This window comes from Phenylobacterium sp. Root1290, assembly GCF_001425305.1.
Lineage (GTDB): Bacteria > Pseudomonadota > Alphaproteobacteria > Caulobacterales > Caulobacteraceae > Phenylobacterium.
In genome coordinates, this window is sequence record NZ_LMEE01000001.1 from 1116382 (window position 1) to 1227198 (window position 110817).

Here is a 110817-nt window from a genome sequence, read left to right on the forward strand (position 1 = left end):
CCAACGCCTCCCTGCTGGCGGATCTCGGCCTACGACCGATGACGATGGCGACGGGGGCTTAAGCGCCTGCGGCCTGTCGGCGCTCGCCAAGCGCGTCGACAGGCCGAGGCCGAGGCCATCGTAGGGGCGAGCCGGCACGCGGCAAGGCGAGCGCCTACTGAACTCTGAAGCGATAAGGGACTGCCTGAGGCGCGAACCTGTTCACGAAGGTTCGGAAGCTCTCGCCGTAACACTCTTCGGCGCCGTTGACCCGCTGGCGCATGTAGGCCTCGAGGTGCGACTTAAGGGTCTCCTCCCAGCAAGCAAGCGCCTGCTCGCGCGCGGCGCGGCTGCTCGCCCACCGCCAGGGCCAGCTGCGGACGACGGTCCGCTGCTCGTTCAACCAATCGTACGCCTCTTCGAGCGCGTAGAGCTTGAAGGTCCGCACCCCTTCGCGATCATTGCCGGGGTCCATCGTCACCTGAAGCAGTTCGCGAATGACGCCATGGGCATGCGTGTCCGCCTCGTGGCGCAGCTGGCCCCGATAGGTCAACAGCGCGATCCATCCCGCAGCGACGGCGATGACCAGTCCGCCGACACTCGCCCACGCGGCCGCAATCTCCGCGAAATCCTTCAAGTCATTGTCCCTCGCCCCCGCTAAGGAGCAGCCCATGGCTGCATGTCGGCCTCATCTGAAACCCGAGTTTCCGGCGTTGGGAACCGGCTTCTTGAGCCTCGCCCAGACCTTGCCCGTCGCAGAGCCTGGCCATAGAAGCGATAGTTCGGGCGCCGCTGAATACGCGCCGACCATGAGCCGGGGGCGAGGTTGTCACATCCTCGCGGCAGCGGTCGGTTTTGCCAACAGGCGGGCTCCGAACGCTCGGAGATTCCAACGCCCGACCCCATTTGCGCATCCGTCTTGCGCGTCCCATCGGTTTGATTCAGACTCCCCCTGCCGGCGTCCGCGCCGGTAGGGGCTTGGAATCCCCTGTAGAGCGTTCACGACGACATAGCCGGCCGGCGGGCCGGTGCGCTGACTGCCGCTTCATGGCGGCGGTCGCATGCGTGTGAGTGTGGCGGCCGCCGACCGGTCCCGCAGGATGTTCCAATGCGCGTCACATCGCGCCGCCTCTTCCAGACCGAAGGGAGGGGCGCATGGCATGCCCGGACGAATTCGAAGCGGACGCGCCCGATGCCGATCGGCCGACGCTTGAAACGCTCTATCGGCGCCATGCGCCGTGGCTCGCCGCCGTCCTTCGCCGCCGTTTCGACCCGCAGGTCGCCGAAGACATCGTCCAGGAGGCCTATATCCGCCTTCGTCCCTACGAGGCGCAGGGCCGCGTGGAACGACCGCAAAGCCTCTTGCTTCGGATCGCCGAAAATCTAGCCTACAACCATTCTAGGAGCTCGCGTCGGGCCAAGGCCCGGATCGAACGTCTAGCCGAGGTGGGCCGTTGTCATGAAGCGTACACCGACGCCGAGCAGCATGAGGCCCTTCTCCTCAAGGAGATCGTGGAGGGCCTGCCCACGCCGCTGCGGGACACCTTCATGCTGAGCCGACACGCCGGGATGAGCTACGCCGAGATCAGCGCCCACACCGGCGCGCCGGTCAAAACGATCGAAGCGCGCATGTCCAAAGCCCTGGCCCTCATCTCCGCACGGCTGCGGGATTGACGAAATGACCGCCGACGCCGCGCCCGATCAAGTCGAGAAGGAGGCCGCCGACTGGTTCGCGCGCCTCAACAAGCTGTCGATCACGACCAAAGCGCTTGAGGACTTTCACGCCTGGCGCCGGGACCCGGCCCATGACGCCGCCTATGAGCGGATCGAGGCGCTTTGGGAGACGGCCGGCCGACTGGGCAAGCACCCCGACACGGCGCGCGACGTCGCCGCCGCGTTGGCGCGCGGCCGACGAAAGCGAAGGTTCGCGCGCCTGGGGTCACGTCCGGCGCGGATCGGCGCCGGACTGGCCACGGTGACGGCCGCAGCTGCTCTGGTCTTCACGTTCGCAATTGAGCGGCCCACGCCCTACGCGACCGGCCTTGGCGAGCAGCGCCTGGTGAGCCTTGATGACGGCAGCCGGCTGCGGCTTGATACGAGCACCCAGGTCCGGGTGAAGTTCAAGCCGGACCGCCGGGAAGTCGTGCTCGTCCACGGCCAGGCGTTTTTCGACGTCGCCCATGACACGGCCCGACCTTTCGTGGTCATGGCCGGAGATCAGTCGATCAGGGCGCTCGGCACTCGCTTCGACGTCCGCAACGACGCTGGCGACGTGCGCGTGACGCTGGTCCAGGGCGCTGTCGAGGTGAGCCGCCAGAGCGATGGCCAAACCTGGCGGCTGGCGCCGGGCCAAGGGCTGGCCGTTCGAGGCCAGACGGTGGCGCCGCCAAAGGCGGTGGACGTGACCGCCGCGACCAGCTGGACGAGCGGCCGCCTGGTGTTCCGGGCCGCGCCTCTGGGTGAAGCGGTCGCCGAAGTGAACCGCTACAGCGCTGACAAGATCGCGCTCGACAATGCCGAACTGCGAAACGTGCCTGTCAGCGGTGTCTTCGATGTCGGCGACACCCGGGCCTTCGTCTCGGCGGTCAGCGAGCTGTTCAACCTGCGCGCCGTCGAAACCGGTGACGGCTACCGATTGGAGCCCCGCGCCTAGACACGCGCTATAGGGGCGGACAACATCTATAGGATGTTTTTTCGATCCCCCATCAGGGTAGGCCCCGACCTGCGGTGCTTACCCCTCAACAGCGGCGCAACGCCGCCTGATTGAGGGGGAAGCATATCATGTCCAATCGCACGGCCTTCGGCCTCGCCGGCGTCAGTCTCCTGGCCTTGCTCGCATCTTCGCCGCCCGCCCTCGCCGCGCCGGCCGAACCTGTGCTCAGCTTCGCGATCCCGCGCGGGCCTCTTGAGAAGGCGCTCACGGCCTACGCCACCCGGGCGGACATCCAGCTCCTCTACACCCCCAACGTCGTCCGCGGCCTGCACAGCGAGGGCCTGATCGGCGACTTCACCGCCAAGGCCGCGCTCGCAAAGCTGCTGGCCGGAACCGGCATCATCGCCAAGGAGAGCCGGCCGGGCGTCATCGTGCTTCGGATCGGCGTAGTCGCGACCCCACTTGCGACTGCGACGACCGAGGTCGCCGCCACCCCGTCCATGCTGGACGAGGTGGTGGTGACCGGCACCCATATCCGCGGCGTCACGCCCGGCGCTTCGCCGGTCGTGAGCGTCGACCGCGACGCGATCGACCGTCGGGGCTTCGCTACCGTCGCAGACACCCTGGCCGCCCTTCCGCAGAACTTCGCGGGCCTGGCGACGCCCGCGGCGACCTCCACCGGCGTCGACACCACCTCACAGAACGCGGGCCGCGCGACGACCATCAATCTGCGCGGCCTTGGGCCCGACGCCACGCTGGTGCTGGTCAACGGCCGGCGGATGGCCGGGGCCGGCGGCCGTGGCGACCTGGCGGACGTCTCCGCGATCCCGACAGCGGCCGTCGAGCGGATCGACGTGCTGCTTGACGGCGCCTCGGCGCTCTATGGGGCCGACGCCGTGGCCGGCGTCGTCAACGTCATCCTGCGCAAGGACTTTGACGGCGCCGAGACGCGCGCCCGGGTCGGTGCGGTGCGGGGCGGCGGCGAAGAGTTTCAGATCGCCCAGACGCTGGGTCGCACCTGGAGCACCGGGCGGTTGCTCGGCTCCTACGAGTACTACGAGCGCCAGGCGCTCTCGTTTTCGGATCGGTCCTACACCCGCAGCGCCGACCTGCGCCCGATGGGCGGAACAGATCATCGCAGCGTCAACGCCAGCCCAGGCAATGTGCTGATCGTCGATCCAGTCACAGGCCTGACCCGACCCGGCTGGGCCATCCCGGCCGGCGCGACGAGCTTTCCGCTGGCGCCGGCTGACTTTCGGGCCGGCGAGGTCAACCTGACCGGCCTGCGCGACGGCATGGATCTGTTGCCGCACCAGAAACGCCACAGCCTCTACGTGGCGGCCGGTCAGGCGCTCTCCGAGACGATCGAAGTCGATGGAGAGGTTCGCTACGCTCATCGCACGTCGCAGAGCGCCTCGCTCGCCCCCACTGCGACAATCACGATCGCGACGAACAACCCTTACTTCGCTTCGCCCAACGGCGCCCGCAGCCACCAGATCGCCTATTCGTTCTTGGACGAGCTTGGCAACTCGCGCGCCGACAGCACGGTGGAGAGCCTGGGAACCGCGATCGGGCTGAAGGCCGATTTGTGGTCCGACTGGAGGCTCGAAGCCTACGGCGCCTACGCCCGCGAACTGACCCGGTCCTCCACCACCGGCAGCGTCAACTCGCTCTTCCTGCGCGAGGCGGTCGGGGCTGTGGTCGACAATCCGGCGACCGCGTATCGCGCGGCGCACGACGGCTACTTCAACCCCTATGGCCCGAACAACCGCCTCGTTCTGGACTTCATCGGCTCCGGCTACAGCCGCCAGCGCTACGAGGGCGAGACCTGGTCATTGAACGCGCAGGCGGACGGCAAGCTCTGGACCGCGCCGGGCGGCGACGTTCGCCTGGCTGTCGGCCTGCATGCGCGGCGCGAGGCGTTCGACCAGGAAACCGAGAGCTTCACCTCGGCCGCCGTTCCGACGATCAGCCGCCCCTCGACCTACAAGCGCGACGTCACGGCCGCCTTCGCCGAGCTCCGCGCGCCGATCGTCGGCGAGGCCAACGCCCTGCCTGGCGTGCAGAAGCTGGAACTGTCGCTGGCGGCGCGGATCGAGCACTATGGAGGCATAGGCTCGACCACCAATCCTAAGCTCGGCTTGGTCTGGGAGCCCTCCGGGGACCTGCGCCTGCGCGCCAGCTACGGCACCTCGTTTCGTGCGCCGCTGCTGAGCGAGGTCCACGCCGAGCCGTTGTCCGCGGCCGCCTTCTACAACTATCGAAACGGGCGGATCCTGGCGATCAATCTCAGCGGCGGGAACGCCGACCTCGAGCCGGAGACCGCCACCTCCTGGACGGTGGGCTTCGACTGGCGTCCGCACCAGTTCGAGGGCCTGGAACTCTCAGCAAGCTTCTTCGACACGGCGTTCGAGAACCAGATCGATCGGCCGACGACGCGGTTCATCCAGCAGGGCCTCGACCATCCGGCGATCGCGCCCTTCGTCCGTTTCGTCGGTCCCGCCAACTCTGCGGACCTGGCCTATGTCCAATCGCTGATCAACGCGCCCGGCTATCTGAGCGGCAGCCTCTACCCGGCCAGCGCCATCGGGGTGGTGGTCGACGCCCGGTTCGTGAATACCGGCGCGACCCATGTCCGCGGCGTGGATCTTTCGGCGACCTACGACTTCGAGGTCGCCGAGAACCGCTTCGATCTGGCCGCCAGCCTCTCGTACCTGGCCGACTACGAACTGCAGCTGACGCCCACCTCCTCGACCGACAACTATGTGAACCTCGTCGGCCAGCCGGTCGATCTCCGCGGGAGGGTCTCAGCGACCTGGCGGCGGAACGACTACTCCGGCCTGATCGCCGCCAACTATGTGGACGACTACCGCGACACCGCTGGCCAGCGGGTCGACTCCTGGACGACCTTTGATGCGCAGTTCAGCTGGACGCCCTCGGCGGCCGCGCTCAGCGGCCTGTCGATGTCCTTCACGGTTCAGAATCTCTTCGACACGCCGCCTCCGTTCGTCGATGGCGCGACCGGCGTCGGCTACGACCCCGCCAACGCCGACCCAGTGGGGCGTTACGCCTCGATTTCGCTGACCAAGCGCTGGTAGGGCCTGCACATGCGCGTTTTGACGGGGCTGTGCGCTCTGGCGCTGGCGTTCGCCTGCCCTCAGGCGAGCGCTGGGAGGAGCTATACGGTCGAGGATCTGCTGGCCACAGAGGCGCTGGGGCGCGCCCAGATCGATCCTGCGGGGCGCTGGGCGGTGGTGGAGCGCCAGCGCCCCTGGCGAGATATCTCCGATTATAGCTATGGCGGGCTCACGCCCATGCTGTTGTCGGAACTCTGGATCGCCGACCTCAAGTCTGGCGGTCCGCTGATGCGGCTCGCCCCGACGCAGCCTGACACCGGCTATTTCGCCGGCCCCCTGTCGCCGGACGGCTCACGCCTGATGGTCTACCGTCTTAAGGGGCCCTCGCTGGAGGCCGGCGTCGCCTCCCTCGCAGACCGCAAGATCGCCTGGACCGGTCAGACGCCTGAGTTGCCGGTATTTGGTCGGGCGGCCCAGTGGAGCCGGGATGGCCGGCTGTTGGCGCTGACGACCGCAGATCATCGTCTGCCCTACCATCTGGCGTCGCGCCGAACTGTCCAAGACCAGTTGCCGGGCCGCTGGCGTACGGCGGCGCGCGGCGAGGCGCCGACCCGCACAGCGATCGGCAGCGGCCGGTTCCTGGCGATGCGGGCGCAGAAGACGCCGGGCGCGCTGGTCGCCATCGACGCCCGATCCGGCGCCTCCGAAATGCTGGCGGCGGGAGAGTTCATCGATCTGGAAGTCTCGCCGTCAGGCCGCTGGGCGGCGTTGATCGAGCGGGGCGAGGACATCCAGCCCCCGGCAGACCAGCCGGCGCGGGTCGCTTCGGCGACGCGAATGCTGCGCCTGACCCTGGTCGACCTTCGCAGCGGACGGGTGACGCGCCCGTCCCTGCCCTCGCCGGTGGCCACGGGCCTGCTGTCCTGGTCGAACGACGAGCGCCTCCTGATTGCGCTCGCCCCGGACGCGGCGAGCCGCCGACTGGCGGTGGTGTCAGCCGCGCGCGGTCAGGTCCGCATCCTTGACGCGGTCTCCCCAGCCCTCACGCGCAACCTCGAGGGCTCGGTCTATCTGCGCGCGGAGTGGCGAGGCGCCGAACCGTTCGTCTTGTCGGCCGCCTCCGCGGGCGGGAGCGGCTGGCGAGCCGCCGCCAGCGCGACCGCGAGCGACGCCGCGGTTCCGGAGCCCGGCGCCCCCGCCGAGCCCGGCACCCGTCTGCAAATGAACCCGCCGCGGCGGTCGTCCATCGTTCGCATCGGCGACGAGATCGCGTCGATCGGCGCAGACGGACGCATCCTTGTTCGGTGGCGTCCGCCCCCCGGCGGCGAGGTGTTGGCCGGCGGCGGCGATCAGTTGCTGGCGAAGGTCGCCTCTCCGAAGGGCGTCTCAACACTGATGCATATCTCCCCGCAGGGAGAAGCTGTTCTCGCCACGCTGAATGGGCGCCTGGAAGAGGTCGATCCCGCCCGAATCGAGCCGGTGCGCCACCGCGGACCGCACGGCGAGCCGCTCACCAGCTGGCTCTACCGCCCGCCGACGAGGTCCCCGCGCGGATTGGTGGTCATTCCCTATCGCGGATCGGTATACGCCGCGCCGCCGGCGCTCTACGCCCCGGAGGCGATCAACACCTATCGCAACGCCCAGATCCTTGTGGGTGCGGGCTATGCGGTCTTGGCGCCGAGCCTTCCCTATGAGGCCGGCCAGACGGGACCGGCCCAGGGCGTCGCGGCCGACATTCTGCGGGCGGTCGAGGCGACCGACCTTCAGGCCGGTCTCGATCCGGCGAAGGTCGCCCTCTATGGCCACAGCTTCGGCGCCCTCTCCGCCGTTGCGGCCGCCAGCCAGAGCGATCGCTTCGCCTCGGTGATCGCGGCGGCCGGCGTACAGGACGAAGTCGCCAGCTGGGGAGAATTCGTCCTGCACAACTGGGTGACGCCTGAAGACGGGCCGTCGTCCCCGCTCAGCGCCGGCAAGGTCGAAAGCGGCCAGGCCGGGCTCGCCGTCCCGCCCTGGCGGGCGCCCGAGCGCTATCGCACCGCCAGCAACATCTATGCTGCGGACAAGATCACAGCGCCGGTGCTGCTGATCCACGGAGATCTCGACGACATCCGCGCGAGCCAGTCCCAGGCGCTGTTCACGGCGCTCTATCGCCAGAGGAAGGACGCCGCTCTCCTCACCTACTGGGGGGAAGGCCACACCTTCGCGAGCCCAGCCAACATCCGCGACCTCTACGCTTCGATCCTCGACTGGCTCAGCGAGACGCTCGACACGCCCCCTCCCAGCGCCGAACCCAAGCCTCCACCGTCAGGGTCGTAAGAACCAGATAGGCGTCGCCACGCCAGATCTGGTGCTCGGGCGTGAGCACATGCTCGAAGCGCGCGCGATCGATCAAGCCCTCGGCGGCGAGCCGGCCATCGAGGAGGTAGGACCTCGTCCAGGGCAGGCTCGCGGCGACCCCGCGGCCGTAGTAGCCGGTGAGTTCACCCTTGCCGCGCCGATCGCGGATGGCCGGTGGGAGCCGCTCGCCGAACACCGCTCGCGCCAAGCCCCGGTCGCGACCGCCCAGGGTCAGCTGGTCGGCGGGAATGGCGAGCCACCGTTCCATCATCGGCTGGCAGATCAGCGGATGCACCACCTCGGCGACACGGGATCTTTGGTTGTCGATATGGATGGCGAGCTTCTGAGCCAGATGGGCGATATGCGCGCGCTTGGCCGGCGGCAGATCCCCCGCCGCCTCCATCCAGGGATGGCCAGCAACGCTGGCCTCGCCAGTCCACGCCGCGCGAGCGTCGAAGGCGCAGGAGGTCAGCGACCACACCGAGCGGCGGGTCCAGCGGGCCACCTCCAACAGATAGGGCGAAGCGACCCCAGCCAGGCCGCGGGCGCGGATGTAGTCTGCGGCCAGCACCGGCGTCGGCGTCTGGAAGAAGACCATGTCGCCGCCCTGGCCGGTGAAGACCCGGTCAGCCCCGAGCGCCAGGGCCCGCGCCGCGCCGTCCAGGTCGCGCTGTCCATCAAGCGCCGTGAACCCTGGACGAAGGCCCGCCGCGCCAGCTTCGAGCGCCTCCGGCGTCATGGCGAAGGGCGGCTTCACGGCCTCGACAAGCGGCAGGTCCCAGAGCGCCGCCACCTGCCGGGCGTATAGCCGCTCGTCGCCCTGGCCGTCCGCGGCATGGTAGTTGATCCATTCGCGCACCTTGCCGCCGGCGACCCTGGCCAGGCTGGCGGTGAGGATGGAGCTATCGAGACCACCGGAGATTTCGGCCTGGATAGCCGCGCTGCCGCTCGCCAGCGCCCCGACGCATTGGTCGAGCAGGTCTGGCAAGGCCTCCATGTCGGGTGCGCCCTGGCGTGCGAACTGCTGCGGGCGCCAGAGCTGAAGCTCATCGCCTTCCCTGCCCTGCAGCGCGCCCGGCGTGACCGAGGTTAGGCCGGCCAGTCCCGATTGGACCGCCGCGGCGCTGGAGCTGACCAGCCACCTGGCGACAGCGCTCCAGTCGATCGAGAGATCAGGCGAGTAGACCGCCGGCAGCCAGTCCGGAAGCTCGGACCCGACCATCACGACCGGACCGACCTGCCAGCGCATAGCCTCCACGGCGCCCGACGGGTCGCGAAAGATCATAACCCCGCCGCCCGCCTCGTGGATCAGGCCGACATAGCGTCCCCAGAAATGCGCGCAGAGATCTCGGGCGACCTCGACCCCGGGGAGCGCCTGGGAGATCCGCACGCTCGGCGGTTCGCCGCCGACTGGCCGCCCAGCCCTGTAGAGGTCGCCGATCAGCCAACCCCGGCCGGCCTGCAACGTGCGCACGGGCGTATCGCCTCGGACCATGATCAGCGCCCCAGGTTGGTCCACTGCGATCCGCCAGCCCTCGGCGCCGCGGGCGGCCTCGCGCAACAGGGCCAGCCTCTCGGGGCCCTGCCCGACATCCAGCGCGGCGAGATAGGCGACCATGTCAGGTGACCATGATCGGCCGGTAGGCGCGCACGCGCTCGGCCAAGTCGTTGAGGACCAGATCGCCGGACTGCAGCCAGCAGTGCGCCGAAAACGGCCAGGTGCGGACCCCGAAGACCCAATCGCAGGTCGCTCCGCCCCGGCGTAGGAAAATCCGCAACACCAGCGCTTGGAAGAGACACGCCCCCTGGACCGGAGACCAGGGCCAAAGGGTCCGAAACACCAAGGCCCGGCGCTCCAACACCGCCTGATCCGTGACCTGCGTAGCGCCTCCAACCGCGATCACCTCCTTCAGAGCCTGACACCGGAAGCGGATCAGCGCTTCGAGGATGGACAGGACAAGGTCAGACAGCTCTGAGAGCCGAACCGACGCCGCCAGGCTCCCGGCCAGATCGCGCGACGGGACGAGGCGAGCGGCGCCCGAGCGGGCCACGCCCTCTTCCGCCAAAGCTCCCACCTTGCGAAGCGCCTGGACGACGTCGGGCGCAAGCCCAGACAGCCTGGCGCCCTGCGCCTCGACAGCGAGGCTCACGGCTGCCTGCGGCAAGCAGAAGTAAGCGTCGGCGTCGACATCGAGGACGACGAGGTCGTCGCCATCGCGCGCCACATGAATGTGCGGAGCGAGCCACACGCTCGCCGCCGCGCCCCGCACAGCCATCGGGAAACCTCAAGATGTGGTGAGAAGGAAGGCCGCCGGCGCCTGGCGGCGCCGGCGGCCCCTGCCCCTTACTCGTAGGGGAAGGCGTGTTCTTCGATCGGCGGACCGACTTCGCCGCCGAGGGTCAGGCGCTTGGCTTGGCCCAGGGCGATCAGGTTCGAAAGCTTGAACATGGTTGCCTCCTGTTGGCGTTCAGCCGTTCATCACGGCCCCTCAAGCAGGCGCTCGGCACATCCTCTATTCAAACTATATCTGGACTATATTTCAGCGGCTTAGGCGGGTGCTCCAATCAGCGCAATGATCTGTTCGGAACGCGAAACACGGCGGCGGTGATAGTGACGAACGGCCCGACCGAGATCTGCGCTCGACGAAGCCGAGATCAGCCGCGCGAGCTCGGGTTCAGCGTCGGGAAAGACGCGCGGCTCTATGGTGCGCGGCAGGTGCAGCCTGTGCGCCAGGGCCTGATGCGCCCGCAGCAGCGTTCGGTTGCCGCTGGCCTCGACGAGGCGCTGGAAAAACCGCCCAGCGCGTTCGGCCAGTTCGGCGCCCCCCTCCTCCGCGTCGTCACCGGCCGTGGCGGGGGCCAGACGCCTGCGGGAAGCCTCGGCCAGGCCGAAGGCGACCTGCAGGGCGTGTAGCCGGTAGAGGTCGGCAAGGTCAGCAGCGCTCAGCGCCGAAACCGCATAGCCGCGGGCGCGTCCTTCGCGGCCGACGACCAGTCCAGCTCCGGTCAGGTAGGCCAGGGCTTCACGCACCGGCGTCGGGCTTAGCCGCAGATCGCGGGCCAGGTCATCAACCACGAGCGCCTGACCAGGAAGGATGGCGCCGACGCGGATCCGCGCACGGATCTCCGCCAGAGCCGAGCCGAAGGGTTCGCGATCACGCACGGCCTTCATCTCCAAACGCCATCGCACCATGCAGAGGCGCACCCTCAAGTGGTTACCGCACGCACTCGCGCGTAGCGCGCAAAATCGTATCTCACGCCGAACAATAACGATGAAATGCGATTATCTACGCTACGCTACGCAACTTTGTTGCCGAACCTGGCAATACACTTGCCGACGCAGTCCGATAGCGGGATGGCGAACATTTTTTCAGTGTTCGGCGCCGACATCGGACGATACAGACTTGCCGCGCTGGACAAGTTTTCCTCGGCGTGCGGCCGCTCGCGCCGTGTTCCGACCAATGCCTCCGCCCGCCCAGAACCAGACCCGCATGACCGCGCCCAGGTCCAAGAATTCCGCCTTGTCGGAGACGCTTAAGTTGGTCCGCCTACGCCGCGGCTTGAAAGCGAGCGAAGTCGCGCGGCGCATGGGGCTTCCGCTACGGACCTATCATCACTTCGAAGGCGGCCGGGCTCACATCGACATCGAGCGCATCCGGTCCTTCGCGGACGCCACCGACAGCGACGCACACGCCATCCTGACGGCGGTCCTGATCGGCGCGCCGGACTTCGCCGCCCACACCATGGACAACAAGCTGGTCAGCGTTCTCATCAGCGGCGCTCAGCGGTTCGACGAGCGCCTGGGTGATCGCCTGACCCGGATCGAAGTCGCCCGCTTCATCGCCGCGACGCGGCGGATGTTCGATGACCTGGAAGCGGACCTGTCCCAGCGCGACGACGAGGCTCGCCGCTGGCTGGCCGACCGCTTCGAACCTGGCGACTAGCCCCCGAGCGCCGCCGCCGCAATCGCGCAGACATCCGTACGGCCCGCGCTAGGACAACCCCGACAACGTCTCGGCCGCCCGCTGCAGGACCGGCAGGGCGCTTGCGACAAGCGTCTCGGCGCTCATGCGGCTGGCCTCTGCCGATAGGTTGAGGGCCGCGACGACCGCGCCTGTTCGATCATGGATTGGAACGGCCAAGGAGATGAGGCCGACTTCAAGCTCCTGGTCGCACAGGCACCAGCCCTGCCGACGCGTCTGGCGTAGGATGTCGCGCAAGCCTTCGTGCGACGTCACCGTTCGCGGTGTCAGGCGTTCGAAAGTCCGCCCCTGAAGCAGGGCCTCGACATCCGGCGCCGATCGATAGGCGAGCATCACCCGGCCCGTGGAGGTGTGGAAAGCCGGCAAGCGGCTGCCAACCCGCAGGTTGAGCGTCATCATGCGGCTGGCGGTGACCCGCGCCACATAGACCACCTCATCAGCCTCCAGGACGCTGAGCGAACAGGACTCGCCCAACTCATGCGTGACCTCGGTCAGCACGGCTTGCGCGCCGGTCCATGGCCCAAGACCCGCAAGATAGCTGTAGCCCAGATCGAGGACGCGCGGGGTCAGCTGAAAGCGCCCGCCGTCCAGGCGTGCATAGCGCTCCTCGACCAATGTCAGCAGCAACCTGCGCGCCGCCGCGCGCGTGATCCCCACCGCCTCGGCGACCTCGCTCAAGGTCATGGCCGGCCGATCGCTGCGAAAGGCTCGGATGACCTCCAGTCCCCTGGCGAAGGATTGGACGAAGTCGCGGCGGTCATCTTCAGACAAAGTGCGCATTGCGCACATTTGTACAAAATGATTGACCGGGCCGCTACCCCCACTTACCCGCGCCTCGCCCGTCAGCTTTCGGAGAACGCGCCATGGCCCTCGACACCGGCGACCAGCCCAAGACCTTCAACTGGGAAGACCCGCTCGACCTGGTCTCGCGCCTCACCGAGGAAGAGCGGATGGTGTGGGAGAGCGCCCGCGCCTACGCCCGCGAGAAGCTGCTGCCGCGCGTCGTCTCGGCCTACGCCGACGNCTCGCGCCTCACCGAGGAAGAGCGGATGGTGTGGGAGAGCGCCCGCGCCTACGCCCGCGAGAAGCTGCTGCCGCGCGTCGTCTCGGCCTACGCCGACGAGCGCTTCGACCGCGAGATCATGAGCGAGATGGGGGCCCTGGGCTTCCTGGGCGCGACCCTGCCCGAGCAGTACGGCGGCGCCGGCGTCAGCCACGTGGCCTACGGCCTGATCGCCCGTGAGATCGAGGCGATCGATAGCGGCTACCGCTCGGCGATGAGCGTGCAGTCCTCGCTGGTCATGTACCCGATCTACGCCTTCGGCTCGGAAGAGCAGAAGATGAAGTACCTGCCCGGCATGGCCCGCGGCGAGATCGTCGGCTGCTTTGGCCTGACCGAGGCCGACGGCGGCTCSGACCCGGCCTCGATGCGCACCGTGGCGAAGAAGGTCGACGGCGGCTACGTGCTCAACGGCGCCAAGATGTGGATCACCAACAGCCCGATCGCCGACGTGGCGCTGGTCTGGGCCAAGCTGGACGGGGTGATCCGCGGCTTCCTGGTCGATCGCRGCTCGGAAGGCTTCGCCACCGCCAAGATCCAGAACAAGCTCTCGYTGCGCGCCTCGGTCACCGGCGACATCTCKCTGGCCGACGTCTTCGTGCCCGAGAACCAGATGCTGCCGAACGTCACCGGCCTGCGCGGSCCGTTCTCGTGCCTGAACAAGGCCCGCTACGGCATCAGCTGGGGCGCGATGGGCGCGGCCGAGTTCTGYCTGCACGCCAGCCGCGAGTACACCCTGACCCGCAAGGTGTTCGGCCGCCCGCTGGCCGCCCGCCAGCTGGTCCAGAAGAAGCTGGCCGACATGCAGACCCTGGGCCGGCTGCTCGACGAAGGCGCCTGGGTGCCGGAAGCCATCAGCCTGATGAAGCGCAACAACTGCGGCAAGGCCCTGGCCATCGCCCGCGAGGCTCGCGACATCCACGGCGGCAACGGCATCTCGGGCGAGTACCACGTGATGCGGCATGCCGCGAACCTGGAGACCGTCAACACCTACGAAGGCGCGCACGACGTCCACGCGCTGATCCTGGGCCGGGCGATCACGGGCGAAAACGCCTTCTAGTTTCTCGCTTCGGTTTTAGTCCACAACCATCGCGCTAGAAAATTTCCGGTCCAAACGTTACGTTTACCGACCGGCGTTACATAATCCTCCCGAACAAGGGGACGGGGGGCGATGGCCGCAACGCGGACACCGCAGGAATCGGCGGCGATCATCGAGTGGCTGTTCGAGAACAGCCGCGAAGTGATGTTCGTCATCGGTGCGGACAAGAAGTTCAAGCTGGTCAATCCGACCTTCCAGCGGGAGACCGGCTGGGCTGAGTCCGAGGTCGTGGGGCAATACGCCCGCGACTTCATTCATCCTGGCGAAGAGGCCAGCGTCGAGGCGCACCTGCAGCGCCTGAAGGAACACGGCTTCAGCGACCACGCCTCGCGCATCCGCGCCAAGGACGGCACCTGGCGCTGGTTCGAGGGCCGCGCCCAGCTGATGCCGGACGGCGAGATGATCGGCGTGGTGCGCAACGCCACCCGCGAACGCGCGCGCGACGCGCGGCTGGTCGCCGCCGAACGCACCGGCCAACTGCTGTCGCAGGCGGCCGGGATCGGCACCTGGTCCTATGAGCCCGACGACGACCGCATCGAGTGGTCGCAGGATATCCTCACCCTCACCGGTTACAGCGACGACGAGCTGAGCGACGTCGACAAGGTCGGCGCGGTGCTGCACCCGGACGAAGCCGCGAGCGTGCGCACCAAGGTCATGGAGGGCATCCTCTTCGGCAAGGCCGGCTCGTTCGAGCACCGGCTGAAGGACAAGACCGGCAGCTGGTCGCACTGGCGCAACACCTTCCGCACCGAACCGCGGCCGGGCGGCGAGTACGCCCTGCGCGGGGTGATGCAGGACATCACCGAGCTGGTGCAGGCGCGCGACGGCGCCGTGCGCGGCCAGCAGCAGATGGTGCAGCTGGTCGAAAGCTCGCCGTTTGCGGTGGCCATGTTCGACCGTCGGCTGCGCTATCTGGTGATGAGCGGCAGCTGGCGCGACCTCTTCACCCGCAAGGGCGCCGAACCGGTCGGCCTGACCCTGGCGCAGAGCTTCCCGCGCGCGCCCAAGCGGCTGCTGAACGCCCTGCTGCAGGGTCTCGACGGCGAGGTCGTCAGCAACAGCGAACATCGCCTGGCCGACATCGACGGCGTGCGGCGCTGGGTGCGCTGGCAGGCGCGCCCGTGGCGCGACGCCAAGGGCGCCGTGCAGGGCGTGATCTGCTACGTCGACGACATCACCCCGCTGGCCGAGGCCCGGCGCGACGCCGAGGTCAACGCCCGCCGCCTGAAGCTGGCGCTCAACGCCGCCGACGCCGGCGTCTACGAGATCGATCACGTCCAGAAGACCTTCTGGGCCAGCCCCGAGTTCGAGAAGCTCGTCGGCCAGGGGATCGGCGGCTACGAAGAAGCCCAGACCCTGCAGTTTCCGCGCTTCCATCCCGACGACCTGGAGCACGTGCGCAAGGCCTTCCGCGACATCCGCGACGGCAATCGCGCGCCGGGCGAGGCGTTCGAGGCCCGTGCGGTCGGCCCGTCGGGGCACGAGCGCTGGATCCGCGTCTTCCACCACCTGTCCACCGACAAGAAGGGCAAGTGGCTCAAGGGCGTGGGCCTGGTGCAGGACTTCGACCAGCGCAAGCGCCAGGAGCTGGACCTGATCGCCGCCCAACGCGCGGCGCAGTCGGCCGGCGAAGCCAAGGCCGCGTTCCTGGCCAATATGAGCCACGAGATCCGCACGCCCATGAACGGCGTGATGGGCGTGCTGCACCTGCTGAAGTCCGAGACCCTGTCCGAAGAGGGCCGGCGGATGCTGGAGGAGGCGCTGTCCTGCGGACAGATGCTGGCCGAGCTGCTGAACGACGTCATCGACTTCTCGAAGATCGAGGCCGGCCGCCTGGAGATGTCGCCCGAGGCGCTCGAGCCGCGCGCGCTGATCGAAGGCGTCGCCCGGCTGCTGCGGCCGCAGGCCGAAGCGAAGAACCTGAAGCTGGTGGTCGATGTCGATCCGGCCGTGGGCTGGGTGGTGTCCGATCCGGTGCGGCTGCGCCAGGCGCTGTTCAACCTGGTCGGAAACGCGGTGAAGTTCACGCTGAAGGGCCAAGTGACGATCCGCGCATCGCTGCGGCCCGGAGCGCTGACCCAGATGCTGCGGCTGGAGATCGCCGACACCGGCGTCGGCATTCCCGAGGCGGTCCAACCGCGGATCTTCCAGCGCTTCGACCAGGGCGACGCCTCGACGACGCGCAAGTTCGGCGGCTCGGGCCTGGGACTCTCCATCACCCAACGGCTGGCCCAGATGATGGGCGGCGGCGTGGGCTTCGCCTCGACCGAAGGCGTCGGCTCAGTATTCTGGCTGGAAGTTTCCGCGGCCCCGTCCGAAGCGGCGATCGCCGCCGAGGAGACCGAGGACGACTGGCTGAACGGCCTGCGCGTGCTGGTGGTCGAGGACAATCCGACCAACCGGATGATCGCCACCAAGCTGCTGGAGAAACTGGGCGCTGTCGTCGAGACCGCTGCAGACGGCTATCTGGGCGTGGAGGCCGCCGGGCGAGGCGCCTTCGACCTCATCCTGATGGACGTGCAGATGCCGGGCATCGACGGCCTGGAGGCCGCGCGCCAGATCCGCGCGATGGGCGGGGCGGTGGCGGCGACGCCGATCGTCGCCCTGACCGCCAACGTCCTGGCCCACCAGCGGACCGCCTATCTGGAAGCCGGCATGGACGGCGTGGTGGGCAAGCCGATCTCGCCCACCGCCCTGCTCAGCGAGATCGCACGGCTGGCCGCCATCGAGCCCAGCGCGAACGACGACGCCGCAGCGGTCGCCTAGCCAGGCTCTTTCACACCGCCGTTCTCCGAGATAGACCTTGGTCAGTTTCGGGGGAGACAAAGAATGGCGGATGTCGCCGTGGATGCGGGCAAGAAGCCGGCGTCGTTGCGGACCGTGGTGGCCGCTTCGTCGGCGGGCACCGCCTTCGAATGGTATGACTTCTTCGTCTTCGGCAGTCTGACGCACGTCATCTCCAAGACCTTCTTCTCCGGGCTGCCGGAGACCGCCGGCTACATCGCCGCGCTGGCCTTGTTCGGCGCCGGGTTCCTGTTCCGGCCGCTGGGCGCCTTGGTGTTCGGGCGGATCGGCGACAAGGCCGGGCGCAAGGGCGCGTTCCTGGTCACCGTCGTGCTGATGGGCGCGGCGACCTTCGCCATCGGCCTGCTGCCGACCTACCAGCAGGTGGGCCTGCTGGCCCCGGCGCTGCTGGTGCTGATGCGGATCATCCAGGGCTTCGCGCTGGGCGGCGAGTACGGCGGCGCGGCGATCTACGTGGCCGAGCACGCGCCGGCCGACCGGCGCGGCTGGGCCACCGGCTGGGTGCAGACCTCGGCCGCGCTGGGCCTATTCGGGGCGCTGATGGTGATCCTGATCACCCGCGTGGTCGTCGGCGGCTACTTCGGGCCGCAGGCGTTCGATGAGTGGGGCTGGCGTATCCCGTTCCTGTTCTCGGCCGGCCTGCTGGCGATCTCGATCTGGATGCGGCTGAAGCTGTCGGAGAGCCCGGCCTTCGCCAAGATGAAGGCCGAGGGTACGGCCTCTAAGGCGCCGTTCGCCGAAGCCTTCGGCCAGTGGCGCAACCTCAAGATCGTGCTGCTGGCCCTGGTCGCCGTGATGTTCGCCCAAGGAGCGGTCTGGTACACGGCCTTCTTCTACGTCCAGACCTTCATGGAGCGGTTCCTGAAGGTCGCGCCCGAGACTATCAACCTGCTGATGCTGTCGGCGACGGCGGTCAGCGCGGTCGGCTACGTGGCGTTCGGCTGGCTGTCCGACAAGATCGGCCGCAAGTGGGTGATGCTGTTCGGCATGGGGCTGATGCTGGTCGCCTATTTCCCCGGCTTCCACATGCTGACCCAGACGCTGAACCCGGCCCTGTCGGAGGCGCAGGCGCGCACGCCCGTGGTCGTCGTGGCCGACCCCAACGACTGCTCGCTGCAATTCGATCCCGTGGGCAAGGCCTCGTTCCTGTCGTCCTGCGACATCGCCAAGAGCGTGCTGGCCGGGGCCGGCGTCTCCTACTCCAACGAGGTCGGACCGGCGGGCGCGCCGGCCGTCGTGCGCATCGGCTCGACCACGGTGCCGTCCGCCAGCGCCGTAGGCCTGGTGGGCAACACCGCCAAGGCCGCGAAGGCCGAGGTCGAGGGGGAACTCAAGACCGCGCTGATCAACGCCGGCTATCCGATGACGGCCGATCCCGAACGCATGAACCTGCCCGGCGCGTTCGGGGTGTTGCTGGTGTTCGTGATCGCGGCCACGGCGCTCTACGGGCCGATCGCGGCCTGCCTGGTCGAGCTGTTCCCGACCCGCATCCGCTACACCGCCATGTCCCTGCCCTACCACATCGGCACCGGCTGGGTCGGCGGCTTCACGCCCTTCACCGCCTTCGCCATCGTGGCGGCGACCGGGCAGATCTATGCCGGCCTCTGGTATCCGTTCGCCTTCACCCTGATCTCGGTGATCGTCTGCCTGCTGCTGCTGCCCGAGACCCGGGGGCGATCGCTCGATCAGTAGCCGAGCTCGGCCAGCGCCGCCTCCAGCCGCGGTGCGCGCAGTCCCTCCAGCGCCGCCGACAGCCGCGCCTTGACGTAGGCCATGCGGCCCTCGTCGCTGGCCAGGTCGAAGGCCCCGAGGGCCAGGGCCTGGTGGATCTGCGCCAGGCTCGGCCCCGCCAGATCGCTCGCGGGCGCTGCGGAGACCCCGCCGGCCATCACCAGGCCGTAGAACAGGTGGTTGACCTGCCGCATCATGTAGAGCCGGGCCCGCATCGCCGCGTCCACCCGCCCGAAGTAGGTCGCCAGCAGCAGATCCTCGTCCGCCTGCGTCGGGGCGAACAGATTGGCCAGGCAGGAGAGGTCGACATAGCGGTCGGCGAGAAAGGCCGACTCCCAGTCCACCAGCCACAGCCGCGCGCCGTCATAGAGGATGTTGCGCGGGTTGAGGTCGTTGTGGCTGGCGACCAGGTCGCCGGGATCGGTTCGGTAGCGTCGGCGCAGGCGGCCATAGAGATCCAGCAACTCGGCCATCGCCTCGGGCGCGACGAGGCCCTGCGCCCGGAACTGGGCGACCAGCGCGTCGAGGCCGTCCAGGTAGTCCACCAGCGGCGGAAACGGCGGGCCGCCATGCAGGGCGCGGATGGTCTGGGCGATCTCGACCACGAGCTGATCATGCGTGCCGCGATACTCCAGCGACAGCGGCCGCTCGTCGATGAAGTCCATGATCGCCACGCCGTCGGCGGCGTCGGCGTAGCGGACACGCGGCGCCAACAGCCCGGCGGCGGCGATCCGCATGCAGGCATAGGCGCGCTCAGGATCGCGGAAGCCGTCGCGCTCGACCTCAAGCCGCAGCAGGTAGGCGATGCCGCCGACCCTGATCTTGAAGATCCGCGCGCCGGAGAGACCGCCCGAGAGCGGCGTGGCGAAGTCCGGCTCGGTCGCGCCGAAGGCGACGGTCAGGCCGCGGGCGACCGCCGTGCGGGCGGCCGGCGGGATATCGAACGGCATGGGGCGTCCTCCAGATCGGAGGGCGCTTTTACCCGGATATAATACTGCGTCAATATTATCCGGGTGATTATCTGCGATCGCCGCGGGCGGCCCGTCCGGCCCAGCGGCCGACGGCGTCGGAGACCAGCACCGCGCCGACCGCGATCACCGCGGCGACCAGGCACAGCGCCGCGGCCCGCGCCTCGCCGCCGGGCGACTGGGTGGCGCCGTAGATGGCCGCCGGCAGGGTCAGGGTCTCGCTCGGGATGGCGGCGACGAAGGTGATGGTCGCGCCGAACTCGCCCAGCGCCTTGGCGAAACCGAGGATCGCGCCTGCGGCCACGCCCGGCAGGGCGAGCGGCAGGGTGACGCGGAAGAACCTGGTCAGCCGCCCGGCGCCCAGGGTCCGCGCCACCTCGTCGACCTCACGGTCGACCGCCTCGATGGCCAGGCGGATCGGGCGGACCATCAGCGGGAACGCCATGATCCCGGCGGCCAGGGCCGCGCCGGTCCAGTCGAAGGCGAATACGACGCCGATCTTCTCCAGCGCCTGCCCGAACACCCCGCGACGGCCGAACAGCAGCAGCAGGATGTAGCCCGTCGCCACCGGCGGCAGCACCAGCGGCAAGGTCACCGCCGCGTCCAGCACCACCCGCACGGCGTAACGGCCGCGCGCCTGGGCCAGGGCCACCAGCACCGCAATCGGCAGGGCGACCACCGTGGCGACCAGCGCCACCCTCAGCGACAGCAGGACCGCTTCGAGATCTTCCGGCGTCAGGCTGCTCACGGCGCCGCCGTCGGCAGGACCTCGATCGCGACGCCAGCCCGCTCCAGCCCCGCCAGCAGGGCCGGCGCAAGCGGCGCAGTCGTCACCCGCACGATGGTCATGCCGGACGCGCACAGCGCCGCCAGGCGCTCGCTCGTCGCGTCGGCTGGGTCCAGGCGCTCGGCGTCGCGGCGCGCCAGAGACAGGATCGCCGGGTCGGCGTCCGGATCGGCGACGATCACGTCCGCGCCGGCCAGCGCACGGGTGGCGCGCAGGGTCAGCAGGTCGGCTGGGCCGCGCCCGCTCACGATCCGCACGCGGCCCTGAGCAGCCAGCCCCCCGGCCAGCGCCTCGCGCAGCAGCCGGGTCGCGCCGTCCATGTCGCCGGCCATGGCGGCGCTCGCGGCGGGTCCGGCCAGCGCCTCGCGCAGGAAAGCGCGGCGCTCGTGCAGTTGCGGCAACGCGGCGCGGACCTCGTCCTGCAGCTGTCGGAACAGGGCCGCGACGCGGCCGGCGCCCTCGGGCACCCGCTGTTCGATATCGGTGCGCAGCATGGTCGCCAGCATCGGCGAGGCGCCGCCGGTGCCGATGGCGGCCACCACCTCGCCGCGGTCGATCACCGCCGGGGTGGTGAAGTCGCAGAGCTGCGGGCGGTCGACGACATTGACCGGCACGTGCGCCGCGCGGGCCGCCGCGGCCGCGGCCTGTACGAAGGCCTCGTCGGCGCTGGCCACGAAGGCGAGCGCCGCGCCGGCATAGGACTGGGCCAGCGCCGCCTCGGGTCCCTCCAGGCGCACGATCCTGGCCGGAGAGCCCTCGAGCAGCCGCAGCTTGGCCTCGGCCGCCTCGCCCGAGCCGGCGATGACGACCGTGCGGCCGCTCAAGGGGAAGAAGGCGGGAAAGGCGTCCATCAGCCGGTCTTGCAGTCGCGGTACGGCGCGCCCGCGGCGCCGGAGAGCATCGCTTCGTCGCCCTTGCTGAACAGTTCGACGCCGCCGCGCGCGTACTTCGCGCCGGAGGCCGAGGGGACGTGCGGCAGGCGGTAGCTGCGGCCGCCGGCGCTGACCCGCGCGGTGTCGCCGGCCAGGTCGTAGGCGGCGGCGAACGACTTGCCGCCTGCGCAGGCATAGGTTTGGGGCGCGTCGGTCGCGTCCTGCGGCGCCACGCTGGCGCACGCGGCCAGGGCAAGCACCGCGCCGGCCGCGAACATCACCTTCAGCATCCAGGTCCCCTGACTGTCTCGCCGCCAGCCTAGCCGTGGTCGCCACGAAACGCAGCCACTTTACCGGCCGTGCTAAACGCCGTTAAGATGAGCGAACGCTCACATTGCGGGAGGGATACCCATGGCCATGACTCTGGACGTCAACGGCAAGCCCCTGGCCGTGAAGGCTGCGCCCGACACCCCGCTGCTGTGGGTGCTGCGCGACGAGCTGCAACTCACCGGCACCAAGTTCGGCTGCGGCGTCGCCCAATGCGGCGCCTGCACGGTGATGGTCGACGGCCAGGCGGTCCGCGCCTGCGTCACCCCGATCGAGGCGGTGGCCGCCAGCAAGATCACCACCATCGAGGGCCTGGGCGGCGCCCACCCGCTGCAGCAGGCCTGGGTCAAGCACGACGTGCCGCAGTGCGGCTACTGCCAGTCCGGCCAGATCATGTCGGCCGCTGCGCTGCTGACCGCCAATCCGAAACCCACGGACGCCGACATCGACGCGGCCATGGACGGCAACATCTGCCGCTGCGGGACCTATCAGCGGGTCCGCGCGGCGATCAAGGACGCGGCGACGACGCCCGCCGCCGCACCGGCCGCCGCGCCGCAGCCGGCCAAGGCCTGAGGGGAGACACGCACATGAACGCTCCCGTGAAGAAGACGGCCATCGCCGGCGCCACCCGCCGCGACGTGGTGATCGGCGCCAGTCTGGTCGGCGGCGCCCTGGTGGTCGGGGCCTGCTCGCCCGGCGACCTGCTGTCGGTCGGCGCCAAAGAGGACTTCGGCGCCTTCGGCCCCTTCATCAAGATCGCGCCGGACGGCGTGGTCACCGTCGTCTCCAAGCACATCGAGTTCGGCCAGGGCAACCATGCCGGCCTGGCGGCCATCGTCGCCGAGGAGCTGGACGCCGATTGGTCGAAGGTTCGCGTCGAGCAGGCCCCCGCCATCGCCAAGGTCTACGCCAACACCGGCATGGGCGTGCAGGGCACCGGCGGGTCGTCGGCGATCTCCAATTCCTGGGACCAGCTGCGCAAGGCCGGCGCCTCGGCGCGGGCGATGTTCGTCGAGGCCGCCGCCAACAAGTGGAGCGTGCCGGCCGGCGAGATCGCGGTGAAGGACGGCGTGCTGTCGCACGCCGCCTCGGGCAAGAGCGCCGGTTTCGGCGAACTGGTCGCGGACGCGGCCAAGGCGACGCCGCCCGCCACGCCGACGCTGAAGGACCCGAAGACCTTCACCCTGATCGGCACCGACCGCGTGCGGCGCAAGGACTCCCGGGCCAAGTCCGACGGCACGGCCAAGTTCACCCAGGACGTCCAGCTGCCGAACATGCTGATCGCCATGGTCGCCCACGCCCCGAAGTTCGGGGCCAAGGTCGCTTCCTTCGACGCCGCCGAGGCCAAGAAGATCCCCGGCGTGGTCGAGGTCTACCAGATCCCCAGCGGGGTCGCGGTGGTGGCCGAGAACACCTGGGCCGCCAAGCAAGGCCGCGAGGCGCTGAAGGTCACCTGGAACGAGGACGAGGCTGAGAAGCGGTCCTCCGACGCGATCCTCGCCCGCTACAAGGACCTCGCCTCGGGCAAGGCCCAGCCGTCCGACAAGGAGGCGTGGCAGGCCTTCGAGAGCAAGGGCGACATCGCGACCGTGAAGGGCGAGGCGTTCGAGGCGGCCTACGATTTCCCGTTCCTGGCCCATGCGACCATGGAGCCGATGAACTGCGTGGCCCAGGTCGGCGTCGGCAAGGCCAAGCTGACCTTCGGCTCGCAGATCCCGACTATCGACCAGCTCAACACCGCCAAGATCGTCGGCATGCTGCCCGGCTCGGTGGAGATCGAGACCCTGTTCGCCGGCGGCTCGTTCGGACGGCGGGCGAACTTCCAGTCCGACTACGTCGCCGAGTGCGTCGAGATCGCCAAGAAGGTCGGCAAGGAACGGCCGGTGAAACTGGTCTGGACCCGCGAGGACGACATGGCGGCCGGTTACTTCCGGCCCATCGCCCACCACACGGTCCGCGTCACCCTGGACCAGGACGGCTATCCGGCCAGCTGGCGCCAGCGGGTCGTGACCCAGACCCTGATGAAGGGCTCGCCCATGGGCCAGCCCAAGCTGGACGAGACCGCGGTCGAGGGAACCCTGGGCTCGCCGTATCTCAAGGCGACGCCGATCGTCGATGCGCAGCTGATCCAGCCGGACTCGGGCGTGCCGGTGCTGTGGTGGCGTTCGGTCGGCGCGACCCACACCGCCTATGTGATGGAGCACACCATCGACCAGCTGGCCAAGAAGGCCGGCAAGGACCCGGTCGAGTACCGCCGCGCGCTCTACACCAAGGCCGGGGCGAACCGGCATCTGGCGGTGCTGAACCTGGCGGCGGAAAAGGCCGGCTGGACGACGCCGGCGCCGGCCGGCTGGACCCGCGGCGTGGCCGTGCACGAGAGCTTCGGCTCGGTCGTGGCTCAGATCGCCGAAGTGAAGCTGGACGGCGGCGTCCCGAAGGTCGGCCGCGTGGTCACCGCCATCGATTGCGGCACCGCGATCTCGCCCGACCAGATCGCCTCGCAGATGGAAGGCGGCACCTGCTACGGGCTGTCGGCGGCGATGTTCGGCCAGGTCACGCTGAAGGACGGCGTGGTCGAGCAGGGCAACTTCGACAGCTACCGCGTGCTGCGCAATTCCGAGGCCCCGACCGTCGAGACCTACATCGTCCCGTCCGGCAATGCGCCGAGCGGAGTGGGCGAGCCGGGAACCCCGGTCATCGGCCCGGCGGTGGCCAACGCCCTGCTGACCCTCACGGGCCAGCCGACGCTGAGCCAGCCGTTCGTCAAGGCTTAGGAAAGCTCCCCTTCGGACCCGAAAGCCCGAAGGGGAAGCCGATCATCACCAGGTGAAGGACGCGGCCGCGCGGATCGCGTGGCTGTCCGACGCGTCGGTCCAGCCGTAGCGGTAGCCGAGGCTGACGCGGGTGCGGTCGCTGATCGCCGCGTCGAGCTGGGTCGACAGCTTCACGGCCGTTTCGCCGGCCGAGGCCGCCGCGACGTCGAAGCTGTTCTGGCCCATGCGTGCGCCGAGCGTGGTGGTGTCGTCGCCGAACTCCTGGGTCACGAACAGCGAGGCCAAGGGGCGCAGCTTGATCGCTCCGGCCTGGGTCTGCGTGCTGATGCGACCGCCGACGCGGCCCTGGACGGCCGTGCGGGTCTCGCTGGCGAAGCGGAGGGCGCCGGTGGTTTCGCCGTCTTCGCTGACGGCGTCACGCTCGGCCCGGTCGGCCGCGAGGCCGGCGGCCAGCACCAGGTCGGCGCGGCCCATGGCGAAGCGGCGGCCGGCCTCGACGTCGGCCGACAGCGAGGCGCCGTCCGCCTTGCCCAGATAGGCGCGCGCGCCGTTGGCCAGGGTGACCGAGCGGGTCAGCTTGTAGTCGTCGAGACCCGCGGCCACCACGCCGTTGACGTAGTTGTCGCCCGAGCGCCAGGCGCCGTAGCCGTGCAGTTGGTAGCTGACGGTGCGAGCCGTGCCCATGCCGCGGCCGTCGACCTCGGTCTCGCCGTAGCTGACCGCCGCGCCGACCAGCAGGTCGTCCGACAGCGGCTGATCGATCCCGAAGATCATCGAGGCGCGGTCGGTGCGATAGCCATAGGCGGCTTGGTCGGCGTCGATCTCCCAGGTGTCGGCGCCGGCCACGCCCCAGACCTTGCGGGCGCCGAAGGCGGTCTCCAGGCGGTCGGTGACCTCGGTGCGGGTGGCGCGGCTGGAGGCGAGCACCGCTTCTATGCCGTCGGCATGGATTTCGCCCGACGCCTGGTGCAGCGCGTCCAGCAATTGCGGTCGCTTCAGGCCGACGAGACCGCCGGCCAGGCCGGCGTCGCGCTGGCCCGCGGCCAGGCGACTGGCGTCGACCACGCGGCCGACCGCCTGGGCGTTCTGCTTGCCGGCGCGGCCCGCGAGCGCGGCGTAGCTGTTCGGCGTCACCGCCAGCACCACCGCCTTAGGCAGATAGAGCACGTCGAAGCGCGAGTCCGGGGCCAGGCCCTCAGTCGGCTGGGTGATGGCCGCGAAGGCGCCGGTCACGCCGCCTTCGGCGCTGACCACCTGGAAGCTGTCGCCGATCTGCGGGGTGTAGGTGTTGGTCGCCGAACCGGTGATGCCACGGGTGATCGCCGTGATGGTCCCACCGGCGGTGTAGACGCTTCCCGCGCCGCTCACCACCAGCTGGTCGTGATGGCCCGCGCCATTGCCGGCGGTCGGGCCGTCGATATCGATGGCCAGGGTCGAGCCCGCCGCCTGGGCGACGCTGCCCGCGACCACCAGCACGCCGGGCGAGTTGCCGGGCGACAGGGTTCCGTCCACCTCGACGTTGCCGTTGACGCGACCCGAGCCGCTCATCGTCCCGCCGTCGTCGACCCAGACCTGGCCGGCGAAAACGTTGTTGAAGGCCAGTTGGCCCTGCTGCACGCAGGCGCCGATGGCGTTGGAGCCGGCGGCGTTGAGGCTGAGAGTCCCAGTCCCGGACTTGACGAAGCAGTTCTGGCCGGTGAGCACGCCGTTCATCGTCACGTCGTGGCCGGCGGTGTCGAAGCCAGAGTTCTCGCCCTGGACGTTCAGCCCCTGGGTGACGGTCATGTTGGAGCCGGCGACCAGTCCAGCGCCATTGCCGAGCGTGATCTGCCCGCCGGGCGCGCCCAGCGCATTCGCCGATCCGGCCACCACCGAACCGCCCTGGATGTCGAGCGAGCCGTGGCTGTTGTTCCCGGTCAGGGTCAGCGTCCCGGCGCCGGTCTTGATCAGGCCGCCGCCGCCGTTGATGTCGCCCGTGTGCTGGACGTTGTGTCCGGCGGTGTTGAAGCCGCCCTGCTGGCCAGCCCCGATCTGCAGGCCCTGGCTGACCGTCGAGTCACGATCCGAGCGCAGCGCGCCGCCGCCGCTCATGGTGATCGTGCCCGAGCCGAGCGCGCCGCCGCCATTGAAGGCGACCGTGCCACCCTGGATGTCGAGGCCGTTCTGGCTGTTGGACCCGGTCAGGGTCAGCACCCCTTCACCGGTCTTGGTCAGGGCGCCTTCGCCCTGCACGCTGCCGGAGATCGTCAGGTCGTGGCCGCCGGTGTTGATGGTGCCGCCGGCCTCGCGGACCGTGAAGGCGCTGTTGATCGAGGCTGAGGCGCCGAGGTTCAGCGTACCGCCGTCGAACACCGGATTGACCTTGCCGCCCAGCACGTCCTCGGGCGTGAACGAGCCGCCCGCGGCGATGTCTGGCAGGGCGCCGCCGCCGCCGCCGCCATTGGCGCCGATCGCCGCGGCGATGTCGGTGCCGAAAATGTACTGGTACTTGAACGTGACCTTGCCGCCGCTGAGCAAGTCGCCGAGGTCGAAGCCCAGACCGATCGAATTGTCCCCGTTCCCGTCATTGTCGCCGGACAGGTAGAACAACGGATCGGAGCTCCACGGAAAGCCGGCGACTCCCGAATTATGGGTGGCCGAGTCGTTCGAATAGAGGCCGATGACGTACTTGGAGGCCAGTGCTTCGGCATAGACCAGGTCGCTGGCGGCGACGCTGCCCGAGCCCTGGAAGTTGTTGGTTGCGCTGCTGTCGCCGGCTGCGGCGCGGGCGTCGGGATCGGTGAAACGGCCAAAGCTGAGGCCCGTTAGATCCGTCAGCGCTTCGATGGTGGTGACGATGTTGAGCTGCTGGCCGGCGTCGTTGAAGTAGTAGTCGTGGCTGATGGTGAACAGGTTCGCCCCGCCGTTCGTGACCGTGGCCGACCAGACAGCGCGTTGATCGTAGGTCGCGCCGTCGTACGCCACGCCGCTGTAGGAGACCAACGCGCCGCCGGCGATGCCGACAGAGCCAAGGGCGGAGTTGTTGTTGTGGAACGAGAAGGCCGAGCCGGCGCTGCCTTTGATGGCGAAGCCCTCATAGGCCGTCCCTGGCGTCAGGTAGTCGTAGCCCGCGTTGAACGTGCCCGTTCCCGTGCCGTCGTACAGAATGCCCGGCGAAGTGTTGTTGTCGTAGCCTAGCGTACCGCCGGTCTCGTTCAGACCGACCTTGATGTACTTGCCGCTCAGGATCAGCGGGCCGCCTGCGGTCGCCGCCGCCATCGGCGCGGTCAGCGCGGTTCCGGCCATGGCGATCAGCGCCAGGCGCGACCACCTTCCCGTTGCACTCCGGCCGGAACGCAGGCCGCACGAAACACTCCGCGCGGCGAGCGCCGCACGTTCAACATTCGAACTGAACAAGACTAAGCCCCAGACCCCTTTGGCGGCGGCGACGCGCAACCGCTGATTTCTTCATCAAGACCGCGTGGGCTCGCTTCTGCTGGCCCGGATGGATCGCGGTTGAGGCTTTCTCACCGATCTTGTTTAACGAAGCTTGACCTTAAAATAGGCGCCCTACTGCGGCAGGTCGCCGCGCTCGTCGACGTCGAACAGCACGCCATCGTCAGGCGCCGGGGCCAGGGCCAGCCGCTCGCCGAGCCCCTTCAGGATCGCCCGCGCGCCGGCGTCGCCGCTCAGCGTGAGCAACTGGGGCAGCAGCGCCGCGCCGATCAGGGCCGGGTGGCCGCGCTGTCCCTCGAACACCGGCGCGGCGGCCGGGGCGCCGCCGCGCACCGCCTGCGCCAGGTCCGTCAGCACCGCATGCGGCACACGAGGCATGTCGCCGAGGAAAACAAACACGCCTGCACAATCGGCGGGCAGCTCAGCGGCGGCGCGGCGCAGCGACGCGCCCATCCCCTCGTCGTGGTCTTCGGCGTGCACCACCAGCAGGCGACCTTCGGCACCCGTTCGCGCGGCAAAGTCGCGGGCGGCCGCCTCGACCCGCTCGCGATCGGCGCCGGTGACCAGGATCACCCGGCGAATGGGCGCGGCGAAGGCGGCGGCCAGGGCGCCGTCCAGCAGGGCGCCGCCTGCCCAGGGCGCGAGCAGCTTGCCGCCGCCGAACCGCCGCCCCGCCCCGGCGGCCAAAACCACAGCCTCGAATTCGGGCGCCCCTGTCGCCAAACCGTGTTCCCCTCTATCTTATGGTCAGCATGACGCCCTACGACGCCGCATCGCCGCAAGAGGCCCGCGCCCAGCCGCTGATCGATGGATTCGGCCGGACTGTGAGCTATCTGCGCGTCTCGGTCACCGACCGTTGCGACCTGCGCTGCGTGTACTGCATGTCAGAGCACATGACCTTCCTGCCGAAGGCCGAAGTCCTGACCCTGGAGGAGCTCGACCGCATCGCATCGGCCTTCGTGGCGCTGGGCACGCGCAAGCTGCGGATCACCGGCGGCGAGCCGCTGGTGCGCAAGGGCGTGATGGGCCTGTTCGAGAACCTCTCGCGGCACCTGAAGTCGGGCGCGCTGGACGAGCTGACCCTGACCACCAACGGCACCCGGCTGGAGGAATTCGCCGCCGACCTGGCCCGGCTGGGCGTGCGGCGGGTGAACGTCTCGATGGACACCCTGGACCCGGCCAAGTTCCGTGTCCTGACCCGCGGCGGCCAGCTGCCCAAGGTCATCGCCGGAATCGATGCGGCCCTGGCCGCCGGGCTGTCGGTGAAGATCAACGCCGTGGCGCTGAAGGACGACAACGCCGCCGAGCTGCCCGACCTGATCGCCTGGGCCCATGCGCGCGGCTGCGACATGACCCTGATCGAAGCCATGCCGCTGGGCGAGATCGAGGTCGACCGCACCGACCAGTTTCTGTCGCTGAAGGATGTCCGCCGCAATCTCGAGAGCTTCTGGACCTTGAACGAGATCGCCCACCGCACCGGCGGCCCGGCGCGTTACGTCCAGGTCGAGGAAACCGGCGGGCGGCTGGGGTTCATCACCCCGCTCAGCCATAATTTCTGCGAAAGCTGCAATCGCGTGCGGCTGACCTGCACCGGCACCCTGCACACCTGCCTCGGCCGCGAGGACGCCAGCGACCTGCGTGCGGTGATCCGCGCCGGCGCCGACGACGCGGGCCTGATCGACGCCATCCGCCTGGCCGTGGACGCCAAGCCGCAGGGCCACGACTTCCACATCGAGCGCGCCGCCGCCCCGGCCGTCGCGCGGCACATGTCGACCACCGGGGGCTAGAGCTCATGGCCAAGGTCCTGCTGTTTGGTCGCCTGAGCGACATCGCCGGCTGGCGCGAGCGCGAGATCGAGAGCGCCTCCATCGCCGCCCTGCGCGCCCTGCTGTCCGGCGAGGACGCGGATCTGGCCGAGGCGCTGGCCCGGCCGGGCGTGCAGGTGGCGCTGGACCAGGCCATCGTCCGCGGCGACGCGGCGATCACCGCCGGGTCCGAGGTCGCCTTCCTGCCGCCGATGAGCGGCGGATGATCAGCCTGACCGACCAGCCGTTCGAACCGGGCGCGCTGCTCACCGCCTTCAGCCAGGGCCGCAGCGAGACCGGCGCCATCGCTACGTTCACGGGCCTGGCCCGCGCCGAACGCGGCGCGACGACGACGCTGGAGCTGGAGGCCTATCCCGGCTTCACCGAAACGGCGATCGGCAAGATCGCCGACGAGGCCAAGGCCCGCTTCACCCTCGACGACTTCCACATCGTCCACCGCATCGGGAAGATCGCGCCCGGCGAGGCGATCGTGTTCGTGGCCGCCGCCGCCACGCACCGCCGCGCGGCCTTCGAAGCCTGCGATTTCCTGATGGACTACTTGAAGAGCCGCGCTCCCTTCTGGAAGAAGGAGACCGGCCCCGACGGCTCGCGCTGGATCGAACCGCGCGAGCAGGACCACGCCGACATCGCCCGATGGGAGACCTCCAAGCCATGAACGCCCTCGCCCCCGGCGGCCACATTCACCCGGACCAGGCGATCAAGCCGGTCCGCATCGCCGTCCTGACCGTCTCCGACACCCGCGACGAGGAGAGCGACACCTCCGGCCACGTGCTGGTCGAGCGCATCACCGGCGCCGGGCACGAACTGGCCGACAAGGGCATCGTGCGCGACGACGTCGCCCAGATCCGCGAGCAGATCAAAGCCTGGGTCGCCTCCGGCAGCGTCGATGCGATCATCACCACCGGCGGCACCGGCATCACCGGCCGCGACGTGACTCCCGAAGCGGTCGAGCCGCTGTTCGACAAGAAGATCGACGGCTTCTCGGTGATCTTCCATCTGGTCAGCTACCAGTCGGTCGGGCTCTCGACCCTGCAAAGCCGTGCTGTGGCCGGCATCGTCGACGGCGTGTTCGTCTTCTGCCTGCCGGGATCGAACGGCGCGGTGAAGGACGGCTGGGACAAGGTGATCTCCGCGCAGCTCGACAGCCGCCATGGCCCCTGCAACATGGTCGAACTCATGCCGCGCCTGCTCGAGAAGTAGGTGAGCAAGCTCACCCACATCGACGAGACCGGCCGCGCCCACATGGTCGACGTCTCCGACAAGGCGAGCACAGCGCGCGAAGCGACCGCCGAGGGCTTCGTGCGCATGGACGCCGCCACCCTGGCCCTGGCCCTCTCGGGCGACGCCAAGAAGGGCGATGTGCGCGCCACCGCCGAGATCGCCGGGATCATGGCCGCCAAGAAGACGTCCGACCTGATCCCGCTGTGCCATCCGCTGGCGCTGAGCAAGGTCGAGGTCCGCGTGGCCCCGGCCGACGGCGGCCTGGCCGTCACCGCCCGCGTGAAGACCTCGGGCCAGACCGGCGTGGAGATGGAGGCGCTGACCGCCGTCTCGGTCGCCTGCCTGACGATCTACGACATGCTGAAGGCGGCCGACAAAGGCATGACCATCGAGAGCGTGCGGCTGCTGACCAAGAGCGGCGGCAAGTCCGGCGACTGGGCGCGCGCATGAAGCTGATGCCGGTCGATGACGCCCGCGCTGCGATGCTGGCCGAGGTTTCTCCCCTGGCCGGCGAGACCGTCGCGCTGAAGAACGCCATCGGCCGGGTGTTGGCGCAGGACGTCGCGGCGATCCGCAACCAGCCGCCGTTCGACGCCTCGGCCATGGACGGCTGGGCGCTGCGCAGCGCCGACGCCCCCGGGACGCTGGCCATCGCCGGCGAGAGCGCGGCCGGCCACGGCTATGAAGGCGTGCTGCAGCCCGGCCAGGCGGTACGGATCTTCACCGGCGCGGCAATGCCCGCCGGCGCCGACACCATCGTCATCCAGGAGGACGCGACCCGCGAGGGCGACGCCGTCACGGTCCCGGCCTCCGCGCCCGGCGCCAACCTGCGCCCCGCCGGCGGCGACTTCCGGGCCGGCCAGGCGCTGCTGACCGCCGGAACCCGCATCGATCCCTGGCGGTTGTCCTTGGCGGCCTCCGCCGGGCGCGCCGAGGTTCTCGTCCACGCCCGGCCGCGGGTGGCCATCGTGTCCACCGGCGAGGAGATCGTCGAGGCGCCGGCCGCGCCGGGCCCCTACCAGATCTACGATTCCGGCGCGCCGGCCCTCACCGCCATGGTCGAGGGCTGGGGCGGCCTCGCCTTCAAGTGCAAACCGATCCGCGACGAGCTGGACGCTGTGATCGCCGCGCTGCGCGACGCCGACGCCGATCTTGTCGTCACCGTGGGCGGCGCCTCGGTCGGCGACCACGATCTGGTGCGCGCCGCCGCCGAAGCTCTCGGCCTCTCGCTCAAGGTCGCCAGCGTCAATGTCCGCCCCGGCAAGCCGACCTTCTTCGGGGTGTTCGGCGACGGCCGCCGGCTGCTGGGTCTGCCCGGAAATCCGGCCTCGGCCTTCGTCTGCGCCGAACTGTTCTTGAAGCCCATCGTCATGAAGATGCAGGGCGGGGCCGAAAACCCGCCGATGGTGAGCGCCCGCCTGGCCGCGCCGCTGGCCGCCAACGGGCCTCGCGAGCACTGGATGCGCGCCAAGCTCAGCCATGTGGACGGCGGCCTGACCGCCGAACCCTATCGCGACCAGGACTCCTCGCTGGTCACCGTCTTCGCCGCCGCCGACGCCCTGCTGCGCCGGCCCGCAGGCGCCCCGGCCCTGGCCGCGGGCGAACTGGCCGAGGTGCTGCCGCTGACGCGGGGGTGACAACCAGTGTCATCCCGGTTTGCAAAGCAAGACCGGGACCCATTCGCGCCGCGAAGGCGGATTGAGGCGGGGCCGCGCCGCCGCCTGAGCCATCAGGTGTTCATGGGTCGCGGACAGCCGCTGCGCGGCTTCCGGGATGACACGCGATGGAACAGCTAAGCCGTCTCGCGCTTCGGCGTCGCCTTGCGCGGCTCTTCGGCCAGCCGTGCGTGGCGCAGGGCGGTGATCTCGCCGATGACCGATAGCGCCACCTCCCAAGGAGCCTTGCCGCCGATGTCGAGGCCGATGGGGGCGTGAAGCTGCTGCAGCCGCGCCTCGGGGAAGCCCGCCGCGCGCAGCGGCTCCAGCCGCTCGGGCAGGCGCTTGCGCGCGCCCAGCAGCCCGACATAGCCGGCGTCGGACGGCAGGGCCGCGGCCAGGGCCTCGCGGTCCATGTCGAGGTTGTGCGTGGCGATGGCGATGGACGTCCAGGCATCCGTCCCGATCGCCGCCAGCGCGGCCGCCGGCTCGTCGCGGCGATAGGCGATCCCGGGGATCGGCGGCGGCGCCTGGGGTCCCTTGGGCCGCACCAGCGTGGTCTCCATGCCGGACTGGACGCCGAGCTGGGCGATGGCGAGCGCAGTCGGATCGGCGCCGAACACCACCAGTCGCGGAACGGGGTCATAGGCCTGGACGACCGCGCCATCCCAGGGAGCGGGCGCGGCCCCGCAAGCACGCCGCACGCCGTCGCTCACCCAGACCACCGGCCGCCGCTGGTCGTGGGCCGCCAGCAGCTCGGTCAGCGCGAGGTCGCCTGGCTGCAGGCGCTCGACGAAGATCTCGATCCGCGCGCCGCACAGCAGCTGGATGTCGGGCCAGGGGCTGCCCGCGCCGTAGACCAGGCGCCGGGGGGTTCCATCCTCAAGGCAGGCGAAGGCGTGATCGGCGACGTCGCTCTCCACGCAGCCTCCGGAAAAGTAACCGGCGACAATTCCCTCGGCGAAAACCATCTGCGTGCCCGGCGGACGCGGCCCGCCCCCCTCGACCGACACCAGGGTCGCCAGGGCGAGCGGCAGATTCCGTTGCTGGGCTTGGCGTAGCGCAGGCCGCACATCGTCGGCCATGCCGAACATCGGCCATTCGGGGAGGGGCTCTCGCATGGCTCGACTTTAACCCCCTGGAAAGGTCCTAGACACCGGTTCTTTAGGCATTGCCGTGAAGATGGCGCTTCATCGCTTCCGTATCCAGCGTCACCGGCTTCATGATCTCACCGCTCTCCAAGCTCGGCCTCGGCTCCGCACAGTTCGGTCTCGACCAGACCACCCTGGTGCGCGGCCGCGCGCCCCAGGCCGAAGCCCGGGACATCCTGGACATCGCTGCGCGCGCTCAGTTGGCGGTGCTGGACGTCGATGGCCATTCGGCCGTCGCCGAGGCGGCCCTGGGCGAAGTGCTGCCGCGCCCGACCCCGTTCCGCATCTCGATCTCCACCGTGCGCCCCGACCGTGGCCCGGACTATGTGGAGGCCGAGGCCCGCGCCACTCTGCGCCGTCTGGGCGTGGAGCAGGCCGACGCCATCCTGGTGCCCTGCGCCGCCGACCTGTTCGGCCCACACGGCATGGCCCTCTGGAACCGCCTGCGGGCGCTGAAGGACGCGGGCCTGACCCGCAAGATCGGCGTCTCGGTGTTCGCCTCCGACGACCCGCTGGGCGTCGCCCGCCGCTTCCGTCCCGACATCGTCCAGGCCCCGGCCTCGCTGCTCGACCAGCGGCTGCTGATCGACGGCACCCTGGCCGCCCTGGCCGGCATCGGCATCGAGGTGCACCTGCGTTCGATCTTCCTGAACGGCCTGCTGTTCCTGCCGCCGGACCGCGCGCCGACGCACCTCAAGGCCGCCGCCAGCCGTATCTCCCGCGCCCGCCGGCTGATCGCCGAGGGCCGTTCCGACCCGCTGCAGGCGGCGCTCGGCTTCGCGCTCTCGCGCGTCGAAGCCGCGACGGTCCTGGTCGGCGTCACCTCCGCCGCCGAGGTCTCGGCCGTGATCGCGGCCGCCTCCAGCCCGCCGCCGGATCTCGACTGGGACGAAATGGCGATCGACGATCCGGTCGCCCTCGACCCACGCGCCTGGGCCGCCGCCTAAACTAGCGCTTCGCCCATACGCCGAACGGATCGACGAAGTCCTTGCCGAGCGCTTCGGCGACGGCCGGGTGGGTCACCGCGCCTTTCAGCACATTGAGCCCCTTGGCCAGGTGCGGGTTCTCCCGCAGGGCCTCCAGCCCGCGGTCGGCCAGCGCCAGACCGAACGGCAAGGTCGCATGGACCAACGCCTCGGACGAGGTACGCGGCGCCGCGCCCGGCATGTTGGCCACGCAGTAATGCACAACCCCGTCGACCACATAGGTCGGCTCGGCGTGGGTGGTCGGATGCGAAGTCTCGAAGCAGCCGCCCTGATCTATCGAGACGTCCACCAGCACCGACCCGGTCTTCATCCGCTTGAGATGCTCGCGGCGGACCAGCTTGGGGGCCGCGCCACCTGGCGTCAGCACCGCCCCGATCACCACGTCGGCCTTCAGCACCTCCTCCTCGACGGCGTCGAGCGTCGAGTAGCGGGTCAGGATGCGGCCAAGGAACATGTCGTCCAGCTGGCGCATGCGCGGGATCGAGCGCTCCAGCACGACCACCTCCGCGCCCAGGCCGGCGGCCATCCGCGCCGCATTGGCGCCGACCACCCCGCCGCCCAGCACGCACACCCGCGCCGGCGGCACGCCCGGCACGCCCGAGATCAGCAGCCCCATGCCGCCGTTGTGCTTGAGCAGGGTCTCGCCGGCCGAGAATACCGCGATGCGCCCGGCCACCTCCGACATCGGCGCCAGCAACGGCAGCCCGCCGGCCGCGTCGGTGACCGTCTCGTAGGCGATGGCCGCGCAGCCCGACGCCAGCAGGCCGTCGGCCTGGTCCGGATCCGGGGCCAGATGCAGGTAGGTGAAGAGGATGTGCGCCTCGTTCAGCCGGGCCCATTCGGCCGGCTGGGGTTCCTTCACCTTCACGATCAGCTTGTTGTCGCTGAAGATCGTCTCGGCGTCGGCGGCGATCGCCGCGCCGGCGCGGACATAGGCGTCGTCGGCATAGCCCGCCCCGGCGCCGGCGCCGGCCTGCACCATCACCTCATGGCCGCGGGTCACGTACTCGCGGACGGCGGTGGGCGTCAGGCCCACACGGTGTTCGTTCGGCTTGATCTCGCTTGGAACGCCGACCTTCATGCAGCCGCCTCCGACAGGACTGGGCCCCCAGCGGCATGGAGCGGGCATATCGGCGCCTGGTCAACCCAGGACGCAGGCGGCCATGCCCTCGCGGTTGATGGTCCCGGCGGCCTTGCCGATCTTGCCCGAGCGGCGCTTCACATAGGGGCCCGGCTTGGCCGCCTTCCACTTCAGCGGGCTGGGCAGGATCGCCGCCAGCCGCGCGGCCTGAGCAGGGGTCAGCTTGGCGGCGCTGACGCCGAAGTTCTTCTGGGCGGCCGCCTCGGCGCCATAGACGCCCGGACCCCATTCGATGGAGTTGAGATAGACCTCCATGATCCGCTGCTTGCCCCAGATCACCTCGATCAGCACCGTGAAGTAGGCCTCGAGGCCCTTGCGGACATAGGAGCGGCCCGGCCACAGGAAGACGTTCTTGGCGGTCTGCTGGCTGATGGTCGAACCGCCGCGCAGCTTCTTGCCCTTGGCGTTGGCCTCGTAGGCCTTCTCGATGGCGGCGAAGTCGAAGCCGTGGTGGTCGCAGAACTTGGCGTCCTCGGCGGCGATCACCGCGCGCACCAGCCGCGGCGAAATCTCGTCCAGCGGCTTCCAGCGGCGGTCGAAGCCCCGGCCCTCGGTCACCCGCTGCACCATCAGCCAGGTCACCGGCGGCGGCACGTACCGGTAGATGGCCGTGACCAGCACCGGACCGATCAGGCCGAAGATCAGCACCAGCAAGAACAGGCCGCCGATCAGCCGCCCGAAAAACCCCTTAGACGCCTTTGCCAAGACCCTTGCCCTTACCCCACGGCCGGATAGTAGCGATGCTTTGAGCAAGGTTCCAAGCCGCCGCAAGGACGCAATCTGTTGAACGTTTCCGACGCCGTCGCCGCCCGCATGTCGATCCGCGCCTTCAGGCCGGACGTCCCGCCCGCCGCCCTCGTGCGCGAGATCCTGGAAGCGGCGGCCCGCGCGCCCTCAGGCGGCAATCTGCAGCCGTGGAAGGTCTACGCCCTGACCGGCGCGCCGCTGGCGCAGCTGAAGGCGGAGGTCACCGCCAACCCCTTCGGCGAGCCGATGGAGTACGACGTCTATCCGCCCGACCTCTGGGAGCCCTTCCGCACCCGCCGGTTCAAGAACGGCGAGGAGCTGTACGCCTCGGTCGGCATCCCGCGCGAGGACAAGCCCGCCCGCCTGCGCCAGTTCGCCCGCAACGGCGAGTTCTTCGGCGCCCCGGTCGGCCTGTTCTTCTGCCTCGACCGCAAGGTCGGTCCGCCGCAGTGGTCGGACGTCGGCATGTACATGCAGACGGTGATGCTGCTGGCTGTCGAGCGGGGCCTGGACACCTGCGCGCAGGAGTACTGGGCGCGCTATCCGCAGAGCGTCGCCAAAGCCGTGGGCCTGCCCAGCGACCACATGGTGTTCTCAGGGATGGCGATGGGCTGGCGTGACGAGACCGCGCCGATCAACGCCTTCCGCTCCACCCGCGACCCATTCGAGGTCTGGGGCGAGCTGCGGGGCTTCGAGTCTTAGATTCTCCCAGCCGCCCACTCTGTCATCCCGGTTTGCGAAGCAAGACCGGGACCCATGAACACCAGATGAGGCAGGAGGCGGCTCCGTCTGAGCCTCATTCTCCAAGGATCAGGCGGCAATGGGTCCCGGTATTCGGCTGCGCCGAAACCGGGATGACACCTTGGGGCGTCGCTTAAACGCTCAGCACGCCGGCCGCGCCGTCCTCGTCGCCCCAGGCGACGCGCGTGCCGTCCTTGCTCATGGCCAGGGCGGCGATGGCCGAGCCCTTCTCCGCCTTCAGCGGCACGACCCGCTGGCCGGCGAGGTCGCAGGCCCAGACACGGCCGTCGTCCAGCCCGGCGCAGACCCATTGCCCACCGGGCATGCCGTCGACGCGCACGACCATCGCGCTCTCGTCGAAGCCGACCTCGGCCGCCTGCTTGCCCATCGGGCCTGTCGCGCCCGCGAAGGGCCAGGCCACCAGCCCGTTGGCGCCCGACGTGATCAGCAGCTGGCCCTTGGCGACGAAGGCCATGCTTTTGACCTTCACCGGATAGCCGCCCATCCGCAGGTTCTTCTCGTCGGCGACGCGCCAGCCGTGCAGCGCGTTCTCCTGCATGGCCGACATCAGGAACTTGCCGTCGGGGCTGAACGCCAGGCCGACGTGGCTGCCCGCCCACTTCAGGACATAGGGCTTCTGCTCGGCGATCTTGGCGTACCAGAGCCAGGCGCCGCCATAGGTCGCCGCGGCCACCCGCCGGCCCTTGGGATCGAAGGCGACATGGGCCACCGACTTCTCGTGGGTGAAGGTGCGGCTGAAGGCGGGATCGCCGGCGTCGCGGATGTGCAGGTCCTTGGCCGCCGAGAAGGCGATCAGCTTGGACTCCGGCGAGGCGTCGACCGAGTCGATCCAGCGGCCGGGGATCTTGGCGATCTCGACGGCGCCCGAAACCCGCGACCAGACGACGCGGCCGTCGTCGCCGCCGGTGATCAGGCCCTCGCCGCTGGGATGCAGGCAGGCGCAGAGAATCGCGCCGTCGTGGGCGTCGATCTGCTCGCCCGACTCGAATCGGACGGTGCCGTCGCCAAGGGCGAACAGGGCCTTCCCGTCCTTTCCGAACAGGGCCGCGGTGACATAGGCGTCGAACTGGAAAGTCATGGTGGGGGTCATACCTGCCTAACAACGATCTTGGCGAGAGGCGGAATCGACCAGAAACGCGCCTCCGAAGCAGGCGCCGCGCAAGACCCGACCTCTGGAGAGCGCGAGTCCGCAGGTTCGGGCTTTACAATCCCTTTTTGTTTAGCGATGGGTGTCTGCGACTGTGCGGTGGCCTCAACGAGAGGCCCAAGGGAAGGAAATTAATATGGGTGCGAAGCTGGGTGGCGGAGGCGGCGGCAAGTTCGACCTCGGCCAGAACAGCGACATCAACGTTACGCCGTTCGTCGACGTGATGCTGGTGCTCCTTATCATCTTCATGGTGTCGATCCCCGCTGCGACGGTGTCGATCAAGCTTGACCTGCCGCCGGCGGTTCCGCCGCCCCCGGGCACGAAGGTCGAAGAGCCGACGCTGATCAACGTTCAGCAAGGCGGCAAGCTGTTCATCGGCGATATCCCGACCAGCCTCGACACCCTGCCCGCGGACTTGACCCGCATCCTGGCCAAGCCGGAACCGACCGAAGAGCGCGTCTACATCCGCGCCGACCGGACCGTTCGCTACGGCGACTTCATGGCCGTGATGAACACCCTGCAGGGCAACGGCTTCTTCCAGGTCGCCCTGATCAACGAAGAGCTCTAAGCAGCCCTTCGGACGAAATAGAAAAGCCCGCCCAGGGAAACCCGGGCGGGCTTTTTCTTTGCCTGTTATCCCGGACGCCGCAGAGCGGCCGTCCGGGATGAGGAGCCCCTAGGCCGCGCAGGCCTCGAAGCCTTCGCGCAGCTTGGCTTCGTCGAGGTTGCGGCCGATGAACACCAGCCGGCTGTAGCGCCTGTCGCCGTCCTTCCACTGCCCCTGGAAGTCGCCCTCCAGGATCATGTGCACGGCCTGGAACACCAGGCGGCGATCCTCGCCCTGCACGTCGAGGATGCCCTTGGCGCGCAGGATGTCCGGCCCCTGGTCCTGAAGGACCTGGTTCAGCCAGTTGGTCACCCGTTGCCCGTGGATCGGCTTGTCGAGCGTGAGCGAGATGCCGCGGATGCCTGCTGCCGCCGCATGGTCCTGATGATCATGGTCGTGGTGACCGTGGTCATGATCGCCGTGGTGATGATGATGGTCGTGATCATGGTCGCAGTCCTCGTCGTGAACGTGGCCCGTTTCGCCGTGGGCGGGATTCAGAAATTCCGGCTGCACCTCGGTGATGCGGGCCAGGTCGAAGCTGCCGCGGCCGAGAATGGCCTCGAGCGGCACCTGCGAGCGTTGGGTGCGATGGATCGGCGCCAGCGGGTTCAGCCGGCGGATCGCCGCCTCGACGCTGCGCAGTTCCTCTTCGGTGACCAGGTCGGTCTTGTTCAGCACGATCTGGTCGGCAAAGGCGATCTGCTCGACCGCTTCCTTAGAGTCGGCCAGCCGCAGCGGCAGGTGCTTGGCGTCGACCACGGTGGTGACGCTGTCGAGCTGGGTCTTGGCCTTCACGTCGTCGTCGACGAAGAAGGTCTGGGCCACCGGCCCCGGATCGGCCAGGCCCGTGGTCTCGACCACGATGGCGTCGAACTTGCCCTTGCGCTTCATCAGCCCCGACAGGACGCGGATAAGGTCGCCGCGAACGGTGCAGCAGACGCAGCCGTTGTTCATCTCGAAGACTTCTTCGTCAGCGCCGACGATGAGGTCGTTGTCGATGCCCACCTCGCCGAACTCGTTGACGATGACGGCGTACCGTTTGCCGTGGTCCTCGGTGAGGATGCGGTTGAGCAGCGTGGTCTTGCCGGCGCCGAGATAGCCGGTGAGAACGGTGACGGGTGTCTTGTCGGTCATAGGCGTCATCTAGTCATTGATCGCGTGGAAGGGAACAGGCTGCGGCCTTCGACCGCTTGACCTCATATGGGTGTTATCGAATAACACCGCGCCCTGGCGACCGCCGCTATATATAAGAGCAACCGTGACCGCCTCCGCCCCAGAACGCCAAGGACAGATGGACGCCTTCCGGGGCGATCGCACCTATCTGGGCGCCGACCACGCCCGCAACGAGCGTCGGACCTGGCTGGTGGCCGCGATCTGCGTGCTCACCCTGGCGGCGCAGATCGGCGGCGGACTAGCATTCAATTCCATGGCCCTGATCGCCAACGGCGTGCACATGGCCGCCCACGTCGCCGCGCTCGTCGTCGCGGCCGGCGCCTATCGGATGGCCCGCCGCTACGCGCAGGACCCGCGCTTCTCGTTCGGAACCGGCAAGCTCGGCTATCTGGCGGGCTTCGCGAACGCCGCCGTGCTGGCGATCAGCGCCGTGCTGCTGGCGATCGAGAGCGGACGCCATGTGCTCTCGCCCTCGGACGTGGCCTATGACGGGGCGTTGGCCCTGGCCGCCCTGGCGCTGGTGATCAACCTGGTCTGCATGTGGTTGCTGCGGCCCGTTCACAGCCATGCGCATGATCGCGACGGCGACCTCAACCTCTCGGCCGCGCATCTGCACCTGGCGGGAGACGCCGCCATCTCGGCCTTGGCCATCGTCGGCCTGGGCCTGGGGCGGACGTTCGGCTGGGCCTGGGCCGACGCCCTCGCCGGGCTGGCCGGCGCGGCGCTGCTGGCCCATTTCGCCTGGCGGCTGCTGACCCGCACAGGCGCGGTCCTCCTGGACGTCAATCCTTCGCCCGAGCTGACGGCCGAGATTCGCCATCGCATGGAGAGCGGGGGCGAGCGGCTGCTCGACCTTCACCTCTGGCGCCTGGGGCCCGGTCACCACGCCGCGATCGTCGTCGTCGAGGCCCAGAACGTCCTCGCCGCCGAGGCTTATCGCGCGCGGCTGGCCGGTTTGCCGGGTTTGAGCCACGTGACCGTAGAAACACGCCAGGCGCGTTGACTCTCAACGGTCCCTCTGTATAAGTCCGCGCCTCTCGCCCGCGGGCTATCTCGCGGGCGCTATCCATTTTGCTATAGTCCAAGGCGCCAACGATGTACGCGGTGATCAAAACCGGCGGAAAGCAGTACCGGGTCCAAGCCGGTGACCTGCTGGTCGTCGAAAAGCTCGACGGTGAACCGGGTGCGGAAGTCGCGTTCGGCGACGTCCTCCTGCTCGGCGATGGCGAGGCCATCACGGTCGGCGCTCCGCTGGTCGACGGCGCGACCGTCTCGGCGACCCTGATCGAAACTCGCCGTGGCGAGAAGATCAAGATCTTCAAGAAGATCCGCCGTCAGGGCTATCGCCGTACCCGCGGTCACCGCCAGTCGGAAACCGTGCTGCGCGTGACCTCGATCGCCGGCGCCGGCAAGACCGCCAAGTGGGACGGCACTGTCGACCTGACCCCGAAGGCCCTGCTGGACGCTCGCGCCCGCAACCTGAAGAACGTGGTCGCCGAGCTGGAAGCTTCGGCTCCCGCCGCTCCGGCCAAGGGTAAGAAGGCCGCTGCGGCGACCGACGAAGCCCCGGCCAAGAAGGCTGCGCCGAAGAAGGCCGCCGCCAAGAAGTCTGACGACGCCGAATAAGCGCGCACTAGAGAGTTAGGAGAGAGCTATGGCTCACAAGAAATCTGGCGGCTCTTCGCGCAACGGTCGCGACTCGGCTGGCCGCCGCCTCGGCGTAAAGAAGTTCGGTGGTGAAGCTGTCGTCGGCGGCAACATCATCGTGCGCCAGCGCGGCACGAAGTTCTTCCCGGGCGACAATGTCGGCATCGGCAAGGACCACACCCTCTTCGCGACCGCCAACGGCGCCGTGAAATTCGTGACCAAGCGCGACGACCGCACCTACGTGAACGTGGTTGTGGCTCAAGCGGCCGAATAATCAGGCGAACCTCTTGAAACCGGGTTCGCCGTAAGGCGAACCGGGCAGGAAGCTTCCGAGGGGGAGTCCGGATCGCCGGACTCCCCCTCTTTGCGTTCTGGAAGGGCCCCGACAGAGGGCCGGGAGGTAGACCGATGTGTGCGATTGAACTGGAGCCTGTCGTCACGACGCAGCGGCTGCGGCTGCGCAGGCCCCGCAAGGCCGACGCAGCCCGCCTGGCGACCTACGCCAACGACTTCGACGTGGCCCGCATGACCACGGGCATGCCCTATCCGTACGGCGTGGAGCACGCCGAAGGCTTTCTCGAGAAGGCCAGCGAGTCCGATCCTGCCCGCGAGGCGGTGTTCGTGATCGACCATCCCGAGCAGGGCGCCATCGGCGTGCTCGGCTTCGACACGCGCGACGGCGGCGAGCGGGAGATCGGCTACTGGGTCGGGCGCCCACACTGGGGCCAGGGCTACGCTACCGAGGCGGCGCAAGGCGCGCTGGTCTGGGCGCATCGCACCTGGGGCCGGCGCTACATGCATGCGGGCCACTTCGCCGACAACCCGGCCTCGGGCCAGGTGCTGTGCAACGCCGGCTTTCTCTACACCGGCGATGTCGAGTTGCGCCCATCCGTCGCCCGCGGCGGCCGGGCGACGCCGACCCGGATGATGGTGTGGCTGGCGTAACGTCACACACGCGATGAATCGAGGCGCCCCGCAGCCGCAAGGCTCGACGGGGCGCTTCCCATGCTACAAAAGGCCCCGATGAAGTTTCTCGACCAGTGCAAGATCTATATCCGCTCCGGGAACGGTGGCGGCGGCGCTGTGTCCTTCCGGCGCGAGAAGTACATCGAGTACGGCGGTCCTGACGGCGGCGACGGCGGCGGCGGCGGCGATGTCTGGATCGAGGCCGTCGACGGCCTCAACACCCTGATCGACTACCGCTACCAGCAGCACTTCAAGGCCGGCACCGGCATCCACGGCATGGGCCGCAACCGCCATGGCGCGGCCGGGGAAGACGTGGTGCTGAAGGTCCCGGTCGGCACCGAAGTCCTCGACGAAGACAAGGAAACCCTGATCGCGGACATGGACGTGGCCGGCAAGCGCCTGCTGCTGCTCAAGGGCGGCAACGGCGGCTGGGGCAACGACCGTTTCAAGGGTCCGATCAACCAGGCCCCGCGCCACGCCAATCCCGGCCAGGAGGGCGAGGAGCGCTGGATCTGGCTGCGGCTGAAGCTGATCGCCGACGTCGGCCTGGTCGGCCTGCCCAACGCCGGCAAGTCGACCTTCCTGGCCGCGGCCAGCGCCGCCAAGCCGAAGATCGCCGACTATCCGTTCACGACCCTGGCCCCCAACCTCGGCATGGTCGACCTGTCGCCCAGCGAACGCTTCGTGCTGGCCGACATCCCCGGCCTGATCGAAGGCGCGTCGGAAGGCGCGGGCCTTGGCACCCGCTTCCTCGGCCACGTGGAGCGCACCGCCGTGCTGATCCACCTGGTCGACGCCACCCAGACCGATGTGGTCGAGGCCTGGCGCACCGTCCGCGGCGAGTTGGAAGCCTATGGCGAGGAACTCGGCGACAAGGTCGAGATCGTCGCCCTCAACAAGATCGACGCCCTCGACGACAGCGTCATCGAGATGCAGCGCGAGGCGCTGGAGGAAGCGGTCGGCGGCAAGGTCCGGCTGGTCTCCGGCGTCTCCGGCAAGGGCGTCGTCGACATCCTGCGCGAGGCCTACGGCCTGGTCCGCGAACGCAAGGCCCAGATCGCCCAGGAAGAAGCCGAGCAGATCGGCGGCACGGGCTGGACCCCGTGAGCGGACTGGCCCAGGCCAAGCGGGTCGTCATCAAGGTCGGCTCCGCCCTCGTGGCGGGTGAAGCCGGCGCCGACGCCGCCTGGCTGGCCGCCTTCGCCGCCGATGTCGCCCGCCTGCGCGCACGCGGCCAGCAGGTGCTGGTGGTCTCGTCCGGCGCTGTGGCCCTGGGCCGCCGACGGCTGGGAATGGGCCGCCGCAAGCTGACGCTTCCGGAAAAGCAGGCCTGCGCCGCCGCCGGTCAATCGGCGCTGATGCGGGCCTGGGAAGAAGCGCTGGAGCCGCACGGCCTCGCCGTCGCCCAGGTGCTGATCACCCGCGACGACACCGAGATCCGCCGCCGCTGGCTGAACGCCCACGCCACGCTCTCGACCCTGCTGAGCCTGGGCGTGATCCCTGTGGTCAACGAGAACGACACCGTCGTCACCGAAGAGATCCGCTACGGCGACAACGATCGCCTGGCCGCCCGCGTCGCCCAGATGATCGGGGCCGAGGCCCTGGTCCTGCTCTCCGACATCGACGGCCTCTACACCGCCGATCCGCGCAGCAACCCGTCGGCCGAGCACATGCCGCGCATCAGCCAGCTGACGCCGCAGATCGAGGCCATGGCCGGCGGCGCCAACGCCAGCGCCGGGGTCGGCACCGGCGGCATGGCCACCAAGATCATGGCCGCCCGCATCGCCCAGTCGGCCGGCTGCGCCACGATCATCACCCTGGGCCGCCGCCCAGCTCCGCTCGCCGCCATCGAGGCCGGAGAGAAGGCGACGGTGATCGAGCCTTCGGTTTCGGTCGCCGCCGCCTACAAGGCCTGGATCGCCGGCTCGCTGGCCACCTCCGGCGCGGTCATCGTTGACGAGGGCGCAGCCGCCGCCCTGGCCACCGGCAAGAGCCTGCTGCCGGCCGGCGTGCGCGCGGTCGAGGGCCGGTTCGACAGAGGCGACGCCGTGGTCGTGGTCGATGAGGCCGGCCGCGAGATCGGCCGTGGTCTGGTCCGCTACGACTCCGACGACGCCGAGCGCATCCGCGGGCTGAAGTCGGACGCCATCGAGGGCGTTCTGGGGTTCAGCTACGGCCCGATGATCCACGCCGACGACCTGGCGCTGTCGGCGCGAACGCCGGCCTGACGCCACGACGGATTTGCGACGGCCCTCAAAGGGGCCTACTAAACCTCAAACTGAGCATTAGGGCGCGTAATGGACGACGCGGCGGCGATCACCAAGGCCGAGACGGGAGCCCGGACGGGCAAGCTGGAGACTCTGGTCGCCGGCATGCCGATCCCATTCGGGGGCGACCGCGTGGCGTTCGTTTCCGACAAGCTGGCTGCGGCGTTCCGGCCCGGCGACCGGCTTGTCGTGGTCCAGGAGACCGGCGACCTGCTGCACATCCCCGCCCCGGTGCAGGCGATCGCCGCCGGCGCCGTCGGCCGCGCCCATGAGGCGTTCGGCAAGCTGGCCGAGGTCAGCGACGCCGCCATCACCACCTTCTTCGAGGCCTTCGCCGCCAACCTGGCCGACGACGGCGCCTGGAGCGCGATCGCCAAGGCCAACGCCGAGGACGTCGTCCGCGCCCAGGCGCGCGGCCGCTCGACCACCCGCCTGGCGGTCAGCGAGGCGATGCGCGCCGACATGATCGCCGGCCTGCATGTCTGGCGTGACGCCAAGGGCGGACGCGGACGCCTGGTCGAACGGGTCGAGCACCCTGGCTGGACCGTTGAACAGGTCGCCGCCCCGCTCGGTGTCGTCGGCTTCATCTTCGAGGGCCGTCCGAACGTCTTCGCCGACGCCACCGGCGTCCTGCGCACCGGCAACACCGTGGTGTTCCGCATCGGCTCTGACGCGCTCGGCACCGCTCGCGCCATCGTCGAGCACGCCCTGGACCCGGCGATTGAGGCCGCCGGCCTGCCGCCCGGTTCGGCCGCCCTGGTCGATAGCCCCGAGCACGCCGCCGGCTGGGCGATGTTCTCCGACAGCCGCCTGGCGCTGGCCGTGGCCCGCGGGTCCGGTCCCGCCGTCGCCCAGCTGGGCGCGATCGCCCGCCAGGCCGGCGCGCCCGTCAGCCTGCACGGCACGGGCGGCGCCTGGATGGTGGCCGCCGCCGACGCCGATCCGGCCCGCTTCAAGGCCGCGGTCTATCACTCGCTCGACCGCAAGGTCTGCAACACCCTCAATGTCTGCGCCATCGTTCGCGAGGCCGCCGACACCCTGGTCCCGGCCTTCCTCGCCGCGCTCGACGCCGCCGGGGAGCGGCGCCGCAATGTGAAGCTGCACGTGGTCGAGGGCTCGCAGGACGTCCTGCCCGCCGCCTGGCGCGAAGCGCGCGTCGCGGTCGGCCGCGCCGAGGGCGACGTCGAGGAGCCCAAGGTCGAACTGCTGGCGCAGAGCGAGCTGGGCCGCGAGTGGGAGTGGGAAGAGACCCCCGAACTCACCCTGGTGCTGGTCGACAGCATCGAGGCCGCCGCCGCCCTCTTCAACCGCTACAGCCCGCAGTTCGCCGCCAGCCTGATCTCGCAGGACGCCGAGGCGCACGAGCGCTTCTACGGCGCGGTGAACGCACCCTTCGTGGGCGACGGCTTCACCCGCTGGGTGGACGGCCAGTTCGCCCTCGACCGCCCCGAGCTTGGGCTCTCGAACTGGGAGCACGGCCGGTTGTTCGCGCGCGGCGGGGTGCTGTCCGGCGACGGGGTGTTCACCGTCCGCGCCCGGGTCCGCCAGAGCGACCTTGACCTCGACCGCAATCCCGCCACGGCCAAGCCGCTTTGAGTCCGCGAGGGTCCAATGTGGTTCGCCGGCCCGGCTAGGCGCCGGCCCAAGGCAGGGCGCCCCGACGCCCTGCGGCTCGGCTTCGATCTGAGGCCGGGAATGCGCGTGGGCCTCTATGGCGGCTCGTTCAACCCCGCGCACGAGGGCCACGCCCACGTCGCCGAGACCGCGCGCCGCCGGCTGCAGCTCGACCGGGTGATCTGGCTGGTGTCGCCGCAGAACCCGCTGAAGGCCAGCCACGAGACCGCCAGGCTGGAAGACCGCATGGCCGGCGCCCGCCTCTTCGCCCGCGGCCGCAGCATGATCGTCAGCGACGCCGAGACGCGGTTCGGCTCGCAGTACACCATCGACACCATCCGCGCCCTGAAGGCCCGTTTTCCGGGCGTGGACTTCGTCTGGATCATGGGCGCCGACAGCTTGGCCAGCTTCCACCGCTGGCGCGGCTGGACGCAGATCATGGCCGAGGTGCCGGTCGCCGTCGTGTCGCGGCCGTGGATTTCGCTGAAAAGCCGCTCCTCGCCCGCGGCGCGACGTTTCGCCCACACCCGCGTCTCGCTGCTGCAGGCCAAATTGCTGCCCGGCGCCTCCCCGCCGCGCTGGGTTTTCCTTACCGGGCCTCTGAATTTCCAGTCGTCTACGGCCCTGCGCGCGCGGCAGGCGAAGTAGCCCGATCACGATCCATACGGCCCGGGAACGATCGCCCAGGCCCGCGGCTTGAAGACTTCGTGACGTTGGGCTGACCAATCCGCCCAATCCGTGCTATGTCTCTCCTAGCGAGGCAACAAAGGAGCGACCCCGCTGAGCCCTGACCCTGCGCCTAGAGCGCACGAAGCCCCGGTTTCCGGCGCTTCTTCCGATCCCGAGGCGAAGATTGTCGCCCTGGGAGAACTGATCCTGCAACGCCTGGACGACGATCAGGCGCAGGACGTTGTCTTCATCGACCTGAAAGGCAAGAGCGCCGTCGCCGACGCGTTGATCGTGGCGTCCGGGCGTTCGCACCGTCATGTCGGCGCCATGGCCGATCACCTGCTGCGCGCCCTCAAGGAAGAGGGCCTCGGCAAGGCTCGCGTCGAGGGCCTGCCGCACTGCGACTGGGTCCTGATCGATACCGGCGACGTGATCGTCCACCTGTTCCGTCCGGAAGTGCGCCAGTTCTACAACATCGAGAAGATCTGGGCGGTCGATGCGCCGCACCGCACGCCGACGAGCTAACGCCTGAAAGTCACGATTCTCGCGGTGGGCCGCCTGCCGCGCTCGCCGGAAGTCGAGCTCGTGAAGCTCTATGTCGACCGCGCCACCGCGGCCGGCCGTTCGCTGGGCCTCGGTCCCGTTGAGGTGATCGAGGTCGAGTCCCGCAAGCCCGGCAAGGGCCCAGAGGCCGAGGTGTTGCGGCCGCACCTCGAAGGCGCTCACGTCATCGCCTGCGACGAACACGGAACGGCCAGGGCCTCGCGCGCCTTCGCCGGCGAGATCGCGCGCCTGCGCGACGACGGCGCGCGCCGGCTGGTGTTCGTGATCGGCGGCGCCGACGGCCTGGATCCGGCCCTGCTCGCCGCTGCTAACGGCAAGCTGGCCTTCGGGCCCCAGACCTGGCCCCACGCCATGGCCCGCGCCATGCTGGCCGAGCAGATCTACCGCGCGGTCACCATCCTGGCCGGCAGCCCCTATCATCGCGATTGAGAGGGCGCGGCGTGCGGTCTATCCCTGGTCCGATGATCCGCCGCGGCGTCCTTCTTCCCGCCACCTGCGCGCTCGCCGCAACCCTGACGGCCGGCGCCTTGGCCTATGCGGCCACCGGCGACAAAATGCGGCTGGAGCGGCTGAACGTCCGCGAGACGGTGCTGAACGCCGAACAGGGCCGCAACCTCAACCGCATGGCCCGGCTGCTCACCGCCCTGGCCCAGTTCCGTCGCGATCCGCCCCCCGCCCTGCTGGTCAGCCCCGGCGACGCCACCGACGCCGTGCGCGCGGCCATCCTGGTCAAGGCCGTGACCCCCGAACTGCAGAAGCGCGCCAGGCTCTACGCCGCCGAGGCGACCGAGATCGCCCGCCAGCGACGGTTGGCCGCGGTCGCCAGCGAAGCACTGTTCACCTCGGACTCCGAGCTGGCCGAGCGCCGCGAACGCCTGGAGGCGACGCCCCCCGGCGCGGCCCCGGTGGAGAGCGGCCCGATCACACCGCCCATCCGCCTGTTGGCTCCGGTCGAGGGCAAGATCGTCCAGCGCTATGGCGATGAATTGACCGGCGGCGGGCAGGCCTCGGGCGTCACCCTCGCCGCCCAGAACGGCGCCAGCGTCGCGGCCCCGGACGCCGGCCTCGTCCAGTTTGTAGGCCCCGTTAAGGGCTGGGGGGTCATATTGATATTGCGGCTGGCCGGTGGCTACCATCTGGTGTTGGCTGGCCTTGACCGAACGAGCGTCGGGGTCGGTCAATCAGTCGCGGCGGGCGCGCCTGTCGGGTGGATGACGGATGGACGAAACTCCCCATCTGAACTCTATCTGGAGGTCCGTGAACGCGGGGCCCCGGTCGACCCGGCCAGATGGCTGGACGGGTTGAGCTAAAAATACGAACCAATTCCGCCGGATTCATCGCGGAACATCGGTTCAGGAATTCCGGTGCGGCGCCGTTTCGTCGCCAAGGGAGGCTGTTAGGCCTGACATGCGTAAGTACATCCTGATCGGGGCTTCGGCCTTCGTGCTCGGCGCCGGCTCCATGGCCTATGTGAGCCAGCAGGCCCTCGCCTCGGCCCAGGCGCCGAAGGTGAAGACCTACAAGATGCTCGAGCTGTTCGGCGACGTGCTCGACACCGTCGAGCGCCAGTACGTCACCGAGGTCGACGATCAGAAACTGATCGAGGCGGCCATCGACGGCATGCTGACCTCGCTCGATCCGCACTCAGGCTATCTGAACCCCGACTCCTTCGACGACATGCGCGATCAGACGCGCGGCGAGTACGGCGGCCTCGGCCTCGAGGTCACCAGCGAAGAAGGCGTGGTCAAGGTCATCTCGCCGATGGACGGCACGCCCGCCTTCAAGGCCGGCGTGAAGCCCGGCGACTTCATCACCGCCGTCAACGGCGAGAGCGTGCTGGGCCTGTCGGTCAACGAGGCCGTCAAGCAGATGCGCGGCAAGCCGGGCGAGGCGGTCACCCTGACCATCGCGCGCGAGAAGTCCGATCCCTTCGACGTGAAGATCGTCCGCGAGGTGATCAAGCCCAAGTCCGCCACCGCCAAGATGGAAGGCGACTACGGCTACCTGCGCGTCTCCGGCTTCAACGAAAAGACCACCGACGAGGCCGAGGCGGCCTTGGCCGAACTGCGCGCCAAGAACCCGAAGATGAAGGGCCTGGTCCTCGACCTGCGCAACAACCCGGGCGGCCTGCTCGACCAGGCGGTCGGCATCTCCGACATGTTCCTCGAAGGCGGCGAGATCGTCTCCCAGCGCGGCCGCGATCCGCGCGACATCGAACGCTACAACGCCCGCGCCGGCGACGTGACCGGCGGCCTGCCCATGGTGGTGCTGGTTAACTCCGGCTCGGCCTCGGCCGCGGAGATCGTGGCTGGCGCCCTGCAGGACCGCAAGCGCGCCGAAGTGGTCGGCCTGACCACCTTCGGCAAGGGTTCGGTGCAAACCGTGATCCCGCTGCGCGGCGGCATGGACGGCGCGCTGAAACTGACCACGGCGCGCTACTACACCCCGGCCGGCCGCTCGATCCAGAAGACCGGCATCGAGCCCGACCTGGAGGTCGCCGAAACCCGCGACCAGGCCCAGCGCATCGCCAACCGCGCCTTCCAGTTCTCGGAAGCCTCGTTCCGCAACGCGCTGAACGCCGAAGAAGGCAAGGCCCGCCGCGGCGCCCACATCCCGGCCGAAGCCCCGCCGACGAGCTTCGATGAGTCCAAGGGCGACTTCCAGCTGGCCCGCGCGATGGACGTTTTGAAGTACGGATCGGTGGCCGCCACGCCCAAGCTGCCGAAGCCCGAACCGAAGATGGCTGCGGTGGTGTCGCCGAAGGGCGCGCCGGTTCTGGAAAAAGCCTCTCCAGACAAGAAGTAAGCGGCTCGAACCCAGCGCCGAAGGTTAACGGAATCGGCGCTGGCGTTCACTGTATAAGTCGTTTGTTAACCATATTCGCGGACGCTCCAATGCCGGAACGTTCCGTGATCATGTGATGTTTTCAAAGAAGCACCTCGCACCTGCGGTCGCCGCACCGGCGCCTGCTCCGCCGATTTCCGAGGCGGCGCTGCGCGCCCTCGCGAACCCCTATGTCGGCGCCGGCGCCGCGGGGGGTCTGTTCCTGATCGTCCTGCTGGCCCTGGTCGCCTTGATCGGCGACCCTAAGGCCAGTTCGCCGGTCGTGCGGCTCTCGCTGGCCAAGATCGGCAGCGAGGCCACGCCCGACGGCTGGCGCGAAGCCATGGCCCGCGCCACCGGCCAGCCCGCCGTCACCGAAGACATCTTCCGCCTGTCCGAGACCCCGATTGGGGCCGATGGCGCGCTCGGCGAGGCGACCATCACCATGCAGGGCGGCGGCGCCTTCCATGCCGCCGATCCGCTGCCCCAGGCGCCGCTGGCCGGCTTCCACGCCCAGGGCCCCAGCGGGCCTCTGCCGATCATCGCCGCCAACGGCAAGACCCCGGCCGAGGCCTATGCCCGCCCCTTCGTCCCCAACGGCCGGCCCAAGGTCGCCCTGGTGGTCGGCGGGCTTGGCCTCAACGCCGCCGCCACCCGCCAGGCGATCGACAACCTGCCCCCCGAAATCACCCTCTCCTTCGTGCCCTACGCCGAGGGCCTGCAGGGCTGGATCGACCTGGCCCGCGCCGCCGGCCACGAGGTGCTGCTGGAAGCGCCCATGGAGCCCACCGACTATCCGGACAACGACCCGGGCCCCTACACGCTGCTGGCCGACGCCCCAGGCTCGGAGACGGTCAAGAAGCTGGAGTGGGTGCTTTCGCGCGCCACCGGCTATTTCGGCGTGACCAACTATCTCGGCTCGCGGTTCATGACCTCCGACGCCGGCATGAACGCCTTCACGACCGCCCTACGCGGCCGCGGGCTGGCCTTTATCGACGACGGCCAGGCCGCGCGCCGTGTCGGCCCGATGCGCGCCTCGGCCACCCGCATCATCGACGAGCAGCTCTCCGGCGAGGCGATCGACCAGCAGCTGCTGGCCGTCGAGGCCGGCGCTCTGCAGCACGGCCAGGCTCTGGGATCGGGCTTCGCCTATCCCGTGACGCTGTCGCAGGTCGCAAAATGGGCTGAATCGGTCGAATCTCGAGGTTATCAGCTGGCTCCGGCTTCCGCTTTGACCTCACGTCGCTAAATGGATTGAGATGACCGACCTGTCCGCCTATCGCCCGAACGTGGGAGTGGTGCTCTTCCACCCCGATGGACGCGTGTGGCTGGGCCGGCGGTGCCAGACCCCCGAGCCCTACAACTGGCAGTTCCCCCAGGGCGGCGTCGACGCAGGCGAGGATCTCTACGTCGCCGCCCGCCGCGAACTGGCCGAGGAAACCGGCGTCGTCACCACCACCCTGCTCGGCCGCACCGACGGCTGGCTGGCCTACGACTTCCCGCCCGGCCACAACGGCTCGAAGATCGCCAAGGGCTGGAAGGGCCAGCGGCAGGTCTGGTTCGCGCTGCGTTTCGACGGCCATGAGAGCGAGATCGACCTCAGCGGCGACGGCCATCCGGAATTCGACGCCTGGCGCTGGGGCGGCCTCGACGAGGCGCCCGGCCTGGTCGTGCCGTTCAAGAAGGCGATCTACGAGACCGTGGTCCGCGCCTTCCAAGTCTTCACGGGCCAGCCCGGCCGCGCGGCCTGAATACGGCGTCCTACGACATGACCACATCCCCAGCGCCGATCGTCATGGTGCACGGCGCGTTCTGCGGCGGTTGGGCGTTCGAGCACTTCCGCGGCCCGTTCGAGGCCGCCGGCCATCACGTCCTGGCCCCTGACCTCCGCGGACATGCCGCCGGCGACGGCGCTCATGCCGTGGTCGGGGTTTCGATCACCGACTATGCCCGCGACGTCGCGCGCCTGTGCGCCAGCCTCGACGAGGCGCCGATCCTGGTCGGCCACTCCATGGGCGGTTTGGTCTGCGCGCTGGCCGCCGGCCGCACCCCGGTGCGCGCCATGGTGCTGCTGGCCCCGTCCGCGCCCTGGGGCGTGGCGGCCTCGTCGATGGAAGAGGCGATCACCGCCTTCGGCCTGCACGCGCTCGGACCGTTCTGGGCGCAGTCGGTCGCGCCCGACAAGGGCCTCGCCCGCCGCTACAGCCTCGACCGCATGGCCGGCGACGCACGGGAAGCCGTGACCGCCCGCATGCGCCCGGAAAGCGGCCGGGCGCTGTGGGAGACCCTGAACTGGTGGCTCGACCCGTTCATGACCACCAGCGTCGGCGCCCTGCGCGCGCCTTGCCTGGTGATCGGCGGCGAGCGCGACATCGTGCACCCGCCGGCGACCGTGCGCCAGACCGCCACGCGCCTGGGCGCCGAGTTCATCCAGGCCCCGGGCATGAGCCACTGGCTGGTCGCCGAACCCGGCTGGCAGGAAATCACCGAGATCGCCCAGGGTTGGCTGGAAGCCGTCGGCCAGACGGCCTAGCCCTACTTCGTCCCCAGCACCTTCCTCAGGAACACGATCTCGCTGGCGCGGACCGCCTCGGTGTTCTGCTTTTTGCTGACCCCGTGGCCCTCGTCCAAGGCCAGCACGTACCAGACCTCGGTGCCCTGGGCGCGCAGGCGCGCGACCATCTGCTCGGACTCCGACTGCGGCACGCGCGGATCGTTGGCGCCCTGATAGATCATCATCGGCTTCTTCATCTTCGCGCTCATGTTGAGCGGCGAGATCTTGTCGAACACGGCCGCCATCTTCGGGTCGCGCTCGTCGCCGTACTCCGCCCGCCGCAGGTCGCGGCGATAGCCCTCGGTGTTCTCCAGGAAGGTCTTCCAGTTGGAGATGCCGTAGAGGTCGATCGCCCCAGCGATGCGGTCGTTGTAGTGCGCCGCCACCGCCAGCGACATGTAGCCGCCGTACGACTGGCCCACGACCGCGACGCGGCTGGCGTCGAGATCCGGCTGCGTGGCGATCCAGTCCAGCAGCGCGCCGATGTCCTTGACCGAGTCCTCGCGCTTCTCGGCGTTGTCGAGGTCGAGATAGGTCTTCCCGTAGCCGGTCGAGCCGCGGACGTTCGGAATGATCACCGCCGCGCCGACCTCGTTCACCCACGACTGGCGGCGCGGGTTGAAGTTCGGCTGCTCCTGGCCTTCCGGCCCGCCGTGAATCTGGATGACCACAGGCAGCTTCTCGCCGGCCTTGGCGGCCGGCTTGTAGATGAAGGCGGGGATCGAACGCTTGTCGAAGGTCGGGTAGCGGAACAATGTCGGCTCGACCAGCTTGGCCGGGTCCAGGCCGCCCAGCTCGCTCTGCGTCCAGCGCACCAGCTTCTGGTCGGCCAGGGCGAAGCTCCAGACGTCGCCCGACGAGGTGGAGGTCGAGAGGCTCAGGCCCAGTTGCTTGCCGTCCGGCGAGAAGCCGAGACCGGTCAGCACGCCCTGCGGCAGGGCCGGCGTCGGCAGCTGCTTGCCAGTGGCGACTTCGCGGAGGACGATCTTCGAATAGCCTTCCTCGTTGACCGTAGAGGCGATGAGCGCGCCGTCGGGGGACAGGTCGAAGGCCTCAGCCGACCACTTCGCGCCCGGCTCCAGGTCGCGGACGGCGCCGGTGGCGATGTTCAGCACGACGGGGCGGGCCATGTCGGCCTTGTCGTCGGAGAGCATCACCACGCCGGTCCCGTCGGCGGTGAAGGCGCCGCCCTGGTATCCGATCTTGCGACCCGCGGGACCGACCGGCTTCAGGGCTCCGCTGGCGATGTCGAGGACGAACAGCTCGACGAATGTCGCGGAGTTGTAGCGGCTCACCAGCAGCGACTTGCCGTCAGGGGCGAAGTCCAGCACCGCCAGCGCACCCTGGCCCTCGTGGACCACGCGGCGGCTCTCCGGCCGGGCCGGATCGGCCAGCAGGATGTCGTAGTTAGGGTCGCCAGGGGTCACCTGGCTCCAGGCGACCAGCTTGCCGTCGCCGGAGAAGGTGAAGTTCGCATTGCGGGTCTTCGGCGCGGTGAGTTGCACCTCGGCCCCGGTCAGGCCGCGGAGGTAGGCCTGATAGTACTCGGCGCCCCCGACGTCGCGCGGATAGACGAACCGCGCCTGGCCGGGCTGGGCCTTGGCGCTGTTCACCGGCTCGGGGAAGAAGGTCAACTGGGTGCGGGCCGCGCCGGGCGCCGCCACATGGTGGATCTGGTTCACGTCGCCGAATCGGGTGGCGATCAGGATCGAGCCATCGTCCAGCCAGTCTTCGAACACGGCCGAGCGGGCGTTGTAGTAGGGCGCGAGCGCGGCCTTCAGCTCCGCCGGAGTCTCCGGGACGTTGTCGTAAACAATCTGGCCCGCCTGGCGCTTGGCCAGGTCGGCGGCGGGCGCCGAGCCCGCAAAGGCGAAGGCGAGGACGGTGCCAAGCAGCAGGGCGCGCGTCGTCATCAGGAAGCAACTCCAAACAGTCGAGGTTGGAGCGGACCCTGGCGGCGCCGGGCGGCGCCCGTCAATCAGAGATCATTGCGTCGGCGAGGCCAGAAACTTCAGGCCGAGAATGCCGCTGACGATCAGGCCGACGCAAACCAGCCGTGCGACCGTGGCCGGCTCCTTGAAGAGCACGATGCCGAGGATGACGGTGCCGACCGCGCCGATACCGGTCCAGACCGCATAGGCGGTGCCCAGCGGCAGCGACTTCACCGCCAGGCCCAGCAGGGCCATCGAGGCGATGAGGCTGACGCCGGTGAAGATGGTCGGCCACAGCTTGGTGAAACCGTCCGTGTACTTGAGCCCCACGGCCCAGCCGATCTCGCAGATTCCGGCGATGAACAAGATGACCCAAGGCATGGCCGCCGCTCCTATGCTGCGGGGGTCGTCCCCGGAAAAAGCAAAGGCGCGGAGGTCATCCCCCGCGCCCGATGCTGGATAGGACGCCCGTCGCCGGGCGTCACTGGCGATCCCTAGAACTTGCGTTCCGAGTAGAGGACTTCGCCCAGGTCGGCGTTCTTGCCGGCGGGCGAGCCGTCCGGCTTCTTCAGTTGCAGGAACACCAGGCCGATCGATTCCTTGTCGGTGAAGTATTCCCACGAGTTGGTGATGCGCTTGAAATCGGTGGCCGGGACGAAGTCGTTCCGCTGCTGCACCAGCTCGGGCTTATGCAGGAACGAGAAGATGTTCAGGCCGACGATGATCGGCTTCTCGCCGTTGATCGCGTAGCTGAGCGTCAGGCGGCAGACGTCCTTGTTGGAGCCCTGCGGCCAGATTGTGATGGTGTAGGGCTTCTCGACCAGCGTGCCGACATAGGTCCCCTCGCGCTTGTTCAGCTTGTAGCCGGCCATGCCGCCGGCCAGGGCCTTGAAGTCGCCGCCCTTCACGAGCGGTTTGCAGACGCGGTTGATGACGTCGATGATCTGACCTTCGGGGCCGGTGGTCGGCAGCACGTAGGACTTTTCCTCGGCGGCCGGGGCGGCCGGCGCAGCTTCGGGAGCGGCGGGCGCGGCTTCGGGAGCGGCGGGCGCGGCTTCCGGCGCGGGCGCGGCCGGCGGCGCCTCAGGCGCGGTTTGGGCGTGGGCCGCCGTGGCGAGGCCGGCGAGAGCAATCAGACTGACGATGGCGGTGCGCATGGCGAATTCCCTAACTAAAGCTTGGCGCATAACACTCGAAACAGGCCGTCCCTCGCAACCCCTCTAGCGCAGCAATTGGGCCTATCGGTGGCGATTCCTCGCCTGGCGCCCCTCGGCGACGCGCCGCCAGGGGCTGCGGACATGAAAAAGGCCCCGGCGCCAGGCGGCGACGGGGCCTTGATCGGTAGGTCGTGACCTGAGCTTAGGCCGCCACTTCCGTGGCTTGCTCGGCCAGGATGGTCAGGCCGTCAGGCGTCACGTCGGCGAAACCGCCTTCGATCGCGAAGATCTTCACGGCGCCGCCGCTGTAGACCTTCACCTGCCCGACCTTCAGCGTGGTCATGAAGGGCGCGTGATCGGCCAGCACCCCGAAGTCGCCTTCCGTCCCCGGCGCGTCGACTTGGTCGACATCGCCCGAGAACAGTTCGCGCTCCGGAGAGACCAGCGAGAAGTGAAGCTTGCCAGCCATCGCTCTTAGGCTTCCGCCGCCAGCTTTTCGGCCTTGGCCACCGCGTCTTCGATGGTGCCGACGTTGTAGAAGGCCGCTTCCGGCAGGTGGTCGTACTCACCGTCCACGACCGCCTTGAAGGAGCGGATCGTGTCTTCCAGGCTCACGAAGATGCCCGGCATGTTGGTGAACTGCTCGGCCACGTGGAACGGCTGGCTGAGGAACTTCTGGATCTTCCGGGCGCGGGCCACGGTCAGCTTGTCCTCTTCCGACAGCTCGTCCATGCCCAGGATGGCGATGATGTCCTTCAGGGCCTTGTAGGCCTGCAGGGTTTCCTGGACGCGGCGGGCCACGGCGTAGTGCTCGTCGCCGATCACCAGCGGGTCCATGATCCGCGAGGTCGAGTCCAGCGGGTCCACGGCCGGGAAGATGGCCTGGGCGGCGATGTCACGCGACAGAACGGTGGTGGCGTCCAAGTGGGCGAACGAAGCGGCCGGGGCCGGGTCGGTCAGGTCGTCGGCGGGAACGTAGATGGCCTGGACCGAGGTGATCGAACCCTTGGAGGTCGAGGTGATGCGCTCCTGCAGGTTACCCATCTCGGTGGCCAGGGTGGGCTGATAGCCCACGGCCGACGGGATACGGCCGAGCAGCGCGGACACTTCCGAGCCGGCTTGGGTGAAGCGGAAGATGTTGTCGATGAAGAGGAGCACGTCCTTGCCCTCTTGGTCGCGGAAGTACTCGGCCTGGGCCAGGCCGGTCAGCGCGACCCGGGCGCGGGCGCCGGGGGGCTCGTTCATCTGGCCGTAGACCAGGGTGCAACGGCTGTCGCCGCCGCCGCCGGGCTGGTTCACGTTCGACTCGATCATCTCGTGATAGAGGTCGTTGCCTTCGCGGGTGCGTTCACCAACGCCGGCCAGCACGGAGTAACCGCCGTACGCCTTGGCGATGTTATTGATCAGCTCCTGCATGGTCACGGTCTTGCCCACGCCGGCGCCGCCGAACAGGCCGATCTTGCCGCCCTTGGTGTAGGGGCAGAGCAGGTCGATGACCTTGATGCCGGTGACCAGCACTTCGGCCGCCGTCGATTGCTCGGCGAAGCTCGGGGCCTCGCGGTGGATCGGGGCGTAGAACTGGGTGTTGATCGGGCCCGCTTCGTCGATCGGATCGCCGATGACGTTCATGATGCGGCCCAGGGTCGCCGGGCCGACCGGCACGGTGATCGAGCGGCCGGTGTCGGTCACGGGCTGGCCGCGGGTCAGACCCTCGGTGGTGTCCATGGCGATCGTGCGGACGGTGTTCTCACCCAGGTGCTGGGCGACTTCCAGCACCAGGCGGAACGGCGCGCCGGTGCGCTGGTCGGTGTTGGTGGTTTCCAGCGCGTTCATGATCGCCGGCAGGTGGCCGACGAACTCGACGTCGACGACGGCGCCGATGATCTGCGAGATGCGGCCGGTGGCGATGCCGGCGACGGCGGCCGGAGCGGCGGTCGTCTTCTTGGCGGCGGCGGGAGCCTTCGGAGCAGCGGCCTTCGGCGCGGCCTTGACGGCGGCGGCCTTCGGCGCGGCGGCCGCCTTCGGGGCGGCGGGCTTCTTGGCGGGAGCCTTGGGGGTCGTAGCCATGGGTTCGGACTCTTTCGGGTTAGAGCGCTTCGGCGCCGGAGATGATCTCGATCAGCTCCTTGGTGATCTGCGCCTGGCGTGAACGGTTATATTGCAGGGTCATGCTGGCGATCATGTCGCCGGCGTTGCGGGTGGCGTTGTCCATCGCCGTCATCTGGGAGGCGTAGAACCCGGCCTGGTTCTCGAGCATCGCCGACAGCACCTGAACGGTCAGGTTCCGCGGCAGCAGGGTTTCGAGGATGTCCTCTTCGCCCGGCTCGTACTCGTAGGCCGCGCCCTTCAGGTCGACGGTCGCGCCGCCGTCCTGAACCTGGGCGGGGATCAGCTGGCTCAGGGTCGCGATCTGCGAGACCACCGACTTGAACCGGCTGAACGCCAGGGTGACGACGTCGATCTCGCCGGCTTCGAACAGCTCGGTGATCTTGTCTGCCACCGGCTGGGCGCTGGCCATCGACGGATTGCCGGCCTCGAAGAAGGCCACGATCCGATCGCCGTACTGACGCTTCAGCTGGTCACGCGCCTTCTTGCCGACGACGAGGATTTTGACGTCCTTGCCCTGGCCGATCAGCTCGTTGATCTTCTCGCGCGCGGCGCGGATGATCGAGGTGTTGAAGCCGCCGGCCATGCCGCGGTCCGAGGACGTCACGACCACCAGATGGCGGTCGCTGCGGCCCGTGCCGATCAGCAGCTTGGGGGCGCCGTCGCCCGACACCCCGGCCGCCAGGTTGGCGATGACCGAAGCCATGCGCTGGGCGTAAGGGCGGGCGTTTTGCGCAGCGTCCTGCGAACGGCGAAGTTTCGCCGCCGCCACCATCTGCATCGCCTTCGTGATCTTCTGCGTGGCTTTCACGCTTCCGATCCGATTGCGCATCTCCTTGAGGCTGGCCATCTCCTAAAGCCCCGCTGACTTACGCGAAGCTCTTGGTGAAGGCTTCGAGAGCTTCCTTCAGCTTGGCCTCGGTATCCGCCTTCAGTTCCTTGCTGGTGCGGATGGTGTCCAGGATGTCCTGGTGCTTGGAGTGCAGGCGGCCCAGCAGTTCGGCCTCGTAGCGGCCGACGTCGGCGGTCGCGATGCCGTCGAGGTAGCCGCGGGTGCCGGCGTAGATCACCGCCACCTGCTCTTCGACCTTCAGCGGCGAGTACTGCGGCTGCTTCAGCAGCTCGGTCAGGCGTTCGCCGCGCGCCAGCTGGCGCTGGGTGGTGACGTCGAGGTCCGAACCGAACTTCGCGAAGGCGGCCATTTCCCGATACTGGGCCAGTTCGCCCTTAATCGGACCCGAGGCTTGCTTCATCGCCTTGATCTGGGCCGAGGAGCCCACGCGGCTGACGGAGATGCCGACGTTCACGGCCGGGCGGATGCCCTGGAAGAACAGGTCGGTTTCCAGGAAGATCTGGCCGTCGGTGATCGAGATCACGTTGGTCGGAATGTAGGCCGACACGTCGTTGGCCTGGGTTTCAATGACCGGCAGGGCGGTCAGCGAGCCCGAACCGTTGTCTTCGTTCAGCTTCGCGGCGCGCTCCAGCAGGCGGCTATGCAGATAGAAGACGTCGCCCGGATAGGCTTCGCGGCCCGGCGGACGGCGCAGCAGCAGCGACATCTGGCGGTAGGCGACGGCCTGCTTGGAAAGGTCGTCGTAGATGATGACGGCGTGCATGCCGTTGTCACGGAACCACTCGCCCATGGCGCAGCCGGCGAACGGGGCCAGGAACTGCAGCGGGGCCGGTTCCGAAGCCGTAGCGGAAACGACGATGGTGTACTCCAGGGCGCCGCGCTCTTCGAGCGTCTTGACGATCTGGGCCACGGTCGAACGCTTTTGGCCGATGGCGACGTAGATGCAGTAGAGCTTGGCGCTCTCGTCATCGCCGGCGTTGATCGACTTCTGGTTCAGGATGGCGTCGATCGCGACGGCGGTCTTGCCGGTCTGACGGTCGCCAATGATCAGTTCGCGCTGGCCGCGGCCGACCGGGATCAGCGAGTCGATGGCCTTCAGGCCGGTCTGCACGGGCTCGTGCACCGACTTGCGCGGGATGATGCCCGGAGCCTTCACGTCCACGCGGCGGCGTTCGGCCACGTTCTGGATCGGGCCCTTGCCGTCGATCGGCTCGCCCAGCGGGTTGACGACGCGGCCCAGCAGGCCCTTGCCGACCGGCACGTCCACGATTTCGGCGAGGCGGCGGACTTCGTCGCCCTCGGCGATGGCGCGGTCTTCGCCGAAGATAACGACGCCGACGTTGTCCTTTTCCAGGTTCAGGGCCATGCCCTTCACGCCGGCCTTGGGGAACTCGACCATTTCGCCCGATTGGACGTTGTCGAGGCCGAAGACGCGGGCGATGCCGTCACCGACGGACAGAACCGAACCAACGTCCGAGACGTCAGCTTCTTCGCCGAAATTGGCGATCTGCGACTTGAGGATGGCCGAAATTTCGGCGGCGCGGATGTCCATGGGCTTACGCTCTCTTCAGGGCGAACTTGAGGGAGTCGAGCTTCGAACGCAGCGAAGCATCGAACAGACGGGAACCGACCTGCACCTTGATCCCGCCCAGAAGGGCCGGATCAACGCGGGTCTCGATTTCGGGGTCTTTGCCGAGCGCGGTTCGCAACGCGGCGGCGACACCCTTGGATTGGGCAGCAGTCAGCGGAATGGCCGTGGTCACCTGCGCCGAAACCGCGCCACGCGCGTCCGCCGTCAGGGATTCAAAAGCCGTGATCACCGCCGGCAAGACCGAGGCGCGGCCGTTGGCGGCCAGCAGTCCCAGGAACTTGCGGGTGGTGGGATTGAGCTTCGCTTTTGCGCCAAGGGCGGCCAAAGCCTTGCCCTTGTCGTCGGCGCTGAACGCCGGCGAAGCCAGCAAGGTCCGCAGGTCCTTGCTGTCGGCGCTCATCTTTTTCAGCGCCTTGAGGTCGGCCTCGACGGCCGACAATTTCTTTTCATCGTTCGCGAGATCGAACAGGGCTTGTGCATATCTGCTGCCCACATTCGAAGCCTTGGAATCGTCCGCCACTTATTTTGTCCGCCCGGTGCGCGCAAAAGGCCGCAGCGAAGAAATCTCCACTGCGCCCCTAAAGGCTTGAAAGCGCTTGGAAAAGCACAATGGCCATCGAGACTGGAAAAGCCCCTGGCCCGAAGCCGCGCGCCTGATAGCACGCGATTTTCAGCGTCGCAACCAAACCAGCCGCGACACCTTGTATTATCTGGCGTTGATCCTGCGAAATACCGCCGCCCCTGTGGCCAGAACGGCGCCCTCCTCGGACAGCACCCGGCCATAGGCGAAGACCAGGGTTCGCGTGGCCCGGTCGACCCCGGCCTCCACGCTGACGCGCGCGCCAGGCGTCGCCGCGACGCCATAATCTATAGTCAGGGATACAGGCTCGGCGCCCTCGCCGGCGGCCTGCGCCAGGGCCGGTTCGAGCAGACCCGCCGCCGCCGCGGGGCCTTCGGGAAATACGGTTTGTCGGGAAACAGCTTCTTGGGTCATCGCGGCGGCTTCTTAAGCGCCGCTTGCGTCGCGGCCAAGCGCCCATAGCCCGTACATATAGAAAGACGGGCGCCGGGAGGGCCCGGCGCCCGAGTTACAGGCTCGACTAGACTAGCGGCTGGGAGGCGCGCCTAGATTTGCGCGAACCTGGAGTCCTTCAGCCTTTAGCGGTTGGCCACTTGCTGGGCCGGCAGAGCCGCCGTGTTGCATTGCTCGAGCTTGGCGGCTTCGAGCTGCTTGCGCACGCCGCCGAACGAGACGACCGCGCCGACGTTCTTGGCCACTTCCTTGCAGGTCGTGGCGCCGTAGGTGCGCGACGACGGAGCCGAGGCCAGGCAGGTGTCGCCTTCGCAGAGGAAGACGGCGCCACCGGCGATGAACTTCGTCTTTTCGGCGACGGGGGTCTGCAGCTTGGCGGTGATCGGATCGTCAGCCAGGGCCGCGCCGGCGGCGAAGGAGACGGACATCATGGCGGCGCAGGCGGCCGCGAGGGTACGGAGCTTCATCGAAAGCCCTCCAGCAATCGGGGAGAAAAGGCGAGTCCTTGCGAGACACGGCTCGGCGCAATCCGGGGTTCCGCAGCCGGTATCCCCACCGGCGGCGCGAGTTGAACTAAGCATCGCTAAGATAACAGTGTTAAGATCAGCGGCAACCGCTTTTTTCGCACCGCGGTTATGCGAAAATGCAGGGGTGCGGTTTGATGAAGGCGTTCCCATGTACGCGGGCTCGCCTTTCGCGGGCGCCTCGGCGGCGGCTGCAACCTCCTTTCGAAGGCGATTGCGCCACGCTGCGCCGTCCCGATCAAACGATGCTTTCGCCGCATGATCCGTGAGCTCTGCTCACGGAGCGCTCAAGCCGCGTCAGGCCGCCAGGCGATCATGCCCTGGGTGCGGGCTCGCACCTGCGGCGGCGCCAGACACATCGCCAGCGCCTCATAGCCTGGCGCCCCGGGATGCAGCGCCACATGCATCGGCGGGCTGTGGTTGGGCGGACAGAAGATCGCCGCCTCGCCGGCGCCGACGGCGGCCAGATCCAGGATCGCGTTCGACCGCGTCATTAGAAACAGCGGCCGCGCCCGCGGCCCACGGCGGCGCAGCCGCGCGATCAGGGCCGCCTGGGTCGCCTCGTCCAGGCCGTCCTCGACCATGTCCACCACCAGGGCGCCCTCGCCGTCCGACTCCAGTTCGGTCAGCAGGGCGACCAGGGCCGGGCTCTCCACCCCGTCATCCTCCGCCAGCCAGGCCAGCGCCGCCTCGATTCGCGTGCTCAGTCCGGGATCGGCGGCCGGCCGCTCACGCGCCGCTCCGCCGCCCAGCCGCTCCAGCCCCACGAAGCGGCCGCCCGGCAGTTCCTGCGCCAGCCGCATCGCCAACCGCGTCTTGCCGCTGCCCAGCGGGCCGACAATGAAGGTCAGCGGGTGAAGGTCGTGCAGTTCGAACCGTTCGCCGCCCCAGGGCCAGGGCAGGTCGAAGGCGACGTTGGTGGCCGACGGCGCCAGCAGCGCCGTCAGGTCGGCGACGGCGAGATCGCGCCCCGCCGCCAGCTGGGCGCGCGCCGCGCGCACGCGCTCGATCGTGCGGGTCAGATGCACGCCCTGCGCTTCCAGCGACGCCTGGTGCGCGGCCAGCGCCGGTTCCAGTTCGCGGGCGTCGCCGCCCAGCACGCGGCCGACTTGGGCCAGGCTCAGGCCCAGCGTGCGCAAGGTCGCGATCTCCCCGGCCCGCGCCATCTGCTCGGGGCCATAGGCCCGCCACCCCGCGCCGGTGCGCATCGGCGTGACCAGCCCGCGCTCTTCATAGAGCCGCAGCGCCTTGGTCGAGACGCCCAGCCGCCGGGCGGCCTCGGAAGGACTTAGGAACTGAACGGAACCGCTCACGAATCACCTCGCTGTTGCTGACCGTCGCATCCAGGGGAGCGGCCCCAGGGGCCGGGTCAAGAGAGACAAGCGCAACCGTCCTCACAGCCAAGCTTGTTCATCGCTCGTCAATCATGTCGCGCGCTTGGTGCGCATCAGCTATCTAGCCGCCTCGGGGCGGGCAATCGGCGAACTCTTTAGGACGACACATGGCTAAGTCAGGACCGGGCCCTCGCCGGCCGGCCCAGCGTACCCCGTTGCAGGCGCTCCTCTACTGGACCGCCGTCCTGGGCGTGTGGGGGCTGATCTTCGTGGTCGCCTTCTTCGCGGTGTTCGCGGTCGATCTGCCCGACACCTCCAAGCTTTATGACGTCGAGCGCCAGCCGTCGGTGTCGTATCTCGACCAGTCCGGCGCGCTGGTCGCCGTGCGCGGCAGCCAGAACACGCCGCCGGTCGATCTCGATTCGCTGCCGCCCTACGTGCCCAAGGCGTTCATCGCCATCGAGGATCGCTGGTTCTACTGGCACCCGGGCTTCAACCCCTGGGGCATCCTGCGCTCCCAAATCTACAACATGCAGAACAAGGGCGGCCCGCTGCGCGGCGGTTCGACCATCACCCAGCAGTTGGCCCGCAACCTCTTCCTGACGCCCAGCCAGAACTACCGGCGCAAGGCTCAGGAGCTGATCCTGGCCATGTGGCTGGAGGCCAAGTTCTCCAAGAAGGAGATCCTCGCCCTCTATCTGAACCGGGTCTATTTCGGCGGCGGCGCCTATGGGATCGAGGCCGCCTCGCAGCGCTATTTCGGCAAGCCCGCCTCGCAGCTGACCCTGGGCGAAAGCGCCTTGCTGGCCGGCATGATGAAGGGCCCCAGCCGCTATTCGCCGGTCTCGGCCACCGACCGCGCCGAGCGCCGCGCCACCATCGTGCTGGACGAAATGGTCCGCATCGGCGCTATCACCCCGGCCGAACGCGACGCCGCCTTCAAGACCCCGGTGCGGGTCAACCCGACCCTCGCCAACCAGCGGGCGCAGTACTTCACCGATTGGGTCGACGATCAGGTCCGCAGCCTGGTGGGCGAGCCGACCGAGGACCTGGTCGTCGAGACCACCCTCGACCTGCCGATCCAGACCGCCGCCGAGCAGGCGATCCGCAAGGGCGTGGAGGCCGGCAAGGGCCAGGGCATCGGCCAGGGGGCGCTGGTCGCCATCGACGGCGAGGGCCGCATCCGCGCCTATGTCGGCGGGGCCAACTACACCGACAGCCAGTTCGACCGCGCCACCACCGCCCGCCGCCAGGCGGGTTCGGCGTTCAAGCCGTTCGTCTATCTGGCGGCGATGGAAGCGGGGCGCACCCCCGCCGACATGGTGGTCGACGAGCCGATCAAGATCGGCAACTGGTCGCCGCGGAACTACACCAACGACTTTCGCGGGCCGATGACGCTGCAGACGGCGCTGGCCCAGTCGATCAACACCGTCGCCGCGCGGCTGGCCAACGAGGTCGGCACCGGCAACGTCGCCTCGGCCGCCCGCCGGCTCGGCATCAATTCGCATATCCAGCTCGACCCCTCGATGGCGCTGGGCGCGGTCGAGGTCAGCCCTCTGGAGATGGCCCAGGCCTATGCGCCGTTCGCCAACGGCGGGTTCCTGGCCAAGGGCTACGGAATCCAGCGGATCCGCACCGCCAGCGGCAAGATCCTCTACGACCACAGCGTCGAGAAGACCGAGCGCACTCAGGTCATCGGCACGCCGGCGCTGCAGTACATGAACCAGATGATGCGCCAGGTGGTGACCAGCGGCACGGGCACGCGCGCCAAGGTCCCCGGCTATGATCTGGCCGGCAAGACCGGCACCACCAGCGATTATCGCGACGCCTGGTTCGTCGGCTACACCGGCGGCTTCGTGGCCGCCGTGTGGGTCGGCAAGGACGACAACAAGCCGATGAAGCGGGTCAGCGGCGGCGGGGCTCCGGCCGGCATCTGGCGCGACTTCATGGGCCAGGCCCTGCCGCGCCTGAAGGTCCAGGCCATTCCCGGCGGCACGTATGAGCCGCCCGCCCCCAGCGATCCGATCGGCGACCTGGTCGACGGCATCGCCGACGCGATCGGCATCGGCGGCCAGCCGGCGCCCCAGCCGCAGGCGCCGCAGCAGAAAGCGCCGGTCGACGACATCCCGTTCTAAATCGGGCCATTCTAGATCGGCGGATCGTCGATCACCTCGGCGGTCGTCGTCGGCAAGGCTTCCGGCGCAGCCTCCAGCAAGGTCTCGATCGTCTCGGGCGGAGGCGGCGCGGCCGCCGGCGGGCCATACGGAATCGCCAGGGCCGGGCCGCGCTTGAGCGCCGTCGCCATGAACCCGCGCCACAGCTCGGCCGGCGCCCCGCCGCCCGTCACCCGCTTCATCGGCGCGCCATTGTCGTTGCCCATCCAGACCACGGTCGTGAAGCCGCCGCTGTAGCCGGCGAACCAGGCGTCCTTGTAGTCGCTGGTGGTGCCGGTCTTGCCGGCCAGGTCGTAACCCGGAATCTTCGCGCGGGTCCCGGTGCCGGCGGCGACCACGCCGCGCAGCATGCGGTTGAGATCGCTGAGCGCCGGGTTGCCGATCACGTTCGCCGCCGAGCCCGCCTTGCGCTGATAGAGCACCTGGCCGCCGACCGTGCGGATGCGCTCGATGCCGTAGGCCTGGACCCGATTGCCGCCGTTGGAAAACGCGCCATACGCCTGGGCCATCTCCAGCGGCGAGACCAGGCTGGTGCCCAGCGCCATGGCCGGGTCGGTGTTCACCGCCGAGACGACGCCCAGCCGCTTGGCGGTCGCCGCGACATTGCCGCGCCCGACCTCGTCGGCCAGCCGCACCGCCACCGTGTTGGTCGACTGCGCCACCGCCTGTTCTAGGGTCAGCGCGCCGGAGAAACCGTTGCTGTAGTTCTGCGGCGACCAGGTCCCGATGGTGATCGGTTCGTCCACCACCGCCATGTCCGGCGTGCGCCCGGCCTCCAGCGCGGTCAGATAGACGAACGGCTTCCAGGCCGAGCCCGCCTGCCGCTTGGCCGTGACCGCGCGGTTGTAGGGCGCGCTCGCATAGTCGGTCCCGCCGACCATGGCCCGCACCCGCCCCTGCCCGTCCAGCGCCACCAGCGCCGCCTGGCTGACGTCCTGTGCCTTGTAGCGCTCGACCACCGCCCGCGTCGTGCTGGCGGCCGCGACCTCCAGGCCGACGTCCAGGGTGGTCTCGACGATGACGTCCTGCTTGGGCGCCCCGACCAGCTGGCGACGCTGTCCGTCCAGCCAGTCGATGAAGTAGTTGGCCGAAGAGCTGTAGGCCCCGCCCGCCAGCTTCAGCGGCTGGGCCATGGCCTGCTTGCGCTGGGCCGGCGTGATCGCGCCGGTCTCGACCATGGCGGCCAGAACCACGTCGGCCCGCTGGGCGGCGTTCTGCGGCTCCTCGAGCGGATTGTACTTGGTCGGCGACTTCAGCACCCCGGCCAGGGTCGCGGCCTCGCGCAGGTTCAGCTTCGAGGCGCTCTTGCCGAAGTAGCGCCGCGAGGCCTGCTCGACGCCATAGGCCCCCGACCCGAAATAGACCCGGCTGAGATAGAGCCCCAGGATCTGCTTCTTGGAATAGGTCCGCTCCAGCTGGACGGCGTACATCACCTCCTTGGCCTTCCGCTCCATCGTCTGGTCGGAGGTCAGGAACAGGTTGCGGGCCAGCTGCTGGGTGATGGTCGAGGCGCCCTGCGCCGTGCGGCCCTGCTCGGCGTTCACGACGATGGCGCGGGCGATGCCGATGGCGTCGAAGCCGGTGTGCTCGTAGAAGCGCCGGTCCTCGATGGCGACGAAGGCGGCGGGCACGTAGCCGGGCAGCTTGGCGGTGTCGACCGGCGGTCCGTAGCGTCCGCCGCGCACGCCCAGCAGCGCGCCTGAGCGGTCGACATACACCACCTGCGCCTCGCGCTTGATCGGCGGAAGGGGCGGAAGTTCCGGCGCGGTCAGCGACAGCGACGCGGCGAGCGCGAGGGAGATCAAGTCTTAAGGCTCCAACGGCCGCACGCGCGGCTTACCGCGCCCTTCTCCCTCCGGTTTGGGGCGGAACCAAGATAATTCGCGGTAATCTCAGCGCCCAAAGGCGTGCAGCCGCGCCCCCTCGGCCCGCAGCCAGGCGCGGTGCGGCTTCTCGTCGCCGACCAACGCGCTGACGTGGGCCCAGAACTTCGGACCGTGGTTCAATTCCAGCAGGTGCGCGCACTCGTGCGCGGCGACGTAGTCGGCGACTTCGTAGGGCGCCAGCGCCAGCCGCCACGAGTATCGAATCGCCGCCGGCTTGCCTGGCAGGCCCGGCCGGCAAGAGCCCCAGCGCGCGCGGGCGTCCATCATGGTGACGCTGGGCAGCTTGGCCCCCAACCGCGCGCAGTGGAACGCCGTGCGCTCGGTGAACACCGCCAGCGCCTCGCGCTTGATGATGCGGATCACCGCGTTGGCGTAGGTCTCCCCCTCGCCGCGGGCCGAGATGCGCAGCGGCGTCTCCTCGGTGGCGGGATGCAGCCGCGCCGGCTTGTCGCTGGCCTCAAGGCGGCAGGGCTCGCCGAACAGGTCGATGGTCACGCCCGGCGCGATGGCCTGGCTTTGCGGCAGCTCGGCCAGCCGCTCGGCGATCCACGAGGCGCGGTCGCGCGCGAAGGCCGCCGCCTCCGGCAGCCGCCGCTGCGACGGCGCGGTGGCGATGATCTCGCGCTTGCTGCGGTCGAGGCGCAACGAAATGCGCCGCGCGCGGCTGTGAACCTTAAGGCGAACCGTGGCGCCGGCCACCTCCAGCCGGTCGCCGTCCGCAAGCGAACGGCCGAAGATACTCATGCCGTCAGACTTAAGCTGCGTCGCGGGCCTTTTCGAGAGCGCCTTCCATGCGGCGGATGAACGCCCGCACCCGCGGATAGATCTCCTCGCGGAAGCGGCGACCGTTGAACACCCCATAGTGGCCCACGTGCGGCTGCACGTAGTCCTCCTTGAAGTCGTCCGAGAGCCCGGTGCACAGCGCGTGCGCCGCCTGGGTCTGGCCGATGCCGGAGATGTCGTCGTTCTCGCCCTCGACCGTCAGCAGGCCGATGTCGCTGATCGACCCCGGCTGGATCGGCCGGCCGCGATGGATCAGCTCGCCCTTCGGCAGCAGGTACTGCTGGAACACATAGTCGATGGTCTGCAGATAGAACTCTTCCGGCAGGTCGAGCACCGACAGGTACTCGTCGTAGAACTCCAGGTGCTTCTCGGCCGCGTCGCCGTCGCCCTTCATCAGGTCCTCCAGGTAGCGCTGGTGCGCGTCCTGGTGCTTCTCGGCGTTCATCGACATGAACGAGTAGAGCTGCACGAAGCCCGGATAGACGCGGCGGCCCATGCCCGGATAGGGCGCCGGCACGGTGTCGATCATCGTCGACTTGAACCAGGCGAAGGGTTTTTCCTCGGCCAGCTTGTTGGTCACCGTCGGCGACAGCCGCGCGTCGATCGGCGAGCCCATGATGGTCATGGTCCCGGGGCGGCAATCCTCGCCGTCCTCGGCCATCAGCGCCGCGGCGGCCAGCACCGCCGGACCCGGCTGGCAGACGGCGACCACGTGCGGCCGCGGGCCGAGCTGGCGCAGCATGTCGCGGACATGGTCGACGAAGTCGTGGAAGTCGAAGCGGCCTTCCATCACCGGCACGTCGCGGGCGTTCGACCAGTCGGTGATGAACACCTCATGATCCTGCAGGAAGGCCTCGACCGTACCGCGCAGCAGCGTGGCGTAGTGGCCCGACAGCGGCGCGACGATCAGCACCGCCGGCTCCAGCTCGCGGCGTCCGGCACGGCGCATGTCGGCCATGTCGCGGTGGAAATGGATCAGCTTCACCCACGGCGAGGACCAGACCTCGTTCGGCCGCACGCGCACGCTCTTGCCGTCGATCTCGACGGAATCGATGTTCCAGGCCGGGCGCCCGTAGCGTCGGGTCAGGTTGGCGAACAGGTCCGACCCGGCGAACAGCCGTCGTCCGACCTCGGAGTCCTTGGCCGGATTGAGCGGCGACGACCAGAAGTCGCGCGTGGCCCGCGCGGCCCAGCGCAGCGGGGTGGAGGCGTAATAGCCGGCCTCATAGAGCGTGTAGAGCATCGCCGAGTCCTCTTTGCTGCGCCGCAGCATAACACGGCGGAGGTTAATCGAGTCCAGCGGCGTTGGGTCGCGGCGGTCACAAATCCGCGTTCGGGCTCGTCCAGGCGTCCATTCTCTGCGATTTTTTTCCGGCCGCCTGTCGATCCGGCCGGGGCTGGTTCGTCAATCCCAGTAGCGAGAGAACCCGGGCGACGGCGTCCGCGGCTCGCCCAGGAGGAACCCCATGCGCTTCATGTTCATCATCACGTCCGCCGACACCAGCCCGCCGTCGCCCGAGTTCATGGAGGCCATGGACAAGCTGGCGAACGAGGAGATCAAGGCCGGCCGCATGGTCGACACCGGCGGGCTGATGCCGATGCAGATGGGCGCCCGCGTGGACTTGAAGGACGGCAGGCTCAACCTGATCGACGGCCCGTTCGTGGAGGCCAAGGAGATGATCGGCGGCTACGCGATCTTCGACATGCAGAACAAGGAAGAGGCCGTCGCCTCGGCGATGAACTTCATGCAGATGCACATCGACTACATGCCCGGCTGGGAAGGGACCTGCGAGATCCGCCCCATGGCGACAGAGGACTTCGAGGCCGCCTGCCAGATCCAGGCCCCGGCCCGCGCTTGACGCGCCCCACAGCCGACGCCCATCGCGCCATCCTCGCCGCCTGGCGGGTCGAACAGCCACGGCTGATCACCGGCCTGGCGAGGATGCTGCGCGATGTGCCGCTGGCCGAGGAACTGACCCAGGAGGCGCTGGTGGCCGCGCTTGAGCGCTGGCCGGAAACCGGCGTCCCCGACCGACCCGGCGCCTGGCTGATGGCGACGGCCAAGCGCCGCGCGCTCGATCACCTGCGCCGCCGCCCGATGCTGGCGCGCAAGCACGCGATGGTGGCGCACGAGCTGGAGAGCGAGCAGCAGGCCATGCCCGACCTCGACGCCCCGCTGGACGACGACATCGGCGACGAGATGCTGCGCCTGGTGTTCACCGCCTGCCATCCGCGGCTGCCGCGTGAGGCGCGGGCGGCGCTGGCGCTGCGGATGATCTGCGGCCTGACCACCGGCGAGATCGCCCGCGCCTTCCTGCTGCCTGAGGCGACGATCGGCCAGCGCATCGTGCGGGCCAAGCGGACCCTGTCGGACTCCGGCCTGGCCTACGAGACGCCGCGCGGCGAGGAGCTGTCGGCGCGGCTCTCCTCAGTGCTGGAGGTGGTCTATCTGATCTTCAATGAGGGCTACACCGCCGCCCGCGGCGACGACTGGCTGCGGCCCCAGCTCTGCAGCGAGGCCCTGCGCCTGGGCCGCGTGCTGATCGCCGTCGCCCCGCAGGAGCCGGAGGCTCACGGCCTGCTGGCATTGATGGAGCTCAACGCCTCGCGCACGGCGGCGCGCACCGGCCCCGATGGCGACCCGATCCTGCTGCTCGACCAGGACCGTCGCCGCTGGGACCGGCTGCAGATCCGGCGCGGCCTGGCGGCCCTGGCCCGCGCCCTGGCGCTCGGCGGCGGCGATCGACCCTATGTCCTCCAGGCGGCGATCATCGCCTGCCACGCCGAGGCGCCCGCCGCGGCCGACACCGACTGGCCGCGCATCGCCGCGCTCTACGGGCGGCTGTCGGCGGTCGCGCCCTCGCCGATCGTCGAGCTCAACCGCGCCATCGCCATCGGCATGGCGGAGGGACCGGCCGCGGGCCTGGCCCTCATCGACCGCCTGACGGATGAACCGGCGCTCAAGGCCTATCATCTGCTGCCCAGCGTGCGCGGCGACCTGCTGCTGAAGCTCGGCCGGCGCGCCGAGGCCCGCGCCGCCTTCGAGGCCGCCATCGCCCTGGCCGACAACCGCCGCGAACGCGAACTGCTGCAGCGCCGCGCCGCCGAGGCCGCCGCTTCCTGATCCCGCGACATGGGCCGACCTCGCAGCCGCGCCTTGCCGCGTCGTGATTGGCGCCTTATTGGTGCAATAGTCAGAACATTCGGGAGATGCAGATGACCTATGCCGACGGGCGCGTGATTCACGACGCCGACAGCCACGTCATGGAAACCCGCGAGTGGCTGGAGCCCTTCATCGAGGACGCGGTGCGCGGCGCGCTCAAGCCGCTCTACGGTCGCGAGCGCAACCGCATCGACGACCTGCTCGACGGCGCCAAGGCCCGGCAGGGCGACCAGGCGGCCATGCAGAAGGCGCTCGAGAACCCCATCGCCGGGCCCAAGGGCTGGGTCGCGGCCGGCGCCTTCGATCCGGGCGAGCGCACCCAGGTGCTCGACCTGTTCGGCTTCTCCAGCCAGCTGGTGTTCGCGACCTCGTCGCTGCGGCCGGCGCTGTCGGCCGGCACCCCCGAGGGCCTCTACGCCGGGGCTCGCGCCCACAACCTGGCTATGGCCGCCTTCTGCCGGGCCGATCCCCGCCTCGTCGGCGTCGCCTATGTGCCGCTGGACGACGCCGAGCGCGCGCTGGACGAGGCGCGCATCGCCCTGGAGGTCGGCAACGGCGCGATCTGGGTCTCGGCCGGTCCCGCCGGCGAGAAGTCGCCCGGCCATCCCGACTACGACCCGCTCTGGAAGCTGCTGGAGACCGAGCGCGTCCCCTTCGTGCTGCACATCGGGCCTGGCACCAAGACCCAGCCCAAGGCCTTCCAGAACAACGGCCGCGAACGGGCGCCCGATCTGCACGGCGGCGGCGAGAACCTGCGCTTCGCCGACTATGTGATGCTGTCCTTCGCACCCCAGGTGTTCCTGACCGCCATGGTCTATGACGGCGTGTTCGAGCGCTTCCCGAACCTCAAGGGCGGCGTCATCGAGTCCGGGGCGGGCTGGGCGCCGGAGTTCCTGCGCCAGCTCGACCTCGCGCATCGCAGCTTCCAGCGCACCGACCCACACCTGAAGGCCATGAGCCTGAAGCCTTCGGAATACCTGCGCCGAGCGGTGAAGTTCACGCCGTTCCCCGGCGAGGACATCGGCCGGATGATCGCCGACGGCGGCGCCGAGCTCTTCCTGTTCTCCAGCGACTACCCGCACCCGGAGGGCACCAACGATCCCCTCGGCCGCTTCGAGCGGACGATGGAAGGCGTCGACGAGGCGGCCAAGGACCGCTTCTACCGCCGCAACTACGAGGAGATGATGGGCATGGACGCACTGGTCGCGGCCGAGTGAGGGCGCCGAGGGGGCCTCGCCTTGAGGCCCCCTTTGGCCATATGACGTTTCCCACCCAGGGGGACGCGGCGTGGCGAAGGGCGGCAGGCTATCGGCGGAACTGAGGCGTCGCCAGATCCTGGACGCCGCGCGCGCCGCGCTGGTCGCGCAGGGCCACCTGCCGCTGGCGCTGGAACGCCTGGCCGCCGAGATCGGGGTCAGCAAGGCGCTGATCTACAGCTACTTCCCCGATCAGGCCGATCTCTACAACGACATCCTCGCCGAGGATTTCGCGCGCCTGGATGCGGCCGGCCTGCCCGCCGCGGCGACGCTCGACGACCTGGATGCGGCGGCCCAGGCCTGCGCGGAAATCTACTTCCGCCACATCTGCGCCCATGGCCCGGCGCTACACGTCATCCTGCGCGATCAGTACATGAGCCGCCGGCTCAGCCGCGCCGTCGCCGCCGCCCGCGATGGGATCGCCCTACGACTCGCCCGCCGCGCCGCCCGCGCATTCGGCCTGCCGCCGGCCGAGGCTCTCGGCGCCTTCACCCTGGCTCTGGCCGTGCCCGAGGAAGCCGGGCGGCTGGTCTGGCAAGGCGAGCTTGCCGCCGATAGCGGGCTTGAACTCTGCCGACGTCTGACCCTGGCCGCGATCCAGGGCCTCAGGGACGACGCGTCAGCCGCCGCCTGACGGCCGATAGGCGCGCACCAGGCCGCGGTTGCCGGCCTCCACCATCGCCAGGGTGATGCGCTCGGCGCTCGCCAGCGACAGCCGCCCCCCGGCCACCAGCCGGCCCGCCCGCAAGGCCATCGCGGTCAGCACCCGCGTCGCCCCGCTCGCCAGGTCCGGCGGCAGGCCGTAGGCCGCCTCCAATCCCGTCGAGACACGGCGGCTCTCGCTGCGCCGGGTCTGTTCGCGCTCGGCCCTCAGGCCCTCGCGCACCTCGGTGCTGTTGGTCAGGACCTGGATCAGCGCCCCGCGCTGGGCGACCTCACGCAGGTAGGCCAGGGTCGACAGGCGGACTCGCTCCTGGCGGTCGCGGCCGTGGTCCAGCTCCGCATGGCGGCGCGCCTCCATGGCCTGAAGTTCGCGCCGGGCCAGGGCCAGCAACAGGTCCGCCCGCCGCGGAAAGTGATTGTGGGCCTGCGCCTCGCTCAGGCCGACCCGGCGCGCCGCCGCCTTCAGGGTCGCCGCCGGCAGGCCTTCGGCCACGATGATCTCGGCCGCCGCATCGATCAGCTGCGCGCGGCGCGCCTCGGCCGGCGCCCGCGTCTGCCGGCGCCGCGAGCCCGAGCGCTCCCCCGCCACAAGGACCGGGCCTTCGGCCCCGTCGGGCGCAGCGGGCAAGGGCGGCCGCTCGGCGCTTTGGCCGCCCTTGGCGCGGGCCCAATGGCCGCGCGGCGGATAGGGGATCAGCAGGCGGTCGCAGACCTTCGCCAGCCCGCCGCCGGTCAGGCCAAGCTCGGCCGCCACCCGCGTCATCGGCGCGGACCAGACGCGGTCGTAGAGCTGCTTGCGGGTCAGCGCGGCGTCGGCGGCTGTCATGCCCGCGACCCTAGCCGTGTCCGGCCTCTAGCGCATCGCGTCGGAAATCTGGCGCGTCACTTCCTCGGGCGAGATGCCATAGGGCAGCACGCGGTCGAACTCGCCCTTGGGATTCATCAGGTAAGCGGGCGTCGAGTGGTCGACCAGGTAGTCCGCGCCCTCGCCGTTCTTCTTGTAATAGACGCGATAGGCCTTGGCCGCCGCGGCCACCTGCTCGGGCGTGCCGGTCAGGCCGATCGCACCCTTCGGGAACACCTCGTTGGAGAGGTAGGTCTTGATCTGCTCGGGCGTGTCGCGCGCGGGATCGACGGAAATGAACACCACCTGGAACTTGTCGGCCTTGCGGCCCAGCTCCTGCTGCGCCGAGCCCAGCACCTGCATCGTCGTCGGGCAGACGTCGGGGCAGTAGGTGAACCCGAAGAACACCGCCGTCCACTTGCCCTTCAGGATTTTCTCGTCGACCGGCTTGCCGTCCTGATCGACCAGTTGGAACGGGCCGCCGACCATGGCCGTTCCAGTCCCGGCGGGGCTTGCGCCCTGTCCCCCGAACACCCCCGCGCGCCAGGCCAGCGCGCTCATGAGGACCAGGCCGACCAGGCAGGCGGCGATGAGGATCAGGTTGCGGCGGGACATGGGTCTAAACCTTTGGGGCTCGTCAGGCGCGGCGTTAGGCGCGATGCTCGCGAAATGATGGCGTCGATCAGGAACCCGTCGCCGTTGCGGCCGTCGCCCGGCCTCGATAGGCAAACGACCGACCCGGCGCAAGGCGTCGCCGAGCTCGGCATGGACGGCTCCAGCGCCGAGGGTTGGAGTCTGGCCGGCACGCGGGGCGGCCGGCTGCGCATGCGCACCCTCGTCACCCTCCGCTGGATGATCATCGCCGGCGAGCTGCTGGTCTTCGCCCTCGGCGGCCTCGTTCTGGGCTTCGAGGCTCCCTATACCCTCTGCTTCACCGTCATCGGCGCGTCTGCCTGGGTGAACCTGCTGACCGGCGTCGCCTCGCCCGGGCAGCGGCTGATCGGCGGCTGGGAGGCCGTCGCCCAGCTCGGCTTCGACATCGGCCAGATCTCGCTGCTGCTGTTCCTGACCGGCGGCACCGCCAATCCGTTCATCCTGATGCTGCTGGCGCCGGTCACCCTCGGCGCGGCGACCCTGGCCCCGCGCTCGGTCAACCTGCTGGCGGGGCTGGCCATCGCCGCCTCGGTCATCCTCGCCTTCGTGCATGCGCCGCTGCCGACCCTCGATGGCGTCGCCACCGACCTGCCCGTCGCCTTCATGATCGGCTGCGCCATCGCCAACGTCGCCGGCATCATCGTCATCGCCGGCACCGTGCGTCAGGCCACCGAGGAGTCCTCGCGCATGGCCTTGGCCCTCGACGTCACCCAGGCCGTGCTGGCGCGCGAGCAGCGGCTCTCGGCCCTGGGCGCCCTCGCCGCAGCCGCCGCCCACGAGCTGGGCACGCCGCTGGCGACCATCTCGATCGTCTCCAAGGAGCTGGCCCGCGAGGCGCCGACCGCCAGCGTCAAGGAGGACGCCGACCTGCTGATCGCCCAGGCCGAGCGCTGCGGCGAGATCCTCCGCCGCCTCACCGACGCGCCCGCCGCGGCCTCCGACGAGGTCCACGAGCGCATGAGTCTGCTGCAATTGGTGCACGAGGTGATCGAACCGCATGCAGAGGTGAAAGGCGTTCGCGTCGAGGCGATCGTCTCCGGCGCGCCCGGCGTCGCCGCGCCGGACATCTGGCGGATGCCCGAAGTGCTGCACGCCATGACCTCGTTCGTGGAGAACGCGGTCGATTTCGCCGCCTCCGAGGTGCTGGTCACCGTCCGCTTCGACGCCGACATCATCGGCATCGAGGTGCGCGACGACGGCCCCGGCTTCCCGCCGGACGTGCTTTCCAAGCTCGGCGAGCCCTATGTCACAAGCCGTCCGGGCGTCGCCGGCGGCCGCACGGGCCACGTCGGAATGGGTCTTGGCTTCTTCATCGCAAAGACCCTGCTGGAACGAACAGGGGCGACTGTGAATTTCCAGAACGGTAGACCGCGTGGCGCGATCGTCGCGGCGCGATGGCCCCGCGCCCGTATCGAAGTAAAGGCCCCATCCGCGTGAAGGCACTTGCGGAGCTGCGCCAAGCAGCGACATGATGCCGCAGGGGGCGTGTTAAAAGAACGCCCCTATCGGAGGTTGCGCATGACCGATCTCTCCGCCGATATCGCCGCTCTGCCGGACAGGAGCCTGCTTGTCCTGGATGACGACGCGCCCCTGCGCACACGCCTGGGCCGCGCCCTGGAGCAACGCGGCTTCGAGATCGTGCTGGTCGGCAGCGTCGCCGAGGCCCTGGCCGCGGTGAAGTCCAGTCCGCCGGCCTACGCCGTGCTCGACATGCGGCTCGAAGACGGCACCGGCCTGAAGGTCGTTGAGGCCGTGCGTGAGGCGCGAGCCGACGCCAAGGTCGTGATGCTGACCGGCTACGGCAACATCGCCACCGCCGTCGCGGCGGTGAAGTCCGGCGCCATCGATTATCTCTCCAAGCCGGCCGACGCCGACGACGTCGCCCGCGCCCTGCTGGCCCGCAAGGACGAGTCCCCCGCCCCGCCGGACAACCCGATGAGCGCCGACCGCGTGCGTTGGGAGCACATCCAGCGGGTCTACGAGCTCTGCGGCCACAACGTCTCGGAAACCGCCCGGCGGCTGAACATGCACCGCCGCACCCTGCAGCGCATCCTGGCCAAGCGCGCCCCGCGCTAGCCTTCCAGCTGCACGGCGGCCACGCCGGCCGCCCGCATCGCCGCCAGCCGGCCGAAGGCGATGGTCAGCGCCTTGCGCCGGGCCGGGGCCAGCGGCGTCACCGGCGTCTCGCGCAGCACCGCCCCGCCGAACCCGTCGCAGACGATCAGCCCCGGCTCTTCGGGCAGGATCTCCCGCGGAAACTCCGGCGCCACGGCGAAGGCGAAGCGGTCGCAGTAGGGCAGGTACTCATGCCATTTGCGGTCGACGCGATAGTCCTCGATCCCCGACTTCACCTCGACGATGGCGATCTCGCCCCGCGGCGACAGCGCCATCAGGTCGGCCCGGCGGCCGTTCGGCAGCGTCACCTCGCTGAGCGGCGCATAGCCCAGATCGACCAGCAGCCGCGCCGCGCCGCGCGTGACGTTGGCGGTGATCTCCGGCCGGGTGACGGTGACGATGGTGACGTCCATGCCGAAACCATGTTCCGGTTTCGTTCGAGGCGCAAGACCCGTCAATGGCGGGCGGGCTGCGGGAATTCCAGCCGGCCGATGTCGTAGCCGAGCTGCTTCAGCCGCGTGACCGCCTGGTTCTTTACGCTCGCCGGCAAGGTCGGGCGCTGCGACATCAGCCACACCGAGCGGCCGCCCGGCGTGCCCAGGATCAGCCAGCCCTGCTCGGGCCGGTGGTCCAGCACCCAGTATTCCTGGCGGACCAACCCGTTGAAGAAGGTCATCTGCAGCTTGGCGTTGGTCGCGGGGTCGAGCACCTTGGCCCGCGCCTTCCACTCCGTCACCGGCGCCGACAGCGAGCCCTTGTGGCAGGCCTGCACGACCGCGAAGCCGTCGCCGGTCCGCTGCCAGTCGGACGTGCCGCCCTGGCAGCCGGTCTGGATCTTGTTGGGCAGGCGGGCCACCTCGTACCAGCGGCCCATCATCCGGGTCAGCTCGATCTTCTGGGTCGGCGGCGGCGGCGCAGCCATGGCTGAGCCGGCGACGAGGGCGAAGGCGAGGACCGTGGAAGCAAGTGCGCGCATGACTGACGAATGATCTCGTTGGAATCGGCAAGGCCCGCGAAATCTCCCGCGGGCCTCCACGCAATATCAACGCAAATCTTGGCCGTTCCGCGGCGCGCCGTCTACTCCGCCGCCAGGGTCACGCTGGCCGCGACCCGGTCCTTGAAGTTGATCTTCTGGAGGTACTTGATCCCCTCCTCGGCGATGTCGTCGCCGACCATCCGGTCGCCTTCCGCCTTCAGCTCCTCCATGTCGACATACATGCCGTAGAAGGCGCGCGTGCGGTCGGTGATGATCCCGGCGTTCAGCAGCGTCTTGATCAGCACCCGGAAGATGTTGGTGCTTTCCTTCATGTCCTCGCGGCGGACCTCGTCCGTGGCGATCAGCTGGATCTCCTCCAGCACCCTGGCCGGGTCGAGCCCGAACTCCTCGTAGAGCGCGACCTGCTCGCTGGGCGAGACCAGGTTGAACAGCAGCACCTGGAAGCAGTGCGCGGCCCAGTCCTCGACGATGTTGTGCTCGGCCGGCGTCAGCTTCGGGATGGTGCGATCGGCCCAGATCTTCCCGAACTTGTGGTGGAAGGCCTCGTCGGTCATCACCAGCTGCATCAGCTGACGGCCCAGCGGGTCGTTGAGCTTCTGGTAGAAGGTCGCGAAGGCGCCCATGGCCAGGCCCTCGACCAGCATCTGCATGCCGATGATCTTCTTGTAGACCTCGGGGCTGCCGATGATGTCGACCAGCAGGTCCTGCAGCACCTTGCTGCACTGGATCGGCCGGCCCCAGCGGGCCTTGATGTACTTGGCGAAGGCGGTGACGTGCCGGGCTTCTTCGCGGGTCTGGTTGGCGGCGTATTCCTGCGCGCCCTGGTCCAGCAGCACGTGGCACAGGCTGGCCGACAGGTTCAGCGCGCCCTGCTCGCCGTGCAGGATCGAGGAGAACGAATAGAGCAGCGACTTGTTGACGAACTGCGCCCGCAGCTCGGGCGTATTCAGCTTGGCCTTCACATAGTCGGTGTGCAGCGCGACGTTCAGGTCCTCGCTGACCAACGGCTGGCTCTGCATGTCCCAGGGGGCCGAGAAGTCGATGTACTTCGGGTCGAGCGGATCCCAGAAGTGGTCGTGCGTCGCCGAGATGATCTTGTCGAAGGCGCTCGAGCGGTTGTTGTACCGGTCAAGGTCCAGCATCGACTCGAAGTCGTCCGGCGCCACGGCGTCGTAGAGGATGTCCTTGGTGATGTTGCCGTCAGCGGCCATGACGTCTCTCCCTGAGCCCTGATCCCGAGCTTTGGACGAAACACCAACACCGATGTTCCGGAGCGTCAAAGGAAAATGACGCACCCGTCAAATTTGTAATGATCGCCGATAAGCCAGGCCGCGGAGCTAGGCCGCGCGCGGCCCCAGCAGGATGATCCCCGCCCCGGCGATGCACACCGCCGCCCCGATCAGGTCCCAGCGGTCGGGACGTACCCCCTCCACCGCCAGCAGCCAGACCAGCGAGGCGGCGACATAGATCCCGCCATAGGCCGCATAGGCCCGCCCCGCCGCCGCCGCGTCGACCAGGGTCAACAGCCAGGCGAACGCGATCAGGCTGGCGATCCCCGGCACGATCCACCAGACCGGCTTGCCCTCGCGCAGCCACATCCAGAACGAGAAGCACCCGGCGATCTCGGCGGCGGCGGCGGCGATGTAGACGATGGCGGTCATGGGGGGAGATGGCCGCATCAAGCCGCCAAGCACAACCACTCCCGCGACCCCACAGCTGTCATCCCGGTTTCGGCGCAGCCGAAGACCGGGACCCATGAACACCCAATGGTGAAGGTGGCGGCTCGGCCTAGCCATCCGCGCGATCATGAGCGCGAATGGGTCCCGGTCTTGCTTCGCAAACCGGGATGACACCGCCCCCCAAACGCAAACGGCGCTCCAGCCAGAGACCGGAGCGCCGTTCTTACGCGCGACTGTGCGGGTCGCTTGTTACTCCGCGGCGATCGAGATCGTGCTCGCCAGGCGGTCCTTGAAGTTGATCTCCTGGAGGTACTTGATCCCCTCCTCGGCGATGTCGTCGCCGACCATCCGGTCGCCTTCGCCGCGCAGTTCCTCGATGTCCACGTACATCGCGTAGAACGCCTTGGTGCGGTCGGTGATGATGCCGGCGTTCAGCAGGGTCTTCACCAGCACCCGGAAGATGTTGGTCTGTTCCTTCATGTTCTCGCGGCGGGTCTCGTCGGTGACCATGGCGGCCATCTCGGCGATCACCTTGTCCGGATCCAGGCCGAACTCCTCATAGAGGTCGCGCTGCTGGCTGGGCGAAACCAGGTTGAACAGCAGCGTCTGGAAGCAGTGCGCGGCCCAGGTCTCGATGATCTCGTGCTCGGCCTCGCTCAGGTGCGGGATGGTCCGGTCGGCCCAGATCTTCCCGAACTTGTGGTGGAAGGCCTCGTCGGTCATGACGAGTTGCAGGAGCTTCTTCCCCATCGGGTCGCGGATGTTGTTGAAGAAGGTCGCGAAGGCGCCCATGGCCAGGCCCTCGACCAGCATCTGCATGCCGATGATCTTCTTGTAGACCTCCGGGCTGCCGATGATGTCGACCAGCAGGGTCTTCAGGGTCGGGCCGCATTCGACCGGACGGCCCCAGCGCGCCTTGATGTACTTGGCGAAGGCGGTGACGTGACGCGCTTCTTCACGGGTCTGGTTGGCGGCGTATTCCTGCGCGCCCTGGTCCTTCAGCACGTGGCAGAGGCTGGCCGATAGGTTCAGCGCGCCCTGCTCGCCATGCAGGATCGAGGAGAACGAGCGCAGCGCCGACTGGTTGGCGAACCGCACGCGGGTCTTCCAGTCGGTCAGGTGGTTGGAGACGTAGTCCGTCGACAGCGAGATGATCATCTCCTCGGGGAGGAGCATCTCGTTTTCCATGTCGAACGGCTCGTCGAAGTCGATGTACTTCTTGTCCAGCGGATCCCAGAAGTGGTCGTGCGTCGCCGAGATGATCTTGTCGAAGGCCGTCGAGCGGGCGTTGTAGCGGTCCAGCTCCAGCATCGACTCGAAGTCGTCCGGCGCGACCGCGTCGTAGATAACGTCCTTGGTGATATTGCCGTCGGCGGCCATCGGCTCTTCCTCCTGACAAGGCGCACGAAAGCGCCCGCTGTTTCCTCGTTGGGAAAAGCCTCTCAAGAGAACGGCGATCAGTCAAGGAAAATGACGGCGGCGTCACTTTTGCGAGCGACTGTCAGTTCAGGCGCCCGCCAGCGGCGCTCGCGCGTTCTCCATTCCAAGGCGAGCGGACCGATCCGCCGCCGGGATCAGAGAGGAAGCCCGGATGCGTATGCTTCTGAGAGTGTCCATTCCCGTGGAGGCTGGGAACGCCGCGGCTCAGGCCGGAACCCTGGGGCCGACCATCGAGCGGATCGTGGCGGGGCTCAAACCCGAGGCGGCCTACTTCCATTCCGACGACCACGGCCAGCGGTCGGCCATCATTGTGTTCGACATGACCGAGACCTCGCAGATCCCGGCCATCGCCGAGCCATGGTTCCTGGCCTTCGACGCCCAGGTCTCTCTGCAGCCGGTCATGACCCCGCAGGACCTCACCGCCGCCGGCCCGTCCATCGCCGCGGCGGTCGAGGCGTACGGAGTCTAGTCCGCCGCGTCCTCGATGGCGTGGATGTCGTCGTCGCTGAGCCCGAAGTGGTGGCCGATCTCGTGCACCAGCACGTGGCTGACCAGTTCGGCCAGGGTCACGTCGCCCCGCTCGGCCCACTCGTCCAGGATCGCGCGGCGATAGAGGAAGATCCGGCTCGGCCCCGGCGAGGGGTCGAGCACGGAGCGGTGGCCGATGTGCACGCCGCTGTAGAGGCCCGACAGGTCGAACGGGTTCTCGATGCCCAGTTCGTCCAGCACCTCGTCGGCGGCGAAGTCGTCGACCCGGAAGATCACGTCCCCGGTCAGCTTGCGGAAATCGGCCGGCAGGGCCGCGAAGGCGGCCTCGGCCAGGGCGGCGAGGTCGTCGAGGGAGGGCGCGCGGCCCGCATAAGGATCACTCATCAGGCACGACTATATGGGGAGCCTCGGGCAGGCGCGTCTCAAAAAGCCCGATGTCCAGCGGCTGCTGCGGCTTCACCGCCCGCAGCGGTTGGCGGGTCAGCGCCCGCAGGGCGTCGGTGTCCATCTCGTCGCCGCCCTTGCGGCGGGCATGGCGGGCCTGGGTGTCGACGGCGTGACGCTGCGGGGCGCCGCCGATCCGCCAATAGGAGATCATCGCCTGCCAGACGGTCGCCGGCGGCGCGGGCGGAGCCGGCCAGCGATGGCCGTCCTTGAAGGTCGGCTGCACGGGCGCCGGCGCGCGGCGGCGCTTGCCGGACTGCGGCGCGACCTGTTCGACCAGGGTGATGAAGCGGTCCTCGGCGCTCAGGGTGACGATCCGGCCCGGCCGGTCGTCCTCGACCTTGCCGGCCAGGGCGTCCAGCGCCGCGTCGCGGCTGGCGTAGGTCGGGCCGATCGCCTCGGTGACGAAGGCCACGGCCTGGCCGGCCGCCAGCGCCGCCTCGCGCTCGCGCGCCGCCCGCCCGCTTGGCGTGGCGAAGGCCTGGCCCGCATCGGCGGCCACGGGGTACAGGATCGCGGTCATAACCTCCCGATCATCGCCGAAATGCGCGGACCAAACTATGGTCGCTTGAGATGATTCGCCGTCTTCGACGACCTGCGGCGACGGAGCGCCGATGAGCGAGCAAGATCTGATCCTGGGGGCCGCCGCCGGCGCGGTGCTGCTCGCCCTCTGCGCCATGTTCTGGCTGGTGGACCAGCGCCGCCGCAACGAGGCGCGGCTGGACGTCCTGCGCAACCGGATCGCCGAACTGGAAGCCGGCGCCGAAGCCGCCCAGGCCTCGGTGGACGCCTTTGATTCCGCCCTGCTCGCCGTCGAGGACGGCCACGCCAGCCTGACCTCCGGCGAAGAGAGCCTGGCCGTCTGCGCCGAGGCGCTCGGCGCCCAGAACGGCGACCCGCAGGGGGTGGTGTCGGCCCTGATGCGCGCCGACCCCGACCACGCCCGCCGCCTGCGCGCCCTGTTCGAGCGGGGCGAGGCCTGCGCCTTCGAGGTCCAGGGTCCGGGCGGCGTCGTCTCGGTCGAGGGCCGGGCCGCCGGCGCCCTGGCCTGGCTGCGGCTCTCGGCGGTGGTCGGCGAGGACGCCGGCCTGCCGACCGCGCCGCGTTTCGCCGCCTTCCTGGCCGCGCGCGCCGCGCCCGCCTGGATCGCCGCCGCCGACGGCAGCCCGGTCTGGGTCAACGCCGCCTGGCTGACCGCCGCCGGGGCCGCCAGCCTCGACGAGGCCGCCGCCCGCGGCGCCTCCTTCGACAAGGGCGCCGAGAGCCTGGCCAGCGAGGCCGCCAATCTCGGCTCCAAGCGCCAGGCCCTGCGCTGGACCACGCTCGGCGGCCGCCGCCGCGCCTTCCAGGTCGTCGCCCAGCCGCTGGAAGGCGGCGGGGTCGGGGTCTGGACCGACGACGTCACCGAGACCGAAGAGCTGCGCGAGGCGCTCAAGCGCCATGTCGAGGCCCACGACGAGACGCTGAACCACATCGCCGACGCCGTCGCCATTTTCGGCGAAGGCAAGCGGCTGATCTTCCACAACACCGCCTTCGCCGAGCTTTGGGGCCTGGAGCCGGCCTGGCTGGCCGACCGCCCCAGCCATGGCGAGGTGCTCGACCGCCTGCGCCAGCGCCGGCGCCTGCCCGAGACCATCGACTACGCCAAGTGGAAGGCCGCCGAGCTCGACCGCTACGAGGACACCTCGACCGGCCCCGACGATCTCTGGAGCCTGCCGGACGGCCGCACGCTGAAGGTCGGCCGCCAGCCGCACCCGATGGGCGGCGTGGTGCTGCTGTTCTCCGACATCACCGGAGAGCTGCGCCTGAAGGCCCAGTACAACGGCCAGATCCAGGTCCAGCAGGCCACCCTCGACAAGCTCAACGACGCCGTGGCCGTGTTCGGCTCCGACGGCCGCCTGCGCCTGCACAACGAGGCGTTCGAGCTGTTCTGGAACGTCAGCGCCGATCAGCTGCAGGTCGCCCACGACTTCGAGGGCGTGGTCGAGCTCTGCGTGCGCCGCCTGCACGACATGAATTTCTGGCGCGAGCTGAAGGGCCGCGTGGCCGACCCCGACCCGCAGGCGAGAGCCCCGATCTCGGGCGAGGTGAAGACCTCGGACTCGCGCATCGTCGTCTATCAGAGCCGCCCGTTGCCGGACGGCGCCACCCTGATCGCCTTCGCCGACGTCACCGACGCCCGCAAGCTGGAGAGCGCGCTCGCCGACCGCTCGGCCGCCCTGGCCGAGGCCGAGCGCCTCAAGCGCGACTTCGTCGGCAACGTCTCCTACGAGCTGCGCACGCCGCTCACGACGATCATCGGCTACTCCGAACTGCTCGAGCGCTCGGGGGAGAACCTTTCCGAGCGCGGCCGTGGCCACGCCGCCGCCGTCCGCACCGCGGCGACCCAACTCGCCCGCTCGATCGACGACGTGCTCGACATGGCCCAGATCGACGCCGACGAAATGGCGCTGGACCTCGAGGACGTCCGCGTCGCCGACCTGCTGAGCGAGGCCGCCGAGCGCTGGGAGAAGGAAGCCCAGGCCGCCCAGGTGACCATCAAGGTCGAACATCCCGACGAGATCGGCCTGCTGCGCGGCGACATGCGCCGCCTGGCCCAGACCCTCGACCATCTGGCCGAGAACGCCGTGCGCCAGACCCCGCCCGGCGGGACCGTCACCATCGCCGCCCGTCGCGGCCTCGGCGAAGTGCAGCTGCAGGTCACCGACACCGGCCGCGGCATCCCCTTCCACGTCCAGGCGCACATCTTCGACCGCTTCATCGGCCGCGAGCGCGGCGGCCCGGGACTGGGCCTGGCCCTGGTCAAGGCGCTGGTCGAGCTGCACGGCGGCTGGGTCGCGCTGGAGAGCGAGCCGGGCGCCGGCGCCACCTTCACCTGCCATCTGCCTGAGGCGGCCCAGGGCGCGGCCGGCCATCCCGAGCTGCGGTTCTAGGAAACGCCGCGGCGCCCGCCGATCCGGCCGCATTCGCGCCACATTGCGGCGCCGTCTCCAGAGTTACGCTAAGCCTTGCCGGAATGGGCTTTTGTGAAGCTTTTCCGCTCAACAAGCGGAGCCTTTCAGGTCCCGCCGCGTTTACGCCTTACGGGGGGCCTAAGGTCCCGACTGAACGGAGGTGACCTAATGACCGAACAGGCTCAAGCGGACCACGAGTTCAAGACCGAACTGACGGCCTTGATCCCCCAGATGCGGGCGTTCGCCCGGTCTCTCTGCCGGGACGCGACCGCTGCTGACGATCTCGCGCAGGACGCCCTCCTCAAGGCCTGGAACAACCGGGCCAGCTACGAGCCGGGCACCAACATGAAGGCCTGGACCTTCATGATCCTTCGCAACCAGTTCTATTCCGACAAGCGCCGTTCGTGGCGCTCCACCCAGCTCGATCCGGAAGTGGCCGAGCGCACCCTCGAGGCGGCCTCCAACCCGATGGCCAGCCTGGAGCTCGACGAAGTCCGTCGCGCCCTCGCCTGCCTGCCGGAAGATCAGCGCGAAGCCCTGATCCTGATCGGCGCCGGCGGCCTCTCCTACGAGGAAGTCTCCGAGATCTGCGGCTGCGCCATCGGCACGATCAAGAGCCGCGTCAGCCGCGCCCGTGACCGCCTGGCCGCGATCATCGAGGACGGCTCCTACGGGCACGACACCATCCTGCCCTCGAACGCCATGGCGACCATCATCGCCGAACTCGACGGCCTGCGCCGCGCCGCGTAGCGCTCGCCTGCAAGATCGAACTTCAGTTGCGCCGCGTCGGGCTTGCCCGGCGCGGCGTTTCTATGTCCGCAGTCCGCGCCGCGACCATCCGGAATAGGTGAACGCCGCCGGCTCCGGCGCGCGCGCATAGCAGTGCCCCTTGAGGCCCGAGCTGCTGCGCAGCTCCACCCGCACGCTGGCGCCCGGCTTGGCCGCCAGGCGGAAACGCCAGCCGACCGGCGCATTGGCCGAGCCGGGGAAGTGGCGCTGGACGTCCGGCCGCTCGCCCGCCGGCGCGACCTCCAGCGTCTGGGCGCCGTCGACGTACACGACCGCCGCCTCGATCGCCGCGCCCGGCGTGCGCTCGATCGCCCAGCCGGCGTACTCGGTCTCGCCGGTCGACAGGCTGGCGGCCGTCTCGAAGCCGCCCATCGGGACCGAGGCCAGCGCCAGGCCCGACAGGTCCACGCCCGGCGCCCCGACCACATAGAGGTCCTGGTTCTCGTAGAGCCCCTTGGGGAAGCGCCGCCACGACAGGCCAGGCGCCAGTTCGGCGATGGCGCGGCCGACGAAGGCTTCGGTCACATACGACATCCCGTAGATGTCGAGCTCAAGCGATCCGCTCTCCGAGAAGCGCATGAAGTGGATGCCCGAGGCGTCCATCGTCTCGCCAATCGGCAGGATTGCTTCGTCATGCACGCTGAAAGCCAACACTCCGCGCGTCGAAACCAGGCTGAACAGCTTGCCCAGCCAGGCGTGGAACAAACCTGCCGGAAGGTGCGAAAACATCGATCCGGCCAGCACGATGTCGTGCTTTCCGGCGTAAGAAAGCTGCGCGGGGTCCTTATCCGAGAAGATTCCTGCGACCCCGAAGGTCGAAACCTGCCAGTCGATGGCCTGATGGTAGATGTCGGCGACGCTGATCTGGCCCGTCGGCAGCCGCTGTTCCAGGTAGCGGGTCAGCCGCCCCCAGCCCGAGGCGAAGTCCAGCACCGGCCCGACCTTGTCGAAGCCGCCGAACACGCCCTCGACCAGTTGCCGATAGGCTTCGCCGAGCCGAATGGCGGATTCGACGAACTTGAAGGCCGAGATCGAAGCATCGAACTCGTAGTTCGGCAGGATGGCCTTGAAGAACATCTCATCCTGGCCAGGCAAGGGCTTGCAGAACCTTGCCGGGTCCAGGCCGTGGAGGCGCAGATAGTCGTCGATGAAGCCGCTATAAATGGGATCGACCTGATCGAACGAGAGATCAGGCGCGTTCAACTCTGCGTCCACTGATAGAAGCCTCCGGCCCGGCGCGCTGCGTGCGTCCGGACCGGGCTATAACACGCAGGTGGCGGTTTAGTGCTGGCTTTCCGGCATCCGCACGACCAGGCCGTCCAGGGCGTCCGACACCTTGATTTGGCAGGACAAACGGCTGTTCGGCTCGACGTTCTCGGCGAAGTCCAGCATGGAGTCTTCCATGGCCGAGGTGGAGCCGGTCTTGCCCTGCCAGGCTTCGTCCACATAGACGTGGCAGGTGGCGCAGGCGCAGGCGCCGCCGCAGTCGGCGTCGATGCCCGGGATGTTGTTCTTCACGGCGCCTTCCATGACGGTCAGGCCGTTCTTCACGTCGACGACGTGTTCGGTGCCGTCATGCTCGATGTAAGTAATCTTGGCCATTTACTCCCCTTCGTCGCCTCTTATGCGGCGACCTCTTTCATGGAAACCGTTGGATCGGCAAGCTTTTCAGTGTTGACCGGCTTGCGGTTGGCGATGAGTTGCTTGCCCATCATGAACTCCGGGGGCGAGTTGATCGCCTCCACGGATTGCACCTGATCACCCTTCAGGTGGAACACGGCGAACTTGCCGCTCGCCGGGTCCCCGCGCAGCAGCACGCGATCCGCGTCGAACGGCAGGCCGGCGATCTGCAGCTTCAGGTCATACTGGTCGGACCAGTTCCACGGCACCTCCGGCGCGGGCGCCGGGCGGCCGGTGATGGCGCTGGCGGCCTGCTTGGCCTGCTCCAGGGCGCTCGGCACGCTCTCGGGACCGAACATGCGGCCGTAGTGCGGCATCGGCCGGTGGGTGACGTCGCCGATCGCGAACACGTTCGGATCGGCCGTGCGCGCCTCCAGGTCGACCACGATCCCGCGGGCGCACTCCAGGCCGGCGTCACGGGCGATCTCGTCGTTGGGGATGGCCCCGACGCCCAGCAGCACCAGGTCGCAGGGCTCGACCCGGCCGTCGGCCAGGCGAACGCCCACGACCTTGCCGTTCTCGCCGACGAAGCCGCTCACGCCTGCGCCAAGCACGAACTGCACGCCCCGCGCCAGGTGGTAGCCATGGAAGAAGTTGGACAGCGGCTCGCAGGCGCTGCGCGCCAGGATGCGGGCCTCGCGCTCGATCACCACCGCCTCGGCGCCCAAGGCGCGGGCCGAAGCGGCGACCTCCAGCCCGATATAGCCGCCGCCGACGATCGCCAGCCGCTTGCCGGGGCCCAGGGCCGCCTTGATCGCTTCGGCGTCGGCCGCCGTGCGCAGCGTCAGCACGCCCGCCAGATCGGCGCCCTCGATCGGCAGACGGATCGCCCGCATGCCGGTGGCGATGATCAGGATGTCATAGGAGACGGTCGAGCCGTCCGACAGCGTCACCAGCTTGTCCGAGCGGGCCAGCTTCACGGCCTGCAGGTTCGGACGGAAGTCGATGTTCTGCTCGGGATAGAATTCCAGCGGCTTGAGCGCCAGGGAGTCGGCGTCGGCCTCGCCCTTCAGCCAGGCCTTGGACAGCGGCGGGCGCTGGTAGGGCGGGATCGGCTCCTCGCCCACCAATGTGATGGGGCCCGCGTGCCCGTACTGGCGAAGCAACGCGGCCGCGGTGCCACCAGCGTGGCCCGCTCCCAGGATCACAATATGCGCGTCCGACTGGCTCATATAAGCCCCATGCAGAAAAGTGACGGCGGCGTCAACTTTCCAAACACAGTTCGGATCGTTCGCCCTTTCCTAAAAGAGCGTCAGACGACCCGATCCACCAGCATCTTCTTGATCTCGCCGATGGCCTTGGCGGGATTCAGGCCCTTCGGACACACCTGGGCGCAGTTCATGATGGTGTGGCAGCGGTAGAGCTTGAAGGGGTCTTCCAGCTCGTCCAAGCGCTCGCCGGTGGCCTCGTCGCGGCTGTCGATCAGCCAGCGGTAGGCATGCAGCAGCGCGGCCGGGCCGAGATACTTGTCGCCGTTCCACCAGTAGCTGGGGCACGAGGTCGAGCAGCAGGCGCAGAGGATGCACTCGTAGAGACCGTCGAGCTTCTCGCGGTCCTCCGGGGTCTGGCGCCACTCCTTCTGCGGCTCCGGCGTCTCGGTGTGCAGCCACGGCTCGATCGAGGCGTACTGCGCGTAGAACATGGTCAGGTCCGGGATCAGGTCCTTGACCACCGGCATGTGCGGCAGCGGGCTGATCTGGCAGGCCGAGCCGTGCGTCTCGTCGTGGCCATGGGTGCAGGCCAGGGTGTTGCGGCCGCCGATGTTCATCGCGCAGGAACCGCACACGCCTTCGCGGCACGAACGGCGGAAGGCCAGGGTCGGATCGACCTCGTTCTTGATGTGGATCAGAACGTCGAGAACCATCGGGCCGCAGGCGTCGACGTCGACGTCATAGGTGTCCCAACGGGGGTTCTCGGCCCCTTCCGGATCGTAGCGATAGATCCGGAACGTCTTGACGTTCTTGGCCCCGGCGGGCGCCGGATGGTGGCGACCCTTCTGGACACGGGAGTTCTTGGGCAGGGCGAGCTGAACCATCAGACGCTATCCTTGAGCGCGGAGGCGTTGAACGTGGGGCGGAACGTGATCATCGCCACGCCTAGTAAACCCGCGCCTTGGGCGGGATGTACGCGATGTCGTTGGTCATGGTGTAGCTGTGCACCGGACGGTCGTCGATCTTCACCTTGCCGGTGGCGTCGTCGAACCAGGTCAGGGTGTGCTTCATCCAGTCCTGGTCGTTGCGGTCCGGGAAGTCCTCGTGCGCGTGGGCGCCGCGGCTTTCGGTGCGGTTGTGCGCGCCGACCACGGTGACGGTCGCCTGGCCGATCAGGTTGTCCAGCTCGAGGGTCTCGAGCAGGTCGGTGTTCCAGATCATGCCACGGTCCGTGACCTTCAGGTCCGGGCGCTTGGCGTGCACCGCTTCCAGGCGCCTGACGCCCGAGGACAGGGCCTCGGTGGTGCGGAACACCGCGGCGTCCTCCTGCATCGCCTGCTGCATCTCCAGGCGCAGATGCGCCGTCGAGGTCGAGCCGTTGGCGTTGCGGAACTTGTCGAAACGGGCCAGGTGGCCGTCGGTCATGGACGGCTTCAGCTCCGGCTGGGTCGCCCCGGCCTTGATCGTATCGGCGCAGCGCAGCGCCGCCGAGCGGCCGAACACCACCAGGTCGATCAGCGAGTTGGAGCCCAGGCGGTTGGCGCCGTGCACCGACACGCATGCCGCTTCACCCACCGCCATCAGGCCCGGAACCACCTTGTCGGGGTTGTCGCCCTCGCGGGTCACGACTTCGGAGAAGAAGTTCGTGGGGATGCCGCCCATGTTGTAGTGCACGGTCGGCAGAACCGGGATCGGCTCCTTGGTCACGTCGACGCCGGCGAAGATCTTGGCGCTTTCCGAAATGCCCGGCAGGCGTTCAGCCAGCATCTTCGGATCCAGGTGATCCAGGTGCAGGAAGATGTGGTCCTTCTTCGGACCCACCCCGCGGCCTTCGCGGATCTCGATGGTCATGGCGCGGCTGACCATGTCGCGCGGGGCCAGGTCCTTCACGGACGGCGCATAGCGCTCCATGAAGCGCTCGCCCTCGGAATTGGTCAGGTAGCCGCCCTCGCCGCGGGCGCCCTCGGTGATCAGGCAGCCGGCGCCGTAGATGCCGGTCGGGTGGAACTGCACGAATTCCATGTCCTGCAGCGGCAGGCCGGCGCGCAGGGCCATCCCGCCGCCGTCGCCGGTGCAGGTGTGGGCGCTGGTGGCCGAGAAATAGGCGCGGCCATAGCCGCCGGTCGCCAGGATCACCTGCTGGGCCTGGAAGCGGTGCAGGGTGCCGTCGTCGAGCTTCCACGCGGTCACGCCGCGGCAGACGCCTTCGTCCATGATCAGGTCGAGGGCGAAGTACTCGATGAAGAACTCGGTGTCGTGGGCCAGGCTCTGGCCGTACATCGTGTGCAGCATGGCGTGGCCGGTGCGGTCGGCCGCCGCGCAGGTGCGCTGGATCGGGGCCTCGCCGAAGTTCTTGGTCATGCCGCCAAAGGCGCGCTGGTAGATCTTGCCCTCGGCCGTGCGCGAGAACGGCACGCCCCAGTGCTCCAGCTCGTAGACCGCGGCCGGCGCATTGCGGCAGAGGTATTCGATGGCGTCCTGGTCGCCCAGCCAGTCCGACCCCTTGACGGTGTCGTACATGTGCCAGCGCCAGTCATCCTGGCCCATGTTGCCGAGCGAGGCGGAGATGCCGCCCTGCGCCGCCACGGTGTGCGAGCGGGTCGGGAAGACCTTGGTGATGCAGGCCGTCTTCAGCCCCGCCTGGGCGCAGCCCAGAGCGGCGCGCAGGCCGGAGCCGCCGGCGCCGACGACGACGACGTCGAACTTGTGGTCGATGAAATTATACTCGGCCATCAGAAGGCTCCGGAGAGGGCGGCCTTGAGGATCGCGAAGACGCCCAGGGCGCCGGCGAGGACGCAGATAGAATAATTGAGCAGCAGCAGGGCCGCCTTGGTGATGAATCGGCCGATGTAGTCCTCGATGACCACCTGCATGGCGTGCTTCACGTGCACCAGGGCGCAGATCAGCAGCAGAGCCAGCAGCACGGCGTTGACCGGCTTGCCGATCCAGTAGGCGGCGGCGTCATAGCCCTGGCCGGCGAGTTGAACCGCCACCCAGGCGCCCCAGAGGCCGAGCGGCACGAGCAGCATCGCGGTGACGCGCTCGACGATGAAGTGGCCCACGCCGTGATGCGCGGAGCCGAGACCGAGGGCGCGCGAACGGGGGGTGCGAAGGGTCGGACCCGTGTTCATCACAGCACTCCCAGGATGAAGAGGACGGCCCACAGGGCCAGGGTGGTCACGACGGCGAAGGCGATGATCGCGACAGAGCCGGCGTTGGCCTCCGGGATCTTGAAGCCCTTGCCCATGTCCCAGAACGCCTGGCGCACGTTGTAGGCCAGGTTGAAGAACAGCGTGAAGGTCAGGCCGAACAGGACCAGCAGCCCAAGCGGCGAACTGAGCGCGCCGGTATAGGCGCCGTAGCTTTCGGGCCCGCTGGCCAGGGCCAGCAGCCAGCCCGTCAGCAGCAGGGCGGACAGGTAGATCCCGAAGATGCTGCCCCGATGGATGATCGAGGTCGCCATGGTGATGTGCCAGCGCCAGAGCAGCGGCGAACCGATGCCCCCGGTCATCAGGTGCGGTGAGAGCGGGCGTGGGCGAGGTGCGTCGGACATGACGGGTCGTAGTTCCTGAATAGGAAGAGGCGGCTCCGCTTTTAAGCCGCAGCCTTCGAGTGTCAACGAAGGCGCAGTCCCGCTCTCTACAGAGCAGCGACCTCCCCTTCGCCATAGCCGAAGTTTCCGGCCTTTTTCTTTTGATGCAATGCGTCTTTCCCGTATGCATCCTTCGCGGGAGACGAAGGATGCGGTTTGACCTGGTCGACTTGAGGCTGTTCTGCGAGGTCGCGGACGCCGGTTCCATCACGCGCGGCGCGGAACGTTGCGCCCTGGCGCTGGCCGCCGCCTCGACCCGGATCCGCAACATGGAGGAGGCGCTGGGCGCCCCTTTGCTGGAGCGCTCGCGGCAAGGCGTCACGCCGACCCCGGCCGGCCGCACCCTGATCAAGCACGCCCGCACCATCCTCTCGCAGACCGCGCGGCTGCGCGAGGACCTCGGCGCCTATGCCGGCGGCCTGTCGGGCGAAGTGCGCCTGCTGGCCAACACCAACGCCCTGACCGAGTTTCTCCCCGAGGCGCTCAGCCGCTTCCTGGCCGAGCATCCGCACGTCAGCATCAATCTGGAAGAGCGGCTCTCCGACGAGATCGTCGGGCTGGTGGCCGAGGGCGTCGGCGACATCGGCATCGTCGCCGGCACGGTCGACATGGGCAGCCTGGAGACGTTTCCCTTCCGCTCCGACCGCTTCGTGGTGGTGACCAGCGCGATCCATCCCCTGGCCCAGCGCCCGTCGATGACCTTCGCCGACGTGCTTGGCTGCGACATCGTCGGCCTCGACCGCGCCTCCTCGCTGCAGCGGTTCCTGTCGGCCAAGGCCGTGCGCGAGGGACGCCCCCTGCGGCTGCGCGTCCAGCTGCGCAGCTTCGATGCAGTCTGCCGCCTGGTGGAATGCGGCGTCGGAGTCGGCATCGTGCCCGAGACCACCGCCCGCCGCGCGGCCCGCACCATGTCGTTGGGGATCGTCGACCTGACCGACGACTGGGCCCAGCGCGAGCTCACCATCTGCGTGCGCAGCCTGACGGAGCTCGCCCCCTACGCCCGCGATCTGGTGGAGAGCCTGAAGGCCGGCTAGCCGCCGTCCTCGGCCAGCCAGTCGGCCGAGCGCATCTCCTGCAGGCGCGAGGCGGTGCGCTCGAACTCGAAGGCGCCGTCGCCCTCGGGATAGAGCGCGGTGGGGTCAGCCTCGGCCAGCACGATCAGCTTGGCGTGCGCCTCGTAGAGCGCGTCGATCAGGATCACGAACCGCCGCGCTTCCTCGCGCCGGTTCGGCGTTAGCTTCGGCACGTCCTCGAGAAACAGCGTGTGGAACCGCTCGGCGATGGCGATGTAGTCGTTGGGGCCCAAGGCCACCGCACAAAGGCTGGCGAAGCTGGCGCGCACCATCCCGCCCTGGGCGTGCGGCAGGTGCACCTTGCGGCCCAGCACCTCCAGCGTTTCGCCCATCTCCTCCTCGCCCCCCAGCATGTCTTTCCAGAGCGCCGCGAAACTGCGGGCGTTGTCCGGATCGTTGGGGCTGAACCAGGTGCCCGCCGCGCGCAGGCGATCGAGCCGGTAGTCGTGCGGCCCGGCCACGCTGACCACCTCGACCTTGCTCTTCAGCAGCTCGATGAACGGCAGGAACAGCTGGCGATTGATGCCGTCCTTGTAGAGCTGGTCGGGCAGCCGGTTGGAGGTCGCCACCAGGGTGACGCCGCGGCCGAACAACGCCTCGAACAGCCGGCCCAGGATCATGGCGTCGGCGATGTCGGTGACCTGGAACTCGTCGAAGCACAGCAGCCGGGCCTGGCCGGCGACCACGTCGGCGACCGGCGGGATCGGGTCGTCGCCCTTATGCTGGCCGAACTTCGCCTTGCGCGCGGCGGCGTCGCCCTTGCGCCAGGCGTCGATCAACCGGTGGATCTCGCCCATGAAGACATGGAAGTGGACCCGCCGCTTCTTCTCGACCGGGGCATGGGCGAAGAACAGGTCCATCAGCATGGACTTTCCGCGGCCGACCGGGCCGATCAGATAGACCCCGCGCTGGCTCTCCGGCTTCTTGAAGAACGAGGCGAAGCCGCTGGGCTCGCCCCGCGCCAGGTCGCCTTCCAGGCGCACCAGCGCCGCCAGCGCGGCGGCCTGGGCCGCGTCGGGGCGGATATCTCCCTGCGCCAGGCGGGTGTCGTAGGCGGCTTGCAACTGCGAGGGCATGGCATCCGCCTAGACCCTCAACGCGCCCGCCTCAAGACGGAACGGCGTGCGTCCTGAGCGGTTGACCTAGTCGGACCCAAGATGAGGAACCTGCCATGGCCGGAAACAACCGCGACGCCGCGCCCACCCCCGCCATCGACGGCGAGACCGATCCCGAGCTCGAACTCGGTGCGGCCGACGAGCTGGAGGACGAGGCCAGCCGCGAAGGCATCGGGCGACGCGCCAGCGGCCATCCCGCCGACCGCGAACACGGCCTGAAGACCCGCGCGCGCAGCAAGCAGATCGTCAGCGGCCGGCCCTACGCCAGCTAGCTGGCCAGGCCCAGCTCCTTGCGCACGAACCGGTAGCTCTCGCGGTTCTCGCAGGCGCAGGCGCGCATCTTGCCGTCCTTGGTCCACCAGACCAGGGTCGGATAGGCGAACTTGACCCCGTTGGCCTTCAGCAGCGGCGTAAGATCATCGACCAGCTTGCGGCCGGCCTCGACCACCGCCGTGCGCGCCATGTCGCCGTCGGCCGGCGCGATCCCCGGCGCGGTCCAGGCCTCGGCCGGCGTCTCCTCCCAGCTTTCCATCAGCGGCCAGGAGCGATTGAGCCACAGCTCGGCCACGGTCGCGCGCTCGGCCGGGGTCGACTTGGCCACGCCGTTCAGGTCGCGGCGGGCGATCTCGATGACGCGGGTGTCGACGCCCGCGGCCTGCAGCAGCGGAAACTCCTCGGCCTTGAAGCGCACGCAGTCGGGGCAGGTGCGGAACGAGACCATGTAGAGCTTCGGCCCGGTCTTGCCCGGCGACACCCAGCCGGAGGTCTCGAGGATCTTGGTGATCTCGTCCTGATGCTTGGTGATCGTATGCGGCCGCCAGCGCAGGTCGTAGTTCCACCACGCATAGCCGCCGGCGCCCGCCAGGCCGAGAACCAGGACAAGGATCGCCCAGAGCTGGAACCGCTTCATCGAACCTCCGCCGCAAACTCGCGGCAGAGTAGTTCCATCACCGCATGGTGGGAATGACGAAGGCGCTGTCCTCGGTCATGCCCTCGGGCCAGCGGGCCGTGATCGTCTTGACCTTGGTGTAGAACTTCACGCCTTCCATGCCGTGCTGGTTCACGTCGCCGAAGGCGCTGCGCTTCCAGCCGCCGAAGGTGTGATAGGCGACCGGCACCGGGATCGGCACGTTGATCCCGACCATGCCGACATTGACCCGGGCGGCGAACTCGCGCGCCGCGCGGCCGTTGCGGGTGAAGATCGCCACCCCGTTGCCGTACTGGTGCTGGCTGGGCAGGGCCAGCGCCTCCTCGAAGCTCTCCGCACGGACGATCTGCAGCACCGGGCCGAAGATCTCCTCGCGATAGGTCTTCATGGTCGGCTGGACGTGGTCGAACAGGCTCGGGCCGATGAAGAAGCCTTTCTCGAAGCCCTGCAGCGCGAAGCCGCGGCCGTCGACCACCAGCTCGGCGCCCTCGTCGACCCCGATCTGGATGTAGTCGGCGATCTTGTTCCGGTGCGCGGCGCTGACCACCGGCCCGTACTGGGCCGCCGCGTCGGTGCTCACCCCGACCTTCAGCGTCTCCAGTTCGGCGACGACCCGCTCGCGGATCGCATCGGCCGTCTTGGCCCCGACCGGCACCACCACCGGCAGCGCCATGCAGCGCTCGCCGGCCGAGCCATAGGCCGCGCCGACCAGGTCCTTGACCGTCTGGTCGAGGTCGGCGTCCGGCATGACGATGCCGTGGTTCTTGGCCCCGCCCATCGCCTGCACGCGCTTCCCGTGCGCCGTGCCGGTCGAATAGACGTAGTGGGCGATGTCAGACGAGCCGACGAAGCTGACCGCGGCGATATCCGGATGGGTCAGGATGGCGTCGACCGCGACCTTGTCGCCGTGCACGACGTTCAGCACGCCGGCCAGGTCCATGCCCAGGTTCGCCCCGGCCTCCATGAACAGCTCGGCCAGCCGCACCGGGACGCTGGGGTCCTTCTCGGAGGGCTTCAGGATGAAGGTGTTGCCCACCGCGATCGCGATGCCGAACATCCACATCGGGATCATGCCGGGGAAGTTGAACGGGGTGATCCCCGCCGCCACGCCCAGCGGCTGGCGCATCGAATAGACGTCGATGCCGGGCCCCGCGCCCTCGGTGTACTCGCCCTTCAGCACATGCGGGATGCCGCACGCGAACTCGATCACCTCCAGGCCGCGCTGGATGTCGCCCTTGGAGTCGGCGATCACCTTGCCATGCTCGGACGACAGCGTCGCCGCCAGCTCGTCCATGTGCGCCTCCACCAGGCGCTTGAACTCGAACATCACCCGCGCGCGGCGCTGCGGGTTGGTCGCCGCCCAGGCGCCCTGCGCCTTCAGCGCCGCCTGCACGGCGGCGTCGACCTCGGCCGCTGTGGCCAGGGCGACTTTTGCCTGCACCTCGCCGGTGTTGGGGTCGAAAACATCGCCGAACCGGCCCGAGACGCCAGGCTGAGCCGCACCGGAAACGAAATGTTGGATATCGCGCATATCGAAGTTGTAGGCCCTCGCGAGCGGCCTGGGTAGGTCACCCAACGTGAGCATGGCAGGCCCCCGCTTGCCCCGGTGCGGCGGCGCGTCGCATTCTGCGCGTCCGATGACGAGCCTCTCGCCCACCGCGTCCGCCCTGCCCGCGCGCAGCGCCTATCACGACCACATCGTCGACGCCCTGATCGCCGAGCGCGCGCCCAGGCTGTCGGGCGGCGCCCTGTGGCCGCTGATCCGTCCGGCCCTCTACCGGATGCTGGACTACCGCAAGGCGCGCGCCATGGCCGACGCCATCGCCCCGATGCCCGGCCGCGCGGCGCTCGACTACGTCTCCGAGCTGCTCAGCGTGAAGGTCGAGACCCGGGGCCTGGAGCACGTTCCCGCCAAGGGCCGCGCGGTGTTCATCTGCAACCATCCGACCGGCATCGCCGACGGAATCGCGGTCTTCGACGCGCTGAAGGGTCTGCGCCCCGACATCTGCTTCTACGCCAACTCCGACGCCCACCGCGTCGCCCCGCACTTCGACGAGGTGCTGATCCCGGTCGAATGGGTCGAGGAGAAGCGCACCCGCGAGCGCACCCGCCTCACCCTGCAGCTGACCCGCGAGGCGATGGAGGCCGAACGCGCCCTGATGATCTTCCCGGCCGGCCGGCTGGCCCGGCGCGGCCGGGACGGCGTGCTCAGCGACCCAGAGTGGATGCCCAGCGCCATCTCCCTGGCCCGCAAGTACGAGGCGCCGGTCATCCCCATGCACCTCAGCGGGCCGTCCTCGACCCTGTTCCACTTTTTCAACCGCTTCTCGAACGAGCTGCGGGACGTCACCCTGTTCCACGAGCTGCTGAACAAGCGCGGCCGGGAGTTCTCGCTGATCCTCGGCCCGCCCGTCGCGCCCGACGCGCTCGACGCCGACGCCGTCGCCGCCACCGAGGCGCTCAAGGCCTATGTCCGCACCCTGCCGCAGCACCCCGAAAAGGCGTTCGCATGATCACCCAGGCCGAAGGCGACTTCCGCCTCGACGACGAAGCCGCCACCGGCCGCCTGGGCGCGGCCATCGCCGCTGAGCTGAAGCCCGGCGAGGCGATCTGCCTGACCGGCCCGCTGGGCGCCGGCAAGTCGACCCTGGCCCGCGCCCTGGTACGCGCCCTGACCACGCCGACCGAGGACGTCCCCAGCCCGACCTTCACCATCGTGCAGTTCTACGAAGGCGCGCGGCTCAAGGTCGCGCACTTCGACCTCTACCGCCTGACCTCCGCCGACGAGGCCTATGAAATCGGCCTGGACGAAGCCCTTGAGGACGGCGCGGCGGTGATCGAATGGCCCGAGCGCCTGGAGGGCCATCTTCCCCCCGACCGACTTGATGTAGAGATCGTGGTCGATGAGTCGCCGGACGGCGGGGAGGCGCGGCGCGCGCGGCTGACCCCGGCGGGCGCCTGGGAAGGACGTGGACTTGAATTCCGATCGTGACGGCCGCAAGGCCGAATTCCTGAAGGCTGCGGGCCTGGCCGAGGCCCGCCGCGAGCTGCTGGCCGGCGACGCCTCGACGCGCGCCTATGAGCGCCTGCATCTGGCCGACGGCTCGACCGTGATCTTCATGGATCAGCCGCCGGCCGCCGAGAGCGCGGTCTGCCCGCCCGGCGCGACGCCGGCCGAACGCCTGGCCATGGGCTACAACGCCGCCGCGCGCCTGGCCGCCGGCTCGGTCGCCGCCTTCGTCACCACCGCCGCCTGGCTGCGCGACCATGGACTCTCGGCCCCCAGGATCCTCGCCCACGACGTCGAGGCCGGCCTGGCGGTGCTGGAAGATCTGGGCGATGGCCTGTTCGCCACCCTGATCGCCGACGGCGAAGCCGAAGCCCCGCTCTACGAAGCCGCCGTCGATGTCCAGGTGCAGCTTCAGGAAACCACCCCGCCGGACGTGCTCAGCGCCGACGGCGCCTCCTGGCCGCTGCTGACCTACGACGCCCTGGCGCTCAAGGTCGGAACCGACACCTTCCTCGAATGGTGGCCGCAGTTCGCGAACATCCCCGCCTTCGCGCCCGAGGCGGTCGCCGAGTGGGAAGCCCTCTGGGCCCCGGTGTTCGACCGCGGCGCGGCCGGCGCCAGCGTCTTCACCCACCGCGACTTCCATGCCCAGAACTTGCTCTGGCTGCCCGAACGCGACGGCGCGGCCAGGGTCGGCCTGCTCGACTTCCAGGACGCCCTGCGCGCCCACCCGGCCTGGGACCTGACCCATCTGCTGCAGGACGCCCGCCGCGACGTCTCGCCGGAGCTGGAGGCCGCCATGCTGGACAGGTTCCTGGCCGCCCGGCCCGGCCTGGATCGCGAAGCCTTCGTCCACGACTACCGGGCGCTCGCGGCCTCCAACGCCGCGCGCATCCTCGGTCGCGTCTTCGCCCGCCAAGCGCTGCTGGGCCGCCGCCAGTACGAGGCCTTCATGCCGCGCACCTGGCGCTACCTCGAGCGCAACCTGACCGACCCGTCGATGGCCGGCCTCAAGACCTGGTTCGACCGCCATGTGCCCGCGGAGGCCCGCCGATGAGCCAGATCAAGACCGCCATGGTCCTGGCCGCGGGCCTGGGCACCCGCATGCGGCCGCTCACTGACGATCGGCCCAAGGCCCTGGTCACGGTCGCGGGCAAGCCGCTGATCGACCACGTCCTCGACCGGCTGGTCGCGGCCGGGATCGAGACCGCCGTGGTCAACGTCCACCACTTCGCCGACCAGATGGAAGCCCACCTGGCGACGCGGACCGACATCCGCATCGTGATCTCCGACGAGCGCGCCGCCCTGCTCGATTCCGGCGGCGGCGTCAGGCACGCCCGCCATCTGCTGGGCGACGATCCGATCCTGATCGCCAACATCGACTCGCTGTGGATCGAGGGCGAGACCCCGGCCCTGGAGACGCTCAAGGCGACCTGGGACCCGGACGCCATGGACCTTTGCCTGCTGCTGGTCCGCCGCGGCCACGGCATCGGGTTCGAGGGGCCGCAGGGCTTCTTCATGGACGAGGCCGGCCGCCTGACCCACTCGGCCAAGCCCGAGCCGCCGACGCCCTACGCCAATGTCGGCTTCCAGATCCTCAAGCCCCAGATCCTAGACGGCGAGCCTGAAGGCGCCTTCTCCATCGTCCCCGTCTGGTGGCGGCTGTCTGAGCAAGGCCGCCTCTACGGCGCGGTGATGGACGGCTTCTGGATGCACGTCGGAGACCCCGCCGCCCGGGAGGCGACCGAGGCGAAGCTCCGGTGAGCTTGGTCTCTACAAACGGGTGTCATCCCGGTTTCGGCCACAGGCCGAAGACCGGGACCCATGAACACCGGATCGTGCAGGAAGCGGCGCCGCCAGCGCTCCATCTGGCTCCTTCGGGGCGAATGGGTCCCGGACTTCCGCTTCGCTCCATCCGGGATGACAGCTCGCGGGCGGCGCCATGACCCTCTTCACCCGCCCCGGCCCGCGCTGGTTCAACATTCCCGCCCACCGACCGTTCGTGCAGGACCTGGCCGCCGGGCTCTATGACGCCCTGACTCCGCTCGGCCCTGACGCGCTCTCCCAGGCGATCATCCTCACCCCGACGCGGCGCGGCGCGCGGGCCCTCGCCGACGCCTTCATCGCCGCCGCCGGCGGCAAGGCCGTGCTGCCGCCGCAGATCCGGCCGCTGGGCGACCTCGACGAGGGCGAGCCGCCGTTCGAGCCCGGCGATCTCGCCGTCGAGCTGCCCGCCGCCATCGGCTCGCTGCGCCGCCGCTTCGAGCTGACCCGGCTGGTCAAGACCCACGAGAAGCAGCTCGGCCGCGAACTCGACGCCTCCGCCGCCCTGGAGCTGGCCGATGCGCTGGGCTCCTTCCTCGACAGCCTGCAGATCGAGGAGGTCAGCGGCGACGGCCTCGGCGAACTGGTCGGCGCGGACCTGGCCGAGCATTGGCGGATCAGCCGCGAGTTCCTGGAGATGGCCCAGGTCGCCTGGCCCGCACGCCTGTCCGAGCTCGGTCTGGTCGACGTCTCCCAGCGGCGCGTCGCCCTGCTGCGGAAATTGGCCCAGTCCTGGACCGAACGGCCGCCTCAGGGCGTGCTGATCGCCGCCGGCTCGACCGGCACCGCCCCCGCCACAGCCGACCTGCTAGCCGTGGTCGCCGCCGCGCCGCAGGGCGCCGTGGTCCTGCCCGGCCTCGACGACAGCCTGGCCGAGAGCGCCTGGATCGAGGTCGGCGAACAGCATCCGCAGGGCGCCATGCGCCGCCTGCTGCACCGCGCCGGGGTCGAGCGCCGCGACGTCATGGAGTGGCCGGCCTCCTTCACCCTCGACGCGCGCGGCCGCTGGCGGCGCCGGGTGATCAACGAGGCCCTGCGCCCGGCTGAACGCACCGCCGACTGGCTCTCGGTGATCGAAAGCCTGCGCCTGGAGGGCGAGAAGGACGGCGTCGACGCCATCGCCGAGGGGCTCGAAGGCCTGTCGGTCATCACCGCCCGCGCCGAGGAGGAAGCCGCCACCGCTGCGGCCCTGCTGCTGCGCGAGGCGCTGGAGACGCCCGGCCGCACCGCCGCCCTGGTCGCCCCTGACCAGGCGCTGGCCCGCCGCGTCGCCGCCAAGCTCGCCCGCTGGGGCGTCGCCGCCGACTCATCGGCCGGCCTTTCGCTCTCCGGCTGCCCCGGCGGGGTGTTGGCCGGCCTGGTCGCCAAGGTCGCCATCGATCCGCTCGATCCGGTGACCCTGCTCGCCATCCTCAAGCATCCGCTGGTGCGGCTGGGTCTCGATCCCGAGCAACTGATCGAGAGCCGCGCGGCGCTGGAGCAGCATGGCCTGCGCGGCCCGCGCCGCACCACCTGGGCCGCGCTCGAAGCCCGCCTGGGCGGCAAGTCCGACATCGCGCTGAACCTGGCGCGCAGGCTGCAGGCGGCGCTCTCGCGTCTGGAGATCGCCGAACCTGCGCAGGCGCCGGCCGACGCCGCCCGCCGCCTGACAGAAACCCTCGAAGCCCTGGCCGTGGATCCGCTGGGCGACCACGGCGACCTCTGGGCGGACCATGGCGGCGAGGCCCTGGGCCGGCTGCTGGCCGGGCTGATCGACGAATCCGAGGGCCTGCCCCAGGTCACCCCGCGCGGCTTCGCCGACCTGCTCTCGCGGCTGATGTCGGGCGAGAGCGTCCGCACCGGCGGCGCCACCCATCCGCGCCTGCGCATCCTCGGCGCCATCGAGGCGCGCCTGACCAGGGCCGACCGGCTGGTCGTCGCCGGGCTGGAAGAAGGCGTCTGGCCGCAGGGCGCCCCGCTCGACCCGTTCCTGTCGCGGCCCATGCGTGAGCGTCTGGGCCTGCCGCCGCCCGAGCGCCGCGTCGGCCTGGCCGCCCACGACTTCGCCCAGGCCGCCTGCGCGCCCGAGGTGATCCTGCTGCACTCCGAACGCCGCGAGGGCGCGCCGGCCGTGAAGTCGCGCTGGCTCTGGCGCCTGGAAACCCTGGCCCGCGGCGCCGGCGTGCTGCTGCCCGGTCGGCCCGACGTCATCGACTGGGCCCGCGCCCTCGACGCCGCCCAGGACTACAAGCCGGCCAAGCGCCCCGCTCCCAGCCCGCCGATCGCCGACCGGCCGCGCGAGATGGCCGTCACCCGCATCGAGGCCCTGACCCGCGACCCCTACGCCGTCTGGGCGCGCGACATCCTCAAGCTCTATCCGCTGGAACGGCCCGACGAGGCGGTCGAGGCGCGCGCCCGCGGCACCGCGATTCACAAGGCCTTCGAGCGGCTGGCCGAGGAACACCCCGACCAGTTGCCGCCCGACGCCGCCGCGATCTTCGAGGGCTTCTATGTCGCCGAGTTGGAGGCCGCCGGAATGCCGCACGAGGCCCTGGCCCGCGAGACCGCCCTGGCCAAGGAAGCCGCCGCCTGGGTCGCCGACCTGGAGCACCGCCGCCGCGCCGACGGCCGCACCATCCACGTCGAACTGAAGGGCGAACTGACCATCGAAGCGCCCGCCGGACCGTTCACCGTCAACGCCCGCGCCGACCGCATCGAGATCGACCCTCAGGGCTACGGCCACATCCTCGACTACAAGACCGGCAAGGCGCCGTCGAAAAAGGTCGTGGAGACGGGCTTCTCACCGCAGCTCACCCTGACGGCGGCGATCCTCCAGTCCGGCGGCTTCCCGACCCTCGGCCATCCCGAGCCGGGCGAGCTGACCTATCTGGAGATCACCGGCCGCAAGCCGGCCGGGCGCGAGGAAGTGCGCGCCATGCCGGGCGACGACAGCGCCCTGGCCGCCGCCAACGCCTATGAGGGCCTGGTCAAGCTGATCAGCCAGTTCGACCATGGCCGCCCCTACGCCTCGCGCGTCGCCCCGCAGTTCGTGAAGCTGCACATGAGCGACTACGACCATCTGGCCCGCGTCTTCGAGTGGTCCACCAGCGGCGAGGAGGACGGCGAGTGAACGCGATCATCACCGCCGGCGACCCGCAGCGCCTGGCCGCCGACCCCGCCATCTCGGCCTTCGTGACCGCCAACGCCGGGTCGGGCAAGACCAAGACCCTGATCGACCGGGTCGCCCGCCTGCTGCTGGCCGGGGCGCGCCCTGAGACCATCCTCTGCGTGACCTACACCAAGGCCGCCGCCGCCGAGATGCAGCGCCGGCTCTATCACCTGCTGGGCGGCTGGTCGGTCTATGACGACGCCAGTCTGCGGACCGAACTGGCCAAGCTCGAGGGCCGCGCGGCCGACAGCTACGACGCCCGCAGCCTGTCCAAGGCCCGCGCCCTGTTCGCCAGCGCGCTGGAGACGCCGGGCGGCCTGAAGATCCAGACCATCCACGCCTTCTGCGAAAAGCTCCTGCGGCGCTTTCCGCTGGAGGCCGGCGTCTCGCCCGGCTTCCGGGTCATGGACGACAGCGCCAGCGCCGCGGTCGCCGACGCCGCCCGCAAGGCCGTCGCCCGTCACGCCCTGCGCGGCGAGGGCGCGGTCGCGCAGGCCTATGCCCGCTTCTCGGTCGCCCTCGACTTCCAGAGCTTCCAGGGCATGTTCGCCACGTTCGAGTTCCAGCGCGGCCAGCTCGCCGCCTATCTCGACGGCCACGGCGGCCTGCAGGGCGCGGTGGACGACGTCTGGCGCGTCTGCGGCTTCGATGAGCCCACCGACCCCGAAGCCGTCGAGGCCGAGGCCCTCGAAGACCTCAACCGCTCGGCCTGGCGCGACTGCGTCGAGGTCCTGGCCCAGGGCGGCAAGGCCGACATCACCAACTCGGCCAAGCTTGCCGCGGCCCTCGCCCCCGGCGCGGGCCTGGACGAATGCCTGGCCGCCCTCTTCACCGAGAAGGGCGAGAGCACGCCCGTCGCCTGGGTGCAGAAGACCTCCGGCCTCAAGGTCCGCGAGGACCTGCGGTTCTTCCTGCTGGCCGAGCAGGACCGCCTGGAGATCGCCCGCGAGCGCCGCCGCGCCGCTCGCGTCGCCCACGACACCCACGGCGCGCTCATCCTGGCCAGCGCCTACCTCGCCGCCTACGCCATCGAGAAGACCGCCTCCGGCGCGCTGGACTTCACAGATCTCATTGAAAAAACACGAGATCTGGTCGCATCACGCCCCATGGCCGCCTGGGTGCTCTACAAGCTCGACGGGGGGGTTGATCATATCCTCGTTGACGAAGCCCAGGACACCGCCCCCGAGCAGTGGGAGATCGTCCGCGCCCTGACCGAGGAGTTCTTCTCCGGCTCGGGCCAGCCGACCGAGCGCTTGCTCGAGCGCAACATGTTCGTCGTCGGCGACGAGAAGCAGTCGATCTACTCCTTCCAGGGCGCCCGGCCCGAGCTGCTGATCCAGGAGTTCGAGTTCCACCGCGAGCGCGCCACCGGCGCCGGCTTCCGATTCGAGCGGGTCGACCTGCTGACCTCCTGGCGCTCGACGCCCCAGGTCCTGCGCTTCGTCGACGCCGCCTTCGCTCCGCCCGAGCTCGCCGCCGCCATCCTGCCCCGCGTCGAGGCCGAGGCCATCGTCCACCAGGCAGTGCGCTCCGACGCCGGCTGCGTCGACCTCTGGCCGCTGGAGCGCGAGGAGAAGGGCGACGTCCGCGACGCCTGGGACGCCCCGCTCGACGAGGAAGGCCAAGCCAGCGCCAACAAGCGCCTGGCCGAGAAGATCGCCGCCGAGATCGGCGCCTTGATCGCCCGCGGCGACGCCGTGCTGGACAAGGAAACCCGCCAGCCGCGGCCGGCCACCGCCGGCGACGTGCTGATCCTGGTTCGCCGCCGCAAGGCGCTGTTCGAGGAGATCCTGCGCGCGCTGAAGCACCGCAAGATCCCGGTGGCCGGCGCCGACCGGCTGGCGCTCTCCGAGCACATCGTCTTCGACGACCTGCTGGCGCTGGCCCGCTTCGCCCAGTACCCGGCCGACGAACTGACCCTGGCGGCGCTGCTGCGCAGCCCGTTCTGCGACCTCTCCGACGATAGCCTCTACGCCCTGGCCCATGGCCGCGGCCGCGAGAACCTCTCCGCCCTCCTGCGCCGCCGCCGGGCCGAAACCCCTGCCTGGGCCGCCGCCGCCGACCTGGTCGAATGGCTGGTCGGCAATCGCGCCGCGCGGCCCTTCGAGTTCTATTCGCGCCTGCTGGCCCTGCGCGACGATCGCGGCGTCTCGATGCGCCGGCGGCTGATGGAGCGGCTGGGCGCCGAAGCCGAGGACGCCCTCGACGAATTCCTCGCCCAGGTCCTGGCCGCCGAGGGCCGCGGGGTCGAAGACCTCGAAAGCCTGGCAGCCGCCCTCGCCAGCCTCGACATCACCGTCAAGCGCGAGATGGAGGCCGGCCGCGACGAGGTGCGGGTGATGACCGCCCACGGCGCCAAGGGCCTGGAGGCGCCGATCGTCTTCCTGCCGGAGACCACGCTCGGGCGGACGGCCCGCGGCTCGCCCCTGATGCGCACCCCGCAAGGCGGCTTCCTCTGGAGCACCTCGAAGGGCACGGACTGCGCCGCCTCGCTGGAGGCCCGCGAGTGGCGCGCCCGCAAGGACGAAGAGGAGGCCGCACGCCTGCTCTATGTCGGCCTGACCCGGGCCCGCGACCGGCTGGTGCTCTGCGGCCGGGTCGCGGCCACGGCCAAGGAGGAAAACGTCAAGGGCTGGTGGGGCGCGATGGTCGCCGCGTTCGAGCACGCCGACATCGGCGGCGAGAAGCGGATCGTGACCGCCGGCGGCCGCGAGTTTCTGCGCTTTGGTCCGGACCCCGCCGCTCTGGGCCCCGCCCAGGCCCACGCCGAGACCACCGCGCCCCTGCCCGATTGGGCGCAGGTCGCGCCGCCCGCCGAAGCCTTCGCCCGCTACGCTTCGCCCTCGCAGCTCGGCGAGGACGTGGCGACGCCCGCCACCTCGCCGCTGGTCCGCACCGAGGGCCTTGGCCGCTTCCGGCGCGGCGACCTGATCCACCGCCTGCTGCAGATCCTGCCCGACCTGCCGCCTGGCGAACGGGAAGCGGCCGCCCGCCGCATCCTCTCGCGCGAACGTGATCTGAGCGAGGGCCAGCGGGCCGAGATGACCGCCGCGGCCCTGGGGGTGCTCACCGACGCCCGCTTCGCCGAGGTGTTCGGGCCGGGCAGCCGGGCCGAGGTTTCGATCGCCGGGACCGCGCGCGGCCTGCCGGCGGGGCTGGCGATCTCAGGCCGCATCGACCGGCTGGTGGTGCTGCAAGACCGTGTTCTGGTGGCGGATTTCAAGACCAACCGCCCCTCCCCCGACCGCATCGAGGACGCCGACCGCGCCTACTTGCGGCAGATGGCGATCTACGCCGCGGTGCTGGAGGACATCTTCGAGGGCCGGCGTATCGAGGCGGCCCTGGTGTGGACCGATGGTCCGAAGCTGATGGCGGTTCCAGAAAACCTGTGGCGTCAAACCCTTGCCGACCTCCATCGTGAAGGTTGATACCAGAGCCATGCCCGCCTACATCGGCGGATCGAGAGCCGCGGCCAAATGTTCTTCCGGCCGGGCTATAAGGAGCTTTTCATGAGCACCGTGACGGTCACCGACGAATCCTTCGACAAGGACGTCCTGCAGGCCACCAAGCCTGTGCTGGTGGACTTTTGGGCCGAGTGGTGCGGCCCCTGTAAGCAAATCGCCCCGGCCCTGGAGCAGATCGCCGCCGAACTTGGCGAACAGGTCACCGTGGCCAAGCTGAACATCGAGGACAGCCCCACGACCCCCTCGCGCTACGGCGTGCGCGGCATCCCGACCATGATGCTGTTCAAGGGCGGCCAGATGGCTTCGATGAAAGTCGGCGCCATGCCCAAGCAGAAGATCGTCGAGTGGCTCAACGAGGCCGGCATCTGACAGTCTCCGCGCAGCCGGAACCCTGAGGGGTTTCGGCTGTAGGCGCGGGGGCGTCGCCGTTCAGGCCTCGCCCCGCGCGTCTATACGGTCTTCAAGATCGATATCGTCGACCACGACGCCATCGGCGTCAGTGATCTCGAAGGGCACGCCGTCAGCGACCAGCTCCTCGTACTTGGCGAGGGCCGCCTCCTCCGTCGGCGCCGTGTAGGTCACCGCCCGGCCAGGGTGACGCGCTGAAATTCGATAGGTCATAGCCCACCATAGCCGCCGCAGCCGCGAAGCGCGATGCCCAGCTGTGGAGGGGTGCTCAGGGCAGCGCGGGAGCGGTCGCCAGCCAAATCACATGCCGCGCGCCGCGCTTGCCGCCGGTGGCGCGCACGCCGACCTCCTCGACCTCATAGCCCGCCTTGCGCAGACGCTGGGTGAAGCGGTCGTCGCGGGCCGAGGACCACACCGCCAGTATGCCGCCCGGCCGCAGGGCGCGGCGCGCCGCCAGCAGGCCTTGCGGGTTGTAGAGCTGATCGTTGTCCGCCCGGCTCAAGCCTTCCGGTCCGTTGTCGACGTCCAGCAGGATGGCGTCGTAGCTCGCGCGGCCCGAACGGATCAGGTCCCCGACATCGCCTTCGACAATCGTGAGCCGCTGGTCCTGCAGGCACTCGCCGGACAGGTGGGCCATGGGTCCGCGCGCCCAGGCGATGATCTCGGGCACCAGCTCGCCGACCGTGACCTGCGCCGACGGGCCCAGGTTCTCCAGCGCCGCCCGCAGGGTGAACCCCATGCCGAAGCCGCCGATCAGGAAGTGCGGCCTGGGTCGGTCCTTCAGACGCTCGCAGGCCAGGGTGGCCAGCGCCTTTTCCGATCCGCTGAGCCGGCTGCTCATCAGCTCGATCGGGCCCGCCATGATGGAGAACTCGGTCCCGCGCTGCATCAGCCGCAGTTCGCCGCCGTCGCCGGGGACGACCGCGGTTCCCAGATGGACCCAGGGGATCATGTCGGCCAGGTCTCAGGGCTCATGGCCAGCACCTCGCCGGCGAAATGCAGTCCTCCGCAGATCAGCACGTGCGGCGCCGGTCCCGGCTGTGCCAGCGCGCGGCGAACGCCCGCCTCGACGTCCGCGACCTGTTCCACCGCCAACCCGGCCTGGGCCGCCGCCGCCGCCAGTTCTCCGGCCGGGGCGGCGTTGGGCGAATCGAAGGTGGTCGTCAGCACCAGCGGCGCCAGGTCCGCGAACGGCTGGAAGAAGCCCAGCGCGTCCTTGCGGGCGAACATGGCGGCCACCAGCACCAGCGGCCGCGGATCGCGCGCGACCAACCGTCCGGCCGCCTCGGCCAGCGCTCGGCCGGCATGCGGGTTGTGCCCGCCGTCCAGCCACAGGTCGGAGCCCCGCTCGGCCGCCAGCCGCGCCATCGGCCCTTCGGTCAGACGCTGGAAGCGCGCCGGCCACACGGCGCTCGATACCCCCTTGGCCAGCGCCGCCTCGTCGATGCGCGGGTCGCCCAGCGCCAGGGCCGCGGCCACGGCCAGTCCGGCGTTGGCGAACTGGTAGCCGCCGAACAGGCTGGGCGCGGGCAGGTCGTAGAGCTGGTCCTGCAGCTGCACCAGCAACCGGCCGCGCTCTTCCCAGGCGTCGAAGTCGCGGCCCATCAGGGTGACCGGCGCGGAGAGCTTGTCGGCCTCCTCAAGGATCACCGCCTCGCCTTCCTCCATCTGCCGCGCGACCACGACCGGGCGCCCCTGCTTGATGATGCCGGCCTTCTCCCAGGCGATCTTGGAAAGCTCGGGGCCAAGCATTTCCAGGTGATCGTAGTCCACGGGTGTGATCACGCTGACCGCAGGCGCGTCGAAAATGTTCGTGGCGTCGAAGCGGCCGCCCAGGCCGACCTCGACGATACAGAGATCGGCCGGCGTCTCGGCGAACGCCTGCAGCGCCAGCACCGTGGTGATCTCGAAGAAGCTGATCGGCTCGCCCGCATTGGCCGCCTCGACCTTGTCGATCAGTTCGCTCATCCGCGCGTCGTTGATCAGCTCGCCGGCCACCCGGATGCGCTCGGCGAACCGGACCAGGTGCGGTGAGGTGATGACGTGGACTTTCATCCCCGCCGCCTCGGCGATCGCCCGCAGGTACGAGACCGTCGACCCCTTGCCGTTGGTGCCGGCGACGTGGATCACCGGCGGCAGCTTCTGCTCGGGATGCCCCAGCGCCGCCAGCAGTCGCTCCACGCGGCCGGTCGTCAGGTCGATCAGCGAGGGGTGATGCGCCCGCAGCCGCAGGATCGCCTCGTCCGAAGCACGGATGGGATCATACATGGGCGGTGCGCCTGCCGAAGCTGTGGGTGGACGCGCGCTCACTAGCCCATTCGCGGGCCGCAGCGAAGGCCGCGCTCGGTTTCCAGTCAGATTGGAACAGAAGGCCTAGGCGGCTTTCGAACGGTCGCGTCCCATCATCAGGGTCTTGAGGATCGAGCCCAGCACCGGCCGCATCTCGGCGCGGGTCACCACGCGGTCGATCTGGCCGCGCTCGACCAGGAACTCGGCGCGCTGGAAGCCCGGCGGCAGGGTCTCGCGGATCGTCTGCTCGATCACCCGGCGGCCGGCGAAGGCGACCATGGCGTTTGGTTCGGCCAGATGGATGTCGCCCAGCATCGCGTACGAGGCCGAAACCCCGCCCGTGGTCGGGTCGGTCAGCACGACGATGTAGGGCAGGCCAGCGGCCTTGACCTCGTTCAGCGCCAGGGTGGTGCGGGCCATCTGCATCAGGGCCAGGGTGCCCTCCTGCATGCGCGCGCCACCGGCGGCGGTGAAGATCACATAGGGCACGCCGCGCTTCACGGCTTCCTGCGCGGCCTTGATGAAGGCCTCGCCGACGCCGACGCTGAGCGAACCGCCCATGAAGCTGAAGTCCTGCACCGAGACGACGCAGGGCACGCCTTCGATCGAGCCGTAGCCCGAGCTCATCGCGTCCTGCGCGCCGCTCGCCTTACGAGCCGCCTTCAGGCGCTCCATGTAGGGCTTGGTGTCGGGGAACTTCAGCGGGTCATCGACCACGCCCTTGGGCGCTTCCAGCTTTTCGTACTGGCCGTCGTCGAAGGTGTAGCGCAGGCGCTGCTCGGCGCCGATCCGCATGTGGTGGCCGGACGGAGTGACCCACAGGGCCGTCTCCAGATCCGAGCGGTAGATCATCTCGCCGGTGTCCGGGC

At 69.4% G+C, this 110817-nt stretch carries 106 protein-coding genes and 1 pseudogene (2 of these 107 cut by a window edge); 54 read left to right on the forward strand and 53 right to left on the reverse strand.

From position 1 onward, the window contains the following. Positions 1 to 62, forward strand: partial view of a biotin synthase BioB gene (bioB, locus tag ASC79_RS05430; protein ID WP_056020804.1) — the end only. Its footprint begins 934 nt before the window's first position; the window shows 62 of its 996 coding nt (coding positions 935-996); its start codon lies beyond the left edge, outside the window; it ends in the stop codon at positions 60 to 62. Positions 63 to 154: 92 nt separating this feature from the next. On the opposite strand, the gene ASC79_RS05435 is transcribed toward bioB, so the two are convergent. Continuing rightward, positions 155 to 616, reverse strand: a complete 462-nt coding sequence (locus tag ASC79_RS05435; RefSeq protein ID WP_156378337.1) for a hypothetical protein — start codon at positions 614 to 616, stop codon at positions 155 to 157. Between the two features lie 434 nt (positions 617 to 1050). On the opposite strand from ASC79_RS05435, the gene ASC79_RS05440 reads away from it, so the two are divergent. From ASC79_RS05440 to ASC79_RS05455, 4 genes are all read left to right on the forward strand, one after another. Beyond that, a complete protein-coding gene (locus ASC79_RS05440; RefSeq protein ID WP_156378338.1) occupies positions 1051 to 1653 on the forward strand; it encodes an RNA polymerase sigma factor in 603 nt (200 codons plus the stop codon). Positions 1654 to 1657: 4 nt separating this feature from the next. Further along, entirely contained in the window at positions 1658 to 2632 is a 975-nt protein-coding gene (locus tag ASC79_RS05445; RefSeq protein ID WP_056020813.1) for a FecR domain-containing protein, read from the forward strand. A 128-nt stretch (positions 2633 to 2760) separates the two neighbouring features. Then, on the forward strand, positions 2761 to 5730 hold the full coding sequence (locus tag ASC79_RS05450) for a TonB-dependent receptor (protein ID WP_056020816.1): 2970 nt from the start codon (positions 2761 to 2763) through the stop codon (positions 5728 to 5730). Between the two features lie 9 nt (positions 5731 to 5739). After that, positions 5740 to 8025 carry a S9 family peptidase gene (locus tag ASC79_RS05455; RefSeq protein ID WP_056106218.1) on the forward strand — a complete coding sequence of 762 codons (2286 nt, stop codon included), beginning with the start codon at positions 5740 to 5742 and terminating at the stop codon, positions 8023 to 8025. On the opposite strand, the gene ASC79_RS05460 is transcribed toward ASC79_RS05455, so the two are convergent. From ASC79_RS05460 to ASC79_RS05470, 3 genes are all read right to left on the reverse strand, one after another. Further along, on the reverse strand, positions 7961 to 9664 hold the full coding sequence (locus tag ASC79_RS05460) for an asparagine synthase-related protein (RefSeq protein ID WP_056020821.1): 1704 nt from the start codon (positions 9662 to 9664) through the stop codon (positions 7961 to 7963). The two genes, ASC79_RS05455 and ASC79_RS05460, sit on opposite strands and share 65 nt — an antisense overlap. Before the next feature lies 1 nt (position 9665). Further along, complete coding sequence (locus ASC79_RS05465; protein ID WP_056020824.1) at positions 9666 to 10322, reverse strand: lasso peptide biosynthesis B2 protein; 657 nt, start codon at positions 10320 to 10322, stop codon at positions 9666 to 9668. A gap of 272 nt (positions 10323 to 10594) precedes the next feature. After that, positions 10595 to 11209, reverse strand: coding sequence for a GntR family transcriptional regulator (locus ASC79_RS05470; protein WP_162244257.1), 615 nt, complete (start codon positions 11207 to 11209; stop codon positions 10595 to 10597). A gap of 328 nt (positions 11210 to 11537) precedes the next feature. Here ASC79_RS05470 and ASC79_RS21265 point away from each other — a divergent pair, with 328 nt between their 5' ends. Further along, complete coding sequence (locus ASC79_RS21265) at positions 11538 to 11990, forward strand: helix-turn-helix transcriptional regulator (protein ID WP_235528740.1); 453 nt, start codon at positions 11538 to 11540, stop codon at positions 11988 to 11990. A 48-nt stretch (positions 11991 to 12038) separates the two neighbouring features. Here the strand turns inward: ASC79_RS21265 and ASC79_RS05480 are convergent, their stop codons facing one another. Next, positions 12039 to 12809, reverse strand: coding sequence for an IclR family transcriptional regulator C-terminal domain-containing protein (locus ASC79_RS05480; RefSeq protein WP_235528741.1), 771 nt, complete (start codon positions 12807 to 12809; stop codon positions 12039 to 12041). A 244-nt stretch (positions 12810 to 13053) separates the two neighbouring features. On the opposite strand from ASC79_RS05480, the pseudogene ASC79_RS05485 reads away from it, so the two are divergent. The 3 genes and pseudogenes from ASC79_RS05485 to ASC79_RS05495 form a co-directional block, all read left to right on the forward strand. After that, positions 13054 to 14149, forward strand: a pseudogene (locus tag ASC79_RS05485) (acyl-CoA dehydrogenase family protein); the annotation flags it as partial. A gap of 111 nt (positions 14150 to 14260) precedes the next feature. Next, positions 14261 to 16954: a PAS domain S-box protein gene (locus ASC79_RS05490; protein WP_056025052.1), complete on the forward strand. Its 2694-nt coding sequence runs from the start codon at positions 14261 to 14263 to the stop codon at positions 16952 to 16954. A 63-nt stretch (positions 16955 to 17017) separates the two neighbouring features. Further along, entirely contained in the window at positions 17018 to 18685 is a 1668-nt protein-coding gene (locus tag ASC79_RS05495; RefSeq protein WP_056025048.1) for an MFS transporter, read from the forward strand. Here ASC79_RS05495 and ASC79_RS05500 read toward each other — a convergent pair. From ASC79_RS05500 to ASC79_RS05515, 4 genes are all read right to left on the reverse strand, one after another. Continuing rightward, positions 18679 to 19674 carry a phosphotransferase gene (locus tag ASC79_RS05500; RefSeq protein ID WP_056025045.1) on the reverse strand — a complete coding sequence of 332 codons (996 nt, stop codon included), beginning with the start codon at positions 19672 to 19674 and terminating at the stop codon, positions 18679 to 18681. The two genes, ASC79_RS05495 and ASC79_RS05500, sit on opposite strands and share 7 nt — an antisense overlap. A gap of 67 nt (positions 19675 to 19741) precedes the next feature. Continuing rightward, positions 19742 to 20440 (reverse strand): molybdate ABC transporter permease subunit, encoded by a 699-nt coding sequence (gene modB, locus ASC79_RS05505; protein ID WP_056025043.1) that lies wholly within the window; start codon positions 20438 to 20440, stop codon positions 19742 to 19744. Then, complete coding sequence (locus tag ASC79_RS05510) at positions 20437 to 21330, reverse strand: NAD(P)-dependent oxidoreductase (protein WP_056025041.1); 894 nt, start codon at positions 21328 to 21330, stop codon at positions 20437 to 20439. The genes modB and ASC79_RS05510 overlap by 4 nt, the downstream gene beginning before the upstream one ends. After that, entirely contained in the window at positions 21330 to 21641 is a 312-nt protein-coding gene (locus ASC79_RS05515) for an MliC family protein (RefSeq protein WP_056025038.1), read from the reverse strand. The genes ASC79_RS05510 and ASC79_RS05515 overlap by 1 nt, the downstream gene beginning before the upstream one ends. A 121-nt stretch (positions 21642 to 21762) precedes the next feature. Between ASC79_RS05515 and ASC79_RS05520 the strand changes: the two genes are divergently transcribed. Together ASC79_RS05520 and ASC79_RS05525 are read left to right on the forward strand one after the other, a co-directional pair. Then, the gene (locus ASC79_RS05520; RefSeq protein WP_056025035.1) at positions 21763 to 22251 is read left to right on the forward strand and encodes a (2Fe-2S)-binding protein; all 489 of its coding nucleotides are present in this window, start codon (positions 21763 to 21765) and stop codon (positions 22249 to 22251) included. Between the two features lie 14 nt (positions 22252 to 22265). Continuing rightward, on the forward strand, positions 22266 to 24452 hold the full coding sequence (locus tag ASC79_RS05525) for a xanthine dehydrogenase family protein molybdopterin-binding subunit (RefSeq protein ID WP_056025032.1): 2187 nt from the start codon (positions 22266 to 22268) through the stop codon (positions 24450 to 24452). Between the two features lie 45 nt (positions 24453 to 24497). Here the strand turns inward: ASC79_RS05525 and ASC79_RS05530 are convergent, their stop codons facing one another. Together ASC79_RS05530 and ASC79_RS05535 are read right to left on the reverse strand one after the other, a co-directional pair. Continuing rightward, on the reverse strand, positions 24498 to 27737 hold the full coding sequence (locus tag ASC79_RS05530; protein WP_056025029.1) for an autotransporter domain-containing protein: 3240 nt from the start codon (positions 27735 to 27737) through the stop codon (positions 24498 to 24500). A gap of 264 nt (positions 27738 to 28001) precedes the next feature. Then, a complete protein-coding gene (locus ASC79_RS05535; RefSeq protein WP_056025023.1) occupies positions 28002 to 28610 on the reverse strand; it encodes an NTP transferase domain-containing protein in 609 nt (202 codons plus the stop codon). Between the two features lie 29 nt (positions 28611 to 28639). On the opposite strand from ASC79_RS05535, the gene moaA reads away from it, so the two are divergent. The 6 genes from moaA to glp are packed head-to-tail and all read left to right on the forward strand — an operon-like array spanning position 28640 to position 32571. Further along, positions 28640 to 29674 (forward strand): GTP 3',8-cyclase MoaA, encoded by a 1035-nt coding sequence (gene moaA / locus ASC79_RS05540; protein ID WP_056025169.1) that lies wholly within the window; start codon positions 28640 to 28642, stop codon positions 29672 to 29674. A 5-nt stretch (positions 29675 to 29679) separates the two neighbouring features. Continuing rightward, entirely contained in the window at positions 29680 to 29919 is a 240-nt protein-coding gene (locus ASC79_RS05545) for a MoaD/ThiS family protein (RefSeq protein ID WP_056025020.1), read from the forward strand. Further along, positions 29916 to 30368: a molybdenum cofactor biosynthesis protein MoaE gene (locus ASC79_RS05550; RefSeq protein WP_056025017.1), complete on the forward strand. Its 453-nt coding sequence runs from the start codon at positions 29916 to 29918 to the stop codon at positions 30366 to 30368. The genes ASC79_RS05545 and ASC79_RS05550 overlap by 4 nt, the downstream gene beginning before the upstream one ends. Further along, a complete protein-coding gene (gene moaB / locus ASC79_RS05555; protein ID WP_056025014.1) occupies positions 30365 to 30913 on the forward strand; it encodes a molybdenum cofactor biosynthesis protein B in 549 nt (182 codons plus the stop codon). Before ASC79_RS05550 ends, moaB begins: the two co-directional genes overlap by 4 nt. Next, positions 30914 to 31384, forward strand: a complete 471-nt coding sequence (gene moaC, locus ASC79_RS05560; RefSeq protein ID WP_056025011.1) for a cyclic pyranopterin monophosphate synthase MoaC — start codon at positions 30914 to 30916, stop codon at positions 31382 to 31384. Continuing rightward, entirely contained in the window at positions 31381 to 32571 is a 1191-nt protein-coding gene (glp, locus tag ASC79_RS05565; protein WP_056025007.1) for a gephyrin-like molybdotransferase Glp, read from the forward strand. The genes moaC and glp overlap by 4 nt, the downstream gene beginning before the upstream one ends. Before the next feature lie 155 nt (positions 32572 to 32726). On the opposite strand, the gene ASC79_RS05570 is transcribed toward glp, so the two are convergent. Next, positions 32727 to 33710, reverse strand: a complete 984-nt coding sequence (locus tag ASC79_RS05570) for an XdhC family protein (RefSeq protein WP_056025004.1) — start codon at positions 33708 to 33710, stop codon at positions 32727 to 32729. A gap of 101 nt (positions 33711 to 33811) precedes the next feature. Here ASC79_RS05570 and ASC79_RS05575 point away from each other — a divergent pair, with 101 nt between their 5' ends. Beyond that, positions 33812 to 34687 (forward strand): bifunctional regulator KidO, encoded by an 876-nt coding sequence (locus ASC79_RS05575; RefSeq protein WP_056025003.1) that lies wholly within the window; start codon positions 33812 to 33814, stop codon positions 34685 to 34687. Position 34688: 1 nt separating this feature from the next. Here the strand turns inward: ASC79_RS05575 and ald are convergent, their stop codons facing one another. Both ald and mtgA read right to left on the reverse strand, forming a co-directional pair. Continuing rightward, a complete protein-coding gene (gene ald / locus ASC79_RS05580; protein ID WP_056025000.1) occupies positions 34689 to 35807 on the reverse strand; it encodes an alanine dehydrogenase in 1119 nt (372 codons plus the stop codon). Positions 35808 to 35867: 60 nt separating this feature from the next. Further along, positions 35868 to 36572 (reverse strand): monofunctional biosynthetic peptidoglycan transglycosylase, encoded by a 705-nt coding sequence (gene mtgA / locus ASC79_RS05585; RefSeq protein WP_056024997.1) that lies wholly within the window; start codon positions 36570 to 36572, stop codon positions 35868 to 35870. A 78-nt stretch (positions 36573 to 36650) separates the two neighbouring features. On the opposite strand from mtgA, the gene ASC79_RS05590 reads away from it, so the two are divergent. Next, positions 36651 to 37316: a nitroreductase gene (locus tag ASC79_RS05590; protein WP_056024994.1), complete on the forward strand. Its 666-nt coding sequence runs from the start codon at positions 36651 to 36653 to the stop codon at positions 37314 to 37316. A 172-nt stretch (positions 37317 to 37488) separates the two neighbouring features. On the opposite strand, the gene ASC79_RS05595 is transcribed toward ASC79_RS05590, so the two are convergent. Beyond that, positions 37489 to 38454, reverse strand: coding sequence for a WD40 repeat domain-containing protein (locus ASC79_RS05595; RefSeq protein ID WP_056025166.1), 966 nt, complete (start codon positions 38452 to 38454; stop codon positions 37489 to 37491). 205 nt (positions 38455 to 38659) lie between these two features. Between ASC79_RS05595 and ASC79_RS05600 the strand changes: the two genes are divergently transcribed. Then, complete coding sequence (locus ASC79_RS05600) at positions 38660 to 39091, forward strand: biopolymer transporter ExbD (RefSeq protein WP_056024991.1); 432 nt, start codon at positions 38660 to 38662, stop codon at positions 39089 to 39091. Positions 39092 to 39199: 108 nt separating this feature from the next. Here ASC79_RS05600 and ASC79_RS05605 read toward each other — a convergent pair whose 3' ends face one another. After that, on the reverse strand, positions 39200 to 40273 hold the full coding sequence (locus ASC79_RS05605; protein WP_056024987.1) for a GTP-binding protein: 1074 nt from the start codon (positions 40271 to 40273) through the stop codon (positions 39200 to 39202). A 115-nt stretch (positions 40274 to 40388) separates the two neighbouring features. On the opposite strand from ASC79_RS05605, the gene ASC79_RS05610 reads away from it, so the two are divergent. The 15 genes from ASC79_RS05610 (at position 40389) to ASC79_RS05680 (ending at position 53386) form a co-directional block, all read left to right on the forward strand. Continuing rightward, entirely contained in the window at positions 40389 to 41306 is a 918-nt protein-coding gene (locus tag ASC79_RS05610) for a cation diffusion facilitator family transporter (RefSeq protein WP_200937079.1), read from the forward strand. Between the two features lie 92 nt (positions 41307 to 41398). Then, positions 41399 to 41929, forward strand: coding sequence for a 50S ribosomal protein L21 (rplU, locus tag ASC79_RS05615; RefSeq protein ID WP_056024981.1), 531 nt, complete (start codon positions 41399 to 41401; stop codon positions 41927 to 41929). Positions 41930 to 41957: 28 nt separating this feature from the next. Beyond that, positions 41958 to 42224: a 50S ribosomal protein L27 gene (gene rpmA, locus ASC79_RS05620; protein ID WP_056024978.1), complete on the forward strand. Its 267-nt coding sequence runs from the start codon at positions 41958 to 41960 to the stop codon at positions 42222 to 42224. Positions 42225 to 42358: 134 nt separating this feature from the next. Next, positions 42359 to 42895 carry a GNAT family N-acetyltransferase gene (locus ASC79_RS05625; RefSeq protein ID WP_056024976.1) on the forward strand — a complete coding sequence of 179 codons (537 nt, stop codon included), beginning with the start codon at positions 42359 to 42361 and terminating at the stop codon, positions 42893 to 42895. Between the two features lie 78 nt (positions 42896 to 42973). Beyond that, the gene (gene obgE / locus ASC79_RS05630) at positions 42974 to 44023 is read left to right on the forward strand and encodes a GTPase ObgE (protein ID WP_056024973.1); all 1050 of its coding nucleotides are present in this window, start codon (positions 42974 to 42976) and stop codon (positions 44021 to 44023) included. Next, on the forward strand, positions 44011 to 45144 hold the full coding sequence (proB, locus tag ASC79_RS05635; RefSeq protein WP_235528870.1) for a glutamate 5-kinase: 1134 nt from the start codon (positions 44011 to 44013) through the stop codon (positions 45142 to 45144). Before obgE ends, proB begins: the two co-directional genes overlap by 13 nt. Before the next feature lie 69 nt (positions 45145 to 45213). Then, a complete protein-coding gene (locus ASC79_RS05640) occupies positions 45214 to 46779 on the forward strand; it encodes an aldehyde dehydrogenase family protein (RefSeq protein ID WP_056024967.1) in 1566 nt (521 codons plus the stop codon). 15 nt (positions 46780 to 46794) lie between these two features. Next, complete coding sequence (locus ASC79_RS05645) at positions 46795 to 47445, forward strand: nicotinate-nucleotide adenylyltransferase (RefSeq protein ID WP_056024964.1); 651 nt, start codon at positions 46795 to 46797, stop codon at positions 47443 to 47445. A gap of 132 nt (positions 47446 to 47577) precedes the next feature. Next, on the forward strand, positions 47578 to 47991 hold the full coding sequence (rsfS, locus tag ASC79_RS05650; RefSeq protein WP_200937135.1) for a ribosome silencing factor: 414 nt from the start codon (positions 47578 to 47580) through the stop codon (positions 47989 to 47991). Positions 47992 to 47994: 3 nt separating this feature from the next. After that, positions 47995 to 48459, forward strand: coding sequence for a 23S rRNA (pseudouridine(1915)-N(3))-methyltransferase RlmH (gene rlmH / locus ASC79_RS05655; RefSeq protein ID WP_056024959.1), 465 nt, complete (start codon positions 47995 to 47997; stop codon positions 48457 to 48459). A gap of 11 nt (positions 48460 to 48470) precedes the next feature. After that, on the forward strand, positions 48471 to 49340 hold the full coding sequence (locus ASC79_RS05660) for a murein hydrolase activator EnvC (protein ID WP_235528800.1): 870 nt from the start codon (positions 48471 to 48473) through the stop codon (positions 49338 to 49340). Positions 49341 to 49437: 97 nt separating this feature from the next. Continuing rightward, positions 49438 to 50835, forward strand: coding sequence for a S41 family peptidase (locus tag ASC79_RS05665; RefSeq protein ID WP_056024949.1), 1398 nt, complete (start codon positions 49438 to 49440; stop codon positions 50833 to 50835). Positions 50836 to 50950: 115 nt separating this feature from the next. Then, complete coding sequence (locus ASC79_RS05670; RefSeq protein ID WP_056024942.1) at positions 50951 to 52102, forward strand: divergent polysaccharide deacetylase family protein; 1152 nt, start codon at positions 50951 to 50953, stop codon at positions 52100 to 52102. A gap of 10 nt (positions 52103 to 52112) precedes the next feature. Then, positions 52113 to 52604, forward strand: coding sequence for an RNA pyrophosphohydrolase (locus ASC79_RS05675; RefSeq protein ID WP_056024939.1), 492 nt, complete (start codon positions 52113 to 52115; stop codon positions 52602 to 52604). Positions 52605 to 52621: 17 nt separating this feature from the next. After that, on the forward strand, positions 52622 to 53386 hold the full coding sequence (locus ASC79_RS05680) for an alpha/beta fold hydrolase (RefSeq protein ID WP_056024936.1): 765 nt from the start codon (positions 52622 to 52624) through the stop codon (positions 53384 to 53386). Between the two features lie 2 nt (positions 53387 to 53388). Here the strand turns inward: ASC79_RS05680 and ASC79_RS05685 are convergent, their stop codons facing one another. The 11 genes from ASC79_RS05685 to ASC79_RS05735 form a co-directional block, all read right to left on the reverse strand. Continuing rightward, on the reverse strand, positions 53389 to 55320 hold the full coding sequence (locus ASC79_RS05685) for an alpha/beta fold hydrolase (protein WP_056024933.1): 1932 nt from the start codon (positions 55318 to 55320) through the stop codon (positions 53389 to 53391). Positions 55321 to 55392: 72 nt separating this feature from the next. Further along, positions 55393 to 55719 (reverse strand): quaternary ammonium compound efflux SMR transporter SugE, encoded by a 327-nt coding sequence (gene sugE, locus ASC79_RS05690; protein ID WP_056024926.1) that lies wholly within the window; start codon positions 55717 to 55719, stop codon positions 55393 to 55395. 113 nt (positions 55720 to 55832) lie between these two features. Beyond that, positions 55833 to 56495 carry a hypothetical protein gene (locus ASC79_RS05695; RefSeq protein WP_056024923.1) on the reverse strand — a complete coding sequence of 221 codons (663 nt, stop codon included), beginning with the start codon at positions 56493 to 56495 and terminating at the stop codon, positions 55833 to 55835. Between the two features lie 202 nt (positions 56496 to 56697). After that, positions 56698 to 56964 (reverse strand): ATP synthase F1 subunit epsilon, encoded by a 267-nt coding sequence (locus tag ASC79_RS05700; protein ID WP_056024920.1) that lies wholly within the window; start codon positions 56962 to 56964, stop codon positions 56698 to 56700. Between the two features lie 5 nt (positions 56965 to 56969). Next, entirely contained in the window at positions 56970 to 58562 is a 1593-nt protein-coding gene (gene atpD, locus ASC79_RS05705; RefSeq protein WP_056024914.1) for a F0F1 ATP synthase subunit beta, read from the reverse strand. A 19-nt stretch (positions 58563 to 58581) separates the two neighbouring features. Next, positions 58582 to 59451: a F0F1 ATP synthase subunit gamma gene (locus ASC79_RS05710; protein WP_056024912.1), complete on the reverse strand. Its 870-nt coding sequence runs from the start codon at positions 59449 to 59451 to the stop codon at positions 58582 to 58584. Positions 59452 to 59470: 19 nt separating this feature from the next. After that, positions 59471 to 61006 (reverse strand): F0F1 ATP synthase subunit alpha, encoded by a 1536-nt coding sequence (gene atpA, locus ASC79_RS05715; RefSeq protein WP_056024907.1) that lies wholly within the window; start codon positions 61004 to 61006, stop codon positions 59471 to 59473. Positions 61007 to 61010: 4 nt separating this feature from the next. Continuing rightward, positions 61011 to 61565, reverse strand: a complete 555-nt coding sequence (locus ASC79_RS05720; protein ID WP_056024905.1) for a F0F1 ATP synthase subunit delta — start codon at positions 61563 to 61565, stop codon at positions 61011 to 61013. 186 nt (positions 61566 to 61751) lie between these two features. Further along, complete coding sequence (locus tag ASC79_RS05725; protein ID WP_056024903.1) at positions 61752 to 62039, reverse strand: PaaI family thioesterase; 288 nt, start codon at positions 62037 to 62039, stop codon at positions 61752 to 61754. 164 nt (positions 62040 to 62203) lie between these two features. After that, complete coding sequence (locus ASC79_RS05730) at positions 62204 to 62545, reverse strand: hypothetical protein (RefSeq protein WP_056024900.1); 342 nt, start codon at positions 62543 to 62545, stop codon at positions 62204 to 62206. Between the two features lie 344 nt (positions 62546 to 62889). Beyond that, positions 62890 to 63915, reverse strand: a complete 1026-nt coding sequence (locus ASC79_RS05735; RefSeq protein ID WP_056024897.1) for a MerR family transcriptional regulator — start codon at positions 63913 to 63915, stop codon at positions 62890 to 62892. 188 nt (positions 63916 to 64103) lie between these two features. On the opposite strand from ASC79_RS05735, the gene ASC79_RS05740 reads away from it, so the two are divergent. Continuing rightward, a complete protein-coding gene (locus ASC79_RS05740) occupies positions 64104 to 66071 on the forward strand; it encodes a transglycosylase domain-containing protein (RefSeq protein ID WP_056106224.1) in 1968 nt (655 codons plus the stop codon). A gap of 11 nt (positions 66072 to 66082) precedes the next feature. On the opposite strand, the gene ASC79_RS05745 is transcribed toward ASC79_RS05740, so the two are convergent. The 3 genes from ASC79_RS05745 to ASC79_RS05755 form a co-directional block, all read right to left on the reverse strand. After that, on the reverse strand, positions 66083 to 67915 hold the full coding sequence (locus tag ASC79_RS05745) for a transglycosylase domain-containing protein (RefSeq protein WP_056024891.1): 1833 nt from the start codon (positions 67913 to 67915) through the stop codon (positions 66083 to 66085). Positions 67916 to 68002: 87 nt separating this feature from the next. Then, the gene (locus ASC79_RS05750; RefSeq protein WP_056024888.1) at positions 68003 to 68740 is read right to left on the reverse strand and encodes a M48 family metallopeptidase; all 738 of its coding nucleotides are present in this window, start codon (positions 68738 to 68740) and stop codon (positions 68003 to 68005) included. A gap of 10 nt (positions 68741 to 68750) precedes the next feature. After that, positions 68751 to 70022, reverse strand: a complete 1272-nt coding sequence (locus ASC79_RS05755) for a polyhydroxyalkanoate depolymerase (protein ID WP_056025164.1) — start codon at positions 70020 to 70022, stop codon at positions 68751 to 68753. 223 nt (positions 70023 to 70245) lie between these two features. Here ASC79_RS05755 and ASC79_RS05760 point away from each other — a divergent pair, with 223 nt between their 5' ends. The 4 genes from ASC79_RS05760 to ASC79_RS05775 all read left to right on the forward strand — a co-directional run bounded on the left by ASC79_RS05760 (position 70246) and on the right by ASC79_RS05775 (position 73832). Further along, complete coding sequence (locus ASC79_RS05760; protein ID WP_056024885.1) at positions 70246 to 70638, forward strand: YciI family protein; 393 nt, start codon at positions 70246 to 70248, stop codon at positions 70636 to 70638. Further along, positions 70635 to 71903 carry an RNA polymerase sigma factor gene (locus tag ASC79_RS05765; protein WP_056024882.1) on the forward strand — a complete coding sequence of 423 codons (1269 nt, stop codon included), beginning with the start codon at positions 70635 to 70637 and terminating at the stop codon, positions 71901 to 71903. The genes ASC79_RS05760 and ASC79_RS05765 overlap by 4 nt, the downstream gene beginning before the upstream one ends. A gap of 92 nt (positions 71904 to 71995) precedes the next feature. Beyond that, entirely contained in the window at positions 71996 to 73159 is a 1164-nt protein-coding gene (locus ASC79_RS05770) for an amidohydrolase family protein (protein ID WP_200937080.1), read from the forward strand. Positions 73160 to 73229: 70 nt separating this feature from the next. After that, entirely contained in the window at positions 73230 to 73832 is a 603-nt protein-coding gene (locus ASC79_RS05775) for a TetR/AcrR family transcriptional regulator (protein WP_056024876.1), read from the forward strand. Here ASC79_RS05775 and ASC79_RS05780 read toward each other — a convergent pair. Both ASC79_RS05780 and ASC79_RS05785 read right to left on the reverse strand, forming a co-directional pair. Then, positions 73818 to 74687 (reverse strand): TetR/AcrR family transcriptional regulator, encoded by an 870-nt coding sequence (locus tag ASC79_RS05780; RefSeq protein ID WP_056024873.1) that lies wholly within the window; start codon positions 74685 to 74687, stop codon positions 73818 to 73820. The two genes, ASC79_RS05775 and ASC79_RS05780, sit on opposite strands and share 15 nt — an antisense overlap. A gap of 27 nt (positions 74688 to 74714) precedes the next feature. Next, a complete protein-coding gene (locus tag ASC79_RS05785; protein WP_056024870.1) occupies positions 74715 to 75320 on the reverse strand; it encodes an SCO family protein in 606 nt (201 codons plus the stop codon). 57 nt (positions 75321 to 75377) lie between these two features. Between ASC79_RS05785 and ASC79_RS05790 the strand changes: the two genes are divergently transcribed. Together ASC79_RS05790 and ASC79_RS05795 are read left to right on the forward strand one after the other, a co-directional pair. Continuing rightward, a complete protein-coding gene (locus ASC79_RS05790; protein ID WP_156378454.1) occupies positions 75378 to 76796 on the forward strand; it encodes an ActS/PrrB/RegB family redox-sensitive histidine kinase in 1419 nt (472 codons plus the stop codon). 81 nt (positions 76797 to 76877) lie between these two features. Then, a complete protein-coding gene (locus tag ASC79_RS05795) occupies positions 76878 to 77435 on the forward strand; it encodes an ActR/PrrA/RegA family redox response regulator transcription factor (protein WP_056024867.1) in 558 nt (185 codons plus the stop codon). Here ASC79_RS05795 and mmcB read toward each other — a convergent pair. The 5 genes from mmcB to ASC79_RS05820 form a co-directional block, all read right to left on the reverse strand. Beyond that, entirely contained in the window at positions 77432 to 77887 is a 456-nt protein-coding gene (mmcB, locus tag ASC79_RS05800; RefSeq protein ID WP_056024864.1) for a DNA repair putative endonuclease MmcB, read from the reverse strand. The genes ASC79_RS05795 and mmcB overlap by 4 nt on opposite strands. Positions 77888 to 77928: 41 nt before the next feature. Beyond that, positions 77929 to 78450 carry a lipocalin family protein gene (locus tag ASC79_RS05805; protein WP_056024861.1) on the reverse strand — a complete coding sequence of 174 codons (522 nt, stop codon included), beginning with the start codon at positions 78448 to 78450 and terminating at the stop codon, positions 77929 to 77931. 101 nt (positions 78451 to 78551) lie between these two features. Then, positions 78552 to 79682 (reverse strand): ferritin-like domain-containing protein, encoded by a 1131-nt coding sequence (locus ASC79_RS05810; RefSeq protein ID WP_056024858.1) that lies wholly within the window; start codon positions 79680 to 79682, stop codon positions 78552 to 78554. 126 nt (positions 79683 to 79808) lie between these two features. Further along, positions 79809 to 80132, reverse strand: a complete 324-nt coding sequence (locus ASC79_RS05815) for a YnfA family protein (RefSeq protein ID WP_056024855.1) — start codon at positions 80130 to 80132, stop codon at positions 79809 to 79811. Between the two features lie 267 nt (positions 80133 to 80399). Next, positions 80400 to 81530: a ferritin-like domain-containing protein gene (locus ASC79_RS05820; RefSeq protein ID WP_056024852.1), complete on the reverse strand. Its 1131-nt coding sequence runs from the start codon at positions 81528 to 81530 to the stop codon at positions 80400 to 80402. Between the two features lie 211 nt (positions 81531 to 81741). On the opposite strand from ASC79_RS05820, the gene ASC79_RS05825 reads away from it, so the two are divergent. Next, entirely contained in the window at positions 81742 to 82059 is a 318-nt protein-coding gene (locus ASC79_RS05825) for a hypothetical protein (protein WP_056024849.1), read from the forward strand. Here ASC79_RS05825 and ASC79_RS05830 read toward each other — a convergent pair. Next, entirely contained in the window at positions 82056 to 82463 is a 408-nt protein-coding gene (locus ASC79_RS05830; protein ID WP_056024846.1) for a metallopeptidase family protein, read from the reverse strand. The two genes, ASC79_RS05825 and ASC79_RS05830, sit on opposite strands and share 4 nt — an antisense overlap. Further along, positions 82456 to 83046 (reverse strand): hypothetical protein, encoded by a 591-nt coding sequence (locus tag ASC79_RS05835; RefSeq protein ID WP_056024843.1) that lies wholly within the window; start codon positions 83044 to 83046, stop codon positions 82456 to 82458. Before ASC79_RS05835 ends, ASC79_RS05830 begins: the two co-directional genes overlap by 8 nt. 91 nt (positions 83047 to 83137) lie before the next feature. Here ASC79_RS05835 and ASC79_RS05840 point away from each other — a divergent pair, with 91 nt between their 5' ends. Together ASC79_RS05840 and ASC79_RS05845 are read left to right on the forward strand one after the other, a co-directional pair. Continuing rightward, positions 83138 to 85456, forward strand: a complete 2319-nt coding sequence (locus ASC79_RS05840) for a PAS domain-containing sensor histidine kinase (protein ID WP_056106226.1) — start codon at positions 83138 to 83140, stop codon at positions 85454 to 85456. A gap of 189 nt (positions 85457 to 85645) precedes the next feature. Beyond that, positions 85646 to 86227 (forward strand): sigma-70 family RNA polymerase sigma factor, encoded by a 582-nt coding sequence (locus tag ASC79_RS05845; RefSeq protein ID WP_056024837.1) that lies wholly within the window; start codon positions 85646 to 85648, stop codon positions 86225 to 86227. A 60-nt stretch (positions 86228 to 86287) separates the two neighbouring features. Here the strand turns inward: ASC79_RS05845 and ASC79_RS05850 are convergent, their stop codons facing one another. The 7 genes from ASC79_RS05850 to sdhC all read right to left on the reverse strand — a co-directional run bounded on the left by ASC79_RS05850 (position 86288) and on the right by sdhC (position 92650). After that, positions 86288 to 87469: a class I SAM-dependent methyltransferase gene (locus tag ASC79_RS05850; RefSeq protein WP_056024834.1), complete on the reverse strand. Its 1182-nt coding sequence runs from the start codon at positions 87467 to 87469 to the stop codon at positions 86288 to 86290. A 78-nt stretch (positions 87470 to 87547) separates the two neighbouring features. Beyond that, positions 87548 to 87868 (reverse strand): 2Fe-2S iron-sulfur cluster-binding protein, encoded by a 321-nt coding sequence (locus tag ASC79_RS05855; protein ID WP_056024831.1) that lies wholly within the window; start codon positions 87866 to 87868, stop codon positions 87548 to 87550. A gap of 20 nt (positions 87869 to 87888) precedes the next feature. Continuing rightward, positions 87889 to 89118 (reverse strand): NAD(P)/FAD-dependent oxidoreductase, encoded by a 1230-nt coding sequence (locus tag ASC79_RS05860; protein ID WP_056024828.1) that lies wholly within the window; start codon positions 89116 to 89118, stop codon positions 87889 to 87891. Positions 89119 to 89198: 80 nt separating this feature from the next. Beyond that, positions 89199 to 89981 (reverse strand): succinate dehydrogenase iron-sulfur subunit, encoded by a 783-nt coding sequence (locus ASC79_RS05865; RefSeq protein ID WP_056024825.1) that lies wholly within the window; start codon positions 89979 to 89981, stop codon positions 89199 to 89201. Between the two features lie 61 nt (positions 89982 to 90042). Continuing rightward, a complete protein-coding gene (sdhA, locus tag ASC79_RS05870; protein ID WP_056024822.1) occupies positions 90043 to 91830 on the reverse strand; it encodes a succinate dehydrogenase flavoprotein subunit in 1788 nt (595 codons plus the stop codon). Then, positions 91830 to 92228, reverse strand: coding sequence for a succinate dehydrogenase, hydrophobic membrane anchor protein (gene sdhD / locus ASC79_RS05875; RefSeq protein ID WP_056024819.1), 399 nt, complete (start codon positions 92226 to 92228; stop codon positions 91830 to 91832). Before sdhD ends, sdhA begins: the two co-directional genes overlap by 1 nt. Then, positions 92228 to 92650 (reverse strand): succinate dehydrogenase, cytochrome b556 subunit, encoded by a 423-nt coding sequence (gene sdhC / locus ASC79_RS05880; RefSeq protein ID WP_056024816.1) that lies wholly within the window; start codon positions 92648 to 92650, stop codon positions 92228 to 92230. The genes sdhD and sdhC overlap by 1 nt, the downstream gene beginning before the upstream one ends. A gap of 188 nt (positions 92651 to 92838) precedes the next feature. Here sdhC and ASC79_RS05885 point away from each other — a divergent pair, with 188 nt between their 5' ends. Then, complete coding sequence (locus ASC79_RS05885) at positions 92839 to 93723, forward strand: LysR substrate-binding domain-containing protein (RefSeq protein WP_056024813.1); 885 nt, start codon at positions 92839 to 92841, stop codon at positions 93721 to 93723. Here ASC79_RS05885 and zapE read toward each other — a convergent pair. Continuing rightward, on the reverse strand, positions 93720 to 94838 hold the full coding sequence (zapE, locus tag ASC79_RS05890; RefSeq protein WP_056024810.1) for a cell division protein ZapE: 1119 nt from the start codon (positions 94836 to 94838) through the stop codon (positions 93720 to 93722). The genes ASC79_RS05885 and zapE overlap by 4 nt on opposite strands. A 95-nt stretch (positions 94839 to 94933) precedes the next feature. Here zapE and ASC79_RS05895 point away from each other — a divergent pair, with 95 nt between their 5' ends. Then, entirely contained in the window at positions 94934 to 95149 is a 216-nt protein-coding gene (locus ASC79_RS05895; RefSeq protein WP_056024807.1) for a hypothetical protein, read from the forward strand. On the opposite strand, the gene ASC79_RS05900 is transcribed toward ASC79_RS05895, so the two are convergent. Together ASC79_RS05900 and ASC79_RS05905 are read right to left on the reverse strand one after the other, a co-directional pair. Beyond that, positions 95146 to 95787 (reverse strand): hypothetical protein, encoded by a 642-nt coding sequence (locus ASC79_RS05900; protein WP_056024805.1) that lies wholly within the window; start codon positions 95785 to 95787, stop codon positions 95146 to 95148. The genes ASC79_RS05895 and ASC79_RS05900 overlap by 4 nt on opposite strands. A gap of 37 nt (positions 95788 to 95824) precedes the next feature. Next, on the reverse strand, positions 95825 to 97336 hold the full coding sequence (locus ASC79_RS05905) for a CoA-acylating methylmalonate-semialdehyde dehydrogenase (RefSeq protein ID WP_056024802.1): 1512 nt from the start codon (positions 97334 to 97336) through the stop codon (positions 95825 to 95827). Between the two features lie 106 nt (positions 97337 to 97442). Between ASC79_RS05905 and ASC79_RS05910 the strand changes: the two genes are divergently transcribed. The 7 genes from ASC79_RS05910 (at position 97443) to trxA (ending at position 107620) form a co-directional block, all read left to right on the forward strand. Continuing rightward, on the forward strand, positions 97443 to 98318 hold the full coding sequence (locus ASC79_RS05910; protein WP_156378453.1) for a 1-acyl-sn-glycerol-3-phosphate acyltransferase: 876 nt from the start codon (positions 97443 to 97445) through the stop codon (positions 98316 to 98318). Then, positions 98315 to 98797 carry a tRNA (adenosine(37)-N6)-threonylcarbamoyltransferase complex ATPase subunit type 1 TsaE gene (gene tsaE / locus ASC79_RS05915; RefSeq protein WP_056024798.1) on the forward strand — a complete coding sequence of 161 codons (483 nt, stop codon included), beginning with the start codon at positions 98315 to 98317 and terminating at the stop codon, positions 98795 to 98797. The genes ASC79_RS05910 and tsaE overlap by 4 nt, the downstream gene beginning before the upstream one ends. Continuing rightward, positions 98775 to 99872, forward strand: a complete 1098-nt coding sequence (gene amgK, locus ASC79_RS05920) for an N-acetylmuramate/N-acetylglucosamine kinase AmgK (RefSeq protein ID WP_056024796.1) — start codon at positions 98775 to 98777, stop codon at positions 99870 to 99872. Before tsaE ends, amgK begins: the two co-directional genes overlap by 23 nt. After that, entirely contained in the window at positions 99869 to 100579 is a 711-nt protein-coding gene (locus ASC79_RS05925; protein WP_056024793.1) for a nucleotidyltransferase family protein, read from the forward strand. The genes amgK and ASC79_RS05925 overlap by 4 nt, the downstream gene beginning before the upstream one ends. Positions 100580 to 100757: 178 nt before the next feature. Continuing rightward, entirely contained in the window at positions 100758 to 103748 is a 2991-nt protein-coding gene (addB, locus tag ASC79_RS05930) for a double-strand break repair protein AddB (RefSeq protein WP_056024786.1), read from the forward strand. Then, complete coding sequence (addA, locus tag ASC79_RS05935; RefSeq protein WP_056024783.1) at positions 103745 to 107215, forward strand: double-strand break repair helicase AddA; 3471 nt, start codon at positions 103745 to 103747, stop codon at positions 107213 to 107215. The genes addB and addA overlap by 4 nt, the downstream gene beginning before the upstream one ends. Positions 107216 to 107296: 81 nt before the next feature. Continuing rightward, positions 107297 to 107620: a thioredoxin gene (gene trxA, locus ASC79_RS05940; protein ID WP_056025155.1), complete on the forward strand. Its 324-nt coding sequence runs from the start codon at positions 107297 to 107299 to the stop codon at positions 107618 to 107620. A 60-nt stretch (positions 107621 to 107680) separates the two neighbouring features. Here the strand turns inward: trxA and ASC79_RS21000 are convergent, their stop codons facing one another. From ASC79_RS21000 to accD, 4 genes are all read right to left on the reverse strand, one after another. Then, positions 107681 to 107872, reverse strand: a complete 192-nt coding sequence (locus ASC79_RS21000) for a hypothetical protein (RefSeq protein ID WP_056024780.1) — start codon at positions 107870 to 107872, stop codon at positions 107681 to 107683. Between the two features lie 55 nt (positions 107873 to 107927). After that, a complete protein-coding gene (locus tag ASC79_RS05945; protein ID WP_056024777.1) occupies positions 107928 to 108611 on the reverse strand; it encodes an MnmC family methyltransferase in 684 nt (227 codons plus the stop codon). Continuing rightward, positions 108608 to 109927: a folylpolyglutamate synthase/dihydrofolate synthase family protein gene (locus tag ASC79_RS05950; protein ID WP_056024774.1), complete on the reverse strand. Its 1320-nt coding sequence runs from the start codon at positions 109925 to 109927 to the stop codon at positions 108608 to 108610. Before ASC79_RS05950 ends, ASC79_RS05945 begins: the two co-directional genes overlap by 4 nt. A 105-nt stretch (positions 109928 to 110032) precedes the next feature. Next, on the reverse strand, positions 110033 to 110817 hold the 3' portion of the coding sequence (accD, locus tag ASC79_RS05955) for an acetyl-CoA carboxylase, carboxyltransferase subunit beta (protein ID WP_056024771.1). Its footprint extends 145 nt past the window's final position; the window shows 785 of its 930 coding nt (coding positions 146-930); its start codon lies off the right edge, out of view — the gene reads right to left on this strand; it ends in the stop codon at positions 110033 to 110035.

Excerpts from the sequence above, each read along its gene's own strand:
- ASC79_RS05445 (WP_056020813.1), top strand. The coding sequence starts at position 1,658 with ATGACCGCCGACGCCGCGCCCGATCAAGTCGAGAAGGAGGCCGCCGAC.
- ASC79_RS05450 (WP_056020816.1), top strand. The coding sequence starts at position 2,761 with ATGTCCAATCGCACGGCCTTCGGCCTCGCCGGCGTCAGTCTCCTGGCC.
- ASC79_RS05455 (WP_056106218.1), top strand. The coding sequence starts at position 5,740 with ATGCGCGTTTTGACGGGGCTGTGCGCTCTGGCGCTGGCGTTCGCCTGC.
- ASC79_RS05460 (WP_056020821.1), bottom strand. The coding sequence starts at position 9,664 with ATGGTCGCCTATCTCGCCGCGCTGGATGTCGGGCAGGGCCCCGAGAGG.
- ASC79_RS05465 (WP_056020824.1), bottom strand. The coding sequence starts at position 10,322 with ATGGCTGTGCGGGGCGCGGCGGCGAGCGTGTGGCTCGCTCCGCACATT.
- ASC79_RS21265 (WP_235528740.1), top strand. The coding sequence starts at position 11,538 with ATGACCGCGCCCAGGTCCAAGAATTCCGCCTTGTCGGAGACGCTTAAG.
- ASC79_RS05480 (WP_235528741.1), bottom strand. The coding sequence starts at position 12,809 with ATGCGCACTTTGTCTGAAGATGACCGCCGCGACTTCGTCCAATCCTTC.
- ASC79_RS05490 (WP_056025052.1), top strand. The coding sequence starts at position 14,261 with ATGGCCGCAACGCGGACACCGCAGGAATCGGCGGCGATCATCGAGTGG.
- ASC79_RS05495 (WP_056025048.1), top strand. The coding sequence starts at position 17,018 with ATGGCGGATGTCGCCGTGGATGCGGGCAAGAAGCCGGCGTCGTTGCGG.
- ASC79_RS05500 (WP_056025045.1), bottom strand. The coding sequence starts at position 19,674 with ATGCCGTTCGATATCCCGCCGGCCGCCCGCACGGCGGTCGCCCGCGGC.
- ASC79_RS05510 (WP_056025041.1), bottom strand. The coding sequence starts at position 21,330 with ATGGACGCCTTTCCCGCCTTCTTCCCCTTGAGCGGCCGCACGGTCGTC.
- ASC79_RS05515 (WP_056025038.1), bottom strand. The coding sequence starts at position 21,641 with ATGCTGAAGGTGATGTTCGCGGCCGGCGCGGTGCTTGCCCTGGCCGCG.
- ASC79_RS05520 (WP_056025035.1), top strand. The coding sequence starts at position 21,763 with ATGGCCATGACTCTGGACGTCAACGGCAAGCCCCTGGCCGTGAAGGCT.
- ASC79_RS05525 (WP_056025032.1), top strand. The coding sequence starts at position 22,266 with ATGAACGCTCCCGTGAAGAAGACGGCCATCGCCGGCGCCACCCGCCGC.
- ASC79_RS05530 (WP_056025029.1), bottom strand. The coding sequence starts at position 27,737 with ATGGCCGGAACCGCGCTGACCGCGCCGATGGCGGCGGCGACCGCAGGC.
- moaA (WP_056025169.1), top strand. The coding sequence starts at position 28,640 with ATGACGCCCTACGACGCCGCATCGCCGCAAGAGGCCCGCGCCCAGCCG.
- ASC79_RS05545 (WP_056025020.1), top strand. The coding sequence starts at position 29,680 with ATGGCCAAGGTCCTGCTGTTTGGTCGCCTGAGCGACATCGCCGGCTGG.
- ASC79_RS05550 (WP_056025017.1), top strand. The coding sequence starts at position 29,916 with ATGATCAGCCTGACCGACCAGCCGTTCGAACCGGGCGCGCTGCTCACC.
- moaB (WP_056025014.1), top strand. The coding sequence starts at position 30,365 with ATGAACGCCCTCGCCCCCGGCGGCCACATTCACCCGGACCAGGCGATC.
- glp (WP_056025007.1), top strand. The coding sequence starts at position 31,381 with ATGAAGCTGATGCCGGTCGATGACGCCCGCGCTGCGATGCTGGCCGAG.
- ASC79_RS05570 (WP_056025004.1), bottom strand. The coding sequence starts at position 33,710 with ATGCGAGAGCCCCTCCCCGAATGGCCGATGTTCGGCATGGCCGACGAT.
- ASC79_RS05575 (WP_056025003.1), top strand. The coding sequence starts at position 33,812 with ATGATCTCACCGCTCTCCAAGCTCGGCCTCGGCTCCGCACAGTTCGGT.
- ald (WP_056025000.1), bottom strand. The coding sequence starts at position 35,807 with ATGAAGGTCGGCGTTCCAAGCGAGATCAAGCCGAACGAACACCGTGTG.
- ASC79_RS05595 (WP_056025166.1), bottom strand. The coding sequence starts at position 38,454 with ATGACTTTCCAGTTCGACGCCTATGTCACCGCGGCCCTGTTCGGAAAG.
- ASC79_RS05600 (WP_056024991.1), top strand. The coding sequence starts at position 38,660 with ATGGGTGCGAAGCTGGGTGGCGGAGGCGGCGGCAAGTTCGACCTCGGC.
- ASC79_RS05605 (WP_056024987.1), bottom strand. The coding sequence starts at position 40,273 with ATGACGCCTATGACCGACAAGACACCCGTCACCGTTCTCACCGGCTAT.
- rplU (WP_056024981.1), top strand. The coding sequence starts at position 41,399 with ATGTACGCGGTGATCAAAACCGGCGGAAAGCAGTACCGGGTCCAAGCC.
- rpmA (WP_056024978.1), top strand. The coding sequence starts at position 41,958 with ATGGCTCACAAGAAATCTGGCGGCTCTTCGCGCAACGGTCGCGACTCG.
- ASC79_RS05625 (WP_056024976.1), top strand. The coding sequence starts at position 42,359 with ATGTGTGCGATTGAACTGGAGCCTGTCGTCACGACGCAGCGGCTGCGG.
- obgE (WP_056024973.1), top strand. The coding sequence starts at position 42,974 with ATGAAGTTTCTCGACCAGTGCAAGATCTATATCCGCTCCGGGAACGGT.
- ASC79_RS05640 (WP_056024967.1), top strand. The coding sequence starts at position 45,214 with ATGGACGACGCGGCGGCGATCACCAAGGCCGAGACGGGAGCCCGGACG.
- ASC79_RS05645 (WP_056024964.1), top strand. The coding sequence starts at position 46,795 with ATGTGGTTCGCCGGCCCGGCTAGGCGCCGGCCCAAGGCAGGGCGCCCC.
- ASC79_RS05665 (WP_056024949.1), top strand. The coding sequence starts at position 49,438 with ATGCGTAAGTACATCCTGATCGGGGCTTCGGCCTTCGTGCTCGGCGCC.
- ASC79_RS05670 (WP_056024942.1), top strand. The coding sequence starts at position 50,951 with ATGTTTTCAAAGAAGCACCTCGCACCTGCGGTCGCCGCACCGGCGCCT.
- ASC79_RS05675 (WP_056024939.1), top strand. The coding sequence starts at position 52,113 with ATGACCGACCTGTCCGCCTATCGCCCGAACGTGGGAGTGGTGCTCTTC.
- ASC79_RS05680 (WP_056024936.1), top strand. The coding sequence starts at position 52,622 with ATGACCACATCCCCAGCGCCGATCGTCATGGTGCACGGCGCGTTCTGC.
- ASC79_RS05685 (WP_056024933.1), bottom strand. The coding sequence starts at position 55,320 with ATGACGACGCGCGCCCTGCTGCTTGGCACCGTCCTCGCCTTCGCCTTT.
- sugE (WP_056024926.1), bottom strand. The coding sequence starts at position 55,719 with ATGCCTTGGGTCATCTTGTTCATCGCCGGAATCTGCGAGATCGGCTGG.
- ASC79_RS05695 (WP_056024923.1), bottom strand. The coding sequence starts at position 56,495 with ATGCGCACCGCCATCGTCAGTCTGATTGCTCTCGCCGGCCTCGCCACG.
- ASC79_RS05700 (WP_056024920.1), bottom strand. The coding sequence starts at position 56,964 with ATGGCTGGCAAGCTTCACTTCTCGCTGGTCTCTCCGGAGCGCGAACTG.
- atpD (WP_056024914.1), bottom strand. The coding sequence starts at position 58,562 with ATGGCTACGACCCCCAAGGCTCCCGCCAAGAAGCCCGCCGCCCCGAAG.
- ASC79_RS05710 (WP_056024912.1), bottom strand. The coding sequence starts at position 59,451 with ATGGCCAGCCTCAAGGAGATGCGCAATCGGATCGGAAGCGTGAAAGCC.
- atpA (WP_056024907.1), bottom strand. The coding sequence starts at position 61,006 with ATGGACATCCGCGCCGCCGAAATTTCGGCCATCCTCAAGTCGCAGATC.
- ASC79_RS05725 (WP_056024903.1), bottom strand. The coding sequence starts at position 62,039 with ATGACCCAAGAAGCTGTTTCCCGACAAACCGTATTTCCCGAAGGCCCC.
- ASC79_RS05730 (WP_056024900.1), bottom strand. The coding sequence starts at position 62,545 with ATGAAGCTCCGTACCCTCGCGGCCGCCTGCGCCGCCATGATGTCCGTC.
- ASC79_RS05740 (WP_056106224.1), top strand. The coding sequence starts at position 64,104 with ATGGCTAAGTCAGGACCGGGCCCTCGCCGGCCGGCCCAGCGTACCCCG.
- ASC79_RS05750 (WP_056024888.1), bottom strand. The coding sequence starts at position 68,740 with ATGAGTATCTTCGGCCGTTCGCTTGCGGACGGCGACCGGCTGGAGGTG.
- ASC79_RS05755 (WP_056025164.1), bottom strand. The coding sequence starts at position 70,022 with ATGCTCTACACGCTCTATGAGGCCGGCTATTACGCCTCCACCCCGCTG.
- ASC79_RS05760 (WP_056024885.1), top strand. The coding sequence starts at position 70,246 with ATGCGCTTCATGTTCATCATCACGTCCGCCGACACCAGCCCGCCGTCG.
- ASC79_RS05770 (WP_200937080.1), top strand. The coding sequence starts at position 71,996 with ATGACCTATGCCGACGGGCGCGTGATTCACGACGCCGACAGCCACGTC.
- ASC79_RS05780 (WP_056024873.1), bottom strand. The coding sequence starts at position 74,687 with ATGACAGCCGCCGACGCCGCGCTGACCCGCAAGCAGCTCTACGACCGC.
- ASC79_RS05785 (WP_056024870.1), bottom strand. The coding sequence starts at position 75,320 with ATGTCCCGCCGCAACCTGATCCTCATCGCCGCCTGCCTGGTCGGCCTG.
- ASC79_RS05790 (WP_156378454.1), top strand. The coding sequence starts at position 75,378 with ATGGCGTCGATCAGGAACCCGTCGCCGTTGCGGCCGTCGCCCGGCCTC.
- ASC79_RS05795 (WP_056024867.1), top strand. The coding sequence starts at position 76,878 with ATGACCGATCTCTCCGCCGATATCGCCGCTCTGCCGGACAGGAGCCTG.
- mmcB (WP_056024864.1), bottom strand. The coding sequence starts at position 77,887 with ATGGACGTCACCATCGTCACCGTCACCCGGCCGGAGATCACCGCCAAC.
- ASC79_RS05805 (WP_056024861.1), bottom strand. The coding sequence starts at position 78,450 with ATGCGCGCACTTGCTTCCACGGTCCTCGCCTTCGCCCTCGTCGCCGGC.
- ASC79_RS05810 (WP_056024858.1), bottom strand. The coding sequence starts at position 79,682 with ATGGCCGCTGACGGCAACATCACCAAGGACATCCTCTACGACGCCGTG.
- ASC79_RS05815 (WP_056024855.1), bottom strand. The coding sequence starts at position 80,132 with ATGACCGCCATCGTCTACATCGCCGCCGCCGCCGCCGAGATCGCCGGG.
- ASC79_RS05820 (WP_056024852.1), bottom strand. The coding sequence starts at position 81,530 with ATGGCCGCCGACGGCAATATCACCAAGGACGTTATCTACGACGCGGTC.
- ASC79_RS05825 (WP_056024849.1), top strand. The coding sequence starts at position 81,742 with ATGCGTATGCTTCTGAGAGTGTCCATTCCCGTGGAGGCTGGGAACGCC.
- ASC79_RS05830 (WP_056024846.1), bottom strand. The coding sequence starts at position 82,463 with ATGAGTGATCCTTATGCGGGCCGCGCGCCCTCCCTCGACGACCTCGCC.
- ASC79_RS05835 (WP_056024843.1), bottom strand. The coding sequence starts at position 83,046 with ATGACCGCGATCCTGTACCCCGTGGCCGCCGATGCGGGCCAGGCCTTC.
- ASC79_RS05840 (WP_056106226.1), top strand. The coding sequence starts at position 83,138 with ATGAGCGAGCAAGATCTGATCCTGGGGGCCGCCGCCGGCGCGGTGCTG.
- ASC79_RS05845 (WP_056024837.1), top strand. The coding sequence starts at position 85,646 with ATGACCGAACAGGCTCAAGCGGACCACGAGTTCAAGACCGAACTGACG.
- ASC79_RS05855 (WP_056024831.1), bottom strand. The coding sequence starts at position 87,868 with ATGGCCAAGATTACTTACATCGAGCATGACGGCACCGAACACGTCGTC.
- ASC79_RS05860 (WP_056024828.1), bottom strand. The coding sequence starts at position 89,118 with ATGAGCCAGTCGGACGCGCATATTGTGATCCTGGGAGCGGGCCACGCT.
- ASC79_RS05865 (WP_056024825.1), bottom strand. The coding sequence starts at position 89,981 with ATGGTTCAGCTCGCCCTGCCCAAGAACTCCCGTGTCCAGAAGGGTCGC.
- sdhA (WP_056024822.1), bottom strand. The coding sequence starts at position 91,830 with ATGGCCGAGTATAATTTCATCGACCACAAGTTCGACGTCGTCGTCGTC.
- sdhD (WP_056024819.1), bottom strand. The coding sequence starts at position 92,228 with ATGAACACGGGTCCGACCCTTCGCACCCCCCGTTCGCGCGCCCTCGGT.
- sdhC (WP_056024816.1), bottom strand. The coding sequence starts at position 92,650 with ATGTCCGACGCACCTCGCCCACGCCCGCTCTCACCGCACCTGATGACC.
- ASC79_RS05885 (WP_056024813.1), top strand. The coding sequence starts at position 92,839 with ATGCGGTTTGACCTGGTCGACTTGAGGCTGTTCTGCGAGGTCGCGGAC.
- zapE (WP_056024810.1), bottom strand. The coding sequence starts at position 94,838 with ATGCCCTCGCAGTTGCAAGCCGCCTACGACACCCGCCTGGCGCAGGGA.
- ASC79_RS05895 (WP_056024807.1), top strand. The coding sequence starts at position 94,934 with ATGGCCGGAAACAACCGCGACGCCGCGCCCACCCCCGCCATCGACGGC.
- ASC79_RS05900 (WP_056024805.1), bottom strand. The coding sequence starts at position 95,787 with ATGAAGCGGTTCCAGCTCTGGGCGATCCTTGTCCTGGTTCTCGGCCTG.
- ASC79_RS05905 (WP_056024802.1), bottom strand. The coding sequence starts at position 97,336 with ATGCGCGATATCCAACATTTCGTTTCCGGTGCGGCTCAGCCTGGCGTC.
- ASC79_RS05910 (WP_156378453.1), top strand. The coding sequence starts at position 97,443 with ATGACGAGCCTCTCGCCCACCGCGTCCGCCCTGCCCGCGCGCAGCGCC.
- tsaE (WP_056024798.1), top strand. The coding sequence starts at position 98,315 with ATGATCACCCAGGCCGAAGGCGACTTCCGCCTCGACGACGAAGCCGCC.
- ASC79_RS05925 (WP_056024793.1), top strand. The coding sequence starts at position 99,869 with ATGAGCCAGATCAAGACCGCCATGGTCCTGGCCGCGGGCCTGGGCACC.
- addB (WP_056024786.1), top strand. The coding sequence starts at position 100,758 with ATGACCCTCTTCACCCGCCCCGGCCCGCGCTGGTTCAACATTCCCGCC.
- trxA (WP_056025155.1), top strand. The coding sequence starts at position 107,297 with ATGAGCACCGTGACGGTCACCGACGAATCCTTCGACAAGGACGTCCTG.
- ASC79_RS21000 (WP_056024780.1), bottom strand. The coding sequence starts at position 107,872 with ATGACCTATCGAATTTCAGCGCGTCACCCTGGCCGGGCGGTGACCTAC.
- ASC79_RS05945 (WP_056024777.1), bottom strand. The coding sequence starts at position 108,611 with ATGATCCCCTGGGTCCATCTGGGAACCGCGGTCGTCCCCGGCGACGGC.
- ASC79_RS05950 (WP_056024774.1), bottom strand. The coding sequence starts at position 109,927 with ATGTATGATCCCATCCGTGCTTCGGACGAGGCGATCCTGCGGCTGCGG.